Origin of the sequence: Streptomyces sp. NPDC101160, from assembly GCF_044768205.1 — a bacterium.
Lineage (GTDB): Bacteria > Actinomycetota > Actinomycetes > Streptomycetales > Streptomycetaceae > Streptomyces.
In genome coordinates this window covers 1,014,883-1,130,225 of record NZ_JBIWPJ010000001.1, presented here as the reverse complement: position 1 = coordinate 1,130,225, position 115,343 = coordinate 1,014,883, and the positions used below count along the sequence as shown (strand labels likewise).

Annotated in this window: 86 protein-coding genes and 5 pseudogenes (1 of these 91 running past the window's edge); 48 read left to right on the top strand and 43 right to left on the bottom strand. The window is 70.8% G+C overall.

What is annotated here, in order from left to right:
* Positions 1-650 carry the 3' portion of an acyl-CoA dehydrogenase family protein gene (locus ACIRSU_RS04925; RefSeq protein ID WP_403789239.1) on the top strand. 580 nt of this gene lie to the left of the window's left edge, so the window shows 650 of its 1,230 coding nt (coding positions 581-1,230); its start codon lies off the left edge, out of view; it ends in the stop codon at positions 648-650.
* Between the two features lie 142 nt (positions 651-792).
* On the top strand, positions 793-2,184 hold the full coding sequence (locus ACIRSU_RS04920; protein WP_403789238.1) for a cytochrome P450: 1,392 nt from the start codon (positions 793-795) through the stop codon (positions 2,182-2,184).
* On the opposite strand, the gene ACIRSU_RS04915 is transcribed toward ACIRSU_RS04920, so the two are convergent.
* Together ACIRSU_RS04915 and ACIRSU_RS04910 are read right to left on the bottom strand one after the other, a co-directional pair.
* The gene (locus ACIRSU_RS04915; protein WP_403789237.1) at positions 2,181-2,942 is read right to left on the bottom strand and encodes a putative protein N(5)-glutamine methyltransferase; all 762 of its coding nucleotides are present in this window, start codon (positions 2,940-2,942) and stop codon (positions 2,181-2,183) included. The genes ACIRSU_RS04920 and ACIRSU_RS04915 overlap by 4 nt on opposite strands.
* Positions 2,935-3,417, bottom strand: a complete 483-nt coding sequence (locus ACIRSU_RS04910; protein ID WP_403789236.1) for a glutathione peroxidase — start codon at positions 3,415-3,417, stop codon at positions 2,935-2,937. The genes ACIRSU_RS04915 and ACIRSU_RS04910 overlap by 8 nt, the downstream gene beginning before the upstream one ends.
* Before the next feature lie 37 nt (positions 3,418-3,454).
* Between ACIRSU_RS04910 and ACIRSU_RS04905 the strand changes: the two genes are divergently transcribed.
* Entirely contained in the window at positions 3,455-3,670 is a 216-nt protein-coding gene (locus tag ACIRSU_RS04905) for a DUF6011 domain-containing protein (protein WP_403789235.1), read from the top strand.
* On the opposite strand, the gene ACIRSU_RS04900 is transcribed toward ACIRSU_RS04905, so the two are convergent.
* Positions 3,667-4,491: an SDR family NAD(P)-dependent oxidoreductase gene (locus ACIRSU_RS04900; protein ID WP_403789234.1), complete on the bottom strand. Its 825-nt coding sequence runs from the start codon at positions 4,489-4,491 to the stop codon at positions 3,667-3,669. The genes ACIRSU_RS04905 and ACIRSU_RS04900 overlap by 4 nt on opposite strands.
* A gap of 95 nt (positions 4,492-4,586) precedes the next feature.
* Entirely contained in the window at positions 4,587-5,123 is a 537-nt protein-coding gene (locus ACIRSU_RS04895) for a YceI family protein (RefSeq protein ID WP_403789233.1), read from the bottom strand.
* A gap of 156 nt (positions 5,124-5,279) precedes the next feature.
* Here ACIRSU_RS04895 and sigJ point away from each other — a divergent pair, with 156 nt between their 5' ends.
* Complete coding sequence (gene sigJ, locus ACIRSU_RS04890; protein ID WP_403789400.1) at positions 5,280-6,221, top strand: RNA polymerase sigma factor SigJ; 942 nt, start codon at positions 5,280-5,282, stop codon at positions 6,219-6,221.
* Positions 6,222-6,234: 13 nt separating this feature from the next.
* On the opposite strand, the gene ACIRSU_RS04885 is transcribed toward sigJ, so the two are convergent.
* Both ACIRSU_RS04885 and ACIRSU_RS04880 read right to left on the bottom strand, forming a co-directional pair.
* Complete coding sequence (locus ACIRSU_RS04885) at positions 6,235-7,098, bottom strand: acyl-CoA thioesterase (protein ID WP_403789232.1); 864 nt, start codon at positions 7,096-7,098, stop codon at positions 6,235-6,237.
* A 28-nt stretch (positions 7,099-7,126) separates the two neighbouring features.
* Entirely contained in the window at positions 7,127-9,700 is a 2,574-nt protein-coding gene (locus ACIRSU_RS04880) for a DEAD/DEAH box helicase (RefSeq protein WP_403789231.1), read from the bottom strand.
* Positions 9,701-9,802: 102 nt separating this feature from the next.
* Between ACIRSU_RS04880 and ACIRSU_RS04875 the strand changes: the two genes are divergently transcribed.
* Positions 9,803-10,594, top strand: coding sequence for a metal-dependent hydrolase (locus ACIRSU_RS04875; protein ID WP_403789230.1), 792 nt, complete (start codon positions 9,803-9,805; stop codon positions 10,592-10,594).
* Positions 10,595-10,725: 131 nt separating this feature from the next.
* Here ACIRSU_RS04875 and ACIRSU_RS04870 read toward each other — a convergent pair whose 3' ends face one another.
* Positions 10,726-11,388, bottom strand: a complete 663-nt coding sequence (locus tag ACIRSU_RS04870) for a TetR/AcrR family transcriptional regulator (RefSeq protein ID WP_403789229.1) — start codon at positions 11,386-11,388, stop codon at positions 10,726-10,728.
* 139 nt (positions 11,389-11,527) lie between these two features.
* Here ACIRSU_RS04870 and ACIRSU_RS04865 point away from each other — a divergent pair, with 139 nt between their 5' ends.
* A complete protein-coding gene (locus ACIRSU_RS04865) occupies positions 11,528-12,457 on the top strand; it encodes a zinc-binding dehydrogenase (RefSeq protein WP_403789228.1) in 930 nt (309 codons plus the stop codon).
* Positions 12,458-12,671: 214 nt separating this feature from the next.
* On the opposite strand, the gene ACIRSU_RS04860 is transcribed toward ACIRSU_RS04865, so the two are convergent.
* The gene (locus tag ACIRSU_RS04860) at positions 12,672-14,453 is read right to left on the bottom strand and encodes an ABC transporter ATP-binding protein (RefSeq protein WP_403789227.1); all 1,782 of its coding nucleotides are present in this window, start codon (positions 14,451-14,453) and stop codon (positions 12,672-12,674) included.
* Positions 14,450-16,282 carry an ABC transporter transmembrane domain-containing protein gene (locus ACIRSU_RS04855; protein WP_403789226.1) on the bottom strand — a complete coding sequence of 611 codons (1,833 nt, stop codon included), beginning with the start codon at positions 16,280-16,282 and terminating at the stop codon, positions 14,450-14,452. Before ACIRSU_RS04855 ends, ACIRSU_RS04860 begins: the two co-directional genes overlap by 4 nt.
* Positions 16,283-16,488: 206 nt before the next feature.
* Here ACIRSU_RS04855 and ACIRSU_RS04850 point away from each other — a divergent pair, with 206 nt between their 5' ends.
* A complete protein-coding gene (locus ACIRSU_RS04850) occupies positions 16,489-18,102 on the top strand; it encodes a peptide-N4-asparagine amidase (protein ID WP_403789225.1) in 1,614 nt (537 codons plus the stop codon).
* Between the two features lie 127 nt (positions 18,103-18,229).
* On the opposite strand, the gene ACIRSU_RS04845 is transcribed toward ACIRSU_RS04850, so the two are convergent.
* Together ACIRSU_RS04845 and ACIRSU_RS04840 are read right to left on the bottom strand one after the other, a co-directional pair.
* On the bottom strand, positions 18,230-21,181 hold the full coding sequence (locus ACIRSU_RS04845) for an FAD-binding and (Fe-S)-binding domain-containing protein (protein WP_403789224.1): 2,952 nt from the start codon (positions 21,179-21,181) through the stop codon (positions 18,230-18,232).
* A 53-nt stretch (positions 21,182-21,234) separates the two neighbouring features.
* Complete coding sequence (locus ACIRSU_RS04840; RefSeq protein ID WP_403789223.1) at positions 21,235-21,702, bottom strand: MarR family winged helix-turn-helix transcriptional regulator; 468 nt, start codon at positions 21,700-21,702, stop codon at positions 21,235-21,237.
* A 100-nt stretch (positions 21,703-21,802) separates the two neighbouring features.
* Between ACIRSU_RS04840 and ACIRSU_RS04835 the strand changes: the two genes are divergently transcribed.
* Positions 21,803-23,638 carry an ABC transporter ATP-binding protein gene (locus ACIRSU_RS04835; RefSeq protein ID WP_403789222.1) on the top strand — a complete coding sequence of 612 codons (1,836 nt, stop codon included), beginning with the start codon at positions 21,803-21,805 and terminating at the stop codon, positions 23,636-23,638.
* A 318-nt stretch (positions 23,639-23,956) separates the two neighbouring features.
* Entirely contained in the window at positions 23,957-24,850 is an 894-nt protein-coding gene (mltG, locus tag ACIRSU_RS04830; protein ID WP_403789221.1) for an endolytic transglycosylase MltG, read from the top strand.
* Here the strand turns inward: mltG and ACIRSU_RS04825 are convergent.
* Both ACIRSU_RS04825 and ACIRSU_RS04820 read right to left on the bottom strand, forming a co-directional pair.
* Positions 24,786-26,006: an NAD(P)-binding domain-containing protein gene (locus ACIRSU_RS04825; RefSeq protein WP_403789220.1), complete on the bottom strand. Its 1,221-nt coding sequence runs from the start codon at positions 26,004-26,006 to the stop codon at positions 24,786-24,788. The genes mltG and ACIRSU_RS04825 overlap by 65 nt on opposite strands.
* A 186-nt stretch (positions 26,007-26,192) precedes the next feature.
* Positions 26,193-27,362: an LLM class flavin-dependent oxidoreductase gene (locus ACIRSU_RS04820; protein WP_403789219.1), complete on the bottom strand. Its 1,170-nt coding sequence runs from the start codon at positions 27,360-27,362 to the stop codon at positions 26,193-26,195.
* Positions 27,363-27,623: 261 nt separating this feature from the next.
* On the opposite strand from ACIRSU_RS04820, the gene ACIRSU_RS04815 reads away from it, so the two are divergent.
* Entirely contained in the window at positions 27,624-28,040 is a 417-nt protein-coding gene (locus ACIRSU_RS04815; RefSeq protein ID WP_403789218.1) for a YjbQ family protein, read from the top strand.
* Between the two features lie 123 nt (positions 28,041-28,163).
* Positions 28,164-28,394 (top strand): annotated as a pseudogene (locus tag ACIRSU_RS04810) (recombinase family protein); the annotation flags it as partial.
* A 52-nt stretch (positions 28,395-28,446) separates the two neighbouring features.
* Here the strand turns inward: ACIRSU_RS04810 and ACIRSU_RS04805 are convergent.
* Positions 28,447-29,598 carry a PP2C family protein-serine/threonine phosphatase gene (locus ACIRSU_RS04805; protein WP_403789217.1) on the bottom strand — a complete coding sequence of 384 codons (1,152 nt, stop codon included), beginning with the start codon at positions 29,596-29,598 and terminating at the stop codon, positions 28,447-28,449.
* 168 nt (positions 29,599-29,766) lie between these two features.
* Positions 29,767-30,048, bottom strand: coding sequence for an SCO0607 family lipoprotein (locus ACIRSU_RS04800; protein ID WP_403789216.1), 282 nt, complete (start codon positions 30,046-30,048; stop codon positions 29,767-29,769).
* Positions 30,049-30,754: 706 nt separating this feature from the next.
* Here ACIRSU_RS04800 and ACIRSU_RS04795 point away from each other — a divergent pair.
* Positions 30,755-31,840, top strand: a complete 1,086-nt coding sequence (locus ACIRSU_RS04795) for a tyrosine-protein phosphatase (protein ID WP_403789215.1) — start codon at positions 30,755-30,757, stop codon at positions 31,838-31,840.
* Positions 31,841-31,855: 15 nt separating this feature from the next.
* On the opposite strand, the pseudogene ACIRSU_RS04790 reads toward ACIRSU_RS04795, so the two are convergent.
* The 3 genes and pseudogenes from ACIRSU_RS04790 to ACIRSU_RS04780 form a co-directional block, all read right to left on the bottom strand.
* Positions 31,856-32,032: pseudogene (locus tag ACIRSU_RS04790) on the bottom strand (IS5/IS1182 family transposase); the annotation flags it as partial.
* 275 nt (positions 32,033-32,307) lie between these two features.
* Complete coding sequence (locus ACIRSU_RS04785; protein ID WP_403789214.1) at positions 32,308-32,979, bottom strand: hypothetical protein; 672 nt, start codon at positions 32,977-32,979, stop codon at positions 32,308-32,310.
* A 284-nt stretch (positions 32,980-33,263) separates the two neighbouring features.
* Positions 33,264-34,250 (bottom strand): GlxA family transcriptional regulator, encoded by a 987-nt coding sequence (locus tag ACIRSU_RS04780; RefSeq protein ID WP_403789213.1) that lies wholly within the window; start codon positions 34,248-34,250, stop codon positions 33,264-33,266.
* A gap of 159 nt (positions 34,251-34,409) precedes the next feature.
* Here ACIRSU_RS04780 and ACIRSU_RS04775 point away from each other — a divergent pair, with 159 nt between their 5' ends.
* From ACIRSU_RS04775 to ACIRSU_RS04745, 7 genes and pseudogenes are all read left to right on the top strand, one after another.
* Positions 34,410-35,000 (top strand): isochorismatase family protein, encoded by a 591-nt coding sequence (locus ACIRSU_RS04775; protein WP_391916942.1) that lies wholly within the window; start codon positions 34,410-34,412, stop codon positions 34,998-35,000.
* A gap of 345 nt (positions 35,001-35,345) precedes the next feature.
* Positions 35,346-36,527, top strand: coding sequence for a hypothetical protein (locus ACIRSU_RS04770; RefSeq protein ID WP_403789212.1), 1,182 nt, complete (start codon positions 35,346-35,348; stop codon positions 36,525-36,527).
* Between the two features lie 187 nt (positions 36,528-36,714).
* On the top strand, positions 36,715-37,953 hold the full coding sequence (locus ACIRSU_RS04765) for an MFS transporter (RefSeq protein ID WP_399833126.1): 1,239 nt from the start codon (positions 36,715-36,717) through the stop codon (positions 37,951-37,953).
* Positions 37,954-38,294: 341 nt separating this feature from the next.
* Complete coding sequence (locus ACIRSU_RS04760) at positions 38,295-38,672, top strand: hypothetical protein (protein ID WP_403789210.1); 378 nt, start codon at positions 38,295-38,297, stop codon at positions 38,670-38,672.
* Positions 38,673-39,390: 718 nt separating this feature from the next.
* Positions 39,391-39,704, top strand: a pseudogene (locus tag ACIRSU_RS04755) (IS1380 family transposase); the annotation flags it as partial.
* Between the two features lie 219 nt (positions 39,705-39,923).
* Positions 39,924-40,529 carry a hypothetical protein gene (locus ACIRSU_RS04750; RefSeq protein WP_403789208.1) on the top strand — a complete coding sequence of 202 codons (606 nt, stop codon included), beginning with the start codon at positions 39,924-39,926 and terminating at the stop codon, positions 40,527-40,529.
* 93 nt (positions 40,530-40,622) lie between these two features.
* Positions 40,623-41,858, top strand: a pseudogene (locus tag ACIRSU_RS04745) (IS701 family transposase).
* A gap of 149 nt (positions 41,859-42,007) precedes the next feature.
* On the opposite strand, the gene ACIRSU_RS04740 reads toward ACIRSU_RS04745, so the two are convergent.
* Positions 42,008-45,253, bottom strand: coding sequence for a hypothetical protein (locus ACIRSU_RS04740; RefSeq protein WP_403789206.1), 3,246 nt, complete (start codon positions 45,251-45,253; stop codon positions 42,008-42,010).
* 684 nt (positions 45,254-45,937) lie between these two features.
* Between ACIRSU_RS04740 and ACIRSU_RS04735 the strand changes: the two genes are divergently transcribed.
* Together ACIRSU_RS04735 and ACIRSU_RS04730 are read left to right on the top strand one after the other, a co-directional pair.
* Positions 45,938-52,693 carry a polymorphic toxin-type HINT domain-containing protein gene (locus ACIRSU_RS04735; RefSeq protein WP_403789204.1) on the top strand — a complete coding sequence of 2,252 codons (6,756 nt, stop codon included), beginning with the start codon at positions 45,938-45,940 and terminating at the stop codon, positions 52,691-52,693.
* Positions 52,694-52,701: 8 nt separating this feature from the next.
* A complete protein-coding gene (locus ACIRSU_RS04730; protein ID WP_403789202.1) occupies positions 52,702-53,238 on the top strand; it encodes a hypothetical protein in 537 nt (178 codons plus the stop codon).
* A 77-nt stretch (positions 53,239-53,315) separates the two neighbouring features.
* Here the strand turns inward: ACIRSU_RS04730 and ACIRSU_RS04725 are convergent, their stop codons facing one another.
* Positions 53,316-54,086: a transposase gene (locus tag ACIRSU_RS04725; protein ID WP_403789200.1), complete on the bottom strand. Its 771-nt coding sequence runs from the start codon at positions 54,084-54,086 to the stop codon at positions 53,316-53,318.
* A gap of 95 nt (positions 54,087-54,181) precedes the next feature.
* On the opposite strand from ACIRSU_RS04725, the gene ACIRSU_RS04720 reads away from it, so the two are divergent.
* The 9 genes and pseudogenes from ACIRSU_RS04720 to ACIRSU_RS04680 all read left to right on the top strand — a co-directional run.
* Positions 54,182-54,562, top strand: a complete 381-nt coding sequence (locus ACIRSU_RS04720) for a DUF6221 family protein (protein ID WP_403789198.1) — start codon at positions 54,182-54,184, stop codon at positions 54,560-54,562.
* Positions 54,528-55,052 (top strand): hypothetical protein, encoded by a 525-nt coding sequence (locus tag ACIRSU_RS04715; protein WP_403789196.1) that lies wholly within the window; start codon positions 54,528-54,530, stop codon positions 55,050-55,052. The genes ACIRSU_RS04720 and ACIRSU_RS04715 overlap by 35 nt, the downstream gene beginning before the upstream one ends.
* A gap of 130 nt (positions 55,053-55,182) precedes the next feature.
* A complete protein-coding gene (locus ACIRSU_RS04710) occupies positions 55,183-55,356 on the top strand; it encodes a hypothetical protein (protein WP_403789194.1) in 174 nt (57 codons plus the stop codon).
* A gap of 285 nt (positions 55,357-55,641) precedes the next feature.
* Positions 55,642-57,747 carry a hypothetical protein gene (locus tag ACIRSU_RS04705; RefSeq protein WP_403789192.1) on the top strand — a complete coding sequence of 702 codons (2,106 nt, stop codon included), beginning with the start codon at positions 55,642-55,644 and terminating at the stop codon, positions 57,745-57,747.
* A 166-nt stretch (positions 57,748-57,913) separates the two neighbouring features.
* Entirely contained in the window at positions 57,914-58,243 is a 330-nt protein-coding gene (locus ACIRSU_RS04700; protein WP_403789190.1) for a hypothetical protein, read from the top strand.
* 909 nt (positions 58,244-59,152) lie between these two features.
* Positions 59,153-59,527 (top strand): recombinase family protein, encoded by a 375-nt coding sequence (locus ACIRSU_RS04695; RefSeq protein WP_403789399.1) that lies wholly within the window; start codon positions 59,153-59,155, stop codon positions 59,525-59,527.
* A 639-nt stretch (positions 59,528-60,166) separates the two neighbouring features.
* The gene (locus tag ACIRSU_RS04690; protein ID WP_403789188.1) at positions 60,167-65,692 is read left to right on the top strand and encodes a PA14 domain-containing protein; all 5,526 of its coding nucleotides are present in this window, start codon (positions 60,167-60,169) and stop codon (positions 65,690-65,692) included.
* A 69-nt stretch (positions 65,693-65,761) separates the two neighbouring features.
* Positions 65,762-66,850, top strand: a complete 1,089-nt coding sequence (locus tag ACIRSU_RS04685) for an RICIN domain-containing protein (RefSeq protein ID WP_403789186.1) — start codon at positions 65,762-65,764, stop codon at positions 66,848-66,850.
* A 260-nt stretch (positions 66,851-67,110) separates the two neighbouring features.
* Positions 67,111-67,306: pseudogene (locus tag ACIRSU_RS04680) on the top strand (site-specific DNA-methyltransferase); the annotation flags it as partial.
* A 485-nt stretch (positions 67,307-67,791) separates the two neighbouring features.
* On the opposite strand, the gene ACIRSU_RS04675 reads toward ACIRSU_RS04680, so the two are convergent.
* On the bottom strand, positions 67,792-68,385 hold the full coding sequence (locus tag ACIRSU_RS04675) for a TetR/AcrR family transcriptional regulator (RefSeq protein WP_403789184.1): 594 nt from the start codon (positions 68,383-68,385) through the stop codon (positions 67,792-67,794).
* Positions 68,386-68,470: 85 nt separating this feature from the next.
* Between ACIRSU_RS04675 and ACIRSU_RS04670 the strand changes: the two genes are divergently transcribed.
* The 3 genes from ACIRSU_RS04670 (at position 68,471) to ACIRSU_RS04660 (ending at position 70,918) form a co-directional block, all read left to right on the top strand.
* Positions 68,471-68,821 carry a hypothetical protein gene (locus tag ACIRSU_RS04670; protein WP_403789182.1) on the top strand — a complete coding sequence of 117 codons (351 nt, stop codon included), beginning with the start codon at positions 68,471-68,473 and terminating at the stop codon, positions 68,819-68,821.
* Positions 68,822-69,358: 537 nt separating this feature from the next.
* A complete protein-coding gene (locus ACIRSU_RS04665; protein ID WP_403789180.1) occupies positions 69,359-69,814 on the top strand; it encodes a DUF3237 domain-containing protein in 456 nt (151 codons plus the stop codon).
* Between the two features lie 477 nt (positions 69,815-70,291).
* Complete coding sequence (locus tag ACIRSU_RS04660; protein WP_403789178.1) at positions 70,292-70,918, top strand: hypothetical protein; 627 nt, start codon at positions 70,292-70,294, stop codon at positions 70,916-70,918.
* Between the two features lie 497 nt (positions 70,919-71,415).
* Here ACIRSU_RS04660 and ACIRSU_RS04655 read toward each other — a convergent pair whose 3' ends face one another.
* On the bottom strand, positions 71,416-72,051 hold the full coding sequence (locus ACIRSU_RS04655; protein ID WP_403789176.1) for a TetR/AcrR family transcriptional regulator: 636 nt from the start codon (positions 72,049-72,051) through the stop codon (positions 71,416-71,418).
* 122 nt (positions 72,052-72,173) lie between these two features.
* Here ACIRSU_RS04655 and ACIRSU_RS04650 point away from each other — a divergent pair, with 122 nt between their 5' ends.
* Positions 72,174-73,112: an alpha/beta fold hydrolase gene (locus tag ACIRSU_RS04650; protein WP_403789174.1), complete on the top strand. Its 939-nt coding sequence runs from the start codon at positions 72,174-72,176 to the stop codon at positions 73,110-73,112.
* A 245-nt stretch (positions 73,113-73,357) separates the two neighbouring features.
* On the opposite strand, the gene ACIRSU_RS04645 is transcribed toward ACIRSU_RS04650, so the two are convergent.
* Both ACIRSU_RS04645 and ACIRSU_RS04640 read right to left on the bottom strand, forming a co-directional pair.
* Positions 73,358-74,794, bottom strand: coding sequence for an aKG-HExxH-type peptide beta-hydroxylase (locus tag ACIRSU_RS04645; RefSeq protein ID WP_403789172.1), 1,437 nt, complete (start codon positions 74,792-74,794; stop codon positions 73,358-73,360).
* 99 nt (positions 74,795-74,893) lie between these two features.
* Complete coding sequence (locus ACIRSU_RS04640) at positions 74,894-75,025, bottom strand: hypothetical protein (protein ID WP_403789170.1); 132 nt, start codon at positions 75,023-75,025, stop codon at positions 74,894-74,896.
* Positions 75,026-75,463: 438 nt separating this feature from the next.
* Between ACIRSU_RS04640 and ACIRSU_RS04635 the strand changes: the two genes are divergently transcribed.
* A complete protein-coding gene (locus ACIRSU_RS04635) occupies positions 75,464-78,805 on the top strand; it encodes an AfsR/SARP family transcriptional regulator (protein ID WP_403789168.1) in 3,342 nt (1,113 codons plus the stop codon).
* Between the two features lie 73 nt (positions 78,806-78,878).
* Here ACIRSU_RS04635 and ACIRSU_RS04630 read toward each other — a convergent pair whose 3' ends face one another.
* Entirely contained in the window at positions 78,879-79,655 is a 777-nt protein-coding gene (locus tag ACIRSU_RS04630) for a helix-turn-helix domain-containing protein (RefSeq protein WP_403789166.1), read from the bottom strand.
* A 162-nt stretch (positions 79,656-79,817) separates the two neighbouring features.
* On the opposite strand from ACIRSU_RS04630, the gene ACIRSU_RS04625 reads away from it, so the two are divergent.
* Positions 79,818-79,949, top strand: a complete 132-nt coding sequence (locus ACIRSU_RS04625) for a hypothetical protein (protein ID WP_403789164.1) — start codon at positions 79,818-79,820, stop codon at positions 79,947-79,949.
* A gap of 484 nt (positions 79,950-80,433) precedes the next feature.
* Positions 80,434-81,366 carry a MurR/RpiR family transcriptional regulator gene (locus tag ACIRSU_RS04620; RefSeq protein ID WP_403789162.1) on the top strand — a complete coding sequence of 311 codons (933 nt, stop codon included), beginning with the start codon at positions 80,434-80,436 and terminating at the stop codon, positions 81,364-81,366.
* 314 nt (positions 81,367-81,680) lie between these two features.
* Here ACIRSU_RS04620 and ACIRSU_RS04615 read toward each other — a convergent pair whose 3' ends face one another.
* The 4 genes from ACIRSU_RS04615 to ACIRSU_RS04600 all read right to left on the bottom strand — a co-directional run bounded on the left by ACIRSU_RS04615 (position 81,681) and on the right by ACIRSU_RS04600 (position 86,928).
* Positions 81,681-83,357, bottom strand: coding sequence for a M4 family metallopeptidase (locus ACIRSU_RS04615; RefSeq protein ID WP_403789160.1), 1,677 nt, complete (start codon positions 83,355-83,357; stop codon positions 81,681-81,683).
* A 310-nt stretch (positions 83,358-83,667) separates the two neighbouring features.
* A complete protein-coding gene (locus tag ACIRSU_RS04610) occupies positions 83,668-84,429 on the bottom strand; it encodes a maleylpyruvate isomerase family mycothiol-dependent enzyme (RefSeq protein WP_403789158.1) in 762 nt (253 codons plus the stop codon).
* A gap of 222 nt (positions 84,430-84,651) precedes the next feature.
* Complete coding sequence (locus ACIRSU_RS04605; protein ID WP_403789156.1) at positions 84,652-85,743, bottom strand: hypothetical protein; 1,092 nt, start codon at positions 85,741-85,743, stop codon at positions 84,652-84,654.
* Between the two features lie 108 nt (positions 85,744-85,851).
* A complete protein-coding gene (locus tag ACIRSU_RS04600; RefSeq protein ID WP_403789154.1) occupies positions 85,852-86,928 on the bottom strand; it encodes a hypothetical protein in 1,077 nt (358 codons plus the stop codon).
* Between the two features lie 596 nt (positions 86,929-87,524).
* Between ACIRSU_RS04600 and ACIRSU_RS04595 the strand changes: the two genes are divergently transcribed.
* Positions 87,525-87,944, top strand: a complete 420-nt coding sequence (locus ACIRSU_RS04595) for a molybdopterin-binding protein (RefSeq protein WP_403789152.1) — start codon at positions 87,525-87,527, stop codon at positions 87,942-87,944.
* A 195-nt stretch (positions 87,945-88,139) separates the two neighbouring features.
* On the opposite strand, the gene ACIRSU_RS04590 is transcribed toward ACIRSU_RS04595, so the two are convergent.
* From ACIRSU_RS04590 to ACIRSU_RS04575, 4 genes are all read right to left on the bottom strand, one after another.
* Positions 88,140-90,452 carry an ABC transporter permease gene (locus ACIRSU_RS04590; protein ID WP_403789150.1) on the bottom strand — a complete coding sequence of 771 codons (2,313 nt, stop codon included), beginning with the start codon at positions 90,450-90,452 and terminating at the stop codon, positions 88,140-88,142.
* Positions 90,453-90,606: 154 nt separating this feature from the next.
* Entirely contained in the window at positions 90,607-91,422 is an 816-nt protein-coding gene (gene modA, locus ACIRSU_RS04585; RefSeq protein WP_403789148.1) for a molybdate ABC transporter substrate-binding protein, read from the bottom strand.
* A gap of 94 nt (positions 91,423-91,516) precedes the next feature.
* Complete coding sequence (locus ACIRSU_RS04580; RefSeq protein ID WP_403789146.1) at positions 91,517-91,909, bottom strand: molybdopterin-binding protein; 393 nt, start codon at positions 91,907-91,909, stop codon at positions 91,517-91,519.
* A gap of 109 nt (positions 91,910-92,018) precedes the next feature.
* Entirely contained in the window at positions 92,019-92,519 is a 501-nt protein-coding gene (locus ACIRSU_RS04575; RefSeq protein ID WP_403789144.1) for a molybdopterin-dependent oxidoreductase, read from the bottom strand.
* Between the two features lie 219 nt (positions 92,520-92,738).
* Here ACIRSU_RS04575 and ACIRSU_RS04570 point away from each other — a divergent pair, with 219 nt between their 5' ends.
* Positions 92,739-93,236: a hypothetical protein gene (locus ACIRSU_RS04570; protein WP_403789142.1), complete on the top strand. Its 498-nt coding sequence runs from the start codon at positions 92,739-92,741 to the stop codon at positions 93,234-93,236.
* An 18-nt stretch (positions 93,237-93,254) separates the two neighbouring features.
* On the opposite strand, the gene ACIRSU_RS04565 is transcribed toward ACIRSU_RS04570, so the two are convergent.
* Positions 93,255-94,457 carry a DUF6236 family protein gene (locus ACIRSU_RS04565; RefSeq protein WP_403789140.1) on the bottom strand — a complete coding sequence of 401 codons (1,203 nt, stop codon included), beginning with the start codon at positions 94,455-94,457 and terminating at the stop codon, positions 93,255-93,257.
* Between the two features lie 278 nt (positions 94,458-94,735).
* Between ACIRSU_RS04565 and ACIRSU_RS04560 the strand changes: the two genes are divergently transcribed.
* Both ACIRSU_RS04560 and ACIRSU_RS04555 read left to right on the top strand, forming a co-directional pair.
* Positions 94,736-95,116: a hypothetical protein gene (locus ACIRSU_RS04560; RefSeq protein ID WP_403789138.1), complete on the top strand. Its 381-nt coding sequence runs from the start codon at positions 94,736-94,738 to the stop codon at positions 95,114-95,116.
* Positions 95,113-95,268, top strand: a complete 156-nt coding sequence (locus ACIRSU_RS04555) for a helix-turn-helix domain-containing protein (protein ID WP_403789136.1) — start codon at positions 95,113-95,115, stop codon at positions 95,266-95,268. The genes ACIRSU_RS04560 and ACIRSU_RS04555 overlap by 4 nt, the downstream gene beginning before the upstream one ends.
* A gap of 139 nt (positions 95,269-95,407) precedes the next feature.
* On the opposite strand, the gene ACIRSU_RS04550 is transcribed toward ACIRSU_RS04555, so the two are convergent.
* On the bottom strand, positions 95,408-95,806 hold the full coding sequence (locus ACIRSU_RS04550) for a molybdopterin-binding protein (RefSeq protein WP_403789134.1): 399 nt from the start codon (positions 95,804-95,806) through the stop codon (positions 95,408-95,410).
* 85 nt (positions 95,807-95,891) lie between these two features.
* Between ACIRSU_RS04550 and ACIRSU_RS04545 the strand changes: the two genes are divergently transcribed.
* Positions 95,892-96,935 carry a LacI family DNA-binding transcriptional regulator gene (locus ACIRSU_RS04545; RefSeq protein ID WP_403789132.1) on the top strand — a complete coding sequence of 348 codons (1,044 nt, stop codon included), beginning with the start codon at positions 95,892-95,894 and terminating at the stop codon, positions 96,933-96,935.
* Between the two features lie 42 nt (positions 96,936-96,977).
* On the opposite strand, the gene ACIRSU_RS04540 is transcribed toward ACIRSU_RS04545, so the two are convergent.
* The 3 genes from ACIRSU_RS04540 to ACIRSU_RS04530 are packed head-to-tail and all read right to left on the bottom strand — an operon-like array spanning position 96,978 to position 100,527.
* Positions 96,978-97,688 carry a sulfite exporter TauE/SafE family protein gene (locus ACIRSU_RS04540; protein ID WP_403789130.1) on the bottom strand — a complete coding sequence of 237 codons (711 nt, stop codon included), beginning with the start codon at positions 97,686-97,688 and terminating at the stop codon, positions 96,978-96,980.
* Entirely contained in the window at positions 97,685-99,097 is a 1,413-nt protein-coding gene (locus tag ACIRSU_RS04535) for an amidohydrolase family protein (protein ID WP_403789128.1), read from the bottom strand. Before ACIRSU_RS04535 ends, ACIRSU_RS04540 begins: the two co-directional genes overlap by 4 nt.
* Entirely contained in the window at positions 99,094-100,527 is a 1,434-nt protein-coding gene (locus ACIRSU_RS04530; protein ID WP_403789126.1) for a uracil-xanthine permease family protein, read from the bottom strand. The genes ACIRSU_RS04535 and ACIRSU_RS04530 overlap by 4 nt, the downstream gene beginning before the upstream one ends.
* 506 nt (positions 100,528-101,033) lie before the next feature.
* On the opposite strand from ACIRSU_RS04530, the gene ACIRSU_RS04525 reads away from it, so the two are divergent.
* The 4 genes from ACIRSU_RS04525 (at position 101,034) to ACIRSU_RS04510 (ending at position 105,153) form a co-directional block, all read left to right on the top strand.
* Positions 101,034-102,458 carry a nucleobase:cation symporter-2 family protein gene (locus tag ACIRSU_RS04525; protein WP_403789124.1) on the top strand — a complete coding sequence of 475 codons (1,425 nt, stop codon included), beginning with the start codon at positions 101,034-101,036 and terminating at the stop codon, positions 102,456-102,458.
* Positions 102,459-102,594: 136 nt separating this feature from the next.
* Positions 102,595-103,320, top strand: coding sequence for a transcriptional regulator (locus ACIRSU_RS04520; RefSeq protein ID WP_403789122.1), 726 nt, complete (start codon positions 102,595-102,597; stop codon positions 103,318-103,320).
* 124 nt (positions 103,321-103,444) lie between these two features.
* Complete coding sequence (locus ACIRSU_RS04515; protein WP_403789120.1) at positions 103,445-104,029, top strand: TerD family protein; 585 nt, start codon at positions 103,445-103,447, stop codon at positions 104,027-104,029.
* Positions 104,030-104,400: 371 nt separating this feature from the next.
* A complete protein-coding gene (locus tag ACIRSU_RS04510; protein WP_403789118.1) occupies positions 104,401-105,153 on the top strand; it encodes a dienelactone hydrolase family protein in 753 nt (250 codons plus the stop codon).
* 57 nt (positions 105,154-105,210) lie between these two features.
* Here ACIRSU_RS04510 and ACIRSU_RS04505 read toward each other — a convergent pair whose 3' ends face one another.
* From ACIRSU_RS04505 to ACIRSU_RS04490, 4 genes are read right to left on the bottom strand one after another with little or no spacing between them, the layout of a single operon-like run.
* Positions 105,211-106,176 carry an acetoacetate decarboxylase family protein gene (locus ACIRSU_RS04505; protein ID WP_403789116.1) on the bottom strand — a complete coding sequence of 322 codons (966 nt, stop codon included), beginning with the start codon at positions 106,174-106,176 and terminating at the stop codon, positions 105,211-105,213.
* A complete protein-coding gene (locus ACIRSU_RS04500; protein WP_403789114.1) occupies positions 106,173-107,312 on the bottom strand; it encodes an alpha/beta fold hydrolase in 1,140 nt (379 codons plus the stop codon). The genes ACIRSU_RS04505 and ACIRSU_RS04500 overlap by 4 nt, the downstream gene beginning before the upstream one ends.
* A 5-nt stretch (positions 107,313-107,317) precedes the next feature.
* Complete coding sequence (locus tag ACIRSU_RS04495) at positions 107,318-109,159, bottom strand: hypothetical protein (RefSeq protein ID WP_403789112.1); 1,842 nt, start codon at positions 109,157-109,159, stop codon at positions 107,318-107,320.
* Positions 109,156-111,582, bottom strand: a complete 2,427-nt coding sequence (locus tag ACIRSU_RS04490; RefSeq protein WP_403789110.1) for a GMC family oxidoreductase — start codon at positions 111,580-111,582, stop codon at positions 109,156-109,158. Before ACIRSU_RS04490 ends, ACIRSU_RS04495 begins: the two co-directional genes overlap by 4 nt.
* Positions 111,583-111,733: 151 nt before the next feature.
* Between ACIRSU_RS04490 and ACIRSU_RS04485 the strand changes: the two genes are divergently transcribed.
* Complete coding sequence (locus tag ACIRSU_RS04485; RefSeq protein ID WP_403789398.1) at positions 111,734-112,993, top strand: SLC13 family permease; 1,260 nt, start codon at positions 111,734-111,736, stop codon at positions 112,991-112,993.
* On the opposite strand, the gene ACIRSU_RS04480 is transcribed toward ACIRSU_RS04485, so the two are convergent.
* Positions 112,990-113,949: a LysR substrate-binding domain-containing protein gene (locus tag ACIRSU_RS04480; protein WP_403789108.1), complete on the bottom strand. Its 960-nt coding sequence runs from the start codon at positions 113,947-113,949 to the stop codon at positions 112,990-112,992. The genes ACIRSU_RS04485 and ACIRSU_RS04480 overlap by 4 nt on opposite strands.
* 115 nt (positions 113,950-114,064) lie before the next feature.
* On the opposite strand from ACIRSU_RS04480, the gene ACIRSU_RS04475 reads away from it, so the two are divergent.
* Positions 114,065-115,249 carry a M6 family metalloprotease domain-containing protein gene (locus ACIRSU_RS04475; RefSeq protein WP_403789106.1) on the top strand — a complete coding sequence of 395 codons (1,185 nt, stop codon included), beginning with the start codon at positions 114,065-114,067 and terminating at the stop codon, positions 115,247-115,249.
* Positions 115,250-115,343 lie beyond the last annotated feature (94 nt).

Genomic DNA, 115,343 nt, shown 5'->3' with positions numbered 1-115,343 from the left:
CGAACACCCCCGGCCTCTCCCAGGGCCAGAAGTTCCAGAAGCACGGCATCCGCGCCTCGCACACCGCCGAGGTCGTCCTGGAGAACGTCCGCGTCCCCGGCCACTGCCTGCTCGGCGGCAAGGAGAAGCTCGACGAGCGCCTGGCCCGGGCCCACGAGAAGGCGAAGGCCGGCGGCGGTGAGAGGGTGAAGAACGCCGCCATGGCCACCTTCGAGGCCTCCCGCCCCGCCGTCGGCGCCATGGCGGTCGGCACCGCCCGCGCCGCGTACGAGGTCGCCCTGGACTACGCGAAGACCCGCGAGCAGTTCGGCCGCCCGATCATCGACAACCAGGGCGTCGCCTTCCAGCTCGCCGACATGCGCACCCAGATCGACGCGGCCCGCCTCCTCGTCTGGCGCGCCTCCTGGATGGCGACCGCCGGCAAGCCCTTCACCTCCGCCGAGGGCTCCATGTCCAAGCTGTACGCGAGCGAGGTCGCCAAGAAGGTCACCGCCCAGGCCATCCAGATCCTCGGCGGCAACGGCTACACCCGCGAGTACCCGGTCGAGCGGATGCACCGCGACGCCGCCATCTACACCATCTTCGAGGGCACCAGCGAGATCCAGCGCCTGGTCATCGCCCGCACCCTCTCCGGCATGCCGATCCGTTGACCTGACGGACCGCCATGTCCCCACCCCCCGGGGAGTCCAGGCCCCGGGGGCCGTACGGGGACCTCCGGGGGACGGCTACCCGTGAGTCACCTCGTGCGGCAGAATCGACTGCGGCACCGAAGCTCACAAGGGGGAACGGCACATGGCGACCACCGGCCGGAAGACACAGGAGATTCCCGAACTCGCGGGACTTCCGCTGCTCGGCTCCCTGCTCGACCTCAAGAACGACACGCTCGGCACCTTCCTCAAGGCCCGCCGCGAGCACGGGGACGTCGTCCGGGTCACCGCCGGACCGCCCGGACTGCGCTCCACCATCTACCTCGTCCTCTCCGCGGAGGGCGCCCAGCAGGTGCTCGCCACCGAGGCCGCCAACTTCCGCAAGGAGAACAACTTCTACGAGGAGCTCCGGGTCTCCTTCGGCAACGGACTGCTCACCAGCCAGGACGAGGACTACCTGCGCCAACGGCGGCTCGTCCAGCCGCTGTTCACCCGCCGCAGCGTCGACACCTACGCCGCCGCCGTCGCCGAGGAGGTCGACCGGCTCACCGGCAGCTGGCGGGACGGCGGCCAGGACAGCGTCGACGTCATGCACGAGATGACCACGCTCGCGCTGCGCGCCGTCGCCCGCATCCTCTTCGGCACCGACGTCGACGCCGCCGTCGACATCGTCGAGCGCTGCTTCCCGGCGCTCGGCGCCTACGTCTCCCGCCGCGGCTACTCGCCCCGCAACATCCCGCGCGAATGGCCCACCCCGGGCAACCGCAAGGCCGCCGCCGTGCACGAGGAGCTGTACGCCGTCTGCGACCGCATCATCGCCGAGCGGCGCGCGGCCGGCACGACCGGCGCGGGACGGGACCTGCTGACCCTGCTCATGGCCGCCGAGAGCGACGGGGACAGCGGCTTCGACGCCACCGAACTGCGGGAGCAGGTCCTGGTGTTCCTGCTCGCCGGGCACGAGACCACCGCCACCTCGCTCGCCTTCGCGCTGCACCTGCTCGCCAAGCACCCCGAGGAGCAGAAGCGCGCCCACGAGGAGGTGGACCGGGTCCTGGCCGGCCGCACGCCCGGCGCCGCCGACCTCGACCAGCTGCCGTACCTCACCCGGGTCCTCAAGGAGGCCATGCGCCTCTTCCCGGCCGCCGCGGCCATCGGCCGCCGGGCCGTCGACGCCACCGAGATCGGCGGCTACACCATCCCGGCCGGCGCGGACGTCATCGTCGCGCCGTGGGTGACCCACCGGCACCCCCGCTACTGGGACGACCCGGAGCGCTTCGACCCCGACCGCTTCACCCCGGAGGCCGAGGCCGGCCGGCCCCGCTACGCCTGGTTCCCGTTCGGCGGCGGCCCGCGCGCCTGCATCGGCCAGCACTTCTCGATGCTGGAATCGGTGATCGCGCTCGCGATGATCCTGCAGTCCTACGAACTGGAGGCCATCGACACCGAGGTCCCGCTGGCCGCCGCGATCACCCTCCAGGCCCTCGGCCCGGCCCGCTGCCGCCTGAGGCCGCGCACGGCCCAGGCCGAAGAGGTCTAGCTGCGGGTCGCCACGACGATCGTGGCGTAGAGGTCCTCGTCCTCCAGGACCCGGGCCGTCAGGCCGTGCGCGGCGACCACCGCCACGGCCGGGTCCGTCTGGCGCTCGCTGGTCTCGAAGAGCAGATGACCGCCCGGCGCCAGCCACTCGGCCGCGCCGGCCGCGACCCGGCGCAGCACGTCCAGGCCGTCCGCGCCGCCGTCCAGCGCCACCAGCGGCTCGTGGTCGCGGGCCTCGGGCGGCAGCAGCGGCACGTCGCCGCTCGGTACGTACGGGACGTTGGCGACGAGCACCTCGACGCGGCCCCGCAGCTCCGCCGGCAGCGGGGCGAAGAGGTCGCCCTCGTACACCCGCCCGCCGCGCGGCTCCACATTGCGGCGGGCGCAGCGCACCGCGGCCGGCTCGATGTCGGAGGCGTACACCTCGGCGCCCTCGACCGAGGCGAGCAGCACCGCGGCCGCCGCGCCCGTACCGCAGCACAGGTCGACGCAGACCGCGCCGGGCCGGGCGAGCGCCACGGCCCGGCCGGCCAGGAACTCGGTGCGGCGGCGCGGCACGAACACCCCGCCGTCCACCTCGATCCGCAGCCCCCCGAACGCGGCCCAGCCCACGACGTGCTCCAGCGGCAGGCCCGCGGCCCGCCGCTCCACCATCGCGTCCAGCTCGGCCGGACCGGCCGCGGCCGAGGCCAGCAGCTCCGCCTCCTCCTCGGCGAAGACACAGCCCGCGGCCCGCAGCCGCGCCACGACGTCAGGCAAGCTGCGCCTCGATCGCCGCCACCAGCTCCGGGGCCTCCGGCTCGGTGCGCGGGCGGAAGCGGGTCACGGCACCGTCCCGGCCGATCAGGAACTTCTCGAAGTTCCACTGCACGTCACCGGCCTCGCCCTCGGCGTCGGCGACCTTCGTCAGCTCCGCGTACAGCGGGTGCCGCCCGGCGCCGTTGACCTCGGTCTTCGCGAGCAGCGGGAAGGTCACGCCGTACGTCGCCGAGCAGAACGTGCCGATCTCCTCCGCGCTGCCCGGCTCCTGGCCGGCGAACTGGTTGCACGGCACGCCGAGCACGGTGAAGCCGCGCTCCGCGTACTCCTTCTGCAGCCGCTCCAGGCCCGCGTACTGCGGGGTGAGACCGCACCGGGACGCCACGTTCACGACCAGGACGGCCCGGTCGCGGAAGTCGGCGAGGGAGAGCGGGTCGCCGGCGAGGGTCGTCAGCGGAATCTCGTACAAGCTCATGGGACTGCTCCTCGTCACAATGGGGTTTGATCTGACCATGGAAGACGAATCGCTGGCAATCGACGTCGGTGCCCCGCCACACGCCGACGCACCCGGCCGGGTGTGGTGCCGGCTGTGCGGGCGCCCGCTGACCGGCGCCGCGTCCCGCCGCACCGGCCTCGGCCCGGCCTGCGACGCCAAGCTGCACCCGCCGGGCCCGGACATCCGGACCCGGCGGCACGAGGTCGAGCAGGACACCCTGCCCGGTATCTAGCCCCGCACGTCTCCGTGGGCCTCCCGGGCGAGGTCCTGCCAGGCCGCCCAGGTGTGCAGGCGGTCCGTGTAGACCTGCGGGAGCAGCTCGTTCCCCTGTGCGCCGAAGAAGACCCGCAGCGGCGGGTTCTCGCTGTCGACGATCTTCAGCAGGGCCCGGCCCGCGGCGGCCGGGTCGCCCACGTCGACGGAGCTCGCGAACGCGGCGAACTGCTCGCGCAGCCCCTCGTACACCGGATCGGCCTCGGCGTGGACGACGCTCGTCATCGCGTCCGTGGCATAGGAGCCGGGCTCGACCACGGTCACCCTGACCCCGAACGGGGCGACCTCCTGGGCGAGGGACTCGCTCAGGGCCTCCAGGGCCCACTTGGAGGCGTGGTAGCCGCCGCCGAGCGGCATCGCGACGACGCCGCCGACCGAGGAGATCTGCACGATGTGGCCGCCGCCCTGCTCCCGCAGCCGCGGCAGCGCGGCCTGCACGACCCACAGCGGCCCGTACAGATTGGTCTCCAGCTGGTCCCGCAGCTCCCGCTCGCCCAGCTCCTCGACGGCGCCGAAGAGGCCGTAGCCCGCGTTGTTCACGACCACGTCGAGCCGTCCGAAGTGCTCCGCCGCCCGTCGTACGGCCTCATGCACGGCGGCCCGGTCGGTGACGTCGAGAGCGAGCGGCAGCACCGCACCGCCGTACGCGGCGACCAGGTCGTCGAGGCGCGCGGTGTCCCGGGCGGTCGCGGCCACCCGGTCGCCCCGGGACAGCGCGGCCTCGACGAAGGCGCGGCCCAGACCGCGGGCGGAACCGGTGACGAACCAGACCTTGCTCATGATGGATGTTCCGTTTCTGTGGTGGCTTCCGGAGCGGAAATACGCTCATGAGACGCCGCACCGGGCCACCCTGTGACACGCCGCCGGGACTCGCGTCAGCCCAGCGGCAGCAACGCCACGTCCAGTTCGAGCCGCACCTTCGGGCTCACCATGAACCGGGTCGCCGCGTTCCAGTTCACCCCCCACGCGTTGCGGTCGACCGTGACGCCGCCGCGGAGCCCGACGCGGTGCCCGTCGCCGCCCTCGGTCAGCTCCAGGTCGAGGGTGACCGGCCTGGTCACCGACCGGATGGTGAGGTCTCCGGTCACCGCGAACCGGGTGGCACCGGTCTGCCGAACCTCGGTAGATCCGAACTCCAGGGCCGGGAACTCGGGCACGTGCAGAAAGGTGGCGCACAGATGCTCGTCGCGCCGCGGGTTGCCGGTGCGGATGCTGTCCGCCCGTACGGCGAGCCGGACGTGGGACCGGGCCGGGTCGGCGCCGTCCAGGTGCGCCCGGCCCTCGAAGTCGTCGAAGTGACCCCGTACCCGGGTGGACAGGGCGTGGCGGGCCACGAAGCCGATCCGGGTCCGGCCGGTGTCGAGGACGTAGTCGCCGGTCAGTGCGTCGAGCGTGGGCGTCGGGGTGGGCATGATGGTCACTCCTCGTACGTGATGGGGTTCGCCGGTACGACGAGGCGGCGCCCCGGACTGTCAGGCCGGGGCGCCCCACGGCCCGCCGCCTCACATTTCGCGCCGCCGTCTCGTCGTACGGATGTGAGTACGCGCGAGAAGAAGGCCGGTGGCACGATGAGCAGCGACGAGGACCTGAGCGACGAGGATCTGAGCGTCGTCATGAGCGAGCGGCGGCAGCTGATGGGCGTGGCCTACCGGCTGCTCGGTTCGCTGGCCGACGCCGAGGACGTGGTCCAGGACACGTACACCCGCTGGTACGCGATGTCACCGGAGCAGCGCGCCGAGATCGCCAACCCCGCCGCCTGGCTGACCCGCGTCGCCAGTCGCATCTGCCTCGACGTGCTCCGCTCGGCGCGGGTCCGGCGCGAGAGCTATGTGGGCGAGTGGATCCCGGAGCCGGTGCCCGGGCGGCCGGAGTGGATCGGCGAGTGGCCCGGTGACGCCACGGCCGACCCGGCCGACCGGGTCACCCTCGACGAGTCGGTCAACATGGCCTTCCTCGTCGTCCTCGACGCCATGACGCCCGCCGAGCGCGTCGCGTTCGTGCTGCACGACGTCTTCGGCTACGCGTTCCCCGAGGTCGCCGAGATCGTCGGCCGCACCCCGGCCGCCTGCCGGCAGCTCGCCTCCTCGGCCCGCCGCCGCGTCCACGCGGCCCGCCCGGCCGCAGGGGCGGCCGCGGCCGCGCCCGACGCGCGGCGCGCCGACCTGGTCCGGGACTTCAAGCGGGCCTGGGAGGCCAAGGACATCAAGGCCCTGATCGGGCTGCTGGCCCCGGACGCCACGGTGGTCGCCGACGGCGGCGGTCTGGTCGCCGCCGCACCGCACCCGATCGAGGGCCACGAGCGGATCGCCCGCTACCTGGTCGACCTCGCCGCCCGCGCCTCCGGCATGACCTTCGAGGAGCGGACCGTCAACGCCCAGCCCGGCCTGATGGTCTGTCACGAGGGCGCTGTCGCCGCCGTGTTCGCGTTCGACGTCGCCGACGACCGGATCACCGGCATCTGGGCCGTACGCAACCCGGAGAAGCTCCGCCCCTGGACCACGGAGGAGTGAGCGCCCGGCGGGGCTAGAGCTTGCGGAACAGGCCCTCCTGGACCACCGACACGAGCAGCCTGCCCTCGCGGTCGTAGATCCGGCCGCGGGCCAGGCCGCGCCCGCCGGTCGCGATCGGCGACTCCTGGTCGTACAGGAACCACTCGTCGGCCCGGAACGGCCGGTGGAACCACATCGCGTGGTCGAGCGACGCCATGTCGAAGCCGCGCGGCCCCCACAGCGGCTCGACCGGGATCCGCACCGCGTCGAGCAGCGTCATGTCGGAGGCGTACGTGAGGGCGCAGGTGTGCACCAGCGGGTCGTCGCCCAGGGGCCCGACCGCCCGCATCCACACCGCGCTGCGCGGATCCGCGTCGGCGACCTCCTCCTTCGACCAGCGCAGCCGGTCCACGTAGCGGATGTCGAAGGGCTGGCGGCGGGCCATCCGCTCCAGCGCCTCCGGCAGCGCGCCGAGGTGGTCGCGGATCTCGTCCGACAGGATCGGCAGGCTGTCCGGGTCGGTGAGGTGCCGCGGCGGCAGCTGGTGCTCGAAGGCGCCCTCCTCGGGGAGGTGGAAGGAGGCCGTCAGATTGAAGATCGTCCTGCCCTCCTGCACCGCCGTGACCCGCCGGGTGGTGAAGGAACGCCCGTCGCGCACCCGCTCCACCTGGTAGACGATCGGCACGCCCGGCCGGCCCGGGCGCAGGAAGTAGGCGTGCAGGGAGTGCACCGGGCGGTCGGCGTCCACCGTGCGCCCGGCCGCCACCAGGGCCTGGCCGGCGACCTGCCCGCCGAAGACCCGCTGCAACGACTCCTGCGGGCTGCGGCCGCGGAAGATGTTCACCTCGATCCGCTCCAGATCGAGCAGATCGACGAGTCTCTCGGCGGGGTTGGTCACCTTGCTCCTCCTGGAAGTGGTCACGGGTTCACAGTTGTCCGACCGACGTCACGCGGACGATCGCCCGGCCCTCCTCGTCCGAGGCCGCCAGGTCCACCTCCGCGCTGATGCCCCAGTCATGGTCGCCGTTCGGGTCCGCGAAGGTCTGCCGGACGCGCCAGACGCCGTGCGCCGGGTCCTCCTCGATGGCCAGCAGCTTCGGGCCGCGCGCGTCCGGGCCGGTACCGAGGTCGTCGTACTCGTCCCAGTACGCGTCCATCGCCTCGCCCCACGCGTCCGCGTCCCAGCCGGACTCCGCGTCCATCTCGCCGAGCTCGTCCACGTTGTCGAGCGCCGCCAGCTCCACCCGGCGGAACATCGCGTTGCGCACCAGGACCCGGAACGCGCGGGCGTTCGCCGTGACCGGCTTGACCTGGTCGGCCTTCTCCTGCGCCTCCTCCGCGGACTCCAGCTCCGGGTTGGCGAGCTGTTCCCACTCGTCGAGCAGCGAGGAGTCGACCTGCCGCACCATCTCGCCCAGCCAGGCGATCAGGTCCTCCAGGTCCTCCGTCTTCAGGTCGTCCGGGATGGTGTGGTCCAGCGCCTTGTACGCGCTCGCCAGATAGCGCAGCACGATGCCCTCGGTGCGCGCCAGCTCGTAGAAGGAGGTGAACTCCGTGAAGGTCATCGCCCGTTCGTACATGTCACGGATGACGGACTTCGGCGACACCGGGTGGTCGCCGACCCACGGGTGCGACTTCCGGTAGACGTTGTACGCGTGCCAGAGCAGCTCTTCGAGCGGCTTCGGGTACGAGATCTCCTGCAGCCGCTCCATCCGCTCCTCGTACTCGACGCCGTCGGCCTTCATCGCGCCGACCGCCTCGCCGCGCGCCTTGTTCTGCTGGGCGTGCAGGATCTGGCGCGGGTCGTCGAGCGTCGACTCGACGACCGACACCATGTCGAGCGCGTACGACGGGGACTGCGGGTCGAGCAGGTCGAAGGCGGCGAGCGCGAACGTCGACAGCGGCTGGTTGAGCGCGAAGTCCTGCTGCAGGTCGACGGTCAGCCGGATCGTGCGGCCCTCGGCGTCCGGCTTGTCCAGCTGCTCCACGACGCCGCCGTCGAGCAGCGAACGGTAGATCGCGATGGCCCGGCGGATGTGCTTCAGCTGATTGCGGCGCGGCTCGTGGTTGTCCTCGAGCAGCTTGCGCATCGCCTCGAAGGCGTTGCCGGGGCGGGCGATCACCGAGAGCAGCATGGTGTGGGTGACCCGGAAGCGGGAGGTCAGCGGCTCCGGCTCGGCGGCGATCAGCTTCTCGAAGCTGTTCTCGGTCCAGCCGACGAAGCCCTCCGGGGCCTTCTTGCGGACCACCTTGCGGCGCTTCTTCGGGTCGTCGCCGGCCTTGGCCAGCGCCTTCTCGTTCTCGATGACGTGCTCGGGCGCCTGCGCCACCACGAAACCGGCGGTGTCGAAGCCGGCCCGCCCGGCCCGGCCCGCGATCTGGTGGAACTCACGGGCGCGCAGCGTGCGCACCCGGTTGCCGTCGTACTTCGTCAGCGCCGTGAACAGCACCGTGCGGATCGGCACGTTGACGCCGACGCCCAGGGTGTCCGTACCGCAGATGACCTTCAGCAGACCCGCCTGCGCCAGCTTCTCCACCAGGCGCCGGTACTTCGGCAGCATGCCCGCGTGGTGCACACCGATGCCGTGCCGGACGTAGCGGGAGAGGTTCTTGCCGAACTTGGTGGTGAACCGGAAGTTGCCGATCATCTCGGCGATCCGGTCCTTCTCCTCGCGCGAGCACATGTTGATGCTCATCAGCGACTGCGCCCGCTCCACCGCCTGCGCCTGGGTGAAGTGGACGATGTAGACCGGCGCCTGCTTGGTCTCCAGGAGCTCGGTGAGCGTGTCCGTGATCGGCGTGAGCCGGTACTCGTACGACAGCGGCACCGGCCTGGTCGCCGAGCGCACCACCGAGGTCGGCCGCCCGGTGCGCCGGGTCAGGTCCTTCTCGAACATCGACACGTCGCCGAGCGTCGCCGACATGAGGACGAACTGCGCCTGCGGGAGTTCGAGCAGCGGGATCTGCCAGGCCCAGCCGCGGTCCTGCTCCGCGTAGAAGTGGAACTCGTCCATCACGACCTGGCCGATGTCGGCGTCCTTGCCGTCGCGCAGCGCGATCGACGCGAGCACCTCGGCGGTGCAGCAGATCACCGGCGCGTCCGCGTTCACGGAGGCGTCGCCCGTCAGCATGCCGACGTTCTCCGTGCCGAAGATCTTGCACAGGTCGAAGAACTTCTCCGACACCAGCGCCTTGATCGGCGCCGTGTAGAAGGTGACCTGGTCATTGGCCAGGGCCGTGAAGTGCGCCCCCGCCGCGACCAGCGACTTTCCCGAGCCGGTGGGCGTGGAGAGGATCACGTTGGCCCCGGAGACCACCTCGATCAGCGCCTCCTCCTGGGCCGGGTAGAGCGTGATGCCCCGGTCCTCCGCCCAGGTGGAGAACGCCTCGAAGAGGGCGTCGGGGTCGGCGGTCGGCGGCAGCTGATCGATAAGGGTCACGCCCCCATCTTGCCTGGATTCCGCCCGGATGAGGGAACCGGCCACCGGATCGAAGATCACGGACGATAGGCTGGCCCGTCGACCGGCCGTCAACTGGGCGGCTGAGCACGGGGAAACCGCGAGCAGCGGCGAGCGGCGGCAAGAGACGGGGCGGGAAGAATCATGATGGGACCGGCGCACTCGCTGTCCGGAGCGGCGGCCTGGCTGGGCGTCGGAGCGGCGGCAGCGGCCTTCGGCCACCCGATGCCCTGGCCGGTCCTCGTCGTCGGCGCGCTCATCTGCGCGGGCGCCGCCCTCGCCCCCGACCTCGACCACAAGTCGGCGACCATCTCGCGCGCCTTCGGCCCGGTCTCCCGCGGCCTGTGCGAGATCGTCGACAAGCTGTCGTACGCCGTCTACAAAGCGACCCGCACGTCCCACGACCCGCGCCGCTCCGGCGGCCACCGCACCCTCACCCACACCTGGGTGTGGGCGGTCCTGGTCGGCGGCGGCTGCTCCGTCGCCGCCGTCACCGGCGGCCGCTGGGCGGTCCTCGCGATCCTCTTCGTCCACCTCGTGCTCGCGGTCGAGGGCCTGCTGTGGCGAGCCGCGCGGATGTCCAGCGACGTCCTGGTCTGGCTGCTCGGCGCCACCAGCGCCTGGATCCTCGCCGGCGTGCTCGACCAGCCCGGCAACGGGGCCGGCTGGCTCTTCACCGCGCCCGGCCAGGAGTACCTGTGGCTCGGCCTGCCGATCGTCCTCGGCGCCCTCGTCCACGACATCGGCGACGCCCTGACCGTCTCCGGCTGCCCGATCCTGTGGCCCATCCCGGTCGGCCGCAAGCGCTGGTACCCGATCGGCCCGCCGAAGGGCATGCGCTTCCGCGCGGGCAGCTGGGTCGAGCTGAAGGTCCTGATGCCGGCGTTCATGGTGCTGGGTGGAGTGGGCGGGGCGACGGCGCTCGGTTATCTGTAGAGGGTCGTACGGAGCACGGGGTCGTAAGGAGTACGGGTCGTAGGAGTACGGGATCGTAAGGAGTACGGGGCCGTAAGGAGAAGGGCCGCACCGGATGTACGGTGCGGCCCTTCTTCGTAGGTCCGCGCGGGTCAGACGCGCGGCGCGGCCGCGGCCGTGGCAGTGAGCACGTGCGGCAGTTCCGCGCCGGTGGCGCGCAGCCGTCGTACGAGGTCGGCGGGCGTGTGGCCGGCCGGCTGCGCCACCCATGCCTCCAGGGCCTGGTGGAAGACCGCGACGAGCATGTCGAGCGCCAGCCGGGCGTGCAGGTCCGCGGGTCCGGCCAGGCCGAACCGCCGCTCGGTCACGGCCAGCGCGGCCCGGGTGGTGCGGTCGCAGAACGCCAGCCCGTGCGCGTCCATGGAGGGTGTACGGGCGGCAAGCCGACGGCTGGCGAGCGCGCGCTCGGCCCAGGCGCCGGCGGGCATCCGGTCGATCGCCTCCGCCAACGCGTCCTCGAACACCGCGAGAAGCCGCCGCCCGTCCGGCGCGGCGGACTCCAGGACGTCGAGGAAGGCCGTCCAGAGGTCCTGGGTCGGCGCCATGGCGACGTCTTCCTTGCTGTCGAAGTAGCGGAAGAAGGTCCGCTTCGACACCTCGACCGCGTCGCAGAGCTCGTCCAGCGTCACGCCGTCGAAGCCGCGTTCGCCGAAGAGCCGGAGGGCGGTGTCGATCAGTGTCTGCCGGGTGCGCAGCTTCTTGCGCTCGCGCAGGGGCAGCGCGGCGGAGATCTCGGCGGCGGTCTCGGAAGTCATCAAGGGTCACTGTATCGGAGCAGCGATAGCCATCTATAGGCTTGTGCCACTCAGTGGCAGATTCTCGATCGGGATCCGGGATCCGGGATCCGAGATTCGGGATCCCGGATCCGAGAGCCCATTTCCTTGGAGGACGTCCATGCGTGCCCTTCTCGTCGACCGCGCCGCCCCCGGCGGCCTGCGCCTCGGCACCGCCCCCGACCCCCGGCCCGCGCCCCACCAGGCGCTGATCCGGGTGACCGCGACCTCGCTCAACCACGGAGAGGTCGCCTTCGGCCTCGGCGCCGCAGCCGAGGGGTCCGTCCTCGGCTGGGACGCCGCCGGAATCGTGGAACGCGCCGCGGCGGACGGCACCGGTCCGGCCGTCGGAACTCCGGTGGTGACCCTGATGCCGGACGGCGCCTGGGCCGAACTCCGTGCGGTCGACACCGCCCTCATCGGAGTCGCCCCCGCCGGGGCCGACCCGGCGGCCCTGGCCACGATCCCCGTCGCCGGCGCCAGCGCGCTGCGCGCCCTGCACCGCCTCGGGCCGCTGCTCGGCCGCGAGGTCCTGATCACCGGCGCCACGGGAGGCGTCGGACGGTACGCCGTGCAGCTCGCCCGGGCCGCCGGCGCCCACGTCGTCGCCGTCACGAGCGACCCGGCCCGCAACGGCGAGGTGCTGCGCGAGCTGGGCGCCCACGAGGTGGTCGGTACGCCCAAGGAGGCCGCCCGGCCCGTGGACGGCGTGATCGATCTGGTGGGTGGCCCGCTCCTCGTCGACGCGTACGAGAGCCTGGCCCCGGGCGGCACCCTGGTCGCCGTCGGCCACTCGGCCGGCCGGGGCGAGGACTTCCCCTTCGGGGCGCTGTTCGGCGACCAGGGCAGGCACGACCGGTCCCTCGTGACGTTCTTCCTGCTCACCTGCACGGGTCTCGACCGCGATCTGGGCTGGCTCGCACGACGCGTCACCGCCGGCGAACTGGACCCGGGCATCACCTGGCGGGGCGACTGGAGCGCGGCAGCGGACGCGATCGGTGTCCTGCAGTCCGGCGGTCTTCACGGCAAGGCGGTGCTGACCATCGGCTAGAGCCGGATCCGGGATCCGGGATCCGGGATTTTGGATCCGGGATCCGGGATGTTGGATCCGAGATCCGGGATGTTGGATCCGAGATCTCGGCTCTCGGATCCGAGAGCCGAGACCCCAGGGCCGGAAGCCGCGGATCCAAGATCCAACATCCCGGATCCACGGCGCCGCGAGCGAGGCCGCCCCCGTACCGGTCCGCCGCTCGCGGCGCCGCCGCCTACCCGTGCCACGACCGCCACAGCGCCGCATACGCCCCGTCCGCCGCGACCAGCTCCTCGTGGCTGCCCAGCTCGCTGATCCGGCCGTCCTCGACGACCGCGATCAGATCGGCGTCGTGCGCGGTGTGCAGGCGGTGCGCGATGGCGACGACCGTGCGGCCGTCCAGGACCCGGGCCAGGGAGCGCTCCAGGTGCCGGGCCGAGCGCGGGTCGAGCAGCGAGGTGGCCTCGTCCAGCACGAGGGTGTGCGGGTCGGCGAGGACCAGCCGGGCGAGCGCGACCTGCTGGGCCTGGGCCGGGGTGAGCGCCAGACCGCCGGAGCCGACCTCGGTGTCCAGGCCGCCTTCCAGCGCCTTGGCCCAGCCGTCCGCGGCCACCGCGGCGAGCGCCGCCCACAGCTCCTCGTCCCCGGCGCCCGCCCGCGCGAGCAGCAGGTTGTCGCGGAGCGAGCCGACGAAGACGTGGTGCTCCTGGTTGACCAGGGCCACGTGCTCGCGCACCCGCTCGGCCGGCATCCGCGCCAGTTCGGCAGCGCCGAGGGTGACCGAGCCGGTGCGCGGGGCGTAGATGCCGGCGAGCAGCCGGCCCAGCGTGGACTTCCCGGCTCCCGAGGGGCCGACCAGGGCGAGCCGGGTGCCCGGGGCGACGTCCAGCGACACCCGGTACAGCACGTCCACGCCCTCCCGGTAGCCGAAGCGCACCTCGTCGGCCCGGACCTCCCGTCCCTCGGGCCGCGTCTTCGGGTCGCCGGCCGCCGGCTCGATCTCCCGGACGCCCACTAGGCGGGCCAGCGACACCTGGGCGACCTGGAGCTCGTCGTACCAGCGCAGCACGATCCCGATCGGGTCGACCAGCATCTGCGCGAGCAGCGCGCCCGTGGTCAGCCGGCCGACGTCGAGCCAGCCGTGGAGGACGAGGACGCCGCCGACGAGCAGCACCGAGGTGATGACCAGGGTGTGGGTGAGGTCGACGACCGGGAAGAGCACCGAGCGGAGCCAGAGCGTGTACCGCTCCCATCGGGTCCACTCGGCGATCCGCCGGTCCGACAGCGCGATCCGGCGCGCGCCGAGGCGGTGCGCCTCGACCGTACGGCCCGCGTCCACGGTCTCGGCGAGCACGGCGGCGACCGCCGCGTAACCGGCCGCCTCCGAGCGGTACGCCGCCGGGGCCCGCCGGAAGTACCAGCGGCAGCCCACGACCAGCAGCGGCGCGGCGACGAGCAGCGCGAGGGCGAGCGGCGGCGCGGTGACCGCGATGCCGCCGACGAGCAGCGCCGCCCACACCACGCCGACGACGAGCTGCGGCACGGCCTCGCGCATGGCCTCCGCCAGCCGGTCGATGTCGGTGGTGATCCGCGACAGCAGGTCGCCCGTGCCGGCCCGCTCCAGGACGCCCGGCGGCAGCGCCACCGCACGCACCAGGAAGTCCTCGCGGAGATCGGCCAGCATCCGCTCGCCGAGCATCGCCCCGCGCAGCCGTACCAGCCGCGTGAACACCGTCTGGACCACCAGGGCGATCGCGAACAGGATGCCCGTGCGGGCCGGATGGAGCTCCCGGGCCCCGGCCGTGAGGTCCTCGACGACCGTGCCGAGGAGATAGGGCGCCACCATCGAGGCGATGACGGCGACCGCGTTGACCGTGACCAGGACGGCGAAGGCGCCCCGGTGACGGCGCAGCAGATCCCGTACGTACGCCCGGACCGTCGCCGCCGTGCCCACGGGCAGGGTGGTCGCGGACCGGGGTGCCGCCGGGTCGTACTCCGGGGGCGCCACGCCGATCATGCCGTTTCTCCTTCCAGCTCGCCGAGGCGGCTCAGCTCGGTGTCGAGGACCAGGTCCGGTTCGTCGCCGCCCTTGCCGGCGATCTCGTCGTCGGTCTCGCGGGTGACGACGGCCCGGTAGCGGGGCTCGGTCGCGAGGAGCGCGCGGTGCGTGCCCACGGCGACCGCCGTGCCGCCGTCGACCAGGACGACCCGGTCGGCGAGGTCGAGCAGGAGCGGCGAGGAGGCGAGCACCACCGTCGTCCGCCCGTCCCGCAGCCGCCTGATTCCGGCCGCGACCCGGGCCTCGGTGTGCGAGTCGACCGCCGAGGTCGGCTCGTCCAGGACGAGCACCTCCGGGTCGGTGACCAGGGAACGGGCCAGTGCCAGTCGCTGCCGCTGGCCGCCGGAGAGCGAGCGGCCGCGCTCGGTGATCCGGGTGCGCATCGGGTCGCCGCCGGTGTCCACGGACGCCTGCGCGAGCGCGTCGAGCACGTCACCGCACTGCGCCGCGGCCAGCGCCTCGGCCGCCGTGACCCGGCCGGACGACGGCACGTCGAGCAGCTCCCGGAGGGTGCCGGAGAGCAGCACCGGGTCCTTGTCCTGCACGAGGACGGCGTCGCGGGCGGTCTCGAGCGCGAGTCCGTCCAGGGCCACCCCGCCGAGCAGGACGGAGGAGTGGTCCTCGCCCGGCTCCGCCGGATGGCCGCCGAGCCGGTCGGCGAGCCGCCCGGCCGCGTCCGGGTCGCCGCACACCACCGCGGTGAACAGGCCGGCCGGCGCGCGTACTCCGGTCACCGGGTCGTACAGGTCCCCGCCCGTGGGCCTCTCGTCCCCGACGGCCTGCACGGTGGTCGTACGGCTCAGGGCGAGCACCCGCGCCGCGCGCTTCGCGGACGGCCGCGAGAAGGAGTACGCCATGGCGATCTCCACGAAGTTGCGCAGCGGATGGTGGGTGAGCGCCACCGCGCCGTACACGGTGACCAGTTCGCCGACCGTGATCCGCCCGTCGAGCGCGAGCCGCGCCCCGTACACGACCACGGCCGCCAGCAGCAGACCCGGCAGCAGCACCTGCACCGCCGCGATCAGCGCCCACATCCGGGCGCTGCGCACGGCGGCCCGGCGCACTTCCTGGGAGGCGGCCCGGTAGCGGCCGAGGAACAGTTCCTCGCCGCCGATGCCGCGCAGCACCCGCAGTCCGGCGACGGTGTCGGAGGCCAGTTCGGTGGCCCGGCCCGACTTCTCGCGCTGCTCGTCGGCCCGGCGGGTGGCGCGGGGGAGCAGCGGCAGCGCGGCGAGCGCGAGGACGGGCACGCCGAGGGCGACGACCAGGCCGAGGTCCGGCTGGTAGAGCAGCAGTCCGACGCAGACGAGGACGAGGGTGAGGGCGGCGGACGCGAAGCGGGAGGCCGCCTCGACGAACCAGCCGATCTTCTCGACATCATTCGTGGACACCGCCACGACCTCGCCCGCCGCGACCTGGCGGGTCAGCACGGAGCCGAGCTCGGCCGTCTTGCGCGAGAGCAGCTGCTGGACGCGGGCGGCGGCCGTGATCCAGTTGGTCACGCTCACCCGGTGCACCATGGCGTCGCCGGTCGCGATGGCCACGCCGAGCACGACGAGCAGCCCCGCGCCGAGCGCGAGCCGGCCGCCGTCGCGGTCCACGACCGCCTGCACGGCGAGGCCGACGCCCAGCGGGAGGCCGGCGATGCCCAGTTGCAGGAGCAGGCCCCACAGCAGGCACTTCAGCTGCCCGCCGAGCTGGTTCCGGCCGAGCCAGAGCAGGAAGCGCGGTCCCGAGCGGACGTCCGGCACTCCTGGGTCGGCGTACGGAAGGTCTTTGATCTGCATGGCGCCCCAAGGGTTGCGACGGCGGCCTTTCGGGCCTGTCCGGCGGATCGGGGTCGGATGGGCCCGAAAGGCCACCGAACCCTCCAAGGTTTGCGCCGCGAGCGACCCTCCGGCAATCGATTTTCTGGCAACTCCGAACACATCAGGCCAAGGCGGGCCCACGCCCTCTGGACCGGCTCACCCGGCCCGCGCTTCACTCACGACCCATGAGACAACGGAAGATCATGAGCATGATCGGCGGCCTCACCCTGGCCGCCGGACTGCTGCTCGCCACCCCCGCCACCGCCGGTGCGGACGAGGCCCCCGCCACCCCGCCGGCCGAGTTCACCACCGACTGGCACGACCCGGTCACCGCGGCCCCGCCGATCGACACCCCCGACACCCGCAGCTGCCAAGTGACCCTGGCCGAGACCCAGTTCCGCGACTTCACGCCCTACCAGGGGAGTTACACCCCGCCCAAGGAGTGCGGCACCCGCTGGAACAAGGTCGTGCTCCGCCTCGACGGCAAGGTGAAGGGCCGTCAGTACGACCGGCTCGGCTACCTCACCGTCGGCGGCGTCGAGATCCTCCGCACCTCCACGCCCGAGCCCTCGCCCGAAGGCATCGCCTGGTCCGTGGAGAAGGACGTCACCCGCTACCGGGACACCTTCAGCAGCCCGCAGTCCGTCGAGATGCTCATCGGCAACGTCGTCAACGACACCTACACCGGCGTCCTCGACATCCGCGTCACCCTCACCTTCTACACCGCTCACGGCAGGGCGAAGCCCGCCGCCACCCCCGACCGGGTGCTGCCGCTCACCGGCGGCAGCCTCACCACCCCGCGCAACACCGAGCGGATCCTCGCCGAGGTGTACGCCACCGGCTCCGGCGGCGGCTGCGAGGAGTTCTGGTACCTCACCGTCCCCGACGCCGCCCCGTACTCCTGCAAGGCGACCGAAGGCCCGTACCGCGAGGTGCAGATCAGCGTCGACGGGCAACTCGCGGGCATCGCCGCCCCGTTCCCGCACGTGTGGACCGGCGGCTGGTCCAACCCCTTCCTCTGGTACGTGACCCCCGCGCCGCGCGCCTTCGACGTGCAGCCCGTCGTCTACGACCTCACGCCCTTCGCCGCCGTCCTCAACGACGGCCGGGCCCACCGCGTCGAGGTCTCCGTCGCCGGCGTCCCGGCCGGACAGAGCGGGTGGAGCGTCCCCGCCAACGTGCTGCTCTGGCAGGACGAGGGCCGCGCCGTCGTCACCGGCGCCCTGGACCGCCACGAGGCCGGCACGCTGCGCAACTCGCCCGTCCACACGCCCGGTTCGGCCGACTCGTCCGACGTCCTGGAGACCACCGGCGGGCACACCCTCACCGTCGCCGGCCACCTGAACACCTCGCACGGCCGCGTCGACACCACCGTCACCCGCACCGTCGACCACCACTCCACCCACCGCTGGGGCGCGGACGAGAACCCGGACGCGCTCGCCGCCCGGTGGAGCGACGACGAGACCGTGACCGTCGGCCGGACCGCGACCCGCACCCACCGCACGTACACCATGGACGGCGAGATCAGCGTGGACGCCGCCAACCGGCTGCGGACCGTCCTCACCGTCGGCGACCGCGCGGACACCGCCGTCGTGCGCGGCGACAAGCGCCTGTCCTGGTCGCGGCTCGACGACACGTACACCGGCGACGCCGCCTTCAACCTCGGCGTCCCGCGCGAGCAGCGGCACGCCGTCGGCACCAGCGAGGAGCGCTACCGGCTGTACGGCTCCGAGGGCTGCTACGACCGGACGCTGAGGACCGCCCAGGGCACCCTGGTCGAGGACTCGCAGCGCTGCTGACCCGTCCCCGTGTGCGGATGCCCGGGCCCGTCACGACGGGCGGGCCCGGGCATCCTCCACGACGTCACGGACATCCGCCACGTCGTCGCGGACGTCCTCCACGGCGTCACGGGCATCCGTCACGACGTCACGGGCGGGTCGCGCGCTCCAGTTCCAGGAGCGCCGACCGGTATGTGCGGCCGGTGGCCCGGTCCATGCCGATCTCGCACATCCGGTTGGCCGAGAGATGCGCGTCGAAGTGCCGGGCGGTGACCTCCGCCGCCTCGCGCGCCGTGGCCGAGGCCGTCAGCTCCGGGTGCAGCATGCCCCGGTCGCCGGCGAAGGCGCAGCAGCCGGCGTCTCTCGGCACGACGACCTCCTCCGCGCACGCCCCGGCGAGCCGCGTCAGCTCCTCCACGTCACCCAGGTGCCGCATGGAGCAGGTGGGATGGACGACGGCCGAGCCGACCCGGCGGCGCACGTCGAGCCGGGGCAGCAGCTCGTCGGCCGCCCACACCAGCGAATCGACGACGGTCAGCTCCGCGTGCAACTCCCGGTTCTCGTCGGTGAGATACGGCACCACCTCGCGCGCGATGCCGAGCGTGCACGAGGAAGCGTCCACGACCAGCGGCAGCCGGCCCCCGGCCGTCCAGCCCCAGGCGGCCGCCACGATCCGGTTCGCCATCACCTCGGTGCCGCGCTCGTAGCCCTTGGAGTGCCAGATGGTCGCGCAGCACGTGCCGGCCACGTCGTCCGGGATCCAGACCGGCCGCCCGGCGCGGGCCGACAGCGCCACCACCGCCTCCGGCAGCGACGGCCCCCCGTGTCCCTCGTGGCCCCCGTGCGCCTCGGCCTCCGCGGTACTGCCGAAGATCCGGTTCACGCAGGCCGGGTAGTAGACCGCGACGGCGGCCGGACGATGGGTGCGGGGGAGCCGGCGGGGCGCCGCGCCGGGGATCTCGGGCAGCCACTCCGGTACGAGATCGGGCCGCACAGCCTTGCGCGCGAGACCGGTCGCCGACTCCAGGAGCCGGTCGCCGACGCGCCGCCCGGCCGCCACCGCCAGCCGGGCGGACGCTTCGACGGCCCGGAAGTGCTCGGCGGCGAGCGCGGCGATCCGCTCCTCGCGCGGCGAGTGCCGCTCGTGCCGGAAGCGCCTCATGAGGGCCCCGGTGTCGATGCCGACCGGGCAGTCCAGCCGGCACGTGGAGTCGCCGGCGCAGGTGTCGACGGCGTCGTAGCCGTACGACGCCAACAGGCTCGCCTCGACCGGTGATCCGTCGGCCTGCCGCATCATCTCCCGCCGCAGCACGATCCGCTGGCGCGGCGTCGTCGTCAGGTCGTGGCTGGGGCAGGTGGGTTCGCAGAAGCCGCACTCGATGCACGGGTCGGCGACCGGCTCCACGGTGGGGATGGTCTTCAGGCCGCGCAGATGCGCCTGCGGGTCGCGGTCGAGCACGATCCGCGGCGCGAGGACGCCGTCCGGGTCGATGACCTCCTTCGTCCGCCACATCAGCTCGGTCGCCTTGGGGCCCCACTCCAGCTCCAGGAAGGGCGCGAGGTTGCGGCCGGTGGCGTGCTCGGCCTTCAGCGAGCCGTCGAAGCGCTCCACGGTCAGCTTGCAGAACTCGTCCATGAAGGCCGCGTACCGCTCCACGTCCGCCGGGTCGGCGGCGTCGAAGGCGAGCAAGAAGTGCAGATTGCCGTGCGCCGCGTGACCGGCGACGGCGGCGTCGAAGCCGTGCCGGGCCTGCAGTTCGAGCAGCTCCGCGCAGGCTTCCGCGAGCCGGGCCGGCGGCACCGCGAAGTCCTCGGTGATCAGGGTCGTACCGGAGGGGCGGGAGCCGCCGACGGCCGTCACGAACGCCCTGCGGGCCTTCCAGTAACCGCCGATCGTGCGCGCGTCCCGCGTGAAGGCGTTGTCGACGGACGCGACCGGCGCCACCAGCTCGAGCTCCGCCAGGACCCGGGCGGCGGCCTCCTCGTACGCCGCGAGGGCGGTCTTGTCCGGCGCCCGGAACTCCACCAGCAGCGCGGCCGTCTCCCGGGGCAGCTCCGCCCAGTCGGCGGGCACCCCGGGCACGCTCACCGAGGCCCGCAGGGTGTTGCCGTCCATCAGCTCGACGGCGAGCGCCCCCGCGTCGTTGAAGCGGGGCACGGCGGCCGCGGCGGCGGGCAGCGACGGGAAGAAGAGCAGGGCCGTGGCGACCTCGCGGTCCAGCGGGAGGGTGTCGAAGACGAGCTCGGAGATGAAGCCGAAGGTGCCTTCCGAGCCCACCATGAGGCCGCGCAGGATCTCGACGGGGGTGGCACCGTCGAGGAAGGCGTCGAGCCGGTAGCCGTTGGTGTTCTTGATCGCGTATTTGGCGCGGATCCGGGCCGTGAGCTCCGGGTCCGCCTCGATCTCCGACTTGAGGCCCATGAGCCCCGCGCACAGCCGCGGCTCGGCCCGGGCCAGCTCCCCGTCCGCGGCCGGGTCGGCGGTGTCGACGATGGTGCCGCTCGGCAGCACGAAGGTCAGCGAGGCGAGGGTCCGGTAGGAGTTGCGGGTGGTGCCGGCGGTCATGCCGGAGGCGTTGTTGGCGACCACGCCGCCGAGCGTGCAGGCGATGGCGCTCGCCGGGTCGGGGCCGAGCACCCGGCCGTGCGGGGCGAGGGCCGCGTTCGCCCGGACCACCGTCGTGCCCGGCCGGATCCGGGCCCGGGCGCCGCCGTCCAGGACCTCCACGCCGGCCCAGTGGCGGCGCACGTCCACCAGGATGTCCTCGCCCTGCGCCTGCCCGTTGAGGCTCGTCCCGGCGGCCCGGAACACCACCTCTCGGCCCTTGCCGTTCGCGTACGAGAAGATCGCGGACACGTCGTCGACGTCCTCGGCGACCACCACGACCTGCGGCACGAAACGGTAGGGGCTGGCGTCGGAGGCGTACCGCACCAGGTCGGAGATCCTCCCCAGCACCTTCTCCGGACCGAGGAGCGCGACCAGCTCCTCCCGCAGGTGCTTCGGCGTGCCGCGGGCCTGCAGGTCGGGCACCCGGTCGGGCGCCGCCCGCCGCCTCGTACCGGCGCGCAGGGCCAGCGGACTCGGTTCCAGTACGGGCATGGCCAGGGCTCCCCTCCAGTGCGCGGCGTGCCCCGGTCCCGGCTGCCCCGGACTCAGCAGCCGCGCTCCGGCCCCTGGTCGACCAGGGCGGACAGCAGACCTCCGAGCACCTTGCGCTGTTCGACGGTCAGTGGGGCAAGGATGTCCTCTGCGGCCCCACGGCGCGCGCTGCGCAGCTCCCTCAGCGTGTCGCGGCCCGTGTCGGTGAGCTCGATGTGCACCACCCGGCGGTTCGTGGGATCGGGCACCCGGCGCACCCGGCCGGCCGCCTCCAGGCCGTCGACGAGACTGGTGACGGCGCGCGGGACCACTTCGAGCCGGGCGGCGAGATCGGCCATCCGGGGCGGTTCCTCGTAGTGCGCGACGGTGCGGAGCAGGCGGAACTGCGCGGGCGTGATGCCGACCGGCTCCAGATACCGCTTGTGGAGGCGGTGCAGCCGGCGGGTGAGGCGCAGCAGCTGCTCGGCGAGGAGACCGTCGGGGTCGGTGGCGCCGGGTGCGTCCGGTGCGGGGTTGCTCATGACGGAATTTTATCAGGACCTGGTTCATTGTGAGTATAGGTAACAATGAGCTATGCTCTGATGGCCTTTACTGGCACATCCCGAACCCTCGTAGGAGCCCATGCATCCGCACGACGAGTCCACCTGGACACCCCCCGCCCGTGATTCCCGCCGCCCCGAGGAGCCCGCCCAGCTGCGGCGCATCCTGCGGCTGTTCCGGCCCTACCGCAGCCGGCTCGCCCTCGTCGGCCTGCTCGTGGCCGCGTCGTCGCTGGTCTCGATCGCCTCGCCGTTCCTGCTGCGCGAGATCCTGGACACCGCGATCCCGCAGGGCCGCACCGGGCTGCTCAGCCTGCTCGCGCTCGGCATGATCGCCACCGCCGTGGTCTCAGGCGTCTTCGGCGTGCTCCAGACGCTGATCTCCACCACCGTCGGCCAGCGCGTCATGCACGACCTGCGGACCGGTGTCTACGCCCAGCTCCAGCGGATGCCGCTGGCCTTCTTCACGCGCACCCGCACGGGCGAGGTCCAGTCCCGGATCGCGAACGACATCGGCGGCATGCAGGCGACGGTCACCTCGACCGCCACCTCCCTGGTCTCCAACGTCACCGCCGTGATCGCGACCGTCGTCGCCATGCTCGCCCTCGACTGGCGGCTCACCCTCGTCTCGCTGCTCCTGCTGCCGGTCTTCGCCTGGATCAGCCGCCGGGTCGGCCGCGAGCGCAAGCGCATCACCACCCGGCGGCAGAAGCAGATGGCCGCCATGGCGGCGACCGTCACCGAGTCCCTCTCCGTCAGCGGCATCCTGCTCGGCCGGACCATGGGCCGCGCCGACTCCCTGACGAAGTCCTTCGCCGAAGAGTCCGAGCGCCTGGTCGACCTCGAAGTGCGCTCCTCCATGGCCGGCCGCTGGCGGATGTCCGTCATCGGCATCGTCATGGCCGCCATGCCCGCGCTGCTCTACTGGGCGGCCGGCCTCTCCCACGGCATCGGCGGCCCCGCGATCTCCCTGGGCACCCTCGTCGCCTTCGTCTCGCTCCAGCAGGGCCTCTTCCGGCCCACTGTGAGCCTGCTGTCGACCGGCGTGCAGATCCAGACCTCGCTCGCCCTCTTCCAGCGCATCTTCGAGTACCTCGACCTGCCCGTCGACATCACGGAGCCCGCCGAACCCGTCCGGCTCCCGAAGGTCTCCGGCGAGGTCGCCTTCGAGAAGGTCGGCTTCCGTTACGACCCCGAGGGCACGGGGCGCCCCACCCTCGACGGCGTCGACGTGACCGTCCCGGCCGGCGGCAGCCTCGCCGTCGTCGGTCCCACCGGTTCCGGCAAGTCCACCCTCAGCTATCTGGTGCCCCGGCTCTACGACGTCACCGAGGGCCGGGTCACCCTCGACGGGGTCGACGTGCGCGACCTCGACTTCGACACCCTGGCCCGGGCCGTCGGCGTGGTCTCCCAGGAGACCTACCTCTTCCACGCCTCCGTCGCCGACAACCTGCGCTTCGCCAAGCCCGACGCCACCGACGCCGAGATCGAGGCCGCCGCCCGCGCCGCCCAGATCCACGACCACATCGCGTCGCTCCCCGACGGCTACGACACCCTCGTCGGCGAGCGCGGCTACCGCTTCTCGGGCGGCGAGAAGCAGCGCCTGGCGATCGCCCGCACCATCCTGCGCGACCCGCCCGTGCTGATCCTCGACGAGGCGACGAGCGCCCTCGACACCCGTACCGAACACGCCGTCCAGCAGGCGATCGACGCCCTCTCCGCGGGCCGCACCACGATCACCATCGCCCACCGGCTCTCCACCGTCCGCGACGCCGACCAGATCGTCGTCCTGGAGGCGGGCCGCATCGCCGAGCGCGGCACGCACGAGGAACTGCTGGCCCTCGACGGGCGGTACGCGGCCCTGGTGCGCCGAGACGAACGCACGAACGTGGGAGCGGTTGTTCCCCAGAACGTGTGATCGTCCCGGATTTCGTTGCCCAACTCCCGTGTGGCGACTGATGATTACGGTGCGCAAGTGACGGGCTGCAGACCGCGACTGCGCAGTCCCACAGAAAGCTCTGCACGAGGAGAAGCACCACCATGAACGTCATCACCAACCTGCTCGCCGGCGTCGTCCACTTCCTGGGCTGGCTGATCTGACGCACGAGTCACAGCAGGAAGCAGCGCCGTCGGCCCCCCGTCCCAGGGGACCGACGGCGCTGCCGCGTCCACGCCCGGTACGCGCGCCGCGTGCGGCTCCCGGGAATCGGCGTGCGGCCGGGTTAGCGTGCAAACCATGACGTACCGGACCTGGCAGCCCGCACCCCGCCGCCGTCCCCGGCTCACCCGGCGCGGCAGGCTCGTCGTCCTCGTGGGCGCCGTCCTCGGTCTCGCCGCCGCGGTCGCCGTGCCCCTGCTGCTGCTCGGCGGACCGTCCGACCGACCCGCGCCCGAGAAACAGCGCACCCTGCTGATCCCCGAAGGCTGGCGGGGCGGGGAGGTGTACGCGGCCGTCGACCGCGCCCTCGGTCTGCCGGCCGGCACCGCCCGCAAGGCCGCCCACGCCCCGGCCACCGGTCTCGCCCTCCCGGCCGCCGCGGGCGGCGACCCCGAGGGCTATCTCTTCCCGGCCACCTACCCGGTGGGCAAGGCCACCACCGCCGAGGGGCTGCTGCGCTACATGGTCGAGACGGCGGGGAAGCGCTTCGGCACCGCCCGCGTCGCGGAAGGCGCCCGGCAGCACGGGATCAGCGTCCACGAGGCGGTGATCATCGCCAGCATCGTCCAGGCCGAGGCCGACACCGCCGAGGACATGGGCAAGGTCGCGCGCGTCGTCTACAACCGGCTCGCCCAGGGCATGCCGCTCCAGATGGACTCCACCATCAACTACGCCCTCGGCCGCGACACCGTCGACACCAGCCACCAGGACACCCGCATCGACAGCCCGTACAACACCTACGAGCGCCGGGGCCTGCCGCCGTCACCCATCGGAAACCCGGGCGACCAGGCCATGGCGGCCGCCGTCGCCCCCGCGAAGGGCGACTGGCTCTACTTCGTGACCGTCCGCCCCGGCGACACCCGCTTCACCGCCAGCTACGCCGAACACCAGGCGAACGTGGCCGAGTTCAACGAGCGGCGACGGGCTGCGGGGGCGTCGGGATCGGCGGCGACTGCGGAGCCGGCGGGGTGAGCGGGCCCTGCGGGGTGAGCGGATTCCGCACGTGCACCGTGGTCTGCGGGGGCGGCGGCGCCTGCACGGGTAGCGGGTTATGGCCGCTGAGCAGGGCGCGGATCTCGTGCACGGCGGCGCGGCCGGCCCGGTTGGCGCCGATGGTCGAGGCCGAGGGCCCGTAGCCGACGAGATGGATGCGGGGATCCCGTACCGCCCTGGTCCCCTCCACCCGGATACCGCCGCCCGGCTCGCGCAGCCGCAGCGGCGCCAGATGGTCGATCGCCGCCCGGAAGCCGGTCGCCCACAGGATCACGTCCGCGTCCACGGTCCGCCCGTCGTCCCAGGCCACGCCGGTCGGAGTGATCCGGTCGAACATCGGCTGCCGGTCCAGGATCCCGCGCTCGCGGGCGTCACGGATGGCGTCGTTGAGCGGCAGCCCGGTGACCGACACGACGCTCTGCGGCGCCAGCCCCTGCCGTACCCGCTCCTCCACCAGCGCCACCGCGGCCCGGCCCTGGACCTCGCCGAACGGGCCTTCGCGCCACACCGGCTCGCGCCGGGTGACCCAGGTCGTCGCGGCGGCGTGCTCCGCGATCTCCATCAGGTGCTGCGTCCCGGACGCCCCGCCGCCGACCACGACCACCCGCTGTCCGGCGAACGCCTCCGGCCCGGGGTACTGCGCGGTGTGCAGCTGCCGTCCGCGGAAGGTCTCCTGTCCGGGGTAGCGCGGCCAGAACGGCCGGTCCCAGGTGCCGGTCGCGTTGATCAGCGCCCGTGCGGCGTACACCCCTTCCGAGGTCTCCACGAACAGCCGCCCCTGCTCGCCCTCACGCACCGCGGTGACTTCGACCGGCCGGTGGACCCGCAGATCGAAGGTCTCCTCGTAGTCGGCGAAGTAGTCGCCGATCACCGCGGACGAGGGCCGCGCCGGGTCGGCACCGGTCAGCTCCTTGCCGGGAAGCGCGTGCATCCCGTGCACCTTGCCGTACGTGAGCGAGGGCCACCGGAACTGCCAGGCGCCGCCGGGCCGGGGCGCGTGGTCGAGCACCACGAAGTCGCGGTCGGGCTCGTACCCGGTCCGCCGCAGGTGGTAGGCGGCGGAGAGCCCGGCCTGACCGGCGCCTATGACGACGACGTCGATGTTCCGCGCTTCGTGTACCCCGAAATCGTTCACGGTTCCACTAACGGTGCGAGCGGGCGGGATCTTCCCGGGCGTCCGGGTCCGCGCGGAGGGACGTCGTGGCTGCCGGGTCTGTGCGGAGGGACCTCGTGGCTGCCGGGGTCGAGGGGAGGGATGTCATGGCCTCGGCTGTGCGGAGAGATGTGTGGCCACCGGGTCCGCGCGGAGGGATGTCGTCACCTACGGGGCAGGGCGGCCTGATGTCGTAGCCCCCTGTCCCGGGCCGAGGGACGTCGAGGGCAGCAACCTCCGGGCGGCGAGCTCGGGCCGCACGCCCTCCCCGAACCAGTACGCCTCCTCCAGATGCGGATAGCCGGAGAGTACGAAGTGCTCGACGCCCAGGTCGTGGTACTCCTCGATGCGGTCGGCCACGTCCCGGTGGCTGCCCACCAGCGCGGTGCCGGCCCCGCCCCGTACCAGACCCACCCCCGCCCACAGGTTCGGCGCGATCTCCAGGCGGTCCCGGTCCAGCGTGCCGCCGCCGTGCAGCGCCAGCATCCGCTGCTGCCCCACCGACTCGCTGCGGCCGAGCGCGGCCTGCGCCGCCGCCACGGCCTCCGGCTCCAGCGCGTCGAGCAGCCGGTCCGCCGTCGCCCACGCCTCGCGCGCCGAGTCCCGCGAGATGGTGTGCAGCCGGATGCCGAAGCGGACCGTACGGCCCCGCTCCTCCGCGAGCCGCCGGATCCAGTCGATCTTCTCCTTCACCTGCCACGGCGGCTCACCCCAGGTCAGGTACACGTCCGCGTGCTCGGCCGCCACCGGTCCGGCCGCCGCCGACGAGCCGCCGAAGAAGATCTCCGGCAGGGGATCCGGCGGCAGCGCCGTGAGCCCGCCCGCCACGCGTACGTACTCACCCTCGAAGTCGTACGGTTGCCCGCCCCACACCCCGCGCACCACCCGCAGGAACTCGTCGGTCCGCGCGTACCGCCGGTCGTGGTCCAGGAAGTCCCCGTACCGCCGCTGCTCCGCCGCGTCCCCGCCCGTCACCACGTTGAGCAGCAGCCGGCCGCCGGTGATCCGCTGGTACGTCGCCGCCATCTGCGCCGCGAGCACGGGCGAGACCACGCCGGGCCGGAAGGCCACCAGGAACTTCAGCCGCTCGGTGTGCTGCGCGAGCGCCACCGTCGTCAGCCACGCGTCCTCGCACCACGTCCCGGTCGGAGTGAGCACCGCCTCGAACCCCAACTGCTCGGCGGCCTTGGCGATCTGGGTCAGGTAACCGATGTCGGGCGCGCGCACGCCACGGGCGGCGGACGACCGGCCGATGCCGCCGTCGCCGTAGACATGCCGGTCGACGAGGGTACGGCCGTCGCCGCCGGTGGGCAGGAACCAGTGCAGATGGACGGTCATGGGGAACCGGCCTTTCCGGCGCGCGGCGTCAGCACGCCGTGGAAGAAAGGAAAGGGAAAGAGGAGGGGGAGAGAAGAACCCGGGGCGTCAGCGGCCGCGACGACACGCGGCGGAGGCCACCCGCAGCAGGTCGATGTGACCGCGCGTGGTGAGCAGGGCTGGACGCAGCATGCCGCGAACGTAGCCACGCGCTGCGGACCCGGTCAACGGTGTCTCGGAGCGTGGACGCGCAATCCCGCCCACGGACGGCAGGATGACCCCATGGCCTTCGACACCACGATCCTCAGCCTCACCACCGGCTCCACCGAGACCGTCACCGACCTCACCCGGTACTGCGAGGACTTCCTCGCCCGCGCAGCCCAGGGCCGCGACGGCCTCCTCAACCTCTTCGTCCCGCACGCCACCGCCGGCCTCGCCATCCTCGAAACGGGCTCCGGCAGCGACGACGACCTCCTCGCCGCCCTCCACCTCCTCCTCCCCGCCGACGACCGCTGGCAACACCGCCACGGCTCCGCGGGCCACGGCCGCGACCACGTCCTCCCGGCCCTGATCCCGCCCCACGCGACACTGCCGGTGATCGGCGGACAGCTGGAGCTGGGGACGTGGCAGTCGATCTGCCTGGTGGACACGAACAGGGACAACCCGCAGCGTCAGGTGCGGTTGAGCTTCCTGGGCTGATCGAGCCGGTCAGCATTCCCCTCACGCTCCGGCGAAACGGGAGAAAGACGCGCGGCACGACCGTGGAGGAGATCGACCGGCCGTACGACGGCTGCGGAAAGTGCCTGCTCGGAGTACGCCAGGCTGTCGCGGGTCAAGGCCGCCACGACCTCGCCCGAGCGGCAGCGGGAGGGCGTACTGGCCGCGGCGGCGGCTGTCGGTGGGAACATCATCGACTGGGCGGACGACTGGGAGGTGCGCGGCGGCGCCACAGACCCGATGACCCGTCCCAAGCTCGGTCCGTGGCTGCGCGACGAGCGGGGCAATTACGACGGGCTCGTCGCCGCGGCCGTCGACCGGCTCGGCCGTAACGTGGTCGACTGCCTCAACACCGGCTACAAGATGCGGGACGAGGGCAAGCTCCTTGTCACGTACGGGCACGAGGGCGTCTGGAACCTGGACGACCCAGGCGGCGGATGGCGACGACGGCCGCGTCGTCGTCGAGGTGTCCGTGGACGTGGGCCAGCAAGTCGTCCTGGAGATGGCGCAGCAGTTCGTCGGGGTCGTCCTTGGTCCACTGGGGCACCCGCTCGGTGAAGGGGTAGAAGCTTCCTTCGGTGTTGCGGGCCTCGATGACGCCGTCGGTGTAGAGGAGCAGCAGGTCGCCGGCCTCGAACGGGAACGTCTGGACGGCGTAGTCGGCGATGCCGAAGGCCCCGCCGAATCCGATTGGAAGATGGCTCGCCTCGGCCACGAGGGGGATGAGCCGGTCTCCGCGGAGGATGAGCGGCGGTGGGTGACCACAGCTGATGAGATGGACGACCGGATCGTGGTCGGGGATGTCGAGCAGCGCGGCGGTGGCGAAGTCTTCGATGGCGTCCTGCTCCGTCGGTGTCCGCCACTGGGTGCTGTCCCAACGGAACGCGGCGTCCAGGTGGATGGCGAGACGGGGAAGGGTGGCCTGCCGGTGGGCGGCTGCTCGGAAGGCACCGAGCAGCAGGGCGGTGTTGCTGATGGCACCCAGGCCGCTGCCGCGCACATCGCCGATGAGGAGCCGGGTGCTGTGGTGGGAGGTGCGTGCGGCCGCGTACAGGTCTCCGCCCAGGTCGGCTTCTTCCTCGGCAGGGATGTACAGGCCGGCGATCTGCAGCGGGCCGGCGCGGGTGGGCAGTGGCTGCAGCAGCACGCTCTGCGCCGCCTCGGCCACCGACCGCACTTGGTGCAGCTGCCGCTCGCGCCGACCGCGCACTACACAGAGGGTGACGCAGATGGCCGATACGACGATCAGTGCGGCGATCTGGGCCTGGATGTTGGCAGTGTCCCAGACCCCTCTGAGCACGCCGATCAGCATCTGGGCCGCTACGGCAAGGGCCCCCATCAGCGCCGTCACGCGGGCGCCGGCGAAGGCCACGGTGATCGCGGGCGCTGCCACGAGCAGGGGACCGAGGTGGATGTGCTGAGGGGACAGCACGTCCACGACGCACACTGTGACGATCAGCCCGAGCGGGATCATGAGGAGCGCCGGGGCGTGCCCCGGCCGCCAGGAACGCCGGACGTCCAACCATGCTCGAGAGGCCATGCCCCAAGCCTTCCACCCGCCTCCGCACAGGGGGTGGCGCCGCTCCGGGGCCTCCGGTCCGTTGCTGCGCGAGACTGGGCAAGAGCCTGACAAGGTCCCGACCAGCCTGACTCTGCGACTGCAGTCGCGTCCAGTGTCAGGCGAGCTGGTCGGATCGGCTTTTCCAGGTCAGCCCGCGTCTGGGGCGTCGATGATATTGCCGTCCTTGTCGAGCGTGTGGGTGTTCCAGTACACGTCCCACTTGTCGTCGACCTGCCGGGGCACTTTGCCCTCCGGGTATCGCACGAATCCCGCCGGAGGCTCCTGCTTGTCCGAGACGCAGACGGAGCCGGTACCGCCCACGGACAGGGCGGGGTACTCGCCGCTGCTGCAGATGTCCTCCCGGTACTCGACACCCGCGCATCCGGTGAGGGCCACGACTGCGGCCGCGCTCGCGAGAGCAGCAGCCATGAGACGGGTCTTTCCGGGACGCGGGGCAGTGGCGGGCTGGTGCATCTTGCGGGACGTGTGCACGGTGATCTCCTTCTCGCTTGGTCTGGCACCACTCTCGCCACGGAGCGCTGCGGTGGCATGGGTACGCATACTCAAAGGTCTCCGGGTGGATGCTCAACACGCCGAGCCCTGGGGGTACGTCACAGCTCTTGGCATGTCGAGCGGCTGCAGACCTTGCCGACGGGTTGTTGTCACCCCCGCCCCGAAGTGGGAGCCTGCTGCTGGCGGCCGATATTTTGCCGTGATTGCAGTCGGACATGTCGCGCTCGGCGGACCGGCTGTCTTGGTCGACGGGAAGACCGTCGCCGTGGCCCGCACCGCTATTTCTCGCCGGCGGGCGGGGTACTGGCCGCCGCTCGAGGCTGCCTTTGCCCTGCTGCTAGCAAACGTTCCTTCCGGGGGGAAGAGACTTGCCCTGCACGGGGGCACGCCGTTGATCTCGAGGCGGACGCAGGGCGCAGCGCGAAGCCCTGCCCCCGCTGCGGCTCTGTCGGAGGACGGAGGGTCTTGCCCTTAAACGAAATGAGCTGACAACCGAGTTGGCGGTTACTTTCCCCTGCATGGTTTGCATGGGTGGCATGTTTTGCCATCCGCCTTGGATGGGGCGATATTCAGCCACGTCGCGTTCATGCGGCGTTCGCCCCGGCCGCTCACTCTCACGGCCATGAACAAGGCAACCCTCTCCGCGACCGCCGTCGTCTCCGCTCTCGCCCTCGGTCTGCCCCTCGCGCCGGCAGCCGGCGCTGCCGAGTGGGGCCTGCCCGGGAACACCGTCCAGCACCGTTCCGGCCGAGCCATTCCGTTCACCGAGGCCACGGTCACCGCCGGCGCCGACGGCTCGTTCTCCCTCAGCTGGAAGACGGAGGGCGTCACGCGCGTCGAGATCCACGCGAACGGCAGGGTCGTCGCGAGAGGCGGTGCCACCGGCCGGGCCGTGGTCACCGGTCTGCCCGCCGCGGACCGTCAGTGGTTCTGGTTCGAGGCCGATCACGGCCAGGGCCTGCGGCTCGCCGACCGGCTCGTCAAGCTCTCCGGAACGGTCAACCTCCGTGACGCAGGGGGCTACCGCACCGAGAACGGCCAATGGGTCAGGATGGGCGAGGTCTACCGCTCCGACGCCCTGAACAACCTGACCGCCGAGGACCAGGCCAAGCTCCGGCGACTGAACATCAGGACCGTCTTCGACCTCCGCATGGAAAGCGAGCGCGCCAAGGACCCCGACAAGGTCCCGGCCGGTGCCGACTACGTCGTCGCCGACGTCTTTGCGGGCTCGGGGGCCTTCCAGAGCATGCCGAAGAGCCCCGCCGAGGCCGAGCAGATGATGATTGACGCCGAGAAGGTCATGGTCAGCGGCGACGGCGGCAAAGAGGCATACAGCCAGGTGTTCGACGGCATGCGCGAGGACGACGCGCGCTCCGTGCTCTTCCACTGCACCGCCGGCAAGGACCGCACGGGGTGGTCCAGCGCCGCCCTGCTGACCGCCCTCGGCGTGCCGCGGGACACCGTCATGGCCGACTACCTCGCCAGCAACACCTACCGCAAGGCCGCCAACGACGCCCTCCTCGGCCACCTCCCGCCCCAGCAGGCCGCCGTCTACAAGCCGCTGCTCGACGTCCGCCCCGAATACCTCAACTCCGGCTACGACGAAGTCGAGGCGAAGTACGGCACCTTCGACCGCTACCTGAACGACGGCCTCGGCATCGACCGCCGCGAACTCAAGCGCCTCAAGAAAGACCTCCTCATAGGCTAGGCGGTTTCTTTCGGATCATCTTGCTGACCAGATGAAGATGGCGACGATGTGCAGTCCGGCGAGGTAGGTGGTGGCGGTCTTGTCGTAGTGGGTGGCCAGGCCGCGCCACTGCTTGAGCCTGTTGATGCACCGCTCGACGGTGTTTCGCTGCTTGTAGGCCTCGCGGTCGAAGGGCAGCGGGCGGCCGCCGTGCCGACTACAACGACGGCGTGCACCAGGTCGCTGTCTACGTGTACGACGCCAACACTCAGCAGGTCAGCCGGAGTGCCTGGTACTGACCGTCACCCACCAGCGTGCGGTCCGCCCGTTCCCTGCCCCCGGCCGTTGTGGTCGGGGGCAGGGAACGTCAGCTGGGGCGACAGGGCAGTAGCTCGTATTGGGCGAGGCGGTACGGTCCGCATTCCTCACGTTCCGATAGCCGGGTGTACCAACAACTGCCATGGGGGAGCTTCCTTATGGGGGTTGGGTCAGCGGTCGCGGGAGAAGGCGATGCGCGGGTCGACCGGCCGGGCCGCCGCGACGGAGGTGGCGGGAACGGCCACCGGCCGCTTGCCCGGGAGGCCGGCGAGGGCCGGGCTGGTGGCGAGCGCGGCGGCGCTGAGCGGCGAGCGACGGATGCCGACGTTCTGAGCGCGGTCGCGTGACGGGGCCTGCCCGGTCGCGGGATGGCGGCGAGTCGCAACGTCCTGCGCGAGGTGAGGGTGTACGGCGACCTGGACACCGGAACGGTGCAGGGCCAGCGTGGCGTCGGCGACCTTCCCCAGGGCCTCGTCGCGGCCGGTGGTGGAGGGCAGAGTGTAGATGTCCAGGCGGGGGCCGTGTCGCCAGCCGTGGTCGAGCAGGGCGAGTCCGGTGATTCCGGAGGCCCGGTCGTCGATTGCTGCGATGACGCCGAGCCGTGGATGCTCGGCGAACGCGACATCGGGCTCGCCGCGCGGGGTTCGGCCCGGGACGGGGCGAGGCCCGGGTGCGAGGGAGAGGTTGAACACGGCGTCCGTGTCGATTCGGAAGCCGGCGTTGCGCAGCAGCTCGAAGGCCCGGGTAGCGCGGCCCTGCCCGTCACGCTGCTGGTCGGTCAGGGCGTACAGGGTCGGCTCGCCTGGGACGGGGCGGAAGTCGAGCCGCTCCGGGAGCGGCACCTACGAACATCCCGACGAGGGGCAGGAGGAGATCCTTGCCCGCAGCGGGTTTCCCGCATCGAGACCTTCCGCTTCGACCGCACCATCCCCCGCACCCTCGACGAGGCCGTTGGCCTCCAGTTCTCCTACAGCTATTCCACGCCGGCGCTGTTCGGGGACCGCCGCGGCGACTTCGAGCGGGACCTGCGCCAGGCACTCGCCGACCACCAGCCCGACGGCCAGTTCACCGAGACCGTCCGCACCGAAGCCCTTATTGCCACCCGCCCGGCTGGACCGCTGCGCGTTCAGCCGGCGTGGCGGAAGCGGCGGCGGTACTCGCTGGGGGTGAGTCCGAGGCGCTTGCGGAAGACCCGTATGAGGGTGTCGGTGCTGCCGAACCCGCACGCCGTGGCGATCCGGGGGAGTGTCTCCTCGGTGGCTTCCAGGCGGTTGCGGGCGAGCTCGATCCGCGCGGTCTCGACGTAGGCGGCCGGGGTCATGCCGGTCTCGTCCTTGAAGATGCGGGTGAGCTGGCGCTCGCCGATGTGGGCGTGGGCGGCGAGTTCCGTCATGGTGATCTTCTGGTGCAGGTTCGTGGTGACGTAGTGCCGGAGGTCGTCCATGCGGCGGCTGGTGTAGGCAGGTTCGATCGGCACGGAGAACTGTGACTGTCCGCTGGGGCGCTTGAGGTACATGACGAGCTGGCGGGCGACGCCCATGGCGGCGTGCTCGCCGAAGTCTTCGGCGACGAGGGCCAGGGCGAGGTCGAGGCAGGCGGTGATGCCGGCGCCGGTCCAGACGTTGCCCTGCCTGATGAAGATCGGGTCGGGGTCGACGTCGACGCCGGGGTAGCGGGTGGCGAGCTGTCGGGCGGTCGACCAGTGGGTGGTGACCCGCTTGCCTTCGAGGAGGCCGGCCTCGGCGAGGAGGTGCGCGCCGACGCAGACGGAGGCGACGCGGCGTGAGCGGTAGGCGAGCCTTCGGACCCAGGCGACTACGGCGGGGTCGATCACTGGGTGTATGCGGTGTTCGCGGTCGATGGTGACGGATCCGGGCACGATGAGGGTGTCGATGCGTCGTTCGGCAATGTCGGAGAATGCGACGTCCGGTATGAGGCGGACGCCTGCGCCGGTGGTGACGGGGTCGAGGGTTTCCGCGGCGAGTTGGACCCGGTATCCGGGGTCTTTCTTCAGGTCACGGCCCAGGAGTGCGAAGACTTCTGGTGGGCCGGTGACGTCGAGGAGGTCGACGCCGTCGAAGATCATGATCGCTACGAGTCTGGACCCCAGCATGTCCGGAATCCCCCATTCCGCTAGGTGTCGTGTCGGTTTCTGCAACTTATCCGACATGGGTTCGATTCAGCCAGCCCCTACGGTGGGGAACGTAACTCGCCGCACACGGTGCCGAGTTAAACCTTCGATCTTCGAACCACCCACAGGAGAAGCACACCCATGCCGTCCACCACGCTCCGTGAGCTCAACCAGTTCGACCAGACCCCCGCCACCCTCGCCAACTCCACCGTCATCCTCGTGGACTACCAGAACACCTACACCCGCGGCGTCATGGAACTCGACGGCTGGCAGCCCGCGCTCGACGCCGCCGCCACCCTCCTCGCCAAGGCCCGCGAGGCCGGCGCCACCGTCATCCACGTCATCAACGACGGCGGCGAAGGCACCCCCTACGACATCCGCGCCGAGATCGGCCAGATCCACCCCGCCGTCGCGCCCATCGAGGGCGAGGCCACCATCGTCAAGACCGTTCCCGACGCCTTCCGCGACACCAACCTCGGCGACCTCGTCGACGCAGCCGGGAACAAGGACGTCGTCATCGCCGGGTTCATGTCCCACATGTGCGTCCTGTTCACCGCCCAGGGCGCGTTCCTGCGCGGCAACCGGCCCACCGTCGTCGCCGACGCCACCGCCACCCGCACCCTGAAGTCCGCGGTCGCAGAGGTCTCCGCCGAGCAGCTGCACCACGGCGCGCTCGCCACCATCGACGACCTGTGGGGCGTCGTCGTCCCCACCACCGCCGACCTCGGCTGAGCCACCCCCTGAACGTCGCTGCCAGACCCAACCCCCAGAACTCGCGCTCTGGCCCGAGTGCCACCACACCCGGCACGCCCGGGCCCGGCAGCGACACCCCCACCCCCCACCCCGCACCACCCACCACCCACCACCCAGCACCCCGCACCACCGCTCTGGCACACCCCCGGCCAGACCACGGGACCGCCACGCCCACACGGCACCCGCGCCCCCTCACCGGCGCACCACGGCCCCGCGCCTCGCTTCCCCCCACAACGGCACCACCGCACAGCCGCCCCCCAAGCCGGCCCGTGCGCCAAGGCCGCTCACGACCGACCCACCCACGGAAGCACCAGGGGAAAACTCATGACCACCCGCCGTAACTTCATCGGCACCGCGACCGCGATCGGCGCCGGAACTCTCCTCGCCACCGCGACCGCCACCTCGGCCTCCGCCGAAACCGCGCCCACGACCGACGGCGCTGCCCCCGCCATGACGAAGGACGAGGCGCGCACCGCGATCCTGAACGTCAACGCCGGGATGCGAACCCGCTACAAGTCCCTCAAGGACGAACTCCAGAACAAGCTCTCCCCGGTCATCGTCGTGACCAACGGTCCCGAGGGCGGCACGTACTATCTGGTCGAGAACGGTGTCGTGGTCGAGCAGACCGCGCCGATCGACCAGATCTTCCAGCTGGCGAAGTCGATCGCCCACACCCCGCTCGGCACGTTCTCCGTCCTCGCCCGCTACCTCAACAAGCGCGTCCCCGACTGGCACCTCAAGGCCGGCGACATGGACGCCCACGACCTCGAATCCGTCGCCATGGTCGGCCCCGAGTCCACCGCCTGGGTCGACCCGCTGCGCCAGTGGCGCGACGTCCTGATCAGCGGCCGGAACGCCCTCAAGCCCGCCGGCCTGCCCGACAAGCTGGAGAAGTCCTCCCGCGCGATCCTCACCTCGCTGATCGACTTCTGCTCCAACGCCATCGACAACCGGTCGTTCACGATGAAGCAGTTCGAGGACGCCACCGGCGCCGTCTACGGCGACATACGCACGAACATGTCCTACGCCGCGAAGGTCCAGATCGACGCCGTCAACGCCCTCATGACCCGCTGGAAGAACCAGCTCGGCGCCCGCTGGAACGACGTCTACATAGCAGTGTTCTCCATGTGGACCACGTCGGTCGACAACCAGAACACCATCATCATCCGCCCCCACATGAACCCCGACCGCGCGGCGACGCACCTGATCGACATCATCAGCGACCAGCTGCCCGTCACCGACCCCGTGAACGTGGCGCTGGAGAACATCGCGCGCATCGTCCAGGACAACATCGCCGCGGAGATGGTGTTCTCCGCAGACCAGAAGGTCGCCTCCAGCCTGAAGGGCAAGCAGGACCTGCTGTCCGAGGAGATCCTCGGCCAACTCGGCGGCACCGCCGCCGCCCCCTCTGACACCGGCGGCACCGCGACCGCCGCCGCGTTCCTCACCGGCACCGCCGCCAAGACCGGCGGCTGCCCCCTCGGCCACGACACGGTCAGCGTCTGACCCAAGGACACCGTGTGCGGGCCGGGGACGGCCGGCCCGCACACGGCCCGTGAGACGGCGCCCTCCACACGGCCCACCCCACCCGGGGCAAGGCCCCCTGACGGAGGGCGCCGTCTCCTCGTTTCCGGCCCCTGCCACGACCCGGCACCCGGGCCACCACATGCTTCACACCGGGGGAACACCCGCTATGCCCACCACCACGACCAGACGCCACGCCACCCGCATATGGGTACTGCTCGGCCTCATCCTGCTCACCGTGAACCTTCGGGCCGCGATCACCTGCACCGGCCCGCTGCTCACCGACATCCAGCACACCCGCCACCTCACCGGCCTCCAGCTCAGCATCCTGACCACTCTGCCCGTGCTATGCCTCGGCGCGTTCGCCGCATGGGTGCCGGCTGTCGCACGGCGTACCGGCACCGAGCCCGCGATCACCGGCGCGCTGCTGCTGATCGCCGTCGGCATCACCCTGCGCGGCCTGCCCTACACCACCGCCCTCTTCGCCGGGACGATCATCGCCGGCGCGGGGATCGCCACCGGCAACGTTCTCGTCCCCGCCGTCGTCAAGGAACGCTTCGCCCACCAGATCGGGCGGGCGACCGGCCTGGCGATGACCCTTATGGCGTCAAGCGGCGCAGTAGCCGCGGGCATAGCCGTGCCCGTCGGACGCCTCGCCGGATGGCAAGCGGCCATGGCCGTCTGGGCGGCGCCCGCCGCCGCCGGTGCCGCACTGTGGGCCGTCCTGGCCACACGCCACCACGGCCCCGGCTCCGGCACCCAGCGCCCCGCAGCGGGCCGCCACGAAGGCAGCCTGCTGCGGTCCCCGCTGGCGTGGGCGGTCGCCACCTTCCTCGGGATCGTCTCCCTCATGTTCTACGCGCTCGCCGCATGGCTGCCCGAGATCATGCAGGCTGACGGCTACAGCAAGACCACCGCCGGCGCGATGGTCTCCGTGATGCTCACCCTCGGCATCCCCATGGGCTACGTCATGCCGGTGATCGCCGCCCGCCTCCCGCAACAGCAGCCCCTCGTCCTCGCACTGGCCGCCATCAAGATCACCAGCCTCGCCGGAATCCTCACCATGCCCTCGCTCGCGTGGATGTGGGTATGCATCCTCGGCCTCGCCACCGGCAGCGCCTTCCCCCTCGCCATGACCCTCCTCACCCTGCGCTCACCCAACCCGGCCGTCGCCGCACGCCTGTCGGGCATGGCGCAGACCTTCGGCTACCTCCTCGCCGGCACCGGCCCCGCCACCCTCGGACTCCTCCACACCCTCACCGACACCTGGCAGATCCCCCTCCTGCTGCTCCTCGCGCTCGTCGTCCCCGAAACCGCGGCCGGCCTGGTCGCGGCCCGACCGCTCCTCGTCGACGAGCCCACGCCCGCAGCAGCAGAACCGGCCCGGGAGAAGACCCGCGTCAGCTGAACCGACCGCGTACCGGCCGTCGCCGAAGGTCTTGTCGGTGGCGCCCGTACGGTCGGCACCACACCCGCACCACCACGCCGACCTGGAGGGGGAGACGATGGAGGACGGCGTACACGAGGAGCTGCCCACACGGTGGGGGGACTGGTACAGGAAGCTCCGCTCCGGCCCGGGGGTGGACCTCGAACGCGAGTGGATCCGCCGCGTTCCCTGCTCCACCTGCAAGGCCCCGGAGAAGCGGGCCTGCCGTACCCCGGACAACGGATATGGCACTCGGTGTGTGTCGTGGGGTGAAGGATGCCCTGCACCAGCCATCGCCTGACCAGCGAGAGGAGTGAATCCCTGTGATCACCGCTGACGACTTCCTCACGCTTCTGGTGGATCGTGTGCCTGAGGCGAGACCGTTCGTGGAGGAGAGGTACGAGCTTCGGCCGGACGAGGCGCCGCCGACGACGGACACGGGCTTGGACCTCTACGGCAATCTGCTCCATCTGCTGAACTGGCCAGTTCAGCAGCCTGCCCTGGAGCAGGAGGTTCTCGATAGAGACCTGCTGCGGCGGAGTTTCGACCTGGTAGAGGACATCTACGACATCCCCCAAGAGTCCTCGCAGAGTTCCGTGTACTTCACGGTGCCGGAAGGTCTGCTCGAATCCCCTCGATATCCGGCGGCCGCGATCCCGTTCCTGAAGGGGGGATTCGGGACCGAGTGTCGAGCAGGCTAGAGTATCACAAGGTGGAGGGGTACGAGCGCGGTCTTCCGCCCATCTGACGAGACGCCGACGCGGCGCCCGGAGAACCGGGCGCCGCGTCGGCGTTTGCGCTGCTGCCCAAGAGATCGACAGCCGCAGGCGGCCCTCGGTTGATCGGACCCTCGATTCGCGGGTGTCAGTTTCTGGAGACTGCTCGGCCTGGTGAGCAGGTCTGCGGGCATTGCTGCCACCCCGCTGGGCTTCACCCTTGCCTCTCCGCCCGCCGTCCGACGCCGCGGAGGCTGCGACGCCGGGTCCGGGGCAACGTAGGCTCGGGGTTGGCTTAACGGAGGTTGGCGGAGTCAAGGGGTAGCAACCGAGACAACCCCCTCAGCGACCTCATATCCCACTTGCTGCAATGTGGTCGCATCTGCTGGGTGGAAGGCCGACGGCTTCGTCCTCCAGTTCGCTCACCCGGCGCAGAAGGCAGGCCGCGACCTGGCGTCTATCAAGGCCGGCGCGCCCCTGTCGTACGTCACGGTCGACGATGCCTCGCGCCCCTGGCGCACGCGCGTGACCAGTGCCGCGGCACGGCTTCGTCGCAACCCTGCCATGTCTGGCGAGGAGGCGCTGTGCTGCGGTCTCGGTGAAGGGTACGTAGTCCGGACGAGAATGCCGTGTTTCCTCAGCCTGGCCTGAATCGTGCCCCCGTTCAGTAGACCGAGACCCGCTGTTTCGTAGGCCCGGGCATCCAAAGAAGGCATGGACACCGGCCTACGACTCCGGCGGCACCGAGCGGCCCGGCGCCTGGGGGGGGCGGAGATCAACGAGATGCCCCACCGCTCCTTCTGGCCGAAGAGCATGCGACTGGTCGTCCAAAAGGAAGGGCCCCCATCCCGGTGCCCAGTTACGCTTCACCGACCTGGATTGCCTGCGGCTGACCTGCCTCGCCACCAACACCAAGGGCGGCCAGCTCGCCGACCTGGAACTGCGTCACCGAAGGCGGGCCCGCTGTGGGGACCGATCCGCGCCGCCCGCGACACCGGCCTGCGCAACCTGGCCCTCGAATTAGTACTCCAGCTGTAGATCCTGACCTTGCCTGGTGCGAATCAACTGGGCGACCGATCCAGATCATGGAAGGATGCCTGTTTCAGGACAGGGGAATCGGGGTGGCATGGGACTGGACTACAGCTACGAGATTTTCATGCCCCTCGGAACGTTGGGAGGGCACTGACCCGACTGGCCGCGCTCGCCCCCCAAGGCCGCGATATGCCGCCGCTTCGGGTGACCCTGCCGGGCGGAGAGCAGTTGATCCTGCCGTTCACCTCGAACTTCAACAGTGAACCGGTCGACTGTTCAGCAGGCGGCACGCTCGAACTGGACACCTCGATTGTCATCGGCGTCGATGACGCGATGCGCGAGTTCTTCCTCCGCGATTCCGACAGGGTCGACGAGCGGGGACGAGTGTCGGTCGGGTACATCTACCTGACTGTCAGGTTCTCCCCCGCATGGCACCCAAATTTCGCGTCACTGCAGTTCACAGCCGCTACCTCGAGCATGAGCCGGATGTTCGTGCAGTCCGCGAACGTGAGGAAGGTGTTCACCGACCTCACCGCCACCACCGGTGGTGTGTGCTGCCTACTCGACACCGAGACCGACATCTTCGACATCTGCTGGCTCAACGGTGAGACGTTCAGTGGCGAGACTGTTCCTGGCGCCCGGTTCTCGCGCTTCCACGATCTCGTCGCCGCCTGGCGCGAGCCAGTGGAGTTGAACGGGACGACGCTCGCACGGATACGGCATACCTGCCCGATCAACGCTCAACTGACCAACCGAGGCGCTCAGTCACTGAGTGAGGCCGGTCCACAGATGGAGACGGACCACCATTGATCATCGTTGGTTGTGCGGACAAACGAAGATCAGCCGGTGGCGGTGGGCCACAGCGTTGGCCCTGCCCGCTGGCAGACGATATTTGAGGGCCTGATGGCCAGGGACGCGGGCCGGTTCGCCCGGGTGGAGCCGCGCCGCCGGGCACGAGCGTTCGTGCCGGGTCTGCTTGCCGACCTGCCGAGGAAAAACCGCTGGACGATCGCTGAGCACGCCGGGGACGAGAGTCTGGCCGGCATGCAGCACCTGCTCAGTCGCGCGTCCTGGGACGCGGACCAAGTACGCGACGACATAGGGGCCTTCGTCGTCGACCACGTCCGGGAGGAGGATGCCGTGCTCGTCGTGGACGAGACAGGCGACCTCAAGGCACCCACAACGTCGGAGTCCAGCGTCAGTTCACCGGAACTGCGGGCCGGACCGAGAACTCCCAGGTCGCTGACTACATCGTCTACTGCTCCACGGCCGGGCGCGCCGCCATCGACCGCCGTCTGTACATCCCCCGCTCATGGACCCATGACCCCGACCGCTGCCGCGCGGCCGGCATCCCCGACGACCTGGGGTTCGCCACGAAGCTCGCCCTGGCCACCGAGATGATCGCCCACGCCCTGGACGCCGACGTGCCGGCCGCTTGGGTCACTGGCGACGAGGTCTACGGCGGCGACCCTCACCTGAGCGCCGAGCTGGAAAGACGTCAGGTCGGATACGTCCTCGCCATCTCGCGCAGACAGCCGATCACCACGAGCGCAGGCGTCTTTCCGGCCGGCCTGCTGGTCCACGGCCTGCCGAAGAGGGTTTGGCAGCGGCTCTGGGCGGGAGACGGCGCCAAAGCCCCCGCTTCTACGACGGGGCTCAGGTCGACATCGACAGTGCGGCGGGCAGCTCAGGCCATCGGTGGCTGCTCGTCCCTCGCAACCGGCGCACCGGTGAATTCGCCTTCTACCGCTGCTACTCGGGCCACCCGGTTCCGCTGACCACCCTGGTCGAGGTGGCCGGGCGCCGGTGGACCGTGGAGGAGACCTTCCAGGCCGCCAAGGGCCTGGCCGGACTGGACGAGCACCAGGTCCGCCGCTGGACCTCCTGGCGCCGCTGGATCACTCTTGCCATGCTCGCGCACGCCTTCCTCGCGGTCACGGCAGCCGTCGAACGGGCTGGTGCTACGCCACCGCCGGAGCTCGCCCCGCTGACGTGCAGCGAGATCCGACAACTCTTCGCAGCATTCATCACGCCGCCCGCGGCTTCGCGCACCAGCTCCGCTGATCGGACTGGCGACGACGACACCAAGCCCGTGCCCGCGCCAGCCACTACCAGCGACAGGCCGTCCAACAACCGTGATCAAGATCTACAGCTGGAGTATTAGCCTATGCGCGCCGGATGCGGCGCAGTTGCTGAGGGATGAGGATGATCATGCTTCTGTGAGCCGGATTCTCGTCCTCGGGTCGTGGCCTGAGCGGTGCTGGATCGGCTCAGGCCACAGGCTGTCGTCAGAAGATGCCGGTGATGATGGTGCTCCAGGCTCCGAGGCCGACGAGGTGTGGGCTGCGGTGCGTGGTGGGGCCGCCGGGATAGAACAGCAGGCATCCGGTGGGGCACGTGGTGGTTCTGGCCGTGCCGTTGTCGTCCACGTAGGGGACGGTGAGGTTGGCGTCGGCGGGGGTGGTGGCCCAAATGTCGCCGTAGGCTTCGTTGGGCGTGGGCTGGAATTGTCGGTAATTGATGTCCGTGCCGGCGTCCGGGTCGCTGTAGGTGGCCGTGGTCACTGTGCCTTGGGCGTTGCCGGGGGAGGCCAGGCGGGGGCGGAGGTTCCAGTCGGCGATTCCGTACGTCGATCGGGTGCCCAAGGAGTAGGTGCAGTCGCTTGGGCAGGTGCCTGTGAGCTTGCCGGGGTAGAGGAAGAGCTCACCGGTTGACGGTTTGCGTCCGATGATGTCGCCGACACCGTCACCGTTCTGGTCACCAACAGCCAGGTTGGTGAAAGTCATCCATCCGCCGGCCCCGATTTCGGTCGGCTGGAGGTTGAGGGGCTCGGTCTGGTCCTGGGAACCGTCGGCGGCGGCGTTGCCGCTGTAGAGCCAGAGCTTGGCGTCGGTGCAGTTGCTGTTGAGGTCGTGTGCGCTGCATTCGATGGTGATGACGTCGTTGCCGTTCTTCCCGTCGATGTTGCCCGGGGTGATGATCTGCAGGAGACCGCTCCAGTCGCCACCCGCCGGGTGCACGATCTCGTCACCCCGGGTGTCGAAGACAGGCACTCCGAGCCCGTTGCCGCCGTAGAGGTAGAGCTTCTTGTTGCTCAGGCGGACGAAGAAGTCCTCGTAGCCGTCCGGTTTGGCGGTGGGGCTGGTGAAGCCGCGGAAGTCGCCGCCGTGAGCAATGAGGGCGCCGGACCAGCCTGCGATGCCGACGGTCCGGGAAGCGGCGACCTTGCCGGTTCCGTCGCCGGCGTAGAGCCGCAGCTTGCTCTCGCTGTCGGTCGCGACCATGTCGGTGAAACCGTCGCCGTTGAGGTCTCCGTGCAGATCTTCGCGGGCCAGTCCGGTGCCGGGGTTCTTGCCAGGGGCGTAGACGAACTCGGACGGGCTCGTGCTCAGAGTGACGGCGTCCTCTTTGTTGTCGACGGGGGAGTGGTTGTCCGCGGTGTCGTAGGCGATCACGTGCAGGGTGCTGACCGGTACGGCGGTGGGGATCACGTCGACGACAGCGCTGTGGTGGTCGGGTCCGACCGGAATCCAGGTGCCGTTGGCGCACCGGGTACTGGAGACGGACAACTGAAAGTCCATGGTCCAGCAGAAGCCGGCGAGGTCGTTGACGTCGTTGTAGAACTTGAGCCGGGCGATCTTGCGAGCCGGATACTTGCTGTCGAGGGGAGTGCCGTCGGGCTTCGTCACGGTGACGGCCTTGCCGGGGCCCACCTGGTCGACAGTGAAGGAGCACGGGGCGGTGTAGGGGCTGTAGGTGCCCTCTTGGTCCTTGGCGCGAACCTTCCACGTGTACGACCCGTTGGTCAGCGCCCTCCAGGGCACCGTAACGCTCGCGGTCCTGCCGCTGGACACCGTGTTGACGTTGGAGTTGCCCATCCAGTCCACCGGGGTGCCGCCGGCGGTGGTCACGGAGAACTCACCGGTGACGGTTCCGCCGTCCTGGTCCTTGAGCGCGGCGGTCAGGGCGAGTCCGCTGTTGCCGATCGCGTCACCGCAGGGCACCGGCTTGTTGCCGTCGGCGCCCGGGCTCCAGGAGCCCTCGTAGGCGTCGGCACTGGTGACGGTCGGCTTGTAGTTGTAGGTGACTTCGAGGGCGGGGTTGTTGGTGAACCGCTTGAAGCTCTCGTGGTCGTACTCGTAGCCGTCCGCTGCGCGCAGCCCGAAGGAGAGGGTTCCCCAACCGTTGTCGGCGGCCTTCTGGACGTAGGCGGTCAGGGCGGCGGAGTGGTAGTCGTGCCCCAGGTTTCCCGGGCAGAAGGTGGGGTTGCCGTGGGCGTAGGAGGCGGAGTCGAGCTTGGCCGCCCACAGGGAGCTGTTGTTGTCCCAGGTGACGTTGTCGGTGATGGTGCCGGTGGACCAGAGCTCGGTCGGCCCGGCCGCTGCGGCGTCGCAGCCCCAGGAGTGCGTCTCGACCACGGCGAACGTCGCACTCAGGATGTCGGCGCCCGACAGGCCGTCGGTGTTCATCGCGAAGAACGAACGGGTGGCGCCGTTCCCGTTGAACCCCACGCGCGGCTCGTCGCCAGGCGTTCCGGAGTGCCAGCCGGATCCGTTCGGGTAGGCCTCGCCGGGGGTAGCCGAGTAGACGACCGCCCACTTCTCCCGGTAGCCACCGGTGAACACCGGGTCCACGACCAGTGGGAACTGGTCTGCGGTGGAGAGCAGTTCGGGATCGGGGGTCAGGGTCAGCGTGTCGCCGGACACGTCGGCCCCCACCGGCGCAGTCTGCGGCTGGTCGTCGCTGTCGGCGGTGGCCAGACGCGCTGCCGCGGATGCCGGCTGCTCGTCGGTGCTCGACGGCTGCTCCCACATCTTGGGGCGTGGTGCGCTGAACACGACATCTCCGGTCGCGTCCTTGGCGGTCAGGTTGCCGGCGGCGTCGGCGGTGAGGGCGACACCGGTGGAGGCGATCTTGAGGTCGATACTCTTCAGTGCGGGGTTTGCCGCGGCCTGTGGCGTGTTGATGATCAGATGCTCGGCGAAGCCGTCGACCGCAGCGATGACCTTCAAGTCCACATCGGGCAGAACCGACTTGTACAGAGCGGTATTGCCGTCCAGGACCGGCTCCGGCAACGCGGTGGGCCAGGACAGAGACAGTTGCTTGCTGCCCTTGGTCATCGTCGCAAGCGGGCTGGCGCCACCGCCGGAGAAGGATATGCCGAAGACCGGGGATGCAGGCCCGACCATGCCGTCGGCACGGCGGACCATCATGACGTCGGCCTTCTTCCAAATGCCCTCATAGCGCGACCATGCAGGAGTCGAGTACTGGCGACGTGTGGTGGTGCCGTCGGGGTTGGCGAAGACCTCGGCAGTCTCCTCTCGCCGCTCGAGGATCTCTACGCGTTGGCCGGTCTCTGCCGCCAGTTCGAATGCCTTCGCCTCGGTATGGGGTGCGTTGGATGCCTGGGCCTCGTCGGCCGCAGCAGTGGCGGGGAGGACGAAAGCGGTAACAGTTGTGAGCGGCAGTCCAACGGAAAGCAAGAGCGCCACGGGGCGTCTTCTTCTGCGGTCCGTCGTGTACAGGGCAGTCATGGAGGCGCCTTTCTGAAGCGCACGCGCAGGACGGATGAGAATCCGCAGATTACCTAGACAAGGCCCGCATTTCCTGCAGCTATCGCAAGCACTGACACCTGCACATTCGGACTGACGGATTCCTGTCGGCCCCTCTGCAGGGCGAGCGCTGGGTAAGACCGCCCTTCGTTCACCTTCCTGTTGCTTGGGTGTTCCTTAATGTAAGTCAGCTGACAAGGGCACGGGGTCTCTCCTCGCGCTGAGGAAATCGGCCAACCTGGCGAATTCGATCAGGGGGCCTTGCGTGAGTCACGTCGAGTCGGGTTCTATTTGCGCGCTCGGCACATGACACGTTCCTAGGGGTGGGGTTTCATGTTGTTCCCGCGTGGCTTTGGCATGCCGATTTCGGGCAGACCGCCAGGGCAGCTGCGTCATGCAAGGACCACGTGGGTCGGTGTGCTTTGCGCCGCTCTGACCGTCTCGTTGCTTTCCGTTCCCGAGTCGTCAGCGAAACCCACTGATGGCTTCGCGCCGCGGGCCGTACAGAAGACCGCCTCTGTGCCGGGTACCGACCTGGTTGTCAGCCGCACCGAGAAAATCTCACCGTCTCAGCGCAACCCCTGGCAGCCGCCCAAGAAGGTTGCCTGGCCGAGCGCGGGTCAGGCGGATGTCACGCTGCCCCCTGCGTCGGATCCGAGGGCGAGGATGTCCACCCCCCGCCGCTTGGTCAAGGCAGGGACACTGCCGGTCCACTTGGGCCGGCCGGCGACCCCAGCTGCCAAGGTCAAGACAGCGCTCGGGCACGGCGACGCGAGCGGCCCGGACCGGGTGCGGGTGACACTCGCTGATCGGAAGACCACCCAGCGGGCCGGGATTCAGGGCCTGTTGATGTCGATCGAGCCGACCGCCACCGCTACTGGGGCGACTCCCGGATCCGTGGACGTTCAGATCGACTATGCCGGCATCGAGCCGGCCTTCGGCGCAGGCTGGTCCTCGCGGCTGCGACTGGTCCAGTTGCCCGCCTGCGCGTTGACCTATCCGAACAAGCCCGAGTGCCTCAAGGCTGTACCGCTGGCGACGCGCAACGACACCGAAGGGCGTACGCTCACCGCGACCGCGGCGTTCCCGGCCCGAGTTCCGGCGTCTCAACGCGCGGCTCAGCAGTCGTTCACCACCACGGCCGCGAACGACAGCATGATGGTGCTGGCCGCCGTGGCAGCCACGGACGGTGGAGAGGGCTCGTTCACGGCGACCTCGCTGTCCCCGTCAGGGGCATGGTCGGCCGGCGGGAACTCCGGTGGCTTCGGCTGGAGCGTTCCGCTCGCCACGCCGCCTGTCCCTGGCGGGCTGCTGCCCAAGGTGGAGCTGTCCTACAACTCCTCGGCGGTGGATGGCCGGACGTCGTCGACGAACAACCAGACGTCGTGGATCGGTGAGGGCTGGGACTACTCGCCGGGGTTCATCGAGCGCCGCTATGCCGGTTGCGAGAACGACAAGCAGGGCGGCAACAACACGGAGAAGGTCGGCGACCTGTGCTGGAAGTCGCAGAACGCGACCCTCTCCCTGAACGGCAGCTCCACCTCTCTGGTATGGGACGAGGGGAAGAAGGCGTGGAAGCTCGCCGCCGACGATGGTTCACGCGTCGAGCAGATCCTGGGCAGTGCCCCGAACGACGTGAACGGCGACGAGGACTACGAGTACTGGAAAATCACCTCGCTGGACGGGACGCAGTACTGGTTCGGCAAGAACCGCCTTCCCGGGTGGAGCAGCGGCAAGGAGGAGACGAACTCCGTCTTCACCGTCCCCGTCTACGGCAACCACAGCGGTGAGCCGGGCCATGGAGCGGACTTCGCCTCCTCGGCCGCGACGCAGGGCTGGCGCTGGAATCTCGACTATGTCGTTGATCCCCACAACAACGCCATGGCCCTGTACTACACCAAGGAGACCGGCTATTACGCCCAGAATCTCAAGCTCGACAGCCCGGTCCCCTATGTTCGTGGCGGCTACCTCAACCGCATCGACTACGGTCTGCGCGCCGGTGCCGTCCCCACGACCGCCAACCCCGCGGGCCGTGTGACGTTCGGTGCCGCGGAGCGGTGCCTCGCCAATTGCGGCACCTTCGACGCAGACCATGCCGGCAACTGGCCGGACGTACCGGTGGACCTGGACTGCACCGCGGGCAAGCAGTGCCTGCAGCCGTCCCCTTCCTTCTGGTCCCGCAAGCGCTTGACCGACATCAACACCTTCGCCCTGCAGGGCACCACGATGCAGCCGGTGGACACGTGGACCCTGGAGCAGTCCTTCCCCGCGACGGGCGATGTCTCCAGGCCCGCGCTATGGCTGGCGTCAATCCAGCACACCGGCAAGGCGGGCGCGCTCACGGACCTGACGCTCCCGAAGACCACCTTCGGCGGCACACCGATGCCGAACCGGGTGGACTCGGCCGAGGGACGGCCGCCCCTGAACAAGTACCGCATCACGCGGGTCACCAACGAGACCGGCGGTGACACCCTCGTCTCGTACAGCCCAGCCGAGTGCACCTCCACCACCCTGCCGTCCTCCCCAGACCAGAACACGAAGCGCTGCTACCCGTCGTGGTGGACGCCGGACGGCGCGGTCGACCCGGTCAAGGACTGGTTCCACAAGTACCTGGTGACCCAGGTGATCGAGGACGACACCACCGCCGGCACCGGGTCGGAGTCGAAGACCACGACCTTCGAATACGAGGACGGACCCAACTGGCGGCGCGACGCCTCCGAGTTCACCGTCGACAAGGACCGCAGCTGGAACGTCTTCCGCGGCTACGGCACGGTACGCACCCTGACCGGCGCCACCAACCGCACCAAGAGCGAGACCAGTTACTTCCTCGGCATGGCCGGCGACACCCTCGCCGACGGCAGCCCCAGACCCGTCGCCAAGATCAACGGCATCACCGACCGCGAGGACTTCGCCGGTCGGCCCGCCCAGATCCGTACCTACGACAAGGACGGATCCGGGGGCAAGGTCGTAGCCAAGACCACCTCCACCCCGTGGGAATCCGAGCCGACGGCCACCCAGAACATCACGGGGATCACCGACCCCGACAAGCCCAGCACCCCGGGACCGGTGCTGCCGGACGCCGTCGCCCGCCATGGAGGCACGGTCACCGAGGCCACCGCCACGCTCCGGGATGACGGCACAGCATGGCGCACGCTGACGACCACACGCGTCTACGAACCGGTCTACGGTCTGATGACCTCCGAGGGGGACGACGGCGACACCGCACACGGGGTCGACCCGAAGTGCACGCGGACGGACTACGTCACCCCCGACACCACCAACTGGCTGATCTCCTACGCTGCACAGGTCACCACCGTCGCGCAGGACCGGTGTGACCAGGCCTACCCTGCATCCGCCATCACCGGGTCCTCACGTGCCTACTACGACGGACAGGCACTTGGCGTCGCCCCCAAGCCCGGTCAGGCGAACCGGACGAAGACCGAGCAGGCCCCCAGGCTCAATGCCAGCGGCCAACTGGACTGGGACACCACGAACCAGACCGGTTACGACGACTACGGGCGCACTGTTTCCGCTGCTGGCGAGGACGGCCAGGCCGTCACCACGGCCTTCAGCCCCGCCACGGGCTCCCAGCCCACGACCGTCACCGTCACCGACTCCAAGGGGTTCGCCACCACCACGACTCTGGACGGGCTCCGTGGCGCCACTTTGAAGGTCACCGACCCCAACCAGCGAACGGCCACTGGCGAATACGATGCACTCGGCCGACTCGCCAAGGTCTGGAGCGCCGGCCGGGCGACCAGCCCGAATCCCAACGCCACCTTCGCGTACAACATTTCCGCCAGTGCGCCGTCCACGGTGACGACGAAGAAGCTCTACGAGGACGGTACCTGGGGCACCGGCATCGCGATCTACGACTCGTTCCTGCGCGAGCGGCAAACACAGTCGGACGCGATCGGAGTGACCGGCCGGACCGTCACGGACACCTTCTACGACACCCACGGCCGCGCATTCCAGACCAACGCCCCCTTCTACAACGACCAGGCCGTCTCCACCACGATGCTCGTGGTCACGCCCAACCAGGTCCCCACCTCGAACCTCACCGAATTCGACGGACGCGGGCGCCCCACCGCCGCGGTCACCCTGTCACTGAACGTGGAGAAGTGGCGCACCACCTACTCCTACGGCGACGTCTGGACCGCGACCCTCCCCCCGGCGGGCGGCACCGCGACCCTTGCCATCGACGACATCCGCGGCCGCACCACGGAGCTGCGCCACTACAAGGACCGCAACCCGCTCATCGGCGCTGCCGTCGAGCAGTACGAGAAGACCACGTACTCCTACGACCGGGCCAGAAATTTGACGAAGGTCACCGACCCGTCCGGCCGCAACTCCTGGACATACAGCTACGACCTCCGCGGTCGGCAGACCGCTGCCAACGACCCCGACAAGGGCGCCGGCAGCATCCTCTACGGCACGGACGGCCGTGTGCAGACAGCCACGGACGCCCGCGGAAAGACGCTCGCCACCACCTATGACGTACTGGGGCGCCGGACGAGCCTGCGCCTTGGTTCGGTCACCGGAACCAAGCTGGCCGAATGGGCCTACGACACCGCCCCTGGAGGCAAGGGCCTGCTCGCCTCGTCCACCCGCTACGACACCTCCGTCACACCGGCTGCCGCCTACAAGACGGCCGTCGTCGGTTACGACTCCGTAGGCAAGCCCACCGGCACAACGGTGACGATCCCGTCAGTGACGGGGGAGGAGAAGCTCGCCGGTACCTACACCGTCGCGACCACTTCCACACCGGTCAACGGGTTGCCCGCCACTACGGCGTACAGCACCGGCAATACCAACGCCACATCGGCCCTGCCCGCCGAGACCGTCACCAACCACTACGGCGCCCAGGACCAGCTCGGCATCGTCGACGGCACCCTGTCCCAGGTCTACCTGCGAGGAGCCAGCTACACCCCCTTCGGCGAGCTCGCACAGGCATCCCTCGGCAACCTCGGCGCCACGGTCACCCAGACCCTCGGGTACGACACCGTCACGCGGCGCCTCGCCACATCGATCGTCGACCGGGAGGCATCCGGCCCCCAGACCCTGTCGAACATCAAGTACACGTACGACATCGTCGGCAACGTCACGCGGATCCGAGACGACCAGAACGACGGCACCGTCGTCGACGACCAGTGCTTCGCCTACGACTGGGCCCGACGCCTCTCCGAGGCCTGGACCACCGCGGACGGCTGCACCACCAAGCCGGTCAACGGCAGTGGCACCCCGGCCCTCGGCGCCGTCGACCCGTACTGGACCAGCTGGACCTTCACCAACACCAGTGACCGCGCAACCGAGACCCAACACAAGGCCGGCCCCGTCACCATCGACACGATCCGCACTTACGCGTACCCCACCACCGCAGGCGCCGCCCAGCCGCACGCCGTACGCACCGTCACCGCAAGCGGAGCTGCGAACGGGGATGCCTACGAGTACGACGCCACCGGCAACCTCACCAAGAGAACCCCCGCCACCGGCGCCGTCCAGGACCTCACCTGGAACGAAGAAGGCCGGCTCACCACCTCCGTGGTTTCCGGTGCCACCACCAAATTCCTGTACGACGCCGAAGGCACCCGCATCCTCAAGCGCGAACCCACGGCAACCACCCTCTACCTGCCCGGCGGCCAGGAACTCGTCCTCACCAAATCCACCGGCACGCTGGCCGGTACCCGCTACTACGGCGTCCCTGGTGGGTCCGCCGTCCGCACCAGCAGCGACGGCCGCGTCCGCCTGCTGATCGCCGACCACCACGGCACCAACCAGCTGTCCGTCAGCGCCACCACCCTCGCGGTGAACCGGCGCAAGACCCTGCCCTACGGGGCCCCTCGAGGCACCGCACCCACGTTCTGGCCGGGCCAGAAGGGCTTCGTCGGCGGAGACATCGACGCCGTCACCGGCTTCACCCACATCGGCGCCCGCGACTACGACACGGTCACAGGCCGCTTCATCAGCGTCGATCCCGTGATGCACGCCGACGACCCGCAGCAGATGCAGGGCTACGCATACGCCAACAACTCGCCCGTCACCCTCAGCGATCCCACTGGACTCGAGATCGGCTCCACGCCCGGCACCTGCTCCTGGGACATCAAGTACTGCACTCCGGACCAGGCCTCCGGCAAGGACAAGAACAACGGAGCCAGGGACAACAGCGGGCACGGGACTGCCAGTGGTGGCGGCTCTACCCCCTCGCCGGACACGACGTCGACCGAGAACGAAAAGCCCACCATCGCCGGCGTACCAATCCCCAGCCCGGAAGAAATGCTCCATCGGGGAATCTTCGCATCCAAGTATTCGGATGCCATCCACCAGTGGGCGCTCGGTAACTGCCAGTCTGCCAGCAATGCTTCGCACTACCAGGCCTTCTGTGCGCAGGCCGCCGACATCGGCCTCCTCGACCCGAAGCAGCCATGGATCGGCGTCGCCATCGCGGTCATCGGCACCTGCTCACTCGCTGCCGAGGTCTGCGTCGGCGCCGCGCTTGGTGAGGTCGAGCTCGCCGCCGGAGGATCGCTCGGCGCAGGAGCTGCCGCAGGTCCACTCCTCGAAAGGCTAGGGGGAAAGCTGAGGGGGCTGTTCCCGCGAGGCGCAGGCTGCAACTGCTTCCTCGCCGGCACGGACGTCCTCATGGCCGACGGCTCCACCAAAGACATCGAAGACATCAGAATCGGAGACGAAGTCGCCGCCACAGACCCGGAGACCGGAGAGTCCGGAAGCCGCAAGGTCACCCGCCTGATACGCATCGACAGCGACAAGTACTTCAATGAACTGACGATCGCGACCGAGGACGGACCCGAGAAGCTCACTGCCACCCATGAGCACCCTTTCTGGTCGCCCTCCGAGCTCAAATGGGTCGAAGCCGGTCGCCTCCGGCCAGGCGCGACACTCCTCACTGACGACGGCACCACCGTCACTGTGACCCACAACCGCTCATTCACCCAGCATGCGCGCACGTACAACCTCACGGTTGATGGCCTCCACACGTACTATGTACTCGCTGGCAACACGCCGATCTTGGTACACAACAGCGGATGTGATCTTTTCCCCAATACAATGCCGGGAACTCTCGATAGGGAGCTGGCTCTGGCTGACAGGTTGGGCGTAACTCCGGCCGGCCCAGGATCCGCTGGCTTTGATTCTGCAATTAGCTCCGGGGCTGTCAAATGGGCAGTTCGGGAGGACGGGAGCCTCGTGATCATGCCGAAGTTCGTCAATGGCCAAGAGATTTCGCACTCGGTTCTGACCCGAGGGGCTCCGGTTCGGGCGGCTGGTGAGGCCGATATCGCAGGCTCCGTGGGGGACGGGTACTTTGGGCTGGACATCAACAACCACAGCGGCCATTTCCTGCCATCGAGTGAGAGCCTGGAAATCGGTAAGGAAGCATTTGCGTCTGCGGGGATTCACTTCTAATGAACAGCTTGGATGACCTGACGTCCCTCGACCTGGGATCTCTTGCCGAGGTCCTGGCCTCACGCACCCTAACGCGGGCTGAGCTGGGACCGGGCCAGTGGCTCGGTGTTGTCGAGCTGCTGACGATGCGCCTGGCGGACGGTTTCGGCGAACTGTCGACGGAGCTTTGGGGCACGTGCTCGGCGGCGCTCACATACGCTCTTGAAACTGCAGTGGCCTCGGGTGCAATCGATCATCGTGAGAGCGTAATTCGCCGCCTGAACCTCTCCCTCGCCTTGCTCCAGAAGGTCCGACCGAACGCTGGATTGGATATCCTCGATCCGCGCCAGCTAATCGAGATCCTGCTTGAGGAGCTTCCGATGTCGGCCGAAGAGGCTCGAACTCTATCGACCGATTGGCGGTCTCTCGATATTTCGCAGATCCGACGTTTGCGAGCTGCCAAGAATCTCCTATCGCCTGGACTGGCACTTTCCAGGCTGGCTTCCGGAGAGGAATTTGATCCGCGTTTGAGAGCGTGGGTGCAAGTTTTTCCGTCACTTCCGTGAGCCCGTAACTAAGGACTGTCCCGTAAATGATCTTCTGGCCGTCTCAAGGGTGGTGGGCCGCCGTGCGGCCCGCTTCCCTATCCGGCGAGGGCGAGGTTGTGCATCCGGGCGATGCCGAGCATGGCGTGGTGGACGCCGTCGCCCTTGAGGCGGCAGTCGCGGAGGATCTTCCAGGTCTTCATGCGGGCGAAGACGTGCTCGACCCGGGCCCGGACCTGCTTGTGGGACTTGTTGTGTTCCTCCTTCCAGCCCGGCAGTTCGGTCTGGCCGCGCTGCCGCCGATGGGGGATGACGAGTCCGGTGCCCGGGTATCCGCCGTCGGCGATCGTGACGGTGTTGCCGACGGCAGCCTTGGCACCGGACTCCTCCCACGCCTTGCAGTCGTTGCGGTTCCCGGCCAACGGCCGGCCGACCACGACGACCAGGCGGGTGTCGGCGTCGATGACGACCTGGTGGTTGGTGGAGTAGCGATAGTTCTTCGACCGCTCCGCGATGGTGTGATCGCGGGTGGGGACCAGAGTGCCGTCCACGATGAGCACGGTGTCCTTCGCGAACCGCTTGCCGGGCTGGAGCGCGAGCATCGGCCCGAGGTGATCGATGATGCGGTCCGCTGCCGACTTCGAGATCCCGAACAGCGGGGCGAGTTGGCGCATGGTCAGGTTCGTGCGCCAGTAGGCGGTGACCAGCAGGGTCCGGTCTTCCAGCGGAAGGCTCCACGGCCGGCCCTTGCGGGCTGTGTCCGCACCTGCGCGACGCAGCACCGTCACCAGCTTCCCGAAGGCGCGCGGACTCAGCCCGGAGAACGGGGCTATCCAAGACGAATCCGACGCCGTGATCACACCAGCCACATCGAGATCATCCCAGCTATCGATCGCCCGGCCAGAGCTTGCTGCACCATGAAAACTGGGCGACCGGGCCGCGGCGCATCGTCCAGGATGACCCCATGAGCCAAGATCTAGTGACGTTCCTCCACGCACGGCTGGACGAAGAGGCCGACCTGGCCCGACGCTGTGACGGTGACGGATGCGGGGAGTGGACCGCTCAAGGGCACACCGTCGACTTCTGCCAAGGAGAACTCGCCGGATTCCATCCCACGATCGCCCTACATGTAGCGCTGCACGACCCGGCTCGCGTCCTCCGAGAGGTCGTGGCCAAGCGACGCGTGCTCGACCGCCATGAGTTCAGCCCAGCCATCGGCGACCCGGAACTACCGTGGGACAACCGCGATGATTGCCAGTACGACGGCGAACCCTGGCCATGCGACGACCTGCTCGACCTTGCCCTACCGTATGTCGATCACCCTGACTATCCCAGACACCCCTGAGCAGAGATCGTTTACGGGACAGCCCTTAGACAGCACCAACAACAGCAAGGAGGCGAACTGCGGGTGGGGCAGCGCCGACAGCGTGAAGTGGAACAAGTTCCGGCTGATCATCAGCGCGAAGCTGTACCCGACCGTGGCAGCCGCGAAAGCCGAAATGGCCACCATCAAACCCGGCACCACCACCCTCGAGTTCACCACCACGACGAGCAGGGCGGACGACATCGGGGAAGAAGCGATGAAGACAGTCGCTGACGAACAACTCGCCAAGGCGACCGACTACATCAACGAGCCCACCAGAGACAACGACACCTGGCTCGAATTCCGACGGCACAACGTAGTCGTCAGGGTGTGGTACTCGGAGTCCAGCGTCCAAATGAACGACACAAAGAACAAGGACACGGTCACCGAACGCGCGCTGGGCTGGGGCAGATTCCTGGACACGTTCCTCAAGGACGAACCGGAGAACCACGAGAAGCCCATTTGGGGCTGAGTCGAACGGCTGCTGCGAATGGTGGGGGAACAGGTGGAAGCGGGCCCGGGGACGGCCGGTTGTGGTGCCGACCGCCGACCGCCGACGGACCGGGTGCGGGTGGCCGGGTACTACCGCACGGAGCCTCACCATGCGGCAGTTCCCGCCGCTGTTCGGCTGCTCGCCGACGACGGTGTGCCGGGTTATTCAGCGGCTGCGGCTGCTCCTGGCGAACGGGCCCTCCGCCCCTGACCTCGCCGTCTCGTTCGGCGACGAGGTCCGCGCGGTCACGGTCTGCCACGCGGATCCCGAGGGCCGTGAGTAGACCGACGCCTTGGAGCGGCAGCGCGTACGTATGCGAGCTGCGGCCTTCGGCCAGGTGGTGGCTCCGCGGCTGCACGGGAGAGCTGTTCCGATGCCGGCGTCGGGGTGTCGCGGCCCGCCGATCGGGCTTGTTGGGTCCTGATTGCCAGTTATGTGGAGGCGTCTCATTCGATCCCTGGTCGCCGTCGGGCTGGTCCTGGCCACGACTCTCGGGGCCGTCCCCGCAGACGAGACTGTCGCGCAGCAGACATGTAACGCTGCTGACGGTCATCGCCTGGCGGGTTCCTTGGACCGGGCGAAGAAGCTTTACGAGTCGGTGAAGGTGAGCGACGGTGAGCAGCAGTGCGCCGTGGAAGGCCTCCGGCTGGTGAGCGAGGCGGTTCAGGACGCGGCCGAGCTGGTCACGGCAGGTCAGCTGCTGATCCGTGCCGGCGATCTTCCTGGAGCCCGCTGCAAGTTCGACGCGGCCCTGGAGATCGATTCGGGGAGCGCCGCTGCAGCCGCCGGAATCGCGCGGGTTACGAACCTGGAGAGTCAGCCCTTGCCGACGGCGGTGTCGAACGGTGACCGCTTCTACAATGACTGGGCACTACCGCTGGGCCGCCTTGTCGTGCTGGGCGCGATCGGATTTCTCATCCTCTACGCGCTGGCGGGCCTGTGCTCACGGTGGTTGGTGAAGGTGGACGCGGTCGTCTGGCCTACGTGGATCCGGCGAACCGCGGGCATCTTGGGCACAGTCCTGTTGGGCGCGGCAGCGATCATGGCACCACTGTTCGCCATGTTCAGCCCCTTTACGCCGACCTGGGGCGAGTGCCGGCTTGGACAGCTGGTGATCGCGGTCGTCGGCTTTGGTGCCGCGGGGCTGGCGGTCTGGGCCGCAGGCAAGGCGGCATGGCCACGTTGGCGTGCACTGCTCGTTGCCCTTGGCGTGGCCACAGTGGCCGGGATCCTCACGGTGCAGCTGGCCGACGGGCTCAGCTTCGACGTCCGTCTCATGTTCGTGCACATCACCCTTACGGCGCTCGGTGTGCTTCTGACGGCCGCGGCGTGGGGTCAGAACCTGCGTCTACAGGTCGAGGTCCAGAAGGCAGACGGCGGAGTGAGCGCCGCTTCCTCCGACTACCTCCTGGCCCGCATGAAGGGCTTGGGAACAGAGACTCCGCAGTCTTTGCACAAGGCCACCTCCACACCGGGCGCCACCCCGCTGAGCCAGATCCCCGTGGACGAGCTCAGCGTTCTGCCAGCGGGGAAGATCGTCGGAACTCTCACTCGCTTGTTCTTCGCACTCCGGCCCGACCTCACCTGGCGCGCCCGGGTGACCCTCGTGGATGACAACCGTGTGGCGGCCTCTCTGTCCCGCAACGGCCAGCACGCCGCGGGAGCCGTGTTCAGCCGGCCGGACCTGCGTCTGCCGGAGGACTCGGACCAGGAGCGGGCCACGGCCCAGATGCTCACCGGCGCAGCTGCCTTCATCCTCGTCCAGCTCAGCGCCGTACACGAGGAGCTGCGGGACGGCCTGTACGGCGCCTCTCAGTGGCGAAGCGTGGCACTACAGGTGATTGCGCGCAGCAAGTCACTGCTTGCCGAGGACGACCGGGTCACTGCCCAGATGCGACTGCTTGCCACGGCCGTCAACGAAGACCCGGGAAACGAACTTGCCAGGTTCGAGTACCTCTGGGCAGATCATGAACACCAGGCGTATGACACGACCGACTACGAGGCGTTCGCTCGGGCCATCGACCGGCATTACAGGCAATCTCACGTCTCGAAGGTGGGCGACGGAGAAGAGGGCTGGATGCCACTGAAGTTGCGCATCCTCTACAGCAGCGCCACCCAGTGGCTGAACGCATACAGTGACGGCAAAGGCACGGCCGCGGAGCGCAAGGCCATGCTGAGCAGCGCCCGTAAGTCCGCCACCGAGCTCGATCGGCTGTGCGACGCTGACAAGGTCTCCTGGAAGGGGACCGAGCTACGGCGGCTGCAATCCCTGATGCATCCTCATGCCCGGGTCGTCGTCGCCTGTCTTGACGCTCTGCAGAACATCAAAACGGGTACCACCACGGGACAGCACCCTCACGACGGGCCCCCCGCTACACCACGACTTGCCTACGACCACGCCTGTCTGCACATGTTCCTCGCTCGGCGTCCCGCTCAAGGAGACACAGCTCGCCGACAACAGTGGGGGTACGCGATCGAGGACCTGCGGCGCGCCGTCGTCACCGAGGGCGACAAGAAGAGCGCTCAAGGCGACCCGTGCTTCGCGGAGCTGCGGTCGGATCCCCGCTTCCAGGAACTGGTTCGACTCCCCGTCCCACCGAGGGCCCATACGCCCTCACTTTGGGAGAGGATCGCCAACCGCGTTGTCTCGCCTGCCGCGCACACGGAGGCGTAGGTGGCCGGGCTGGACCAGTTCGGCCTCGTCGAGGGCAGGGGCCCTGGGCATGTTCTTAAGCACGTGGTCCGCATCAAGATCGCGGCGAACAGCCCGTTCGGTGGCCGGTAGCGGGCCGCATAACACGATTCGACTACTGGGAAGATATCGAGTTCGGATTCTGAGCATGAATATGTCGCTGCCTGAGTTTTTTCCTCAACTGAAGAGGCATCATGGAGTCTATGTGATGCGTCAGACGTACGAAGGGACGTGTGCATTTCTCGACGGATACGAGCAGGGGTCCGGTCAGTTCATTCTGAAAGATTTTCATAGCTGGCTCGTTCCGCGCGGAAAAGGGCGCCCGGAGCTTTACTGGCCGCATCTGGTCCTCTGCGAGATTTACGCAGATGGTGCGCTGCCGGACATTCGGTACTTCACTTCCGAAGAGGACGCCGAGGCCGTCTCGGTTCTCTTTGAGCTGCTCGAGGAGTTCTTCGTATGGTGTAAATCGAGGTGAATGCGTGGTGGGATGGCGAGCACATGGATGAGGTGTGACAAGCCAGTCGCTGGAAGGCCTCCCGGACGAGTCCTGGTAGCCGTCCCGGCGGTGCTATCCATTGATGCCGGGGTGGCGGCGTTCGGGTGGCCGGGAGAGGGCTCGGTGCAGGATCCGGACGCATGCTTCTCGAAGAGCGCACGCGTCGGCGGATGGAGTATGTCGTTGCGAGCCACCTCCACCGCGACTGGATCTGTTGGTGCGCAGGGTGCCTTCTCCGGTATTCGGTTCGGTTCCAATGCGGCAGTTCGTGGATCCCCACGTCGGCCCACTCCGCCCCAAGGGTCTCAGGTGGTGTCGTCGTGGGGGAGCCTGGCGGACCTTGAGCCGCGTCTGCCACTCGATGCAGGGTGAGTAAGGTGCGGAGACAAGATCGTGGGCCGGAGCCGCCCGGCGCTCACAGGCGGATCGTCATAGGCGGAGGCGACGGCAAGCGGCAATGGATACGATACCGGGGCCAGGTTCGGGGTTTTCGATCTCGCTACGACCTGGCGGAGCAGCCGCTCAGATGCCCTGGCGGTGGGCGAGGAGGCGCTAAACGCACCGTTCCGGAGCTATGGGCCCGGTCAGGTCAGTCTCATCCCAGCATGCAGCGTCCCCCAGGCGACGCCGGCGACGTAGGCTCGAGTTGTCCTAACGGAGGTTGGTGGACACGAACAAGGGCAACCCGCAGCGGCAGGTGCGGTTGAGCTTCCTGGGCTGATCGAGCCGATCCAGATCGTCCTGGGTGCGCGGCACCACCATGGACGAAGTCGAGCGGCCGTATGACGGCTGCGAAGAGGGTGCTCGGAGTACGCCGGCTGTCGCGAGTGAAGGCGGCGATGACGTCGCCGGCGTCAGCGCGAGGACGTCCCCACGGCCGCTGCGGCCATCGGCGGGCACATCATCGACTGGGCGGACGACTGGGAGGTGTCCGGCGCCACCGACCCGATGACCCGTCCCAAGCTCGGTCCGTGGCTGCGCGACGAGCCGGGCAAGTACGACGGGCTCGTCGCCGCGGCCGTCGACCGACTCGGTCGCAACGTGGTCGACTGCCTGAACACCAGCTACAAGATGCGCGACGAGGGCAAGCTCCTCGGCGTGGAGTTCTGGGTCCTCGCACGGGCTCGCAAGTCCTGCATGAGGTCGGTGTGCCGGTACACGACATCCCGCCGCAGAGCCCTCTCGGCGATCAACTCCGAGGCGGTCAGCTTGCCGGACTGCGAGTGGAGTGGCGTGCCGGCCAGAGCACGAGACACCAGGTGATCCTCCTCGCGTCCGTCCACGGATTTCCGCGCCCTTGGGCCCACGTCGGCCCGCCTCGTTCCGGCCAAGTGGAGGTACGCGCGCCTGCGGCCCGGCGCCTCCGCTTCAAGGGGCCCACGTGCGCAATCTTGAACATGTCCCTGACAGGCAGGGGTGGCCGCTATCCGGGGAAGGGTTCCGCGGGGCCCGACGGCTCGGTGGTTCCCGGTCAAGGTGTTCGACTCCTGTTCCCCGGCTACCAGCGGTACCGCAAGCTATCAGTCGTCGCCTGGGTCAACCGACCGGGCGCCCATGCAGCAGGCCCGCGGCCCACAGGGTCGTGAGTGTCGGTGACCGTCGAAACCTGGAGGGGCCGTGTACGGGGGTAACGGCAAAGCGCGGTTAACCGCGTGGTCGTGGTGGCGGTTCAGCGTGTCCGCGCTGGCTACGGTAATGGTGGTGGCGCTGGCGCAACTTGCGGCCGTGCCGACGGCGTCCGCGGCAGCGGTGGCGAGGAAGGTGCCCCGGAACCTGCCGATCCTGTCGATTCCGTCGGCAGGCAAGCCGGGCCCGCGGGCCGAGCCGAGGCAGCCGAAGGCCGACTTCGCGCCCTTGGCCACGGGCAAGCATCCCCGGTCCGACGCGCGCAGAAGAGCGCTGGTGGCGGACGCTGCACCGCAGACCAGTCTGGTCTCGCCTGTCGATGGCGCGGTGGTGGGCTCGGAGACACCCGTGCTGCAGGTGGCCGCGGCCGGTGACGGCGTGCTGTATTGCTTCAAGATCTCCACCGGGTTCGACGGCCGTTCGGGCAGTGTGGTGGACTCCGGGTGCCTCGATCAGCCGCAGTGGACGGTCCCCAAGCACGTGTTGCACGACGGCGGCCGCTACACCTGGACGGCCGCCACCGCGATGTCCGGCGGCACGGAGGCGACGGCGCCCTTGTGGGTCGGGCACTTCACGGTCAACCAGCGGGTGGGAGATCCGGGACCGGCGCCCACCGACCACCTGGGCCCTGTGACGGTCAACCTGTTCAACGGCAACGCGCACGTCGAGGCCGCCGGGCCGGCGTTCCAGACCGTCGGCGGATCGGCCGGCGTGAGCTTCGCCTACAACTCCCGGCAGGGCGCCCCGCACGGTGTGCGCGCCTCGTACTTCAACGACCCGCGGCACGCGGGTACCCCGGACGCGATCCCGGTGATGGTGCGCGGCGAGTCGCAGGTCAACCTGGACTGGGGCACCACGTGGACCGGCAACCCGGAGAACCTGCCGTGGCGGGACAACCCGATGCCGCCGGCGCTGGACAAGAACTGGTTCGTCGTGCGCTGGGAGGGCCTGTTCAAGGCCCCGGTCACCGGCGACTTCCGGTTCGGCGGCGCGCACACCGACGGTGCGCGGGTCTGGCTGGGCGACAAGCTGGTGTACGACAATCCCGACGCCGCCGACCCCGGCGACGACTTCCTGCTGCCCGGCCCGCACCAGAACAGCGAAGTCGCGCTGAAGGCGGGTCAGCTGGTGCCGCTCCGCGTCGAGCTGTACCACCACACCGACCAGCGTCCCCGTATGGTGCTCTGGGCCAAGAGCAGCGTCGGCGCCGATGACCAGCGCAGTCACAACCTCGAACCGCGGATAGTACCGACGGAGTGGCTCTTCTCCGCGGACTCGCAGTCGCTGCCGGCCGGGTGGACGCTGTCGGCGCAGTCCAGCGGCTACAGCCACGCCGAGATGCTGGACGGCTCGGTGGTGCTCACCGACTCCGCCGGCGGCAAGCACACCTGGGCCAAGGTCTCCGCGGGCGGCTTCACCCCGCCGGCGAACGAGGACGGTGTGCTCGCCTTCGACGGCCAGGGCCGGGTCACGGTCACCGAGGGCGAGACGGTGTCGGTGTTCAACCCCGACGGCACGCTGGCCGCGGTGGAATCGGTCCTCGACGGCAAGAAGCCCGCGGCCCTGCAGTACCTCTACAGCGGGACGCCGCCGCGGCTGACCCAGATCAAGGACCCGGTCTCCGGCCGGTCGCACCGGCTCTTCTACAACACCGACGGCAGCGACAGCTGCTACGGCGGGGTCACCCGCCCGCCGGGCTCGGATCCGGCTCCGGCGCAGATGCTGTGCCGGATCCGGTACTGGGACGGCACCGAGACCCGGCTGTGGTACCAGATGGGCACCCTGGCCCGGATCGAGAACCCCGGCGCGGTCATGCAGGACTTCGACTACGTGGGCCGCGCCTCGGCCAAGCAGCGCTACGACCAGGCGGGTGACAACGAGGAGGAGAAGCAGAAGGCCCTGGACAGCATCGGTCCGCTGGCCACCCTCCGCGGCAGCCTGGCCTACGACTGGGTGGCCCACCAGGCCCCGTCCGAGGAGAACGGCTGCACCAACACCGGTGACGTCGCCGCCGCCTGTACGGTGATCGGCTACGACGCCGTGATCGAGCAGCCCCAGGAACCGCCGGTCCAGCGCGCCGTGCAGGTCCTGGCCCCGGCTCCGGACGGCCGTTCGAGCGCGAAGCGGGCCGAGCACTTCTACCAGTACTACCTCGAGCGCAAGCAGGCCACCGTGGCGCTGGCCGGGGTGTACGACTCCACCCGTTCCCGCACCGTGACCTACGACGACGCCGGCCGCGCGTTGGTCAGCACGGACTTCACCGGGGCGAGCATCTCCGCGGAGTGGAACGCGAAGGACCAGGCCACCGCGTCGGTGGACAGCGCCGGCCGGCGCTCCACCACGGTCTACGACCACGCAGACCGGCCCGTCGACAAATACGGGCCCGCACCGACGTCCTGCTTCGACGGACAGATCCCGACACCCGCGTGCGCGGCGAAGGTGCCGCACACCCGCACCACGTACGACGAGGGACTGGCGGGGCTGTCGGCCGCCTTCTACGACAACCCCGAGCTGTCGGGGGTGCCGCGGGAGTTCGCCACCGGGGTCGGTACTGCGGACGGGGCGCTGTCACGGTCGTGGGGAGCGAGCCCGCCGGTGGCGAACACCGGTGGCTGGTCGGGCCGGTTCACCGGTGAGATGCAGTTCCCCGCCGCCGGGGACTACGGCCTCGGGTTCACCGCGGTCGACGGGGTCCGCCTGTGGGTCGACGACGTCCTGACCGTCGACAGCTGGGGCGACAAGTCCTCCACCGCGGTCACCGGCACGTACACCAACGCCACGGCCGGCAGCTGGCACCGTGTGCGCGTCGACTACTACAACCGCTCCGGCACGACCGGGGCACTGGCCTTCACCTGGACCCCGCCCGGCGCCGGCGCCCCGGTCCCGGTGCCCGGGACGAAGCTCGCGCCCCGTTACGGCTGGGCGACGGGCACAACTACGGACGACACCTCCGGCGGCGACACGGAACGGGCGCCGTCCAAGCACGGTGCGACAGGCTATTCCGACCCGGCCGCGGGCATCGACCCGGTGTACGGGATCCAGGTGTCCGCGACGGCCGACCCCGGCGGCCTCAACCTCACCGCCCGCTCCACCTACGAACGGCCGGGCACGGGATACCTGCGCAAGCTGGCCGAGGCGTTACCGGCCGGCGACGTCACCAACCCCGACCGGCGAGGCACCACCAGCTACTACGGCGACAACGAGACCCGCGCCAACCCGTGCGACCCGAACGCCCCGGCCGCCAACCAGGGCGGCATGACCAAGACGGTCACCGGCGCCAAGCCGGGCAGCGGGCCGGCGCTCACCAGCGAGACGGTCTACGACGAGGCCGGTCGCATCGTCGCCGCGCGTGTCAACGACGAACCGTGGAGCTGCACCAGCTACGACGCGCGAGGGCAGGTGACCAAGAGGGTCTTCCCGGCCTTCGGCGGCCAGCCTGCGCGCACGGTCACCTACGACTACGCGGTCGGCGGTGATCCCCTCGTCTCGAAGATCGGCGATGCGAGCGGTTCGATCACCACCGTGATCGACCTGCTCGGCCAGGAGGTGGCCTACACGGACGCCAACGGCGTCACCTCGGTCTCCACTTACGACCAGGTCGGCCGGCTGACCACCGACACGACCACGGTCAAGGGCGTGTCCAGCACCGTGTCCTACGCCTGGAACGCCGCCAACCAGCTGGTCACGGTCAAGGTCGACGGCACCGTCGTCGCCACCCCCACTTACACCACCGCTGCAGAACTGGCCACGGTCGCGTACGGCAACGGATCCCGCCTGGACGCGCTGACCCGCAACGACGCCGGCAAGCCCACGGCGCTGACGTGGAAGACCGTGGCGTCCACCGTGGTCGACACCGTCACCCGCTCCCGGGACAACCGCATCACCGACGAGGCGGTCACGGAGGACGGCAAGAACAGCGCGGCCTACTCCTACACTTACGACGCGATCGGCCGGCTCGTCGCCGCGACCGTCCCGCACCACCGGCTCACCTACCGGTTCGATCCGGCCGACGGATGCGGGCCCGCCGGGAACGCCGGGCTGAACACCAACCGCACCGCGTCCACCGACAGCCGCGACGGCGCCGCCGCGGTCACCACCCGCTACTGCTACGACGCCACCGACCGGCTGACCTCGACCAGCGGCGGCCTCGCGCTGGCGTTCGCCTACGACGCCCGCGGCAACACCTCGAAGGTCGGCGGCGACACCCTGGGGTACGACTCCACCAAGCGCCACGTCTCCACCACCACCGCGACTGGCACCGCCATCTCCTACACCCGAGACCCGGCCGACCGGCTGACCAGCCGGACCGTCACCGGTGCCGCCGACATGTCGCAGAACGGGACGACCCGCTACTCGTACACCTCCGGGCACGACGACGCGGACCTGGTCCTGGACAAGGACGGCGCCCTGCTGCAGCGGATCGTGTCCCTGCCCGGCGGCGTACTGCTGACCAAGAGCTACGACCGGGCCGCCACCACCAACTGGTCGTACCCCAACATCCACGGCGACGTGCTGTTCACCGCCGACGGCACCGGCGCCCGCACCGGTGCCCTGCACCTGTACGACCCGTTCGGCCAGAACATCGACCCCGCCACCGGCGCGTTCGCCGACATCCCGATCCCGGCCACCGCGGCCGGCGGCATGGACTTCGGGTGGCTGGGCCAGCACGAACGGCCGGTGGAGCACCTGGCCGGCCAGCAGGCCATCGAGATGGGCGCCCGCATCTACCTGCCGGTACTGGGCCGGTTCCTACAGATGGACCCGGTGGCGGGCGGATCGGCCAACGACTACGACTACGTCAACGCCGACCCCGTCAACGGACTGGATCTGGCGGGGACGTTCTCCTGGAAGTCGGTGGTGCACGTGGCCACCACCGCGGCCGAGGTGGTGGCCTACGTACCCGGCCCGGTCGGGACGGTGTCCTCAGGGCTGGCCGCGGCCGGCCAACTCGCCCAGGGCAACAAGGCCGCCGCGGCCGCGGACGCGCTCGGCATGATCCCCGGCGGCAAACTCGCCGGAGCGGTGGCCAAGAGCGCCGCCAAGGAGGCCTCGACCCTGGGCAAGGCCGCCACGGCCGTCGAGAAGTGCAACTCGTTCTCCCCGGACACCCTGGTGGAGATGGCCGACGGCAACATGAAGCCGATCAGCGAGATCCAACCGGGCGAACAGGTCAAGGCCACCGACCCGGCCACCGATGTCACGGTCGGCGAGCCCGTCGCGGGAGTCATCGTCGGCCACGGCACCAAGCACCTGATCGACATCGGCGTCGAGGGCTCCGGAGCGGCGACGATCACCGCCACCGCCGGCCACCCCTTCTGGGTCCACGGCCGCGGCTGGGTGGACGCCGGGGACCTCAGGACCGGCGACCTGGTCCGTGACCCGTCGAGCGTCGAGCCCCTACGGGTCACCACGATCCACGACCGCGGTGAGGTCGCCGACCAGACCGTCTACAACCTCAGCGTCAGCGGCATCCACACCTACCACGTCCGAGCCGGCGCCAACTCCCTCCTCGTCCACAACGCCGCGTGCCCCCTGCACCCGAACAACCCCGTGAAGGAGTGCCCCTTGTGCCAACTCAACGGCGGGGGGGAAAAGCGAACGGTCGACACCGTCGGGGAGCACAAAGCAGGGGCCGAGGCGACCAGGGCTCAGACCAGCGCACCAGTGCAGGGGATGAAGGCCCTCACCGACGCCGGTCACGACCTTGATCCGTTGGGCCTCAACGCGGCGGTGACCGCCAGCGCCGGGGCCATGTGGCTGGGAGGCAAGGCAACGAACGTGTGGAGGAAGTTCAGAAGGTAGCGGAACACCGTCCGAATCCTCGGCCGCCCGTCGTTCGACCGGTAGACGCATCACGAAAGGACCAGGCGCGTGACCAGATCCACCACCAGAACCAGAGCCAGAAAGAGAAGATCGCTGTGGCGGGCGGCGCTCGTCATCGCCGCGATGCTGGGCGCAGCCATGGGGGCCGGCACCGCTCCGGCCGACGCCGCACTGGTCCAGCTGACGTTCACCAACGTCAGCAACGGAAAGCTGCTGGACGTCCAGAACGGAGACTACGAGGACAACGCGGCCATCTCCGTCAACCCGGCGCCGGGGTCCGCCACCACGTGGCGCATCAACACGGGCACCACCTTCGGCTCGGGGTTCGCCATCGTCAACACCACCACCGGCAAGTGCATGGATCTGACCACGGCCCGTTACCAACTGCGGCAACAGCCCTGTGACGGACGCACGTCCGAACAGTGGTACTTCCAACCGATCGACGGATCGGCGAAGAAGGCCTTCAGGATCCGCCAGGTCGGCGACAACACCTGCCTGACCGTCCAGATACCTCCCGCCACCGACAACTGGGTGTACACCTACCGCTGCGACAACACGCCGTACCAGCAGTGGACGGTGCCCACCTCGGTCTACCAGACGGCGTGGAACACGGCCGTGGACTACGCGGCCGCCCGGTGCAACAAGGACACCGCGACCTGCTCGTGGTCCACGACCAGCCAGACACCGCCGTTCACGCTGCCGGAAACGTGCGTCTCCCCGATCTGGTTCAACGACACCTCGACCACGATCCCGTGGGAGTTCACGCTGAACACGACCACGGGGTGGACCAACACCATCGGCTTCAAACTGGGAGGAAGCCTCCAGGTGAGCGGCGACATCGGCGTCGCCAAGCTCGAGCTCACCGTCACGGCCGAGGTCAACGGCGCAACCACCCTGGACCTCAAGCAGGAAATGGGCAACAAGCTGACCGTGAGCGTGCCCCCGCGCCAGTACGGGTGGGTCACGTTGTCCGAACTGGCCACCAAGGCAACCGGCACCTGGACCTTCGACACCCAGGGCTTCCCCTGGACCGCCGACGACACCATCACGGTGCCCCTCAAGTACGACGTCAACGGCGGTGCGAGCATCTACAGCGCCCGCACCCGGACGACGTTCACCAACTGCGCCGGAGTCTGACCCCGAAGGGGGCAGCGGAAGGCGCAGCGGCAAGAAAGCGAGCCGACGGCTCCTGGGACTCGGCAATGCGATCCCAGGAGCTCTCGGCGTTCAAGGGCGCCGTCAGCTGCGGCGCCCGGTGACGTGGCCGCCGTCCACGCGCAGACCACGGCCCAGGGTCTTGGAGAAGTGCCGAGGTGGGCGGCTCGCGTGTTGGGCACCGGATGTGACGGCTTGTCGACTGCGGCGGGCCCAGCTCCGCCATGCCCTGAGAGAGGCCCCTGAAGTCCCTTCCGGACGAAAGAGTCAACGCCGTGATCACCGACCCGCCGTACAACCCCGGCGGCCATACGAGCTCGGAACGCATCGGACGGGCCGCGCGCCAATTACGTCACCAGCAACAGCACCCACGGCCTCGCCAACTTCCCCGGTGAGAACCGCGACCAGCGCTCCTACCGCTCCTGGCTGACGGGAATCCCGTCGGGATCATGCGGCAGCTCGTACAGGTCTGCCCCGAAGGCGGCGCCGTCCTCGACCTCTTCACCGGAAGCGGGTTGTCTTGCTATATGGACGGGAAGCTGTCTCGCTTCGCATGGTGACGCTCGGAATGGCGAGAACTTCCATGGCTGCGATGGAACTCGACTTTTGGGAGCCGGCGGGCGCACGTGGATCGCTGTGTGGTTGTCCGGCGAACCTGGCTGACCGCAAGGCGGCAGCCCAGGCAGGTCGCGGGCCAACGCCGGAAGTGCGAATCGGCTTCCGGCTGGCGGACTTTCCCCGGCCGGCTCATGGTCGACCACGTCGGCCGACACGCACTCGCCGAACGGGCGCTGTGCGTTCATGGGTTTCGCCGTCGACGGCTCCGCTCCTGACTTCCGCGCCGCGGGCGAGCAGATCCCCTTCGTCCGACTGGAGGTCACTGGCCGCTGACGTGCTCCTGGCGCGATCGCCTGCGACATGGCCTACTCGGCCCGGACGGACGCCCAGATGCGGTCCGACAGAATCCGGGCCGCCGTGTTGAGGTCGATGTCCTCCGGGGTGGCGAGCCAGCGGTGGGCGGCCACCGCGACCGGGCCGACGACCAGGACCTCCAACAGCGGGCCGGGGAGGGGTGCGATCTCGCCCGAGTCGACCCAGCGCCGCAGGTGGTCGGCGACCCGGGGGAAGTGGTCCGGTTCGACACCGCGGGCCCGGTCGGCGTCGACGGCCAGATAGCTGGAGTACGCCGAGCCGTGCAGGTAGCGGGCCACGGCCGGGTTCTCCTGGATGAAGCGCAGGTACGTCGTCACGAACGCCCGGATACCGGTACGGGCGGTCCGGGCCCGGTCGACGGAGGCGAGCGCCGCCGTGTACGTCTGCCCCAGACAGTGCCCGTACAGCGCCGCCGCCAGGCCGTCGAAGCTGCCGAAGTGGTGGTACAGGCTGCCCAGGCTGACCTCGCTCGCCTTCGTCACCGCGTTGACGGTGAACCCGGCCTGCCCCGACGTGGCGAACACCTCCAGTGCCGCGGTCAGGAGGCGTTCGACGGTGGCCTCGCCACGGGACTGCTTTGCCATGGAGGGAGTATAGGCGCATCAAGAACTGAAATATTTTTCTAGAAACAATCTCCACAATGATGGGTCGCCGGACCATACTGCGACCATGGATGATCTGTTGATGAAGCTTGTCTCCGCCGCCCTCACCGGTGGGCTGATCGCCCTGGCCGGATACGCCGGCGCCGCGCGCCGCCGCCGGCAGGCCGCCCGCGCAGAAGCTGCCCCGAACTCCTCCGAGGACCCGACTCAGGCGCTGCTGCGGCATGCTGAGGAAGCCGACCGCGACCGGGACGAACTGGCCGCCCAGGGCCGGCTTGCCGAAGCGCTCGACCACGCCCGGGAGTCCGTCGACCACTGGACCGCCCTCACCCAGGCCCGCGTCGGCCGGTTCCAGGCTGAGCGGCAGACCGCGCTGCGCCGTCTCGAGGAGCTGCGCAGCCGCGCCGGATCGGCCTGAGCGCGGAGGGGCCCCCGTGGCCACCGCCAACTGGACCGTCCGCAGCCGGGCCCCGGCCGGTCGTGGACCTGCGCCGCGGGGAGGCCGCCGGCATGGCCGCCGTGCACACGGTCGCGTTCCGGCATCGTCGAGCAGGGCCGAGCCGATGGGGCGCCCCGTCAGTCGTGTCGACTACGCGGCGGGTCGATACGCCGGGGGTGGACGGTAACCCGTGATCTCCGGGCCGCCTCGGTGGGCAGCAGGGTGAGGTCGTTGCGAAGCCGTCCGTCGGCGTGAGTGGTCACGCCGACGGACGGCTTCGTCATGTCCGGGCAGGGGGCGGGGGATTCGCGTCGAAACCCGGGGAGGACCGAGAAGTACGGAGCACCGGCCCGAGGCGGAAAGGTCTGAGGCTTCTGCCCTGTGCGGTGTGGTCGACGGCTGCTGAGTCGCAACGCTGCAGAGCGGTGCTATGTCAACACCGTTGACCGGGCTGGGCATGACTTGTCTACGATCTGCCATACCGCCAGGCCAGCCCCGCATCCTTTAGGGAGTGCCGTGATTGCCCCAGAGCCGCAGACCGTCGTCGGGCCGGGTTTCACCCCCGCCCTCGGCTTCGCCTTCGAGGTCCGTGCCTTCCTCGCGCCCTCCCTGCACATCGGGCACGGTGCCGGCGAAGTCACCGAGTACATTCCCATCACCGGCGGCAGTGTCGATGGCCCCCGCCTGCGCGGCACTGTCCTGGCCGGTGGCGGCGACTGGTGCGACAGACGCGGCGGCGTCTACCAGCTCGATGCCCGGTACCTCCTTCAAGCCGATGACGGTGCGGTCATCGACATCACCAACCGCGGTTACTACCACGAGGACGACCCGACGGCCCCCGCTCAGTACGACGGCGCCCTGCAGGTGTCCGAGGCAGGTGTGTACTACAGAACCTCCCCCGTCTTCCGCACCGCCGCCCCCGCCCATCTCTGGCTCGCCCGCACCGTCTTCATCGGCCTCGCCCGGAGATGACTCCGAAGTCGCCATCCGCTTCTACTCCGTGACCTGACCGCCGCACATTGATGCCTGCGGTGTTGTGGTGGGCGTTCGCGGCGAGAACGACGACCGCGATGACCAGGCCGAGAACGTCCACCGCCAGAGAAGCTCTGCGGCGGCTGGACCTGACGCCCGGCGCTCCGACAGCGGCGGGTCGGAATTCCAGCCTGCCCGGTTCTGGCTCTTGCGCAACATTCCGTGGCGGGGCTAACGCATGAGAGTTCAACGAACGGGGATTACAGCTGGGTGAAGAGCAGGGGGTACGGCAACGCTTGGTACCGCGGGCGGCTGCCCCACTGGTTACGGGGACTGCTCGTCCTCGCGGCCGGGTGGGGCGTCCTGTTCTGCGGTCAGCAGGTCGCTGAAGGCTACGGAGCGACCACGGAGTACCGCGACTCACCGGTCTGCCAGGGCGAGGGCCGGAGCGGGGACGGGGAAGAGGGGGAACGGTGCGTGCGGCGCGAGGCGGGCACGGTGCTCGACCGGCGGACGGGTGAGCGCTGCACGTCCAACGGCACGAGCGGCGGTACGACGGGAGGCGCCACCACCGGAGGCATCACTGCCGGAGGCGGGATGAACACCGCCGGCGGCGCCACCGGCGGTGTGACGGCCGGCGGGGTGACCACCGCCGGCGGCGGAGGCGGCGGTACGACCTGTACGACGTTTTACGACCTGAAGGTCCAACGGCCAGGCAGTACAACCTGGTTGGGCGTGGCGTCGGAGACGTACGACGACGCCAGGAAGGGTGATCACGCCGAAGTCCGGCTGTGGCAGGGGGACGTCGTGGAGCTGAGGGTTCGCGGCCACATCGACTCCTACGCGCCCTCCTCGCAGCAGGCGGTTCTCCCGTGGCTCGCGTTGGGTTGCCTGATCCTGGCGGCCGGTGCTTGGGCCTTGGTGAGCGGGCGCCTCTCCGGCCTCTTCGCCTTCCCCAACTTCGGCTTGCTGTTCGTGGCCGTCGGGGTGGGCTGGCTCGGCTTCATGGCACTGTTCGGCGGCCACCCCGTGGTCTGGGTGTTCGCCATCGTGTGGACAGGCTTCGCGGTCTTCTGGACCGTGGGTGCCTGGCGGGACGGGTAGCAGCCCGTTCGAGCTTCCGGCGACGGGACCGCTGCCGGTGATGGCTTTGGCCCTGGAAGCGGCCACCGGCCTGAATGAGCAGCGCGGGATCAGGAAGTCCTGCCGGAAGTACTCGAGCAGCAGGGCGATCCGTGTCGAACTGGAAGTAGAAAAGAAGGAGTTGCGCGTGGGATCGTGGGCCGAACCACACCCGGGCCTCGGCCTGGCGCCAAGGTCGCCCGGACAGCGCTCGTGACTATTCTGAGGGTTGTCTTAGCGGAGGTTGGCGGGCACGAACAAGGACAACCCCGCAGCGCCAGGTGCGGTTGAGCTTCCTGGGCTGGTTGAGCCGATCAGCATTCCCCTCACGCTCCGGCGAAACGGGAGAAAGGCGCGCGGCACCACCGTGGAGGAGATCGACCGGCCGTGCGGCGGCTGCGGAAATGCGTGCTCGGAGTGCGCCGTCTGCCGCGGGTGGAGGCCGCCGAGGCCTCGCCCGAGCGGGGCTTCGTGACACGTCAGTTCGATCCCGCTCCCGCCTCGGACGCCCGGGCCGTCGCGAAGATCCGGTCCAGGTGGTGATGGAGTACTGCGGTCGCCGCCTCCGGGCTCCGCTGGCCCACGAGGATGCTGGTGCCCATGGTCGCCGCCATCGCGAGCAGGCTGATCGCCTCCGTCCGCGCGTCCGTGTCCGGGTCGGCCAGGCCGGCCCTCTGCGCCTGTTCGAGGAGTCCGGCCAGGGCGTTCTCCGCGGCGTCGGGGTTGTCGATGAAGGGCTGCGCGGCCAGCGCCTCGTCGGTCACGGACAGGATCGCGTAGGAGCTGTACAGCAGGTGGAACGTCCGGCTCTCCTCGTCGGTCGGCAGCGAGGCCAGCAACAGCGCTTCCACCGTGGCGCGCGGGCCCGGGTCGGGGCCGGCGGCGGCCAGGCGGGCACTCACCCTCGCGGTGAAGCGGTCGGTCAGGTGCCGGAGGCCGTAGAAGAGCAGCCTCTCCTTGGTCTCGAAGTAGTACTGCACGAGCCGGAGCGACACGCCGGCCTCCGCCGCCACGTCCCGCATGCCGACGGCGTGCAGCCCCCGGCGCCCCGCCACCTGTATGAGCGCCTCGGCGATCTGGGCGCGCCGCTCCTCGTGATCCACGCGCTTCGGCATTCCGTCTCCGCCTGTCGATGGTTGGTTCGCGCTCCGCAACCCGGACCCCTTCATGATACCGATGTACCACATGAGTGATACGGTCGTACCACGAACACCGGATCCTCACAGGAGGTGCCGCCGTGCCCGAGAACACCGCCCGCGCCCGCCGCGATGTCGGCCGCTTCGTCAACGACACCCTGCGCGACCGCTACTTCGCAGCCGCCGACGTTCTGTACTCGATGGGGGCACCCGCCCGCTCCGAGACGGACGTGGAGACCAGCTTCGGCACGACCCACGTCTATCGCTACGGGCCCTCGGACCCCGCCGGCGAGTCCCGCACCCCGATCGTCCTGATACACGGCGCCGGGTACAGCTCGGCCATGTGGTACCCCAACACCCCCGGCCTCAGCCTCGACCGCCCCGTGTACGCCCTCGACACCCCCGGCGACGCGAACCGCAGCGTCCACCGCGAGCCCATGTGGCAGCCCGAGCGTGCCGCGCAGTGGATGGACGAGGCCCTCGCCGCGCTCGGCCTCGACCGGGTCCACCTCGTCGGCTCCTCCTACGGCGGCTGGCTGGTGCTCAACCAGGCCCACCGGCGGCCCGGACGGCTCGCCTCGGTCACCGCCCTCGACCCCGGCGGCCTGGAGAAGGTCGGTCTGCGCTTCTTCGCCTGGATCTTCGTGAGCCTGTTCGCCACCTTCGCCCCGAAGGCACTGCGTCCCCGGCTCGCCAAGTGGCTGGACCAGCCGGTCATCGACGTACCCGAGATGCGCACGTGGGTCCGGCTCGGCGCCCGCGCGTACCGGATCCGCCGCCCCGCACCGCTGCCGCTGACCGAGGATGCGCTGCGGTCCATCCGGACCCCGCTCTACGTCATCATGGGCAAGCACAGCTTGCTCGTACACCCCAAGCGGCAGCTGGAACGCGTACCGCGCCTCGTCACCGGCGCCCGCGCCGAGATCGTCACCGCGACGGGGCACGGCCCGCAGATCGACCACCCCGACGTGGTCAACGCCCGAATGCTGTCCTTCATGGAGGACGTCGACTCCCGCGACCCTGCTCCGGTCGAAGCGTAGGGCTACGGCAGGAGGAGAGGATGCCGTCGAACCGCTCGTCGGCGAGCGGGTCGGGGAGGTCGGCGCGGGAGATCAGGTGGTCGTAGCCGAGGCCGGCCGCGTAGTCGGCCTGCCCGGCGCGCCACCGCCACCGTCACCGCCACCGTCACCGTCACCGCCACCGTCACCGCCACCGCCTCCGCCACCGCCTGCGCCGGCGCCGACGATGCGTGCGGCGCCGGCGCCGGGGACGTCGTACGTCCGGCTCAGCCGATGGCGGGTTCGACGAGGCCGGCTGCGACCAGGCCCGCGAGGCCGGTTGCCAGTCCGGCGGGGTCGGAGCCCGCGTGCTGGGCGTACTGCTCCTGGATCGCGGCGAGTTCGCGGCCGTCGCAGAGGGCGTAGATCAGCCAGGCGTGCTGGTTGAGCCAGTGGAACTTCGCGGTGTCAGGGGCGAAGGCCAGCAGCTGGCCCTGCTCCGGCAGGGGGCAGACGGCGACCGGCTCGATCTTGCGGTAGCCGCGCGGATCCGGCTGCGGCACGTGCGGAGCGGAGCTCGCGACGGGCTCCCGGGCGGCCTTCGTCCGTACGGAAGGCGCCAGGGAGGCGGCGGCGTCCATCAGCCATTCGACGAAGCGCCGTCCGGCCGGTGTCAGTGCCTCGCCGTGTACCTCGAGTGCCTGCTGCCCGAGGTAGGCGGCCCGTTCGGCGCTCGTGGTGTACCCGCCCTCCACCGCGGCCCGGCTGCCCGGGGTGGGCACGCCGACGTCCTCGGTGACCGGCGGCTCACCGAAGCGCTCGCGGAGTCCGGCAGGGGCCTCGCCCGCCGCCGCGAAGAACAGCACCATGTGCGCGTACACGTGCAGCGCGGCCAGCACCCGGGTCAGCGACCACGGGGTCAGCCGCCAGGGAATCTGGATCTCGTGGCCCGGGTCGGCGACGAGCGAGCCGGTGCGCAGGACGTCGAACTGCTTGAGATGCAGTCCTTCGTGCAGCAGGATCTCCGCGGTCATCCACGGATCGCGCAGGTGCTCCGGTGCGATGAACAGAGCCGAGGGCAGCGGATCGCCGCCGGAGAGCGAGTACAGCTCACCGTCGTCGCTCTCGGCCCGGGCCAGACCCACCAGCGAGATGTGCGGGAAGACCCCCGACCCGGCGTACGGCAGCAGTTCGGCCAGGAGTTCGGCGCCCCGGGAGAGTCCCGCGAGCAGCTCCTCGTCAGGGCTGATCCGGCGAGCCTCGCGCATGTCGGAGAAGGTCCCGTCCTTGAGCTCCTCCAGCCGCCGGGCGAGCGGGAGTCCGGCCGAGCCCGGCTCGACCTCCGTCCACACCCAGCCGACGCCACGGCTCGCCCAGGGGCGTCGGCGCGGAGTCATGAGGCGTTCGCACGGCCCCAGCCCGTCCTCGGCGTCGAGGTCGACCTCCGCGAGGTGTGACGCGAACTCGCTCGGGTCGTCCCGGTGGTTCTCCAGGGCGAGCAGGTCGTCCTCGAAGGCGTTCCTCAGCACCGGGTCGTAGAGGAACGGGCGCAGCGCGGCGTCGTCGGCCTTGCCGAGCCGCTCGAACCGGTCGGCCGCGTCGGGGAACCGGCGGGCGAGCACCGTCAGGCCCAGCCGGTAGCGCGCGATGTTCCTGGCCTCGATCGCGTCGGCGGCGCCGAAGTGCGGGTCCGCTCCCAGGATTCTGTCTATCTGTGTGTACAACGGCGACAACGTGCACCTCGTGAGGCGTGGGGACGGTACGGGTGAGGACACGGCAGGCCGGCCGCCGGAAGTCCGACGACCGGCCTGCCGCGTTACGGGTTACTTCGCCGCACCGACCGGCGCGAGGTAGGGCGGGTACCAGGCGCGCTCGTACTGGGCGTCGGTGGTGATGCTCGGCGCCGACTCGGCGGCCACTCGCATCTGGGGCATTTCCACGGTCTGGGACGGCATGTCGTCTCCTTGCTCCACACCCGGCAGGGTGTTCACGGTCAATCGGTCCGCCGGATCAGCCGCCGCGGCCGTCCCGCCGCGTGGCCACCATCGCCACGGAGCGGGGGGCTTACGCCTCGGCGTCGTCTCCAGCACTGATGAACCTAGGTTCGCGGGACGTGCCGGTGTGTTCCTCACGTGCAGGATCGCTCCACGTTCCGTGCAAGGCGCTCCCGTGCTTACGTTTACGCCTCGCCCGCGACGCACGCGGGACCACCGTCCTTGTCCACGCGGGCAGTCGCCGGCCCGGCACCTCCAGGCTCCCCCTCCCCGCGACCTCCGGAGCCGCTCCGCAGGCTCGTGACACGCGGAAATATCCTGCTCCCGCGCCGCCTTGACCTGGCATGATCACATCGCGCCAGCGCGCGACCGACGTCGGCGCGGACGGGAGCGCCGGCCGTGCCAAGGGGGAGGACAGTGGAGTTCCGTCTTTTGGGGCCCGAAGAAGTCCTGCACGAAGGTCAGCCCGTTCCGATATCGGCGGCGAAGCATCGGGCGCTGCTGACCGTGTTCCTCCTGCGGTCCGACCGTGTCGTCATGACGGAGGACCTGATCGACGGCCTGTGGGGAACGAACCCGCCCAAGACCGCGAGAACGACGCTCCACAACTACATCCGACGGCTGAGGAAGGTCCTCCTGGCATGCGGATCGGATCCCCTGCTCACCGAGCCGGGCGGGTACGTCCTGCGCCTGGAGTCGCACTGGCTCGACGTCCATGCCTTCGACGATCTGGTGGCACAGGCCGAAGGCGCACAGGAGCGCGGCGACCTCGTCGCCGCCTCCCAGTTCCAGAGGCGGGCCCTGGGGCTCTGGCGCGGCAAGGCGCTGGAAGGAACGGCGTCCCGGTATCTCGCCGAAGTGGAGGCGCCTCGTCTCGAAGAGGCGAGGCGTTCGGCGTTCGAGAAACTGATGGACATCGACCTCCGCCTCGGTCACCACAACGCCCTGTTGGGTGAGATGCGGCGCGAGCTCGCGCGGGAACCGCTCAGGGAACGGCTGCGGTCGCAGTACATGCTGGCGCTGTACCGGGCCGGCCGGCGCGCCGACGCGCTGGACGTCTACCGTGAGGGACGTCGGGTCCTCGTCAAGGAGCTCGGTCTGGAGCCGGGCCCCGCGCTGCGCGAGATGGAGCGCGCGATCCTCGCCGACAGTCCGGCCCTCGCGGCACCGACCGCAGCCGCTTCCCGTGCCGCCGCCTCCCGGAGCGCGGAGCAGGTGCCTCCGCCCCGGCAACTCCCGCCCGACACCGCTCATTTCACGGGTCGCGACGCCCACCTGCGAGCCCTCGACGAATGGGCCGGGGCCTCGGGCACCCACGGACCGATGGTCATCACCGCCATCGACGGGCAAGGCGGCATGGGGAAGACCGCGCTCGCGGTGCACTGGGGGCACAGCGCCCGAGCGCGGTTCCCGGACGGGCAGCTCTACATCGATCTGCGGGGCTACGCGACGACCAGGCCGGTCACGCCCGTGGAGGCGCTCGCGAGCTTCCTCTACGCGCTCGGGGTCCCGGCGGAGCGGATCCCCGACGATCCCGACCGTGCCGCGGGTCTGTACCGGACCCTGCTGGCCGAGAAGCGCGTCCTCGTCGTCGTCGACAACGCCCGCAGTGCCGACCAGGTACGCCCTCTGCTTCCGGGCTCCCCGGGGTCCCACGTGGTGGTGACCAGCCGGGACGTACTGGCCGGCCTGGTGGTCCGCGACAGCGCCCGCCATCTCAGAGTGGACGCCCTGACTCCGGAAGAGGCCGCGGAGCTGCTGGAACGTCTCCTCGGCGCGTCCGTCGTGGCGGCCGAGCCGGAGGCGACGGCGGAGTTGGCCCGACTGTGCTGGTACGTGCCCCTGGCGCTGCGGGTGTCGGCCGTCAACGTACGGGAAGCCGGCGGGGACCGCCCGGTGGCCGGCCACGTCGATCGGCTGCGCGACGAGGACCGGAGACTCGCCGCGCTCAGCGTGCCGGACGACGAGGCCAGCAGCCTGCAGGCGGTCCTCTCCCTGTCCTACCTGTCGCTGTCACCCGACGCGCGCAGGCTCTTCCGCCGCCTCAGCCTCGTCCCCGGACCCACGATCACGGCGGCCGGCGCCTCCGCATTGCTCGGGCTGCCCGTCGCACGGACGTCGCAGCTGCTCAGGCGACTCGTCGCCGTCCATCTCGTCGGTCAGACCGACCCGGACGCGTACGGCCTCCACGACCTGCTGCGGCTGTTCGCCGAGAGCTGCGCGGCGGCGGACGAGGGCCCTGAGGAGCGTGCCGCGGCCCTTCGGCGCCTCTACGACCACTACCTCGCGGGCGTGCACGCCGGGGCCCGGCTGCTCTATCCGGAGAAGCTGCGCGCGTTCGCGCCCGGACAGGCGGCCGGGCGCGCGGACGAGGGGAGCGTCGTCGACACGGACGAGGAGAGCGTCGTCGACACGGCCGCGAGCTCCTGCCGAGGCGTGGAGGAAGGCACGGTCGGCACCCTGGTTCTGCCCGATCAGACCGCGGCACGCCAGTGGTTCAGGCGTGAGCACACGAACCTGGTCATCGCGGCCCAGAGAGGTGCGGCGCTCGGCCTGCCCGCCGCCTCCTGGGAGTTGTGCGACGCCCTGCGCGGCTACTTCTGGCTGGTCAGAACGGGCCCGGACTGGGTCTCCGTGGCGGAGGCGGGGCTGGAGGCGGCGCAGGGGGCACACCACACGATCGGCTCCGCCACCGCCCGCCTGAGCCTCGGCGACGCGCACCGCAGCCTCGGCCGGTACGAACGCGCGGCTCAGTACTACGAGGCGGTGCTGGCAGACGCGGAATCCGCTCACTGGGCGGAGGGCAAGGCCCAGGCACTCAACAACCTGGGCCTGGTCGGCATCCTCACGGGGAAGCTGCGCGACGCGCTCCAACGCTACGAGGCGGCCGTCGACGTCCTGCCGGCGGACCCGCGGTGGAACCTGCTCCGGCTGAGCATGGAAGGCAACATGGGCCTGCTCCGCCAAGAACTGGGGGACCTGCGTCAGGCCGAACGGCACAACGCCGCGGCACTCGAACTGAGCCGAAGCATCGGCTCCAGAGGAGCAGAAGGAGTCACCCGGGGCAACCTGGGCCAGGTCCTCGGGCTCCTGGGGCGCTCCGAGGAGGCACTCGAGTGCCTCACCGAAGCCCTCGCCGTCCACCGGGAGCTCGGCAACCGCGGCAGCGAGGCGGAAACCCTCCGGGGGCTGGCCGACTGGCACCGTGACAGAGGCGACCACTGCACCGCCCTGGACCTCGCCCTGGCCGCCGCGGCTCTGGCAGACGAGATCGAGGAGAGGCGTCTTGCGGCGGCCGCCCTCCAGACCGTGGCGTCCGTCCGCGCCGCTCTCGGGCAGCTCGCCGAAGCCGAGGAGATCTACCGACGGGCGCAGGGCCTCGCCGAACAGACCGGCGCCCGGCACACCGAGGCGGAGATCCTGATCGGCAGGGCCGGGGCCCTCCTCCTGCGGGGCGATCTCGCCGAGGCCGACGCGTACGTCCGGCACGCCCTGGAAAGAGCCCGCCGCGAGGGCTACCGCATTCTCGAGGGGAAGGCTCTGACCGTCATCGGCCGCCTCCGCCTCGCCGAGGGGCGACCGGTCGAGGCAGCCGGGCACGCCGAGCACGCCGTGTCGATCCTGGCGGAGATCGGCCACCGGCCCGGCACGATCGCCGCACAGGAGGTGTTGTCCCGCGCCCGCTCGCTGGCGCCGGACACCCAGGCCGAGGAGTCCGGCGCGCCGGAGCCGTCCGCATGATCTCCCGCGCCCGGCGCTCTCCTCCGGGCCCCGGCGAGGCGGTCTTGCGACGGCGCACGCCGGATTCGCCCCGTCAGGCGGCGGCCCGACCGGGCGGTGCGGGTTCCGAGGCTGCCGCGCGGTGTCCGGCGGTTGCGCGGTGTTCGGCTGTCGCGCGGTGTTCGGTGGGGCTGATTCCGTATGCCTCGCGGAAGGCCCGGCTGAAGGTGCTCGGATTGGTGAAGCCCCAGCGTGAGGCGATGACCTGGACGCTGAGGTGGCGCAGATCCGGACGGGCGAGGTCGGCGTGGCAGCGTTCGAGGCGGCCGCGCCGGATGACCGTCGCGACGCTGGCGGGTTGCCGGCTGAAGAGGCCGTACAGCGTACGCAGGGATATGTGGTGCCGGTGGGCGATCGTCTGCGGCGTGAGGTCCGGGTCCGCGAGATTCTGGGCGATGAAGCCGTGAACGCGTCTCAGCAGTGTCTGCGCCCGGGTCTCGTCCGTGCCCGTCTCCAGGACGCGCAGCTGCTCGGCCAGACAGGCGGTTGCCAGATCGAGAGCGACGGCGCCCATGCTGGTCTGCTCCTCGGGCCGGCAGCCGGCGCCGTGCTCGAGCAGTGTGGCGAGAAAGGCGGCGAGGACGGCAGCGCTGCCGCTGCCCGTGGAGATCGGCCGCGCCAGGAGCAGCTCGACGTGATCCCGTCGCAGGGCGAGTGAGGCGCGGGGTATGTGCAGGACGGCGGCCCGCACCTGGCCCTCCGCTTCCGCGGGACGGACGGCTGCCGGACATACGGGGTCACTGAGCACCAGAGTGCTCCGGGGCGGCGCCTTCGTGCCGGACGGGGCGCCCGGGCCGCTCGCTTCGGTCATCCATGCCAGCCTGTACTCGTCGGGGCCACCGCTCGGGACCGGAAACAGCGGGGTGTCCCGGCTTCCTGGCGGGACGTCACCCGCCGTCAGCCGCACCGGTCCCAGGCCCAGACTCCTGATGCGGGCCCCGCCGTCGGAGGTCTCGCCGGCATAGACCTCCTCGTGGGCAACTTCTTCGGCGAGGACCTCTTCCCGGACATCGAGCCGGTGTCCGGTGCCGCGTGCCCGGGACACGTCGGACAGGACTTCGTCGGACACCTTCTCGCGGAAGGACTCGAATCGGCCCGCCGCTGAAACGACAGGAGCCGACATGCTTGACCAGCCCACCCATTCCCCCATTTCCCCACTGCGAAAGCAGCCGTTCCTCTCCGGCGCGCTCCCGCCCGTCGGCGGGGAGCGACATCCGTCGACACCGCGTGTGTCGGAGGCGGGGACGGCAGACGGGCGGATCACGCGTCTGCCGCGCCTGCGACCAGTGGTGCTGCGTCAAGGATCACCGCCGGGCGCTATCGGCCGACTAGCGCGAGAACGAGCCACCACGAGGGATGATGCGATCGGGCACGGACCGCGCCAGTACCTGAACATGACCTGAGCCGGGCGGGCAGTCGGCGATCACCGCCAGGACAGCCTCGCCGTCGCCCGGACAGCCCGGGGTGAAGGTCAGGCAGAGGCTTCCGTACGTCTGGTCCCGCTGATGCCTCGGCCCATGTCTCGAGCCGCGGGCAGTGCCGCCCGTTGAACTATCTTGGGCGGCAGCGAGACAAGAAGGAGGCACCCCGTGCCATCTGGGCAGCAAGCGCGCGCACAGGCTGCGGCGATCACGCCGGGCAGGCGTTCGGCGGAGGCGGAGGCGGCTTCTCCCGCCGAGCGGCTGCGGGCGTTGTTCGGCGGGCGCCGGCTGTCTCCGGCGCAGCGGCGCATCGCCCAGTTCCTGACGGATCACCTCACCGAGGCCGCGTTCCTTTCGATCACGGAGCTCGCGGAGCGGGTGGGCGTCAGTCAGCCGTCGGTGACCCGGTTCGCCTCGTCGCTGGGGTTCAGCGGGTATCCCGCGCTCCGGGAGGCCCTGCAGCCCATCGCGCTGAGCGCGGTCGCCGGTGCGCCGGACGAGGGGGAGGGGGAGGGGCGGCTCCGTAACGAGCTGCAGTCGGCGGTCGATGCCGAGATCGAGAACCTGACGGCCCTGCGGCGCGTGTTCGCCGACCCCGACCGGATTCTCGACATCGGCCGCGAGCTGGCCCGATCCGTACCGCTGACCGTCCTCGGCCTGCGGATCTCGGTCTCCCTCGCGGAGTACTTCGCGTATGCCGCCCGGCGCATCCACCCGGACGTACGGGTGGTGACGCGGGGCGGCAGTGTCGCCTACGACGGGCTGCTGCAGGCGCGCGAGGCGGGCGGGACGTGGGTGCTGGCCTTCGCGATGCCCCGGCACGCCAAGGAGACTCTCTCGGTCGTCAGGGCCGCTCGCGCCGCCGGGCTGCGCGTCGCGCTGATCACCGACCTGGCGCTCGGGCCGCTCGTCGACGAGGCCGACGTGGTGTTCACCGCCGGCACCGGCGCCCGGCTCGTCTTCGACTCGTACGCGGCGCCGGGAGTGCTGTCCGCCGCCATCCTCCAGGCCATGGCGGACGCGGATCCGGAGCGTACGCAGACCCGGCTGGAGAAGTACGAGCAGGCGGCGGAGCAGCACGACTTCTTCCTGGACGGCTGACCGGCCGACCGGCTGACCCCTGCCTCGAACCTTTCCCTCGGCCCTCTCCTTCGATCCTCTCCTCCGACCTTCTACGACGGGGGCCGGACGACCGAGCGGGGCGCTCTCCTCACTCTGCGTATGAAAATTTTCATTCTCTTGCTTTATCGACGGTAAGTATATTTACTGAGGAGGCCCCCAACGGGCCCGAACAGAACATCGCAGGGTCGCCCCCTCCTCCTCAGACGGCCCTCGTGTTTGAACGGCTGCGGCGGCTCCGATCTACCCCTGGGTCGGAGCCGCCTCGTTCACCGCCTGGCGTTCAGGGCCCGCGGTCAGGGCTTGACGTTCACCCCCGCCCACGCGGCGTCCACGGCCTTCGCCTCGGCGCTGCCCGCGCCGTAGAGGTCGGCAGCCGCCTTCAGGGTGCCCTCACGCGCGCCGTGGTAGTCGGTGGTGGAGGTGAAGTACGTGGTCAGCGCCCGGTACCAGATCTGTACGGCCTTGTCGCGGCCGATGCCGGCGACCGTGGAGCCGTCCACGGTCGGGCTGTCGTAGTGCACGCCGTTGATGTCCTTCGCGCCGCTGCCCTCGGACAGCAGGTAGAAGAAGTGGTTGGCGACGCCGGACGAGTAGTGCACGTTCAGGTTGCCGACGCCGGCGCTCCAGTAGTCGGCCGAACCGCGGCCGTCCTTGCTCGGCTGGTCCTGGTAGCGCAGCGGCTTGCCGTTGCCGAAGATGTCGATCTTCTCGCCGAGCAGGTAGTCGCCCGGGTCCTGGGCGTTGTTCGCGTTCCACTCCACCGCGGTGCCGAAGATGTCCGAGGTGGCCTCGTTCAGGCCGCCGGACTCGCCGGAGTACTGCAGGCCCGCGGTGGCGGAGGTGACGCCGTGGCTGAACTCGTGGCCGGCCACGTCGAGCTGGGTCAGCGGGTGCTGGTTGTTCGCGCCGTCGCCGTAGGTGATGGTGAAGGAACTGTCGTCCCAGAAGGCGTTCTGGTAGGCGTTGCCGTAGTGGACGCGGGAGACCGGGGCCCGGCCGTCGTTCTTGATGCCGTTGCGGTGCAGGACGTCCTTGTAGAAGTCCCAGGTCTTGGCCGCTCCGTAGGCGGCGTCGACGGCGGCGGTCTGGTTGTCGGCGGGAGTGCCGTTGCCCCAGGTGTTGTCCGCGTCGGTGAACAGGACGCCCTTGCCGCCCGTACGGTGCTGGAGGTCGACGGTGCTCGACCCGCCGCGCTCGTTGTCGACGAGGCTGTAACCCTTCGACGCGGTCGTGGTGTTGAGGCTGACGGTGCCGCTGTACTGGCTGGCGCCGGTGCCGACCGCGCTGACCGGGGAGCCGCCGCCCGGCTTGGCGGTCCGAGCGACGCCCTTGGTGGTGACGCCGTCGGCTATGTCGTCGATCAGCTGCGCCTCGTACAGCTTCTTGCCGGTGTTCGCGTCGGTGACGACGCGCAGCAGGCTCGGGGTGACGCCGTCGTCCTGGGTTCCGCTGACGACGGTCTCGTAGGCGAGGACGGGCTTGCCGTCGGCGGCCCAGATGACCTTGCGCGGGGCTTCGCCGGTGGCGGAACCCGTGGTCCTCACGGCCTTGGCGGCCTTGACCGCGGCGGACCTGGCGGCGGTCGGGGTCAGCTTCGGGGTGAGCGAGGCGACCTTGATGGTGGCCCGCACGGCCTTGGTGACGTCCTTGACCGCGCCGTCGGCGGCACGGTGGACGACGAGGTCGCCGCCGAGGACCGGAAGGCCGGCGTAGGTGCGCTCGTAGCGGGTGTGGACCGTGCCGTCGGCGTCCTTGATGACGTCCTTGACGACCAGCTTCTCCTTGGCGCCGAGGCCGAGCGACTGCGCGGTGGCCGCGACGGAGGCGCCGTCGTACGGCTCCGGATCGGAACCCGCCGACGCGGTGGCGGCGCCGGCACCGGCGGCGAGCAGGGCGCCGGTGAGGACGGCGGCGCCGGAGGTGAGGGCGAGGCGGCGCGCCCTGGAGCTGGTGGGGGAGAACGAGGACATGTGGTTTCTCCAGAAGGTGGCGGGGAGTTGGGCGGGATCGCCGCCCGACTCGCACAAGGAGGACTGCCTTGATGGGCAGGGACACTCCCAGTCCGCCGCGCACATGTCATGTGGCATGAAGGGGGGTTCGGGGGCTCGTGCCGGATTTGCCGCCGGCTTGTTCATGGAAAGGACAAGGCCGCGATACGCGCCGACACAGACGCCACAGGAACCCGCAACATGCTGTCCTGAGGGGGCCGTTGTCAGGCGACCGACGTCCCTCCCTCAGGACCCTCCCTCAGAACCCTCCCCCAGAACCCTCTCTCAGCCCCTAGAACACCGAGTGCGTGAACCAGTGGGCGAGCAGGTCCGGGTCGCCGAGCCGCTGGAAGGTGTCGCTCCGGTGGTCCAGGCGGCCGTAGGCGAGCAGGAGGAGGTCCGCCGCGGTTGCCTGGACCGTGGCGTCCGCGGTGTGGGGGGTGGTGGGGGCGGGCGTCAGGCCGAAGCCGTCGGGGCGGAGGGTGATCAGCCAGTCGCCGTCGCTGTCCGTGCAGCTGAAACGGATGGTCTGGTCCTGGCCGCGGAGTTCGGCGGTGAGGGGCGCGAAGCGGGATGCGAACGGGAGGTTGGTGAGGAACTCGTCGATGCCGTCGACCGCCAGGGCGCGGTCGATGTGCGGCGCGAGGCCGAGGGCGAGTTCGGCGTCCGCCCGGTGGACGAGGGTCTCGAAGAGCATGCGGCGGACCCAGAAGCGGGCGTGCTGGTCGAGCCCCCACGCCCACATGGGGGCGTCCAGGTCGGTGGCGGCGAAGACCTCGGCGGCCCGCGTGGCGCCCTCGGCGAGCCAGTCCGGGTAGGCGTCGGCGTGTTCCGGCAGCTGGAGATCCACGTCACGGCTGGTCGGCGGGTGCTGGATGCCCTGGCGGAGCAGCTCGGTGAACCAGCGGTGCACCGAGCCCGTGTGCTGCGTGAGGTCGGCCAGGGTCCAGCCCGGACAGGTGGGCACCGGGGCGGAGAGGTCGGCGGTCTTGACCGTGGCGACGAACCTGGCCGTCTCGGCGGCGACGGCGGCGACGTTCTCTGCGGAGTTCATGCGGATTCCTTCTGTGATGCTGCCCCGGGTGCCCCAGGGCAGCCTCTCGGCCTTGCTGAACGGAGTCGTTCAGCGTCCGTCGGCCGGCGCGGCCGCCGCTGCGCAAGAGAGCGGAAGCCATGACGTGCCCAGAAGGATGCTTAAGCAGGTAGATGATTCATGTTCTGAAGTAATGCAGGAAGGAAGGTAAGCCGCGATGGTTGAGGATGTCAACCGGTCCGCTTACTTGTCGTGCCCGTGCCGTACGTCAAGGCACAGCGCCCAGACGTCGGAGTAGCTGCCCTGGGAGGGCGAGCCCCCGCTGTGGGTGGCTGCCGTCCAGTACGACGGGTTGGCGTCGCCGTCGCCGACCGGGGTGCCGGCGGCGTCGCTCGGGAAGCTGCCGTTGAGGTGGGGGCCGCCCGAGGTCGCCTTGCTGAAGTCGGTCGTCGTCACGTTGCCACCGCTGATCGCGGCGCCGCCGCTGACCAGCTGCCCCTCCCTGCGGGAGCACCCGGTCGTCGCCGTCTGTCCCGTGGAGGCTGTGTTCGGGCCGCTGACCTCGGCGAAGTGCACCGTCGTGGCGACGTGCCCGAGGCCGATGTCGCCCGTGCCGCAGATCGCGTAGGCGTACGTCATGTTGTCGGCGCCGCGTCCGCCGCCGATCCCGCCGACCGCCGTCCAGGAATCGGGGTCGCGCTCGCCGTCACCCGCCGCGATCGAGCCGAAGTGGTGCTCGGCGTCGTCGAAGGTGGGGAAACTCGCGATCGGCTTGAGGCTGCCGACACTGGCGGGGGTGGTACGGGCGCCGCCGCCGATCAGGACGGTGCCGGCGGGACACGTCGCCGTCACGAGCCTGGACGACAGGCCGGTAGTGGGGCCGGACGCCTTGTTCATGACGACCTGGGTGTGCCTGATCAGGTTGCTGTGCAGGCAGATCGCGTACGGCGTGGTGGAGAAGGCGTCGCTGCTGCGGCTCCCACTGCCGCCGAACGCCATCCAGTGCGTGGCGTCGGTGCCGACGATCCCGGGCGTGTCGGTGTACTCGGCGGCGCCGTCGGCGCTGGGCGCCATGCCCATCACGTGGTTGCCGTTGGACATCTCGTCGCTGCCGATGGCCTGGTCGGCCCCGCCGCCGGAGACGAGGCCGTCCGGGCAGTCGGCGTGCGAGGAGACCCCGGTGAAGGGGGTCGCGGGGCCCATGGTGGCACCGGGCGTGACGACGGTGACATCGGCGGTCTTGGCGTACGCGGCTCCCGGCACTGCCACGGTCAGCAGGCCGGCCAGGAGGAGCGCCTTGGTGGTGGCGGAGCTCCGCCAGAGATTCATTGACATCGGATTCGCTTTCTCGGGTGCATGTTTCATGGCCGGCAGCCGGCAGCCGGCAGTCCGCAGGCCCGGCCGTCCGGCTGTTCGGCCGTCCGGCTGTCTCGAACGGCCGCCTCAGACGCCGTCGTTGGCGCACAGCGCCCAGGCGTCGGTGTACGTGCCGGGCGAGGACTGGCCGCCGGTGTGGGCCGAGGCCGTCCAGTACGCCGCGGTGGTGGTCCCGTCGCTGACGGCGGCGCCGCCGGAGGTGCTGGGGAAGCTGCCGTTGAGGTGGTCGCCGCCCGAGCCCGGACCCGTGAAGTTGGTGGTGGTCACGCTGCCCCCGCTGATCGCGGCGCCTCCGCTGACCAGATTCCCGTCGCCCTGGCCGCAGCCCACGGTCGCCGTCTGGCCCGTGCTCCCGGTGGTCGGGCCGCTCACCTCGGTGTAGCGGACCTTCACCGTGGCGCCGCCGACGTTGATGCCGCTTCCGCTGCAGATCGCGTACGCGTAGGTGTAGTTGGCGCTGTTGGCGCCGGAGTCCCAGCCGGCCGCCGTCCAGGAGTCGGGGTTCGTCTCTCCGTCCGCCGCGGCCTTCGCGCCGAAGGAGTGCGCGGAGTTGTTGAAGGTGGGGAAGCTCGCGACGACCTTCAGGCTGCCGGTGTTGCCCGGGGTGGTACGGGCGCCGCCGCCGATCAGCCGGGTGTTGGCCGGGCACGTCGCCGTGACGAGGCCCACGGTCGCCCCGGCGGTGGGGGCGTTGGCCTTGTTCATGACGACCTGGGTGTGGTTGATCAGGTTGCTGGTGAAGCACATCGCGTAGGGAGTGGTGGAGTAGGAGGCGTTGACCTGGCCTCCGCTTCCGCCGATGCCGAGCCAGTGCGTCACGTCGGTGCCGACAACACCGGTGGAGCCGGTGTACTCGCTGGTGCCGTCGGAGCTGGGCGCGGTGCCGTTGACGTGGTTGCCGTTCACGCTCGAGCCGGTGCCGATGGCCTGGTTGATCCCGCCGCCGGAGACGAGACCGCTGGAACAGTCCGCGTGGCTCGATATCTCGGAGTTGGCGGAGGCGGGGCCACTGGTGGCCCCGGGGGTCTTCACGGTGACGGCCACGGTGTTGGCGTACGCCGTGCCAGGCGTCGCCAGAGCCAGTGCCGCGCCCAGGACCACGAGCCGGCTCGGAGCAGGGCGCCGGAAGAGGTTTCTTGTCATCGGATTCCATCCTTCTGATGGTCGACACGGCGACCGACGACCGGGGAGCGGAGGTCAGGTTCGAGTGCGGTGCCGCGGAGGGTGAGGGTCTGTCGCCCCGGAATGCCGAGGCGGCTCTCGGGGGTTCGGGGTTGTTCCCCATGGACCGGTGATGCCGGTGACACCGGCGATATCGGCGAGATCTTCGATACCGGCGAGACCGGCGGGATCGTTGGCCGCCGGGCCGGTCTGCGCAGGGCGAGGTAGGGAGAGGCAGGAGCCCGCGCGAACCTGCGATGAGGGTCACTCATGCGTACGCAAATGCGGACTGTATCAGCATGGTTAGATCACATCTACTGGCTATCTCGGTATTTCACCTTGCGTATGTGAGTCGGGCGTGCGCGACGGGAGTCCCATCGGGCGGCCTCGACGTTCGTCATACGCGGGCCCCGCCGCGGCCAGTGCCGTGGACGCGCCCGGTGCGAGGGCATTGCGTCCATTCGGCTGGCGGATGCGATGCATGCCGCCGAAGGGAATTTTTCTTCCGGTAGCGTCGACAAAGGTGCAGGTCACACAAGTGACGGCTGCTCAGTTCCGGCTCTGCGAGGCGCATTTCCATGACCCTGTCCATTCGTAACCAGCTCCCCGGCACCGTCACCGCCGTCACCACGGGCGAGGCCATGGCCTCCGTCAAGGTGCGCCTGGCCGGCGGTCAGGACATCACCGCAGCCATCACCGCCGACGCGGTCAGGGACCTGGGTCTGGCCGAGGGCTCGGCGGTCAAGGCCCTTGTGAAGTCCACGGAGGTCGCCCTCGCGACCGGAGCCGTCGCGGGCATCTCCATCCGGAACCAGCTCGCGGGCTCCGTCACGGAGGTGTCGACCGGCGGCGCCATGGGTTCGGTGAAGGTCTCCGTCGAGGGCGGGGAGCTGACGGCCGCCATCACGAAGGACGCCGTCGAGGACCTCGGCCTGAAGGCCGGCTCCTCTGTGGTCGCCCTGATCAAGTCGACGGAGATCTCGCTCTCCGCCGCCTGATCTCCGCGCCTGCTCCACGACGTCTGATCTGCGCCGACGCCGCCGGGCTGACGCTCGCCGAGACTCTGCGCGCGCGTTGCCCGCTGCCCGCCTTCGACACGGCGGCCGGCGCCGTCAGTGCGGTCGATCGGCCGTATGTCCGGGCGGCCTTACGCGCAGCCTTCCGGCCCGACGCTCGGGTGGTGATCCGCTCGTTCAGAGGGCTACGACCGTCGCCTCCGTCGCCTTCACGCTGGTCCAGACGGAGACCCCGTCGGCCAGGCCGAGTTCCGCGGCGGCCTGCGGTGTGATCTCGGCGACGAGGTCGGGCGCCTGCTCGGAGGTGATCAGGACGCGAAGGCGGCTGCCGCTGCTGGTGATCTCGCGTACGGTGCCGGGCCAGACGTTACGGGGGCTGCCGGCGGGCTTCTCGCGGTGGACGGACACCGCCTCGGGCGCGACGATCGCGAGCGCCGGGGTGCCGGCGGCCGGAGGGTCGGCCGTGACGAGGACGCCGCCGGCGTCGAGGGCGAGGCCCTCGGTGGTGGCCGTGCCCGGCCAGGCGTTGCGGCCGAGCATCCGGGCCACCCAGGGCGAGCGCGGATGGCGGGCGACCTCGGCGGGAGCGTCATCCTGCAGGGCACGGCCTTCGTCGAGCACGAGCACGCGGTCGGCGAGCGAGACCGCCTCGACCGGATCGTGGGTGACGAGCAGGCAGACGCCCCCGAAGCGGGTCAGATGCGTGCGCAGGGTGTGCCGGACGTGGGCGCGGGTGGTCTGGTCGAGCGCGGCGAGCGGTTCGTCGAGGACGAGCAGCCGCGGGCGGGCGGCCAGCGCCCGGGCGAGGGCGACCCGTTGCGCCTGCCCGCCGGACAGCTGCCCGGGCCTGCGGTGCGCGAGGTGGCCGACCCCGAGGCGGTCGAGCCAGGCCTGGGCCTCCCGCCGGGCCTCGGCCCGCGAGGCGCCCTGCGCCCGCAGGCCGTACGCGGTGTTGGCGAGGGCCGTCAGGTGCGGGAAGAGGGCGCCGTCCTGCGGCACCCAGGCGACCCGCCGCCGGTGCGGAGGCAGGGCGGTGACGTCGGTGGTGCCGAGGCGGAGGGCGGCGTGGGCCCGGGGGGTGAGTCCGAGGAGGGCCCGGAGCAGGGTGGTCTTGCCGGCGCCGTTCGGTCCCACGACGGCGATGGTGGTGCCCGGTTCGGCGTCCAGGGTGAGCTGGGTGAAACCGGTGACCTCGGCGTGCAGCGCCCAGCGCTCGCCGGCCGGAGCCGGCGGGGCGGCCTGGACCTGCGGCTCCGCGGCGACCGGCTCGGCGGCGGTCGGCTCGGTGGCGGCCGGCTCCGCGGCGGCCGGCTCGGTGGTGACCGGCTCCGTGGCACGCGGCCCGACGGCGATCGGCTCCGCGGCGGCCGGCTTGGTGGCGGCCGGCTCGGCGGCACGCGGCTCGGCGGCGGTCGGCTCCGGGGCGGCCGGCTCGATGGCACGCGGCTCGGCGGCGGCTGGCTTGGTGGCGAGCGGCTCGGCGGCACGCGGCTCGGTGGTGACCGGTTCCGTGGCACGCGGCCCGGCGGCCATCGGCTCCGTGGCGACCGGCTTGGTGGTGACCGGTTCCGTGGCACGCGGCCCGGCGGCGGTCGGCTCCGTGGCGACCAGCTCCGTGGCGACCGCCTTCGCTGCGACCGGCTCCGGGCCGGACTCGGGCGGCGCGGGGCGCCGGACGTCGCGGGCAGGGGCGCCCATCCATCGTCCGCGCAGGGTCACCAGGACGGCCATGGCGATGGCGAGGAGCAGCAGGGAGACGGAGGTCGCCGCCTCCGGCTCGTCTTGGAGCAGCAGATAGACCTGGAGCGGCAGGGTCTGCGTGGTGCCCGGCAGGTTCCCGGCGAAGGTGATCGTGGCGCCGAACTCGCCGAGCGCCCGGGCCCAGGTCAGCGCCGCGCCCGCGACGACGCCCGGCGCCACCATCGGCAGGGTCACGGTGGAGAAGACTCGGACCGGCGAGGCGCCGAGGGAGGCCGCCGTCTCCTCGTAGCGCGGCCGCAGTCCGCCGAGCGCGCCCTCCAGGCTGATGACCAGGAAGGGCATCGCGACGAAGGTCGCTGCCAGCACGGCGCCGGAGGTGTGGAAGGGCAGCGTGATGCCGAAGGTGTTCTCCAGCCACGGCCCGAGGAGTCCGCGTCGGCCGAAGGCGAGGAGCAGCGCGACACCGCCGACCGTCGGCGGCAGCACCATCGGCAGCAGGACGAGCGAGCGGACGAACGCCTTGCCCGGGAAGGGCACCCGGGCGAGGAGCCAGGCCAGCGGGACGCCGAGCAGCAGCGAGAGGCCGAGCGCCCAGAAGGAGACGAGGAGCGACAGCTTCAGCGCCTGGACGGTGCCCGGTGAGCTCAGGTGGTCGGCGAGTTCGCTCCACCGCGTCCGTACGAGGATGCCGATCAGCGGCAGGGTCAGGAAGGCCACGGCCACCAGCGCGGGCAGCGTCAGGGTGAGGGGCGGCCGGGCGCCGGAGGTGCGTGCGCCTGATCGTTTCATCGATGATCCCGAAGACAGGAGGACGTGGAGACGTGGAGACGTGGAGACGCGGAAACTCGGGAAAAGGGAGACGAGGGGCTGTCCGTCCCCCCGGGCGGACAGCCCCTCGCGGTCCGGGTGATCCCGGTCGGTCGGTCCGGGTGATCCCGGTCGGTTACGGCTTCTGGAAGCCGGCGTCCTGGAGGATCTTCTGGCCCTCGGGCGAGGACAGCCATGCGACGAACGCGGCGGCGGCCTGGGCGTTCTTGGAGTCCTTCAGCGTGGCGGCCGGGTACTTGGCGATGGCGTTCTGGTCGTCGGGAATCTCCACCGCGTCGACCTTGTCCTTCGCGCTGTCGGCGTCCGTCTTGTAGACGAGGCCGGCGTCGGCCTCGCCCAGCTCGACCTTGCTGAGCACGGCGCGCACGTTCGGCTCCTGGGAGACCGGCTTCACCACGACCTTCTGCTTGTCGAGGATCTGCTTGCTGTACTTGCCGGCCGGCACCTCGGGCGCGGCCAGGACGACCTTGAGCTTGGTGTCCGCGAGGTCCTTCAGCGTGCCGACCTTGTGCGGGTTGCCCTCACCGGTGGCGATGACGAGGCGGTTCCTCGCGATGATCACCGGCGCGCTCGTGTCGGCCTTGACCTTGTCCATGCTCTTGGTGTCGGCGGTGACCAGGACGTCGGCGGGCGAGCCCTGCGACACCTGGGCGACGAGCTCCTGGGAGCCGGCGAAGGAGAAGGTGAGCTTCGTGCCGGGGTGGGACTTCTCGTAGGCGGCGCCGGCGGTCTTGAAGACGTCGGTGAGGGAGGCCGCGGCGAGCACGGTCAGGTTCACCTGGGACGTGCTGCTCGCGGAGGCGGAGGGCTTCGACCCGCCGTTGTCCTTCTTGGTGTCGTCGCTGGAGCAGGCCGAGAGCGGGACGAGCAGCGCCGCGGTGAGGGCGGCAGCGGCGGCACGGCGTCTCGAAACGGTGAGGCTGAGGGACATGGCGGTCTGAACTCCTTGGGGACGTACGGAAAGTGCGGGGAGCAAGGCCGGTCGCGCCGACGGCCGAAGTGTTTCGGGCTTGCGTGAGGGGTGGTCAGGTGCGGTCGATGTGCACGCTGGTCGACTTCACGCGGGCGGTGGCCTGCATGCCGACTTCCAGTCCCAGTTCCTCCACGGCCTCACGGGTGAGGAGGGAGACCAGCCGGTGCGGACCGGCCTGGATCGTGACCTGGGCCGCGATGTCGCCGAGCTTGATCCCGGTGACGATGCCCGGGAAGGCGTTGCGCGCCGAGGTGTACGACGCGTCGTCGTCGCCCTCGCCCTGCGCGATCTCCACGGAGAACGCGGCGAGCGACTTGCCGTCGATCACGCGCCTGCCGCTCTCGTCGCGGTGGGTCGCGACCCGGCCCGCGTCCGCCCAGCGACGGGCGGTGTCGGGGCTCACGCCCAGCAGACGCGCGGCCTGCCCGATGGTGTAGGACTGCATATGCGACACCGTAGGTCCCGATCCCGCACATCTGCAACAAAGTCGTGCGACTCTCCATCGCGAATGAGAGGGTGGTTGGAGGAAGGGATGAGGGAGGTCGCCGGCCGTCTCAGGACGCGGACAGCGGGGCCCCGGGAAGCCGGCAGGAGCCGATCCAGATACCGGTGACGGCGCTCACATAGCGCGCCCCGCAGCGGTCGGACGGGACGACGAGCTGGGTGCCGGCCGAGTCGAGCTCCTCGTCGTCCACGCGGGTCGCGAGGAGGACGGGCGCGTTGCCGAAGTCGGCGTCGATCTCCGCCCATGACAGGACGGCGTGGTGCCCGTCGCCGCCGTTCACGGCCAGCAGGAATCTGGACCGCTCCTTGCGCCGGGCGGGATCGAAGCCGGGACGGGTCCGGTCGACGACCTCGCGCAGCAGCGCCCCGACGAAGGTGTGGTGCTGCGGCCCGTCCTTGGCGCAGTCGTAGACGACCTCGGTCCGGTGTTGCTCCCAGCCGTGACGCAGATCGGCGACGGTGAGCGTGACGGGGCGGGCCACGTCTCCCCAGAGCGCGAAGGATCCGGTGGGTGCGGGCAGGGCGTGGGGTGCGGCGCTCGGTCGGCTCATCGTCGGTCCCCTCGTAGGCGGTCGGTGCGGCGGCTGCGCGCAGAGCTACCCGACTGCCGGGGCCGGGAACCGTGTCTGCCACTCGAATTCGGCGTCTGGCACTGCATTTGTGAGCTTGATACGAGAAGAGCGCTCACATCGTCCCGGTCCATGGGCCAACTCTCCGCGCCGCCCGGTCGAGGGCGAGCCAACGCATTTACGATGTGCCGGGAGCATTGATTGCACGTCGACCATCTCTTGCGCCTCGACCGCCTGGCCCTCTCCCTCGTCTGGGGCGACGACGCGCTGCCGTGTCCTGCGGTTTCGGCAGCGGTCCGGCGGGAAGGGACACCTACACCCGCCCTCTACCACGAGCACCAGGCCGACTGCGTGGTCATCGAGGCCAACAACGGCGCCGACTACCTCCCCGCCGTCCTCGCCGAGATCGACCCGACCGTCCCCTGCCGCGTCGTCCACGCCACCCGCGCCAAACGCGCCCGCGCGGCCCCGTTCGCCGTGCTCTACGAACAGTCCCGCATCACCCACGCCAGCCCGCCCCGCACGTTCGCCGCCCTGGAGGAGCAGATGACGACGTACGTCGGCGCCTCGGAGTCCGAGGAGAAGTCCCCGGACCTCCTGGACTCCTGCGTTCGGGCGCTCACGGATCTACTCCTCGACGCTTCGGCCGTACGGGCTCCATCAGACTCCACCGATAGGCGGCTGTCCGGACGCCGGTGATCAGTCCCGCTGGTGGGGTCAGACGGAGGTCCCAGCGAGCCTGCCGAAGCCGCGCAGCACACGAGTGTGGAGCTGCTGCGGTTGGAGGTCGCGTTCTGCCCGCAGCAAGAAGGCCGCGGGCGATGTACGCAGCTGCGCTTCCCGAGCTTTGCTGGCGCTGTGGCGCAGAGCCGCAAGTCCGAGGACCGCTCCGCTCGCTGTAGCGAGTGGCTGGCCTGCCGGGATGCTCCCGAGGACAAGCGTGGTGGCGGTGCCCAGTTCGAACTTCGTGCTCATGGCGCTGAACGCGGTGGTGATCCCCAGCCCCTTCATGGCTTTGCGGAGCTCTTCAAGCGGGGTTTCGAAGGTCCGCGTCACTGTGAGGGCTAGGTGCTCCCGAAGCGCCTCCGGGTCCTCGATCGAACCGAGGGACTCCCGGAAATTCGAGGCTGCGGTACTCACCGCGTCGGTGAACGCGTTGAACTCCGCGCGGTGGCGGTTGCGTAGCTGGACGATCTTCTCGACCGGTACGGCATCGAGGTCTTCCGGGACCACGAGACGGAGTGACATGAGGCCGATTGTCTGCTGCAGACCCTCTCCATGAGCGGGAGGGAGAACTTCTCCGATGTCCAGCAGCGTCTGCGCGATGAGCTGCGCGTCCCATCCGTGGGCGCCGTGGGAGGTCGTTTGATCGGTCAAGGGGGTGAAGCGTGTGCGTCTGGCCAGCTCGTCGGTCAGGACGCACTTGTAGACCCAGGCCAGCCTTGGCCGCATGGCGACCCAGCGAATGCCGTCTGTCCGGGCGATCCGCGTGCGTTCTGTGATGATCGCCAGGCGGTGCTCGACCAGGGCGTCCCGTAGCTCGGGGGAGATTTCGTCCCAGTGGAGTCCGGCGAGACCGAAGCGGGGGTTGAGCTCCGGCTGTGCCGCTGGCTCGGTCGTGACTTGGAATCCGTTGGCCTCGGCCACGTCCATGACGCCATGGATCGCCCGGAGGACCCCACCGTGCTCCCGTAGAAGGTCCAGGAAGAGCGGTGCGACGGCCGCTGCTGCCGCGCGGGGCGACCTGGCTTCAAGGAATCCGCCGAGCCCGTCGTTCAGAGCAGCGACTGTGTCCGAGTCGGCAACCGGGTATCCGTCCGGGACGACTCGTGCCAACTTCGGCCAGTACAGCGCCGTCAGCTTGAGCCATCGTTCGTCGCGGCAGTGGATGTATGGGTAGTACAGGCCGATCTGCTGCATGGTCTTTCTTTCCCCTCCTCGAATCCACCGTCCGGTCCCCAGCTCCGGCGGTAGGTGGTCAGGCCACCGTACAAGCCCGCCTTGGTCCAGGCCGTTTGCAGAGGTGCTCAGCTGCGGTCGGTTCTCGGCCACGGGCGACGCTGGAGCTGCTATTTGGCGTCTGCCAATGCCACTCCACCTGCTTTAGGTTGGCTGTTCACGTCTGCAAGGGGGATGCAACGGTGACTGGGCCGGCTCCGGACTTCAAGTTCATCGCGGAGGGAATGATCCGAGGCTCCATGGGACTTCTCGACACGATGCGAGGAGCCCGTGACACGGCCATCGCTCTCGGCCATGAACTCGCGCGGCAGCAGGGGATGGCCGGGGATGACGAGGCGGGGCAGGCGTTCGCCAAGGTGTACGTCTCGGCGGCCTCCACGACGCTCGACAAGATGGGCTTCAGCTCGTACGTCCTCGGTGAGACGAGCAAGGGGCTGATGCGCAACGCCCGTGAGTTCATGGCGCAGGAGAGCCGCCAGGTCTCTGCCTTCCTGGGGCGGCAGGTGGACCTCACCGCGGGGATGGGCGACCCCGGCGCCGACTGCACGGAGGACTACCTCGGGCTCGGTCGGGATCTCCCCGAGGTGGTGGGGGAGACCGCCTGGTACAGACGTACGTGAAGCACTGCTCCTGGTCGAGGACCGCGGAGGCGCTGCGCATCCACGTCAACACCGTCCGCTACCGCGTCGACCGCATCCAGGCCCTCACCGGCCGGGACCTGTCCCGCCTCGACCAGAAGGCGGACCTGCGCGCGGCACTGCTCTGCCGCTGACGGCCGTACGCCGGAGCGGCCTCGGACCGGCCCCGGAGCAGCGCCCGACCAGCCTCGGAGCGGCCTCGGACCGGCGCCGTCAGTGATCCCGTGACCTGCGAGTGGTCTCGTGAGTGGTCCCGCGCGGTCGTGCGCGTGCTCAGGGCACGTCGATGTGCACGCTCGTCGACTTCACCCGGGCGGTCACCGTGACGCCGACCTCGAGCCCCAGCTCCTCGACGGCCTCGCGCGTCACCAGCGACACCAGGCGGTGCGGCCCCGACTGGACCTCCACCTGGGCCGCCACGTCGTCGACCCGGACGGCCGTCACGATCCCCACGAACGAGTTGCGCACGGAGGTCGACACGTCGTCCTCCGGGACGGCGTGCAGCCCCGCACCGCGCTCCTGCGCGAAACGGGCCAGGGCCGTTCCCTCGATGACCCGCTTGCCGGAGCTGTCCCGCTCCATGCCGAGCCTGCCGCCGTCCGCCCACCGGCGAACGGTCTCCGAACTCACTCCGAGCAGCTGCGCGGCTTGCCCAATGCTGTACGACGGCACACCGGCACTCTAGGCCACCCGGTTGAACTATCTTGGGCGGCAGGCGGGACGGCGCCTGTCCGCGAGCGTATGAGGAGTGACGGAGATGTCCACGTCCGGGGCCGGCTCCCGACCGCCGACGATCGCCGAGGTCGCCACGGCCGCCGGGGTCTCGCGCACCACGGTGTCGCACGCCCTCAACGGGATCGGGAAGGTCGACCCGCGGACCCGGGAACGCGTCAAGAAGGTCGCCGCCGAGCTGGGATACCGGCCCAACCTGCGGGCCCAGCGGCTGCGGCGCGGTCAGGCCAAGGCCATCGCGCTCGCCTCGTCCATGCCGGTCGCGGTGGCCGCCGGGCCGTCGCGGCTCGGGTTCTACATGGAGATCGCCGCTGCCGCCGCCGAGAGCGCGCTGCTGCACGGTTACGCGCTGGTGCTCGTACCGCCCGTGCGGTCCGGTTCGGGCCTGCACTCCGTCGACATCGACGGCGCCATCGTCGTCGAGCCGGATGTGAACGACGCCGCCGTGGCCGATCTGAAGGAGCGCGGACTGCCGTACGTGGCGCTCGGCAGGCCCGTGTCGCCGGAGGAGACGGCGCCCTACGTCGATCTGCACGGCGGGCTCGTCGCCGAGCTGTTGCTCGCCCACCTGCACGAGCAGGGCGCCCGGCGGCCGGCGCTGATCATCGGAGCGGGGGAGCGGCACGCGGCGGTCGACGCCCGTGCGGCGTACGAACGGAGCTGCGCGGAGTACGGCTGGACCCCGGTCGTGGCGACCGCTCCGGAGGCGGGGGGCGAGGAGGCCGGCCGCGCGGCGTGCGCGGAGCTGCTCGCCCGGCATCCCGGCATCGACGCCGTGTGCGCGCTGGTGGACGCCTTCGCCGTCGGGGCGGTCAGGGCGATCAAGGACAGCGGGCGCGCCGTGCCCGACGACGTCATGGTCGTCACCCGCTACGACGGTCTGCGTGCCCGTCTGTGCGAGCCGCCGCTCACCGCCGTCGACCTCCATCTGGACCGGGCGGCGTCCGACGCGGTGGAACTGCTCCTCGGCCGGCTGCGCGGCGACGTGACCACCGGCGCGGTGGTCACGTCGCCCGAGCCCCGGGTGATCGCCCGGACCTCGTCGCTGCGGGTCACGGCCCGAGCATGAGGCCCGAGCCCCGGGTGATCGCCCGGGCCTCGTCGCTGCGGGTCACGGCCCGAGCATGAGGACGAGCCCGGAGACCGTCGCGAACCCGAGTACGAACAGCCGCATCCGGGACGCGTTCAGCCGGTGCCGCACCAGGCGGCTGGCCCAGGCGCCGACGGCGATCGCCGGCAGCAGGGCCAGCGCCCAGCCGAGGTCCGCCGGCTGCCCCTTGCCGGTGGCGAACAGCAGGGCCAGCGAGGCCAGTTCACCGACGAGGAAGCAGAGGGCGACGGTGGAGCGCAGCTCGGCCGGCGGGCGGTGCTGGTAGACCAGGGCGAGCGGCGGGCCGCCGACGCCGGTGGCCGTCTCGGTGAGCCCGGTGATCGCGCCCGCGCCGAGATAGGCGGCCCGGCCGGGGCTGAAGGCCGGCGCGGCGAGGCTCACGACCGCCGCCAGGACGGTGGCGATGCCCACGAAGAGGCCCAGGCTGCGGTCCGGGATCAGCCAGAGCAGCGCGAGCCCGCCGGGGGTGGCGGCGAGCCGCGCGGCGGTGATCCAGCCGGCGCCGCGCAGATCGAGCGCGGCGCGCTCGCGCCAGGCGACGTACATGTTCAGCGGGATCATCGCCGCCAGTACGAACACCGGGAGCAGTCCGGGGGCCAGGAGCCCGGCCACCGGAGCGACGATCAGCGCGAAGCCGAGGCCGCTGCTGCCCTGGACGAACGAGGCGACCGCCACGGTGAGCGCGAGGACGGCCAGAGTGGTGACGCTCACGCTGCGATGCTCCTCGTCCGTGCCGCCGTGGACGTGGGGTGCGCTCGGGTGATGGCAGCGCGGGCCACGGAGGCGCGGGCCAGTTCGGCCGCCCGCCGGACGAGCGCGGGGCCGTCCCAGGTGGTGGGCAGGCCCTGCCACAGGCGCAGCCGGCCGCCGACGAAGACGGCGGTGATCTGGTCCCGGTTGCCGCGGCGCACCAGCTCCCAGGGCACGTCCCAGGAGAGCGCCAGCTCCGGGGTGGTGACGTCGACCAGGAGGAAGTCGGCGGCCAGGCCCTCGGCGACGACGCCGGTCCGGGCGCCGAGGCCGACGGCGTCGGCGCCGCCGCGGGTGGCGTGCTCCAGCCAGGTCCAGCCGGCGCCGCACGAGGAGTCGCCGGTGGCGAGCCCGTACGTGATCCGCTGGGCGAACTCGGCCGCCTCGGCGAGGCGGAAACCGTCGCCGCGGGTGCCGTCGGTGCCGAGGCCGAAGCGGATGCCGCGCTCGGCCATGGTGAGCGCCGGGGCGACGGCGTTGCCCTTCCAGGCGCTGGCCACCGGGTTGTAGCTGACGGCGGTTCCGGTGTCGGCCAGCAGGGTCAGCTCGCGGGGGGTGAGGAGGGTGGCGTGGGCGGCGAGCAGCTGCGGGCCCAACGCGCCGGTGCGGTGGAGGTGTTCGAGGGGGCGCAGGCCGTGCCGCAGCAGGGAGCGTTCGACGCTCGCCAGATGCTCGTTGACGTGGATCTGGACCGTGGCTCCCGCCTCGGCGGCGAGCCGGGAGACGTGCCGCAGGGTCGCGTCGGTCGCGGCCTCGGGGATGGAGACGGCGAGGGAGGGGTGGACGAGCGGGTCGCCCTCGTACCGCGCGAGATGCTTCTCCGCGCGGGCGAGGACGGCGGGGTCGGCTTCGGCGCCGGGAGTGTCCGGGGCGTCCGCGGCGTCGTTGCAGACCAGCCCGAGGACGCAGCGGATGCCCGCGTCACGCGCCGCGGAGGCGACGACGTCCACGTCCACGTCGGCGCGGGTGCCCGCGTCGGCGACGGTGGTGAAGCCGCCGCGCAGCGCTTCGAGGGCGGCCAGCTTGGCGGCCGTGTAGGCCGATTCCTCGTCGAGCGCGCTCTCCAGCGGTACCCAGACCCGCCGGAAGATCTCCGACGGCTCGCCGAAGGCGAGTGCGGAGCCGAAGCTCTGCGTGAGGTGGTGATGGGCGTCGACGAAGCCGGGCATCAGGAGGTGGCCGGGCAGTCGTACGCCTGCCAAGTGCGGGTGGCTGAGCCGGAGTTCGGCCGAGGGGCCGACGGCGTGGAAGGTGCCGTCGGCGACGACGACGGCGAAGCCGTCGGCGGGCCCTTCCGGCAGCAGGACGGCGTCCGGTTCCAGGAGGAGCGGGCCGGGGCTGTCGAGGAGTCGGCGGATGCGCTGGTTCATCGGTGGCTTTCCGTACGGCTGGTGGCCAGGCGGGCGACGATGCCCGGCCTGAGGTGGTGGAAGAGGACGTTGAGGACGGCGGCGGTGACCGCGCCGACCGCGACGCCGCTTTCGAGGAGGATGCGGACGTTCGGCGGGAAGCCCGCGTACACGCCCGGCACGAGGATGGGCAGGAGTCCGAGCGCGAGGGCGACGGCGCAGACGAACGTGTTGGTGTGCTTGTCGAGGTCGGAGCGTCCGAGCAGCTGCACCCCGAGCACGGTGACGACCGCGAAGACGACCATGGCGGTGCCTCCGACGACCGCCGGCGGGACGAGGCTGATCGCGCGCGTCACGGGAGCGAGGAAGCCGATGGCGATGAGGACCGCGCCGGCCGCGGCGGTGACGTAACGGCTGCGGACGCCGGTCACCCGGACGATGCCGATGTTCTCGCCGCTCGTCACCATCAGCGGCAGTCCGAGGAATCCGCCGAAGAGGGAGGTGAGCGCGTCGCCGCGGACCGTCGCGGGGACGGCGGTGCGCCGGTCGATGTCCTTGCCGACCGCCTCGGCGTTGATGACGGTCTGGCCGGTGGCCTCCGCCATCGAGGCGAGGCTGTAGAGCATCAGCGGCAGCGCGGCCACGAGGCTGAACTGCGGCGAGCCGAACGGCATCAGCTGCGGCAGACCGACGAGCCCGCCGTCGGCCGCGCGGCCGAGGTCCACGTGTCCGAGGACCGCGGCCAGCGCCGTGCCGGCGAGGAGTCCGAGCATGACGGCGAGCTGCCGCAGGACGCCGGTGAACAGCAGGTAGAAGACGACGGTGAAGCCGATCGTCGCCATGCCGAGGGCGAGGTTCGAGGGGTCGGCGAAGCCGGGGGTGCCGGGGCGTCCGGTGACGAGGACCGCGCCGACCTTCACCAGGTTGACGCCGACGATGACGATCATGGTGCCGATGACGAGGGCGGGGAAGAAGGCGAGGAGCCGGGAGAAGAGCGGCAGTACGACGAAGGTGAAGGCGGCGGTGAGGATCACCGCGCCGGACGCGGTGCGCAGACCGTGCTGTTCGGCGATGGAGAGGAAGAGGATCAGCGGCGCGCCCCCGGGCAGCATCACGAACGGCAGCCGGGAGCCGAACTTCCACGGGCCGAGCGACTGGATCAGGGAGCCGACTCCGGAGAGCACGAAGGCCGCGGAGAGCAGTTTGACGGTGAGGTTGTTGCCGAGGCCGAGCGACGCGCTCATCAGGAAGACGGCCGAGATCGGTGTGGCGGCCATGACGAGGACGTGCTGGATCCCGAAGAGGAGGATCCGGCCCAGCGGGCGCGACTCGTCGACGGGATGAACGGCGTGGACGGCACGGACCTGGTCCACCGGGGCGGGGCCGGCGGGTTCCGGCGCGGGCGCCGGCGGCTGATCGGTTCCGGTGGGGGACTGGCGGGGACTGGACACGTTCGAGCTCCGATCGGCGTTCGACACGTACGGGGGCACGACAGAGGTTCAGCCGCGATCCGGCCCTGGACGGGGAGCCAAAGCGAGGTGGCCAAATCGATTTGGCCGTCAGTATGTGAGGCGGCCCGCCGGCCGTCAAGGGCGTGGGCGCGGAAAGCGGCTGGCCGGCCCGTGCCGGCGGTGCGAACTCACGCGGCGTCAGAAGTGGCAACGAAATCCGCACTGCGCGCGGCCGTCAGCCATCGATTCGTAAGTTACTAAGGGGTTTTGCTTCAGAAGTGCGATCCCATGGCTTGCGCGAGGGCATGCCTGTCCGCCAGGATCTGTCTCCGGCCCGGGCCGTTCGCCCCGGTCCCCTCACGCCTCCATGTCCGGATGCCTGGCAGCGCAGCGGCAACCCCGTGCCCCCGGCCCCCGAACCGCCCGATCCGCGCGGCCACCCGGACGTCTCCTCCCGAGGCCCCCACGCACCACTCTCATTCACCTACCCTCAAGGCAAGGCAGAGATGGCACCACTGTCCGCGCGTCGGCAACCCCTCACCACCGTCCACCCGGTGGACGAGGTCCTCCCCCTCCCCACCCTCGCGCTCTACGGATTCCAGCACGTCCTGGCGTTCTACGCCGGCGCGGTGCTCGTACCGGTGATCCTGGGCAGCAGCCTCGGCCTGTCACGGCAGGAACTCGTCTACCTCATCAACGCCGACCTGGTCACCGCCGGCATCGCCACCGTCATCCAGGCCTGGGGCTTCTGGCGGATCGGCGCCCGGCTGCCGCTCGTCCAGGGCGCGACCTTCACGGCCGTCTCACCGATGATCGCCATCGGCCAGGGCGCGGGCGGCGGCACCGCCGGACTCCTCGTGGTGTACGGCGCCGTGATCACCGGCGGCGTCGCCGCCTTCCTGGTCGCGCCCTTCGCCGGGCGCCTGACCGCGTACTTCCCGCCGGTCGTCACCGGCACCCTCCTCACGGTCATCGGCGTCGTCCTCATCCCGGTGGCGCTCCAGGACGTCGGCGGCGGCGCGGCGCTCCTGGGCGGACCCCTGTACGGGACCCCCGGCGACCTCGCGTACGCGGGCGGCACCCTCCTGTTCATCCTGATCGTGATGCGGTTCGGCGGCCCCTTCCTGCGCAGCATCGCGATCCTGCTCGGGCTGGTGGGCGGAACCGCCGTCGCGTGGCTGCTCGGCGACGCCCGGTTCGACACGGTCGACCAGGCCGGCTGGCTCGGCGTCAGCACGCCCTTCCACTACGGCCTGCCGCACTTCCAGGTCCTGCCCATGCTCGCGATGGTGATCGTCATGCTCATCACCATGGTGGAGACCACGGGAGACGTGTACGCCATGGGTGAGATCACCGGGCGCGCCGTCGACGGCGAGACGGTCAGCCGCGCGCTGCGGGCCGACGGCGTCGCCACCGTCCTCGGCGGAATCCTCAACTCCTTCCCGTACGTGGCGTTCGCTGAGAACATCGGCCTGGTCCGCATCTCCCGCGTCACCAGCCGCTTCGTCGTGGTCGCGGCCGGCTTCTTCATGATCGTCCTCGGCCTGGTGCCGAAGATCGGCGCCGTGGTGGCCTCCGTGCCCCACCCGGTGCTCGGCGCGGCCGCCGTCGCGATGTTCGGCATGGTCGCCACCGTAGGCATCCAGATCCTCGCCAAGGTCGACCTGCGGGAGGAGCGCAACGCCATCATCCTCGCCGTCAGCCTCGGCGCCGCGATGCTCCCGACCGCCGTCGCCCCCTTCTTCGAGCGCATGCCCACCGAGGTGCGCGCCGTCCTCGGCAGCGGCATCACCCTCGGCACGCTGACGGCCGTCCTGCTCAACCTGTTCTTCCACGTGCTGGAGAGCCGCCGCAAGCACGAGGCCATCGACTGGGACGGGCTGGCCGCGTACGAGGACGGAGCGGGCCCGCAGACCACCCCGGTCCGCTGACCACGCCGGTCGGCGGATCACCCCGGTCCGCTGACCATGCCGGTCGGCGGATCACCCCGGTCCGCCGACCGCCACGGCCCGCCGACCCGCTCCCGCTTCCCGCCGCTCCGGGAAGTGCCACCGAGGTGATCCGCACGTGTCCCACCCCTCCCCACCGTTCCGGTCCTCCCATCCTCCGTTCTCTCCCGCCCAGGCCCGGGCCGCCCGCCTCCGCATCGGCCTGACTCCCGAACAGGTCATCGCCGCCATAGGGCAGTTGGGCGTGCACCGACCGGTGCAGGCCCTGATGTGCTGGGAGGCGGGGACGGTGGCACCGTCGGAGGCCGAACTCTTCGCGCTCGCCGACGCACTGTGGTGCCCCGTACCGGTGCTCATGGACCTGCGGCCCAGGTCGCTGCGCGAGCACCGCCTGGCACGCCAGTTCAGCGCCGAACGGCTCGCCCTGCGCATCGGCATGGACCTGCGCGACTACGTCCGCGCCGAGAACGACCACCACTGGAACGGAACCGACCGCCAGACCCTCGTCCTGGCGGACGCCCTGGGCCTCGAACCGGACGAACTGCTGCGCGTCATCGGCCGCGCCGGCGAGCTCGACGCACTGCTCCGGCAGGCCGTCGAGGGCCGGTGGAAGCAGTTCACCGCCCCGCTCGCGCGCCTCGTCGGCGTACGGGAGCGGGCGGTGGTCGACGCGGTGCGCACCCTGCACCAGGAGTACGCCCGCTTCAACGAGCGCTACATGGGCCATCTCGTCGCCCGCAGCGACACCGCCCGGCTGAAGGAGATCGCCACCGAGCGGGCAGCGTGGCTGCACGGCCTCGCCGACCGCTTCCTCCACCTCGTCGGTCACGACGAACGGCGCTGAGGCCGGTCCGGGGAGGAGTCTCCACCGTGATGACGTCGTCATTTCGTCGGCCGAAGGGGGAACCGCCGAGGGGCTGGGCACACTCTGCGTGTCGTAGAGGCTTCGACAGAAGGATGACCCGCGCATGATCACGCTCACCAAGGAAGACGGCCCGGCGGACCTGGACGGAGTGACCCACCTGTCCATAGGGGTCTCCTGGGACCCCACCGGCGGCAGCGCCGGCGGAGTGCTGGGCAAGCTGCGCCGCAAGACCGGCACCGACCTCGACCTGATCGCCATCGCCATGCAGGGCGCGGACCCGGTGCGCCTCGCGGGGCTCGACTCGCTCGACCCGATGGGCAACGGCTCCCTGGTCCACAGCGGTGACAACCAGACCGGTCACGGGGACGGCGACGACGAGACGATCACCGTCGAGTTCGCCCGTATCCCGTCCCACATCACGTCGATCGTGTTCGTCGCCGCCGCGTACAAGAAGGGCAGCTCCTTCCAGAAGGCGCGCAACATCAGCTTCAAGGTCTACGACTCGACCGGCGGCAGCTCCCAGCAGGTCGCCGACATCTGGCCCAGCCTGCTGACGCAGGACAACGGCTGCGCGGTGGCCAAGGCGATGCGGGTCGGCGGCGCGTGGAAGCTCGAAGTGATCAACGTGACGGGGAAGGTCAAGCAGGGCGACGAGCACGCCCTGATGCGTTTCGCGATGAGCAAGTAGCCGGCGGGGCCGTGGTGTGAGGGCGGCGGGGCCGTGGCGTGAGGGCGGCGGGGTCGCGGCCCGTGAGGCCGTGGCCCCGCCGCCCGCGTACCCGCCTGCCGCTGCGCCGCGCACCCGCGGCATGTTCCGGCAACGGGCCGCGCCCGGCCGCCACTTCACGCTGGCGTCGGCTTCGCCCCGTGGACTAGCTTGTGGCCATGACTAGCGGGACGGCCTCGCGCCGCACACGGATCGGTGACCCGGTGCTCCGCTGAGCGCCGTACGGGCCGGTGCGGGCCCGCTGTCCGGCCGAGGGCCGTGCGTCGCCGCGCGGGCCCCTCCTCCTCGCGTTGATCACGAGCTCGGCACATCGACGACGACAGGAGATCCCCATGCCCACCGAGACCTTGCTGATTCCCACCGCGGACGGCCAGGCCGACGCCTTCGCCGCCTTCCCCGACGACGGCGAGCGGCACCCGGCGGTGCTGATGTACCCGGACGCCTTCGGCCTGCGGCCCGGACTGCGGGAGATGGCCCGCGAACTGGCCGGGCACGGCTACTACGTGCTCGTGCCCAACTTCTACTACCGGCAGGGTCCGGCACCGGTGGTCGAGCTTCCCGAGTTCATCGGGAAGGAGAGCCGGCCCGGGCTCTTCGCCCAGTTGATGCCCTTGATGGAAGAGCACCTCACCACCGAGCGTTCCCTGCGCGACGCCGACGCCTATCTCGCGTTCCTCGCCGGCCGGCCCGAGGTCGGCGCGGGACCGGTCGCCGTGACCGGCTACTGCATCGGCTCCCTCCTGGCGCTGCGCACCGCGGCGGCCCACCCGGACCGGGTGGCCGCCGTCGCCGGATTCCACCCCGGCTTCCTGGTCACCGACGCGCCCGACAGCCCGCACCGCCTGGTGCCCACGCTCGCCGCCGAGGTCCATCTCGGCATCGCCGAGGGCGACATGACACCGCAGATCGCCACCGAGCTGTACGAGGCCCTGGACGCCGCCGGGGCCGGACACACCTGCGAGATCTACCCCGGCACCGTCCACGGCTTCACGATGTCCGACACCGACGCCTTCAGCCCCTCCGGGGCGAAGCTCCACTGGGACCGCCTGCTCTCCCTCCTGGAGCGCACCCTGACCGCCGGCTGAGCTCACCCCGCCGCGGGCAAGTCGGACGGCCGCGGCGGAGTTCGCTCCCGCCCCCGGTCACGGCCCGGCCCCCACGTCCAGGCGCGGGGGCTCGGGCCACTCCTGCGACTGCCCGAGACCGACGACGCTGCCGAGACCTTCCCCGTATGTCCGGCCCGGCTCCGTGCCGGTGAGGAACCAGCACTCGAAGTGGTCGTCGAGGACGCCCCGGGCGTCGGTCAGGAAGACGGTGAACAGCGGATCGTCGGCGATGCCCAGGCCGTGCAGCGCCGCGACCCGCGGCGCGTCGCCCACGACCAGCCGGGCGCGCGCCCTGCGGCCGACGGCGATGTCGGCCTTGCCGTCGAGGTAGACGGAGGACTTCATCAACATCCCGCGGAACGCGCAGTAGTTGACCGCGCCCACCCGCAGTGGCAGCGCCGTCGCCGGCGGGCGGGCGATCTCGATGTACATCCCGAGCCGGCCGTCGACCTCGTACTGGCTGGAGACCGCCGTGTCACCGACCTTGAAGTCCAGACTCGCCCGGTGCTTCGGCATCCCCCAGATGCCCTTGCCGCCCTTGACGGAGACCTCGCTGCTCACCGGCAGGTCCACGACGTACTGCCCGGTGCGGAACGCGCCGCGCAGCAGCCCCGGGAGCAGCGGCGGGCCCGGGCGCGGCCCGTGCGTGCAGGCGATCGCGACGGAGAACTCGATGTAGCGCCCGATGTCCGTCCGCAGGTAGTCGACGACCGTGACGAGCAGCAGCCCCTTCCCGCCCGGCAGCGCCAGCGGGTGCAGTTCGTCGCCGGGCAGCAGCCGGGCGGCCGCCGCACGGTCGACCGTGAAGCCGGCCATCAGGGCGGGTGTGTCGACCGAGTCGACGGGCAGCACGAACGGGATGTCGTCCACCAGGGCGTGCCGGCCGGCGAGCCGGCGCTGCCGCCGCGGCACCGGGGAGGGCACGGCCGAGAGCACCGGCCGGGCCAGGCGCAGCATCCGGCTCATCCGGTCCATCCGGTCCATCCGGTCCGTCCGGCTCATCGGGCGAGCTCCTCGAGGATCAGGGGGTACGTGTCGGTCGCCGCGTCACGGCCCAGGAAGACGTCGAGGTGGCCATAGCCGGGCAGCAGGTGCAGACGGTCGTCGCGGCCGGGGCGGTGCCGGCTCAGGAAGTCGTAGGTGCGCTCCTGGCTCTCCGCCAGGAAGCAGTGGTTGTCCTCGCCGGCGAAGAGCGCGATCCGCGCGTCTGTCCGCGGCGCCCGGTCGGCGAAGGCCGGCGGCAGGGAGTCGATGCCCTCGGTCGTGACCAGCTGCCCGGCCCGGATGCACCGGTTCATCTGGGCGAAGAACGTCATCGGCACCTCGGCGAACTCGCCGCGGATCCAGTCGTGCGTGGCCTCGTCGAGGTTGGCGTGGGACCACAGGGCCGGCCAGCCGGCGCCGTAGGTGAAACTGACCATGCGGCACACCGAGTTCCGGCACTCCGGGTGGGTGGCGCGGACGAATGCCACGATCAGGCGGGACAGCGGGCCCGCCGGCCGGTCGCCCCAGGCCGGCGAGATCGCGGGCAGGAAGCGGCTCATCAGCGGCGCCAGGCGGGAGATCTTGAACACCGAGAGCCGGGGCACGACCGGGTGCAGCGACACCGCGTTGCTGACCACCGTCTCCACCTGGGGCAGCAGCCCGGCGGACAGCGCCATCATGAAGGACGTCGATCCCTGGCAGTGCACGACGGCCCTCAGCCGGTCCGCGCCCGTCGCCTCCAGGACGTGCGCCACCGCCGCCGGATGGTCGTACGCCGCCGCCTGGTCCAGCGTCCACGGCACCGGGTCCAGGTCGATCGACGCGCGCCAGTTCAGCAGCCACACGTCCCAGCCGTCGTCGATCAGGGCGTCGACGAAGGTGCGCCGCAGCGGCGGCCGGAACAGCTCGGCCCGCACCCCGGCGCCGTGCACGACGAGCACCGGACCGCGGGTCGGCGGGCGTCGCCGGTCCCGGACGTGGACCAGGGTCAGCGGCCGCCCGTCGAGCGCGGTCAGCGGCAGCACCTCGGTGACGTGGTCGCGAAGGGGCGGTGGCGCAGCCGTCGGGCCGTTGGTCGGCCGGTCGGCAGGCCGGGCCGTCGGGCCGTTGGCCGGTCCGTCGGTCGGCGGGTTCGGCTCAGGGGCGGAGGTCATGGCGGTCACGCTCCCCGGGAGATCACGACGGGGTCCTCGATCAGGTGTACGGCCGGCGGGACGGCGGGCACCGGCCGCTTGCCGCCGTTCGGGGCCTCGCGCAGCTCCCAGTCGCGGCACACGGTGTCGAGGACCAGCGGATAGAGGGTGAGTTCGCCGCCCGGCGCGATCCGCAGCCGCAGGAAGCCCTTGTGGTCCTCGATCGACTGGCCGGACATCTGCCAGTCCGCGACCTCGCCGCCCGTCGCGGACAGCACCCACAGCGCGAACACCCCCGAGCCGAGCACCGCGCCCAGGACGGCCGCTGCGGCCAGGCACACGAACAGCACCGCCCACCCGTCCCAGGACGCCGGGAACGGCAGGGAGACCGCCACGGCCAGCGCGACCAGCGCCACCAGGGCCTGGCCGAGGGCCGCGACCGCCGGGCCCGACGGCGCCGCCGCCCTGCGCCGGCGCAGCAGCCGGTTGAGGAACCCGAGCGCGAGGAGCCCGGCGGCCACCGCCAGGCACACCGCGCCGAAACCCCAGAAGTCGCCGAGACCGGCCCTGCGCACGGCGTCGACCGGCCGCAGCACCCCCTCCGCCAGCGCGAACAGAAAGCTCGTCAGGAGGAAGACCACCGCGTGCAGGCCCGCGGCCAGCTTCGCGAAGCCGAGGTTGCGCCACGGCAGCCAGCGCCCCGACCACGGCACCGCGATGCGCCGGGCGAGCCGCCGCGACTCGGCCGCGTCGGGGTAGGTCCCGCCCATGCGGGCGTACGCGACCGGCGGCACGTCCTTGTCGCGCAGCCGGGAGCCGCGCGGCGGCAGGGGCAGCTCCGCGGGCAGCCGGTGGGTGGCCGCCAGATAGGCGCCGCCGAGCCCGCAGGTCACCATCTGGCGCCGCCGCGGATCCGGCGGCGGCCCGGCGCCGGGCGGGTCGCCGGGCAGGCGTTCGGCGTAACGGGCGTAGTGGTGGCGGTCGCCGGTCAGCCACAGCCGGACCGAAGCGCCCGTCGGCACCGGCTTCCCGGTGTGCGGGTCGAGGCGGCTGCGGACGAGGTTGCGGTCGAACCAGTGCAGCGCGTTGAAGGCGTCGACGTCCCGGTCGGCGCTCTTCACCCAGGTCGGCTCGGCCGAGCAGATGATCACCCCGTCTCCCGCGCGCAGGTTCGCCGACAGGTGCTCCTCGAAGTAGCGCAGCTGCGGGTCGTCGAAGTACGAGCCCAGCTGGCTGTCCAGGCCGACCAGCCACCAGCGTTCGGGCAGCCGGACGCAGAAGTAGCTGCGGGCCTGCCGGGTCTGCCAGGCGCCGATCGGCCGCGACTGCGTGAACATCCGCAGGAACGCGGTCAGGCCGTCGTACCAGTCGTGGTTCCCCGGCAGCGCCACCATCAGCGGCGGTTCGGCTCCCTCGGGCAGGGCGGGCAGGGCGGCCCGGTAGGGGCCCTTCATGCGGTCCTCGTATCCGGTGGCCGAGGCCGTCGGGTACACCTCGTCGCCGCCGAGGACCAGCAGCGAGCCGCGGGGGAGCCGGAGCGGCGCGGCCCCGGGCGCGGCGGTGGCGACGTCGAGTTCCTCCGCGGCGAGGGCGAAGGCCACCGAGGCCGTCGCGTCGAAGCCGTCGCCGAGGTCGGCCACGTAGTCGACCCAGATCTCCCGCGCGTCCGGCCGCCCGAGCGGGGCCTCCAGGAGGTCCGCGTCGAGCACCTTCTGGAACTCCCGCTTGTCCGCGTAACCGGCGAACACGTCCGCGAGGACGACCTTGACCGCGGTGCGGGCCAGCTCCCCGGGGGCCAGCCAGCGCACCTGGTCCTGTGGCGTGAAGCCGAGTTCGTCGGCGTGCCGGCGCAGCTCGCGCGTCTTCACGGGCGCTCCCGGGCCGGGGCGAGGCGGGAGCCGTACACGTCCCACAACTCGCCCAGGAACAGGCGCCCGAAGCTCGCCAGGGCCCGCGTCGGATGCGGCCCGGCGGCGCGGAACGAGGTCAGCTGCCGGGCGAAGTCGGCGGGCAGGATGACGATGACACCGGCCGCGAGGACCGGCGCCTGCGCGTCGCCGCCCTCCGGGACGTGGCCGGCGAGCATCCGGACGTACAGCGTCGAGGTGTCGCTCCACACGTCGAAGCCCGGGCCGTCGTGCACCTCCTTGTGCCCGACGAGCGTGAGCGGAGTGCCGCCGGGGTCGCGCAGGTGCAGCCGGTAGAGCATCCGGCGCCGGGACGGGTCGTCGTCCCGGGTGAACAGGTTGAACCAGCCGGCCTCGACGGGCAGCCGGCCGCCGAGCACGTCGCACTCGACGTGGCCGGCCGCGGCCGCCTGGTGGCGCGGGTCCGCCACGAACCGGTCGACGTCGTCCGCGGTGATCGTGAGCCGGAACATCAGGCGCTGGCCGCGCGTCCGGCCGAGCGCCCGTCCCTCCTCGGGGTCGGTGACGTCGAGCGCCACGTAACCCTTCATCTCCTCCGTGAAGGAGAGGCTGGTGGGCCGCTCGCCGTCGGACGCCGCAGCGGTGGCGGTGGCGGTGCCGGTGCCGGTGGCCGTCGTCGCGGGCCCGGGGCTCGACGCGGCGGCCGACGGCGCGCGGGGCTGCTCCAGGATCCGGGTGCAGGCGCGGTCGGCGCAGGCGGCGATGGTGAGCGACGGGTTGGCGCCCACCGGTCCCGGCAGGGCGGCGCCGTCGAGCACGTACAGGCCCGGATGGCCGAACACCTCGCCGTACGCGTCGCAGACGCCTTCGGCCGGGTGCCGGCCCATCGGCGCGCCGCCCAGCGGGTGCACGGTGATCACCCGGCGGCTCCACCACAGCGGGTTGTCGTGGAACTCGCCGCCGAGCGCCCCGGCCACGTCGGCCATGGTGCGCCGCACCCGCTCGAAGTAGGCGCGCGAGGTGAGGGTCGTCCAGTCGACGTCGAGGTAGCCGCGGCGCAGGCTCATCCGGCCGTCGGGGACGTCCCGTCCCATGCCGAGCAGCGGTAGCGAGGAGCCGGAGAAGACGGCGGGGCCGAGGAGCAGCGCGAGCGCGGCGCTGATGTTGCTCCGCGGACCGCCGCCGAGCCGGGAGCGCAGCCGCCGCAGGACGAACCGGGCGGTGCGGCGCAGGTCGCCGGGGACCTGCGCGGCCTCGGCGAGCCAGTCCACGAAGGCCGGGTAGCCGGCGTCCTCGACGTAGTAGCCGCGGCCGGTGGAGCCGTCGCCGTCGAGCGCGTCGCCGACGCGGATGGCGCTGGTGATGACGGGTCCCGTACTGCTCGCGAGGTTCCGCGGTCCGCTGCCCGCCGAGCCGCCGGTCGCGTTCAGGACCAGACCGAGCAGGTCGCCGTTGCCGGAGAAGCGGCCGCCGAGGGCCGAACCGATGCCGGGCAGCGCGGAACGGTTGCGCAGCAGCAGGTACGTCGAGCCGAACGCGCCGGCCGCGAGGACCAGGCGCCGGCAGCGGATCCGGTGCAGCGGCAGCCGGCCGGTGGGGGTGCGGTGCCCTTCGCGGGCCGGGTCGTGGACCACGTACCGGACCTCGTACCCGCCGCCGGGACGGGGCGCGAAGCCGCGCACCTCGCAGCGGGTGCGGATGTCGGCGCCGTGGTGGCGCGCGGCCGACAGGTAGGTGTGGTCCAGGGTGTTCTTGGCGCCGAAGTTGCAGCCGAGGTCGCACTCGCCGGTGAGCCGGCAGGTCTCGCGCGGCAGGCCGTGGAGGTTGCCGTACGCCGGCTCGGGCAGCGGAGTGCCGGGGACCGGGTCCTCGCCGTCCGCGGCGAAGGAGACGGCGAGCGGCGGCCGGGACACGCGCAGGCCGAGGCGGTCGGCGGCCTCCCGCATGGCCGTGGTCTTCGGGGTGTCCCGGTACGGGTACGGCGTGGCGCCGAGCATCCGCTCGACCTCGGCGTAGTGCGGGTCGAGGTCCGCCCGGCCGATCGGCCAGTTCTCGTAGCCCCCGCCGGGCAGCGGCGACTCGCGGACGAACCACTTCTCGTCCTTGCGCAGCAGGACGTTGGCGTAGATGAGCGAGCCGCCGCCCAAGCCGCTGGACACCACTCCTTCGAGCCCGCGGAAGGACCAGATGTCGAACAGGCCGTGCAGGCCCTCGCTGGGGTCCCAGAAGTTACGGGCCATGGCCGCGGGCGTCCGGGCGAAGCTGCCGGGCGGGTACGGCTTGCCGCGTTCGAGCACGACGACGGAGTGTCCGCCGGCGGCGAGCCGGTACGCGGCGACGGAACCGCCGAATCCGGAACCGACCACGACGACGTCGGCCTCGTCGTCGGCTGCGTGGGCGCGGCGGCGCCGTTCCTGCGTCATCGGTGATCCCCTTACGGGCTCCCTCAGGGCGACAGCGGGCGTTCTGCCCTGAATGGACGCTAATGTCCGTGGTGCAACGACACCAAGCGGACGGTGCGTTCGGGCGAAGCCGGCGCAGGGGGTGCCCGTCCGGGCCGCCGGCCCGGTCCGGATGATGGAGCGCGTGCTGTTCGAATCCCTTTCCGTCGCCGCGCTGGTCGTGGTGCTGGTGTGCGCCGTCATCCGTCCCTTCGGTCGGCCGGAGGCCGCCTTCGCGGTGCCCGCCGCCGCCGTCGTCGTGGCCGCCGGCGCGATCCCGGCGGATGCCGTGCGGGAGGAGGCGGCCCGGCTCGGGCCGGTGATCGGGTTCCTGGCCGCGGTGCTGGTGCTGGCCAAGCTCTGTGACGACGAGGGGCTCTTCCACGCCTGCGGGACCTGGATGGCCCGCTGGGCCCGCCGGCGGCCGCGACGGCTGCTCGGGGCGGTCTTCGCGCTGGCCTCCGTGATCACGGCCGCGCTGAGCCTCGACGCGACGGTGGTCCTGCTGACCCCGGTGGTCTTCGCCACCGCCGCCCGCATGGGCGCCCGGCCGAAGCCGCACGTCTACGCGAGCGCCCACCTGTCGAACACGGCGTCGCTGCTCCTGCCGGTGTCGAACCTGACGAACCTGCTCGCCTTCACCGCCGCCGGGCTGACCTTCACCCGCTTCGCGCTGCTGATGACGCTGCCGTGGCTGGCCGCCATCGCCGTCGAGTACGCGGTCTTCCGCCGTTTCTTCGCCGCCGACCTCGACGCGGCCACCGCGCCGACGGAGCCCGACGAGCCGTCGGAGCTGCCGCTGTTCGCGCTCGTCACCGTGGCCGCGACGCTGGGCGGCTTCGCCGTCGCCTCCGCGCTCGGCATCGACCCCGCCTGGGTCGCCGCGGCCGGCGCGACGGTCCTCGCGGTACGCGCGCTGGTCCGGCGGCACACCACCCCGGCCGCGATCGTGCGCTCCGCCGCCCTGCCGTTCCTCGCCTTCGTGCTCGCCCTCGGCGTCGTCGTACGGGCCGTGGTCGACCACGGTCTCGGCCACGCCCTCGGCCGGCTGGTGCCGGACGGCGCCTCGCTGCCCGCCCTGCTCGGAACGGCCGCGCTCGCCGCCCTGCTCGCGAACCTGATCAACAACCTGCCCGCCGTCCTCGCCCTCGTCCCGCTGGCCGCGCCGTCAGGACCGGGCGCGGTCCTGGCCGTGCTCCTCGGCGTCAACATCGGCCCCAACCTCACCTACGCCGGCTCCCTGGCCACCCTGCTGTGGCGGCGCATCGCCCACCGCCACGACCACGAGATCGCGCTGAAGGAGTTCACCGTCCTCGGCCTGCTCACGGTCCCCGCGGCCCTCCTCGCCTCCACCGTCGCCCTGTGGGCCTCGCTGCGGGTCATCGGTACCTAGGGGGTGCCTCGCCGATCATGCCGGGCTCGCCACCGCGCGTACGCGGGGGTGGCGGCGCACGTTTCCTCGTAACCGGCGGTGAGCCTGCGCAGGATCTCGTCGCCGTGGCGCGCGAGCGGGCCGTCGCGGTGCCAGGCCAGCACATGGCGGTACCAGAGCGGGTTTCCGGCCAGGGGGCGTACGGCGGTGCCCGGGACCTCGACGAAGGTGGCCTGGCAGAGGCTGACCGCCAGACCCGCGCGGACCAGCTCGACCAGCGGGCGTCCCTCCGCCTCGTAGGGCGAGTACGGGCGCCGCCCGGCCGCCGCGCACTCCGACGACCAGTACTCGCGGGTCCCGTCGCCGTCCGGCCGGGGCACCGCCCAGTCCTCGTCCAGGAGCGCGGCCAGCGGCACCTCGTCCAGGCGCGCCAGCGGATGAGCGGCCGGCAGCAGGGCGAAGACCGGTTCGGTGGCGAGGGGGTGGAGCACCACGCCGTCGCGGTGCGGCAGCCGCCGGCCGGGATGGTCACCGAGGACCGCCGCCTCCAGCCGGTCGGCGGCCAGCTCGTCGAGCAGCGTGACGGGGGAGTGCTGACAGCGCGCCGTCACCTCGGCCTCCGGCAGCAGCGCCTTGACGGCCAGGACGAGCCGGCCGAGCAGGGGCGCGCCGACCGAGCCGACGCGGACCCGGTCGCAGACCGACATCCGGCGGGCCATCCGGGCGGTGTCGGCGATCAGGCCGTCGACGCCGGGGAGGACGGAGCGGGCCCGGTCGAGCACCAGCTCGCCGAAAGGGGTGGCGACGACCCCGGCCCGGCCCCGGGCGAACAGCACTCCGCCCAGCATCGCCTCGATGCGGCGCAGCTGGGCGCTGAGTCCGGGCTGGGTCGTCCCGAGAGCGGCGGCGGCGCGGGTGAGGCTGCCCGCGTCGGCGATCGCGCACAGCACGCGCAGATGGCGTACCTCCAGGTCCATGGCGCGGATGTTATGGACCGGCGACGGCTTCCGGACACCCTCCCGCCCCCTCAAGCTATGTGAAATGTCACACGGCATACATCACCTGCGTCAACTCCACGAGAGGAAAGGTCGCGTGAGGACACGTCAACGCGCCGCGCTCTGGGCACCCCTGCTCGCCACTCTGCTGCTGGTCCTGGCCGGCCTCCACCCGGCCCGCGCCGCCACCGCCACGACCGACCCGGCCTCCGCCTGCGCCCTGCGCGGCACCACCGGCTGGACGGACGAGGGGCACGACACCGACTGGTCCGTCTTCCAGCGCCCCGCCGGCACCGTCCGGGTCGGCATGATCTTCGTCGACTTCCCCGACGCGCCGGCCACCGAAGCCCCCGCCGACGACGCCGCCCAGATCACTCCGGGCGCCGACTGGCTGTGGAACGCCTCCTACGGCAAGGTCTGGCTCGCCATCAGCCAGCACCGCCAGTGGACGCGGATGCCGCACGCCTCCACCGACTACGGCTTCGCGCGCGGACTGACCCACGAGGCCCACGAGGCGTACATCAGGGACGCGGTCGCCGCGGCGGATCCGTATGTCGACTTCTCCCGCTACGACATGGTGTACGTCGTCCCGACGCGGAACGCCTCGGCGATCTCCTTCACGCCCACCTACATCCACGACCCCGGCACCGCCGGCGTCCGTGCCGACGGCACGCTGCTGAAGTGGGCCGTGACCTTCGGGCAGGACATGTGGCACTGGGGACCCAAGCTGGTGGCCCACGAGACCGGACACACCTTCGGACTCCCCGACCTCTACGCCTTCACCGGAACCGACGTCCACCGCCACGTCGCCGGCTGGGACGTGATGGGACTCATCAGCGGGCCCGGGTCCCAGTACTTCGCCTGGCAGTCCTGGAAGCTCGGCTGGATCACGGACGGCCAGGTCGTGTGCCGGGCCTCGGCGGGCAGTGACACCGTGCACCTGACCGCGGTCGAGTACGGCAGCGGCACCAGCATGGCGGTCGTCCGCACCGGCCCCACCACCGCCTACGTCGTCGAGTCGAGACGGGCGGTGCGGGCCGACGGCGGCGTCTGCTCGACCGGCGCGCTGGTCTACAAGGTCGACACCTCCGTCGCGACCGGCCAGGGCCCCGTACAGGTCGTCGACGCGAAGCCGACCGCCACCCCGGCGGCCGGCTGCCGGCCGCTGGACGACGCCCCCTTCTGGACCGGCCAGTCCTACACCGACGCGACGGCCGGAGTGCGCATCGAGGTGCTCGGCGCCGACGGATACGGGGAGACCGTGCGCGTCACCAAGTGGTAGACGGACGAGCAGGGTCGTGGGGGGGGGGGGGGCCCCCCGCCCCGCCCCCCCCCCCCCCCCCCCCCCCCCCCCCCCCCCCCCCCCCCCCCCCCCC

What these genes read in the sequence shown, in the direction of transcription:
- ACIRSU_RS04920 (WP_403789238.1), top strand. Translation starts at nt 793, where the DNA reads ATGGCGACCACCGGCCGGAAGACACAGGAGATTCCCGAACTCGCGGGA.
- ACIRSU_RS04910 (WP_403789236.1), bottom strand. Translation starts at nt 3,417, where the DNA reads ATGAGCTTGTACGAGATTCCGCTGACGACCCTCGCCGGCGACCCGCTC.
- ACIRSU_RS04905 (WP_403789235.1), top strand. Translation starts at nt 3,455, where the DNA reads ATGGAAGACGAATCGCTGGCAATCGACGTCGGTGCCCCGCCACACGCC.
- ACIRSU_RS04900 (WP_403789234.1), bottom strand. Translation starts at nt 4,491, where the DNA reads ATGAGCAAGGTCTGGTTCGTCACCGGTTCCGCCCGCGGTCTGGGCCGC.
- ACIRSU_RS04895 (WP_403789233.1), bottom strand. Translation starts at nt 5,123, where the DNA reads ATGCCCACCCCGACGCCCACGCTCGACGCACTGACCGGCGACTACGTC.
- sigJ (WP_403789400.1), top strand. Translation starts at nt 5,280, where the DNA reads ATGAGCAGCGACGAGGACCTGAGCGACGAGGATCTGAGCGTCGTCATG.
- ACIRSU_RS04875 (WP_403789230.1), top strand. Translation starts at nt 9,803, where the DNA reads ATGATGGGACCGGCGCACTCGCTGTCCGGAGCGGCGGCCTGGCTGGGC.
- ACIRSU_RS04870 (WP_403789229.1), bottom strand. Translation starts at nt 11,388, where the DNA reads ATGACTTCCGAGACCGCCGCCGAGATCTCCGCCGCGCTGCCCCTGCGC.
- ACIRSU_RS04865 (WP_403789228.1), top strand. Translation starts at nt 11,528, where the DNA reads ATGCGTGCCCTTCTCGTCGACCGCGCCGCCCCCGGCGGCCTGCGCCTC.
- ACIRSU_RS04860 (WP_403789227.1), bottom strand. Translation starts at nt 14,453, where the DNA reads ATGATCGGCGTGGCGCCCCCGGAGTACGACCCGGCGGCACCCCGGTCC.
- ACIRSU_RS04855 (WP_403789226.1), bottom strand. Translation starts at nt 16,282, where the DNA reads ATGCAGATCAAAGACCTTCCGTACGCCGACCCAGGAGTGCCGGACGTC.
- ACIRSU_RS04850 (WP_403789225.1), top strand. Translation starts at nt 16,489, where the DNA reads ATGAGACAACGGAAGATCATGAGCATGATCGGCGGCCTCACCCTGGCC.
- ACIRSU_RS04845 (WP_403789224.1), bottom strand. Translation starts at nt 21,181, where the DNA reads ATGCCCGTACTGGAACCGAGTCCGCTGGCCCTGCGCGCCGGTACGAGG.
- ACIRSU_RS04840 (WP_403789223.1), bottom strand. Translation starts at nt 21,702, where the DNA reads ATGAGCAACCCCGCACCGGACGCACCCGGCGCCACCGACCCCGACGGT.
- ACIRSU_RS04835 (WP_403789222.1), top strand. Translation starts at nt 21,803, where the DNA reads ATGCATCCGCACGACGAGTCCACCTGGACACCCCCCGCCCGTGATTCC.
- mltG (WP_403789221.1), top strand. Translation starts at nt 23,957, where the DNA reads ATGACGTACCGGACCTGGCAGCCCGCACCCCGCCGCCGTCCCCGGCTC.
- ACIRSU_RS04820 (WP_403789219.1), bottom strand. Translation starts at nt 27,362, where the DNA reads ATGACCGTCCATCTGCACTGGTTCCTGCCCACCGGCGGCGACGGCCGT.
- ACIRSU_RS04815 (WP_403789218.1), top strand. Translation starts at nt 27,624, where the DNA reads ATGGCCTTCGACACCACGATCCTCAGCCTCACCACCGGCTCCACCGAG.
- ACIRSU_RS04805 (WP_403789217.1), bottom strand. Translation starts at nt 29,598, where the DNA reads ATGGCCTCTCGAGCATGGTTGGACGTCCGGCGTTCCTGGCGGCCGGGG.
- ACIRSU_RS04800 (WP_403789216.1), bottom strand. Translation starts at nt 30,048, where the DNA reads ATGGCTGCTGCTCTCGCGAGCGCGGCCGCAGTCGTGGCCCTCACCGGA.
- ACIRSU_RS04795 (WP_403789215.1), top strand. Translation starts at nt 30,755, where the DNA reads ATGAACAAGGCAACCCTCTCCGCGACCGCCGTCGTCTCCGCTCTCGCC.
- ACIRSU_RS04780 (WP_403789213.1), bottom strand. Translation starts at nt 34,250, where the DNA reads ATGCTGGGGTCCAGACTCGTAGCGATCATGATCTTCGACGGCGTCGAC.
- ACIRSU_RS04775 (WP_391916942.1), top strand. Translation starts at nt 34,410, where the DNA reads ATGCCGTCCACCACGCTCCGTGAGCTCAACCAGTTCGACCAGACCCCC.
- ACIRSU_RS04770 (WP_403789212.1), top strand. Translation starts at nt 35,346, where the DNA reads ATGACCACCCGCCGTAACTTCATCGGCACCGCGACCGCGATCGGCGCC.
- ACIRSU_RS04765 (WP_399833126.1), top strand. Translation starts at nt 36,715, where the DNA reads ATGCCCACCACCACGACCAGACGCCACGCCACCCGCATATGGGTACTG.
- ACIRSU_RS04740 (WP_403789206.1), bottom strand. Translation starts at nt 45,253, where the DNA reads ATGACTGCCCTGTACACGACGGACCGCAGAAGAAGACGCCCCGTGGCG.
- ACIRSU_RS04735 (WP_403789204.1), top strand. Translation starts at nt 45,938, where the DNA reads ATGTCCACCCCCCGCCGCTTGGTCAAGGCAGGGACACTGCCGGTCCAC.
- ACIRSU_RS04720 (WP_403789198.1), top strand. Translation starts at nt 54,182, where the DNA reads ATGAGCCAAGATCTAGTGACGTTCCTCCACGCACGGCTGGACGAAGAG.
- ACIRSU_RS04715 (WP_403789196.1), top strand. Translation starts at nt 54,528, where the DNA reads ATGTCGATCACCCTGACTATCCCAGACACCCCTGAGCAGAGATCGTTT.
- ACIRSU_RS04710 (WP_403789194.1), top strand. Translation starts at nt 55,183, where the DNA reads ATGCGGCAGTTCCCGCCGCTGTTCGGCTGCTCGCCGACGACGGTGTGC.
- ACIRSU_RS04700 (WP_403789190.1), top strand. Translation starts at nt 57,914, where the DNA reads ATGAATATGTCGCTGCCTGAGTTTTTTCCTCAACTGAAGAGGCATCAT.
- ACIRSU_RS04675 (WP_403789184.1), bottom strand. Translation starts at nt 68,385, where the DNA reads ATGGCAAAGCAGTCCCGTGGCGAGGCCACCGTCGAACGCCTCCTGACC.
- ACIRSU_RS04670 (WP_403789182.1), top strand. Translation starts at nt 68,471, where the DNA reads ATGGATGATCTGTTGATGAAGCTTGTCTCCGCCGCCCTCACCGGTGGG.
- ACIRSU_RS04655 (WP_403789176.1), bottom strand. Translation starts at nt 72,051, where the DNA reads ATGCCGAAGCGCGTGGATCACGAGGAGCGGCGCGCCCAGATCGCCGAG.
- ACIRSU_RS04640 (WP_403789170.1), bottom strand. Translation starts at nt 75,025, where the DNA reads ATGCCGTCCCAGACCGTGGAAATGCCCCAGATGCGAGTGGCCGCCGAG.
- ACIRSU_RS04630 (WP_403789166.1), bottom strand. Translation starts at nt 79,655, where the DNA reads ATGACCGAAGCGAGCGGCCCGGGCGCCCCGTCCGGCACGAAGGCGCCG.
- ACIRSU_RS04615 (WP_403789160.1), bottom strand. Translation starts at nt 83,357, where the DNA reads ATGTCCTCGTTCTCCCCCACCAGCTCCAGGGCGCGCCGCCTCGCCCTC.
- ACIRSU_RS04610 (WP_403789158.1), bottom strand. Translation starts at nt 84,429, where the DNA reads ATGAACTCCGCAGAGAACGTCGCCGCCGTCGCCGCCGAGACGGCCAGG.
- ACIRSU_RS04605 (WP_403789156.1), bottom strand. Translation starts at nt 85,743, where the DNA reads ATGTCAATGAATCTCTGGCGGAGCTCCGCCACCACCAAGGCGCTCCTC.
- ACIRSU_RS04600 (WP_403789154.1), bottom strand. Translation starts at nt 86,928, where the DNA reads ATGACAAGAAACCTCTTCCGGCGCCCTGCTCCGAGCCGGCTCGTGGTC.
- ACIRSU_RS04595 (WP_403789152.1), top strand. Translation starts at nt 87,525, where the DNA reads ATGACCCTGTCCATTCGTAACCAGCTCCCCGGCACCGTCACCGCCGTC.
- ACIRSU_RS04590 (WP_403789150.1), bottom strand. Translation starts at nt 90,452, where the DNA reads ATGAAACGATCAGGCGCACGCACCTCCGGCGCCCGGCCGCCCCTCACC.
- modA (WP_403789148.1), bottom strand. Translation starts at nt 91,422, where the DNA reads ATGTCCCTCAGCCTCACCGTTTCGAGACGCCGTGCCGCCGCTGCCGCC.
- ACIRSU_RS04580 (WP_403789146.1), bottom strand. Translation starts at nt 91,909, where the DNA reads ATGCAGTCCTACACCATCGGGCAGGCCGCGCGTCTGCTGGGCGTGAGC.
- ACIRSU_RS04575 (WP_403789144.1), bottom strand. Translation starts at nt 92,519, where the DNA reads ATGAGCCGACCGAGCGCCGCACCCCACGCCCTGCCCGCACCCACCGGA.
- ACIRSU_RS04565 (WP_403789140.1), bottom strand. Translation starts at nt 94,457, where the DNA reads ATGCAGCAGATCGGCCTGTACTACCCATACATCCACTGCCGCGACGAA.
- ACIRSU_RS04560 (WP_403789138.1), top strand. Translation starts at nt 94,736, where the DNA reads ATGGGACTTCTCGACACGATGCGAGGAGCCCGTGACACGGCCATCGCT.
- ACIRSU_RS04545 (WP_403789132.1), top strand. Translation starts at nt 95,892, where the DNA reads ATGTCCACGTCCGGGGCCGGCTCCCGACCGCCGACGATCGCCGAGGTC.
- ACIRSU_RS04535 (WP_403789128.1), bottom strand. Translation starts at nt 99,097, where the DNA reads ATGAACCAGCGCATCCGCCGACTCCTCGACAGCCCCGGCCCGCTCCTC.
- ACIRSU_RS04525 (WP_403789124.1), top strand. Translation starts at nt 101,034, where the DNA reads ATGGCACCACTGTCCGCGCGTCGGCAACCCCTCACCACCGTCCACCCG.
- ACIRSU_RS04515 (WP_403789120.1), top strand. Translation starts at nt 103,445, where the DNA reads ATGATCACGCTCACCAAGGAAGACGGCCCGGCGGACCTGGACGGAGTG.
- ACIRSU_RS04510 (WP_403789118.1), top strand. Translation starts at nt 104,401, where the DNA reads ATGCCCACCGAGACCTTGCTGATTCCCACCGCGGACGGCCAGGCCGAC.
- ACIRSU_RS04505 (WP_403789116.1), bottom strand. Translation starts at nt 106,176, where the DNA reads ATGAGCCGGACGGACCGGATGGACCGGATGGACCGGATGAGCCGGATG.
- ACIRSU_RS04500 (WP_403789114.1), bottom strand. Translation starts at nt 107,312, where the DNA reads ATGACCTCCGCCCCTGAGCCGAACCCGCCGACCGACGGACCGGCCAAC.
- ACIRSU_RS04490 (WP_403789110.1), bottom strand. Translation starts at nt 111,582, where the DNA reads ATGACGCAGGAACGGCGCCGCCGCGCCCACGCAGCCGACGACGAGGCC.
- ACIRSU_RS04485 (WP_403789398.1), top strand. Translation starts at nt 111,734, where the DNA reads ATGATGGAGCGCGTGCTGTTCGAATCCCTTTCCGTCGCCGCGCTGGTC.
- ACIRSU_RS04480 (WP_403789108.1), bottom strand. Translation starts at nt 113,949, where the DNA reads ATGGACCTGGAGGTACGCCATCTGCGCGTGCTGTGCGCGATCGCCGAC.